Source organism: Verticiella sediminum, from assembly GCF_007558815.1.
GTDB lineage: Bacteria > Pseudomonadota > Gammaproteobacteria > Burkholderiales > Burkholderiaceae_B > Verticiella > Verticiella sediminum.
Window position 1 is genome coordinate 56,491 of the sequence record NZ_VLTJ01000011.1, and the last position, 115,099, is coordinate 171,589.

Below are 115,099 nucleotides of genomic sequence, written 5' to 3' on the forward strand. Positions count from 1 at the left end.
GTGGCGCAGCGCCAGTTCCAGCGCCACGCGCGCGCCGCGCGAATGGCCAACCACGTGCGCCGGGGCCGCGTCCAGGTGCTCGAGCAAGCGGGCGAGATCGTGCGCATGCTGTTCGACCGAGAATTCGCCGGGCCCGTGCGCGTCGTGCGGCCAGTAGTGGCGAAGGCTGGGCGCGATCACCCGGCCATGCCGCGCGAACGGCTGCATCTGCGGCTGCCAATAGCGGCAGTCGCACAGCGAGCCGTGCACCAGGAGCACGGGCTGGCCGCTGCCCAGCTCGGCATAGTTCAGGTCGTAGCCATCGACATCGACGGCCTGTAGCGGGGTCGGCAGGGTAAAGCGCATGGCGGCGGGCGGAAGGCAGTGGGCAGCATTGTGCCTGATCCCGCCCGCGCATCGGGTGCGTGCCTCACAGGGGAGCGGCAGGCGCCAGGGCCGGGTAGAGCGAAGCGACGAGCAGCGCCGCCATCGACACGTTGAACCAGCGCACGGCGCGGGGGTCGCGCAGCAGGTTGCGCAGCAGAGCGCCGGCCCCTGCCCACACGGCGATGGCGGGCAGGTTGACCATGCCCATCACCGTCGCGACCATCAACAGGTGGGCGTGGTACTGCTCGGGCGGGACGAAGGCGGCTACCGTACCCACCACCATGATCCAGGCCTTGGGATTCACCCATTGGAAGGCCGCGGCCTGCCAGAACGTGAACGGCGCGCCGCGCGCCTCGCCCTGGTCAGGGCCGCCGGCGCGCGCAATCTGCCAGGCGAGATACAGCAGGTAGGCGCCGCCCCCGTACTTCAGTGCATCGTGCATCCAGGGCCAGCGCGCGAAGAGGTCGCCCAGGATCAGGCCGACGGCCAGCATCATCGCCACCACCCCGGCCGAGATGCCCACCATGTGCGGCAGGGTGCGGCGAAAACCGAAGTTCAGGCCCGAGGCCGTGAGCATGATGTTGTTCGGGCCAGGGGTGATGGACATCGCGAGCGAGAAGGTGACGACGGGCAGGAGCAAGGCGGTCTGCATGATGGCGGCGACTGCAAGAGGGCGGTCGGTACACTGTACGTGCGATCTCCGGTACAGTACCGGTACAGTTGACCAGTTCAATTCAGACACTGGCCCGGTAAATCGACATGACAGTTTCTCCTCCTGCAAGCAGGTCCGGCGAGGACCTCGGCGAGCTTACGCTCGCCGGCCGGCTGGCCCAGCGCATCGGCCGGCAGATCGAATCGCAGGCGCTGCGCCCCGGCACGCGCCTGGCGTCCATCCGCGATCTCGCCCGCAGCGCGGGCGTGAGCCGGTTCACCGTCGTGCAGGCATACGACCGCCTGGTTGCTGCGGGCCTGGTCGGCTCGCGTCGCGGCTCGGGTTTCTTCGTGCTGCCGCGGCCCAGGCCGGCCTTGAGTCCGGAGCGTCCCCGGACGCCGGCCGTGCCTTCGCGCATCGACGTCTCCTGGCTGCTGCGCAGCATGTTCGTCGCCGACGCATCGACCGCCATGCCGGGCAGCGCCGGCCTGCTGCCGCCCGAGTGGCTGGATGCCGAAATGGTGGCCAGCGCCGTGCGCGCGGTCGGGCGCTCGGCGCGCAGCAGCCTGGTCGGCTACGGCCATCCGCAGGGCTTTGCTCCGCTGCGCCAGCAGATCGCGGCCCGCCTGCAGGCCGAAGGGATCACGGTCCATCCCGAACGCCAGATCGTCACCACGGCCGGCGTGACCCAGGCCATCGATCTCGTGGTGCGTCACTGCGTCGCGCCGGGCGACACGGTCCTGGTGGAGGACCCGGGCTGGTTCGTGGTGTTCGGCCGCCTGGCCGCGTTCGGCGTGCGCGTCGTGGGGGTGCCGCGCACCGCTGCCGGCCCCGACATCGAGGCGCTGGAGCGTTTGGCGCAGTTGCACCGGCCCAGGCTCTTCATCGTCAATTCCGTCGTGCACAACCCGACCGGGCACACGCTGACGGCCGGCGCCGCGTATGCCGTGCTGCGTGCGGCCGAACGCTACGATTTCCTGGTCATCGAGGACGATACCTACAGCGAGCTGCATCCGGGCGGCGCCATCCGTCTGGCTGCGCTCGACGGCCTGGCCCGCGTGATCCATGTCGGCGGCTTCTCGAAGATGCTGGCGGCCAGCCTGCGCGTGGGCTATATCGCCGCCGCGCCCGAGCTGGCGCTGGGCCTGGCCGACGTGAAGATGCTGACCGGGCTCACCAGCCCCGAGCTGGGTGAGCGGGTAGTGCACAGGGTGCTCGCGGACGGACAGTATCGCCGGCATGTCGAGCGCGTGCGCCAGCGCGTGGACGAGGCGCGCGAGCGCTGCCTGCAGCGCCTTGCGTCTCTGGGCGTACGCATGGAGACAGCGCCGCAGGCGGGCATGTTCGTCTGGGCCGACTGCGGTTGCGACAGCGAGGCCCTCGCGCGCGAGGCGGCCGCGCAGGGTATGCTCCTCGCCCCGGGCATCCTGTTCAATCCGGAGCAGAAGCCTTCCAGCATGATGCGTTTTTCGGTCGTTTCCGCCGACGACGAGAGCGCCTGGCGCACGCTGGCCCGGCTGTTGCCCGGTGCACCCCCATCTGTTAAGTTTGCCTGAGCCCATCGCCTGGGCTCGTCCTTTTTCGAGCGCCGTATGAGCCTGACGCCGGATTCCCTCCGCTCGTCCGGAGCCGCCGCCACGCCGGCGGACCGCATTCTCGAGCACCTGAAGCTGCACGGCCCGCAATCGGCCGCCCAGCTCGGCGAGGCGCTGTCCATCAGCGGGGAGGCGGCTCGCCAGCAGTTGGTGCGCCTGGGCGGCATGTCGCTGGTGCAGGCGCGCTCGCGCGCCAACGGCGTGGGGCGTCCCACCCGGGTGTGGCGCCTAACGCCGTCCGGGCATGCGCGCTTTCCCGACGCGCACGGCGTGCTGGCCGGCCAGTTGCTGGAATCCGCGCGCCAGCTCTTCGGCGAAGCGGGGGTGGAGCGGCTGATCTCCGCACGCGAATCCGAGGCGCGCACCGCGTACCAGCAGGCCCTGCAAGGCTGCCCCGACCTCGCCTCGCGCGTTGCCGCCCTGGCCGGCATTCGCAGCGCCGAAGGCTATATGTGCAGTTGGCGCGCGCTCGACGAGCACACCTTCCTGCTGATCGAGAACCACTGCCCCATCTGCACCGCCGCGCGCGCGTGCCAGGGTTTCTGCCGGTCCGAACTGGCCCTGTTCGAAGCCGTCCTCGGCCCCGGCGTACGCGTACGCCGCCTGGAACACCTGCAGTCGGGCGGCGAGCGCTGCACCTATCGCATCTCAGCCTCCGCGCGGCCGCCCGAAGGAGGCTGAAGCCCCCCGGGGCCCCCTCCTGCCTACCGCGCCTCGTCAGGGCTGATCAGGTGTGCTCGCCTTCACGCCAATGAAATATCGGTGTGCAATATTTTCAGTTGATATCGTTGCTGCCCGCATCGTCGCCATTCGGCGCATGTGATGGTTTCACATAACTCCCTGAAATTAATGAATAATATGATGAATCCTTCAAGTTTTTTCAGGCCAGGTACGATGCTTGCTTGAGCCGTCAATTCTCGAGGTTTTCCCTAATAAGGGTACGCATGGGTTGACCTAACTGCCTTCAATAAATATAATTTCAGTCGAAATGAATTTCGATGAAGACATCTCCAAGCCTTAGGCTCAACAAGAGGGAGGCAGAAAGCGGCGAAAATCGGCTATGAGCCGATCCTTTCGGTGAACCGCTACCGGGGTTATTCATGAACAATATTCCACTGGCGCAGCAATACGATCTGCGCATCCTCAGGGCGCTGCGCCGCATCACCCGCGCGATCGCCCTGCATTCCAAGCAGCTTGCGGCCTGCAGCCACATCACCGCGCCCCAACTGGTCTGCCTGCATACGGTGATCGCCAACGGCCCGATGACGGCCACCGCGATCAGCCGCGAGATCCACGTCAGCGCCAGTACCGTGGTGGGCATCCTGGACCGGCTCGAAGAGAAGGGCCTGGTGCGCCGCGAGCGCGGCCGCGAGGATCGCCGCACGGTGTTCGTTTCCGCCACCGAGGCGGGCGTGGCCCTGGCCGCCGAAGCCCCGTCTCCGCTGCAGAAGACGCTGGCCGAGGCGCTCAACGAATTGCCGGAACTCGAGCGCGCGACCATCACGCTGTCGCTCGAGCGCATCGTCGATCTCGTCGAGAAGCGTGACTCGGGCGCCGCGCCGGCTGCGGATGCGCACCCGGCCATCCTGGAAGTTCCGCACGGCGACATGCCGGCCGAGTCGGGGTTGGCCGTATGAGTAACGAAAACGCCAAGGCGCAGCCGAACGAAGACATCGTTCTGCGCGCACCCCGGGTCGAGGATGGCGCGGCGGTTGCCGAACTGATCCGGCAGTCGCCCCCGCTCGACGTGAACTCGACTTATGCCTACCTGCTGCTGTGCCATCACTTTGCCGGCACCTGTGTGGTCGCCGAGCTGGAGGGCAGGGTGGTCGGTTTCATTTCCGGCTACCTGCCGCCCGAACAGCCGGAAACGTTCTTCGTATGGCAAGTTGCCGTACATGCCGATGCCCGCGGTCGAGGGCTGGGGCAATCCATGCTGCGACACCTGCTGCAACGCCCGGTGTCGCGCCATGTTCACTTTCTCGAGACCACGGTTTCGCCGTCCAACGCCGCTTCCCGAGGCATGTTCTCGGGGCTGGCCAAGGATCTGGAAACCGACATGAGCGAACAGCCTTTGTTCGATCACACGATGTTCGGCGAGGGTGCCGCTCATGAAGACGAGATGCTTTTGAAAATCGGCCCATTTCACTGAGGCATTCGTGTCGCTCCCTGACCCCAGGGATCGTTACCAATGCTTCTGGTGCCCAGACCGGTCGTATCGACGGGTCTGACCCCGCGATGGGGTGGGCGGACGGCAACGTCCGACCCGGGGGCGCTAACAGAGGAGTACATAGAAGATGGATCTGAAGATCTTTGATCGTCTGGAATCCGAGGTTCGCGGTTACATCCGTTCCTTTCCCGTGGTCTTCAAGCAGGCCAAGGGCGCAACCCTGGTAGACGAAACCGGTCGGGAGTACATCGATTTCTTCGCTGGCGCCGGGACGCTGAACTACGGGCACAACAATCCTCTCTTCAAGCAGAAGCTGGTCGAATACCTGGAATCCGACGGCATCGTGCATGGCCTGGACATGGCCACGGGTGCCAAGCGCACGCTGCTCGAGACCTTCGAACGCGTGCTGCTCAAGCCGCGCAATTGGAAGTACACGTTGCAGTTCACCGGCCCGACCGGCACTAACGCGGTCGAGGCGGCGCTCAAGCTCGCGCGCCAGGTCAAGGGGCGCCCGAACGTCATTTCGTTCACCCACGGCTTTCATGGCCTGAGCGGCGGCTCGCTGGCCGTCACGGCCAACGCCAAGTACCGCGAAGCCGCGGGCGTGAGCCACGCCAACACCGTGTTCATGCCGTATGACGGCTACTTCGGTCCCGATGTCGACACCATCGTGTATCTCGAGCGCATGCTCGAAGACCGCTCCAGCGGCCTGGACAAGCCCGCCGCGGTCATCGTCGAGACGGTGCAGGGAGAAGGCGGCATCAACGTGGCGTCGCTGCGCTGGCTGAAGGAGCTGCAGCGCGTGTGCCGCGCGCACGACATGCTGCTGATCGTCGACGACATCCAGGCCGGCTGCGGCCGCACCGGCAGTTTCTTCAGCTTCGAGCCCGCCGGCATCCAGCCCGACATCATCACGCTGTCCAAGTCGCTCTCCGGCTTCGGCCTGCCGATGTCGCTGGTGCTGATGAAGCCCGAGCTGGACGTCTGGCAGCCCGGCGCGCACACCGGTACGTTCCGCGGCAACAACCTGGCCTTCGTCACGGCCACGGCCGCCCTGGACCACTACTGGACCAACGCCGCGTTCGCCAGCGACACCCAGCGCAAGGAGCGCATCGCCCGCGATCATCTGGAGAACATCGTCCAGAGCTATCCCGGCGCCGGCCTGTCGGTGCGTGGGCGCGGTCTGATGCAGGGGCTGGTCAGCCAGGACCCGACCTTCGCTTCCAAGGTGTCCAAGAAGGCCTTCGAGCAGGGCCTCGTGATCGAGACCTCGGGCGCGAACGACGAAGTCCTCAAGCTCCTGCCGTCGCTCACTATCGAAGACGAGCAGCTCAAGAAGGGGCTGGAGATCATCGATCGCGCAGTGGCCGACGTGCTGGCCGAGCATGACGCCGCCAGCAGCGCCCGCGTGCTGAAGTTCGGCAATCGCTGATTTTCGTCCGCCCGGAACGCCACACATCCGGGCACTTTCCCCTACCGCTCGCGCCGCGCGCCCTTCGGGGCGCGGGCCGCGGCTCGCCTTGTCGCGCCGCGCGAACGGGGAGTGCCCATCAACCATCCAGGAGAAAAAACATGATCGTGCGCAACGTCAAAGACACCATCGGCACCGAGGACGAAGTCGTCACCGACACCTGGCGCAGCCGCCGGGTGCTTCTGAAGAAGGACGGCATGGGTTTTTCGTTCCACGAAACCACCATCTTCCCCGGCACCGAGACCCACATCCATTACCAGAACCACCTCGAGGCCGTGTGGTGCGTCGAGGGTGACGGCGAGATCGAGACCATCGCCGACGGCAAGAAGTACGCGCTCGGCCCGGGCGTGATCTACGCCCTGAACGAGAACGACGAACACTACCTGCGCGGCGGCAAGGAGCCGCTGCGGGTGATCTGCGTGTTCAATCCGCCGCTCACCGGCCGCGAAGTGCATGACGAGAAGGGTGTCTACCCGCTGGTGACGGATGACGAAGAAACCACGTCGAACAAGGAGGCTGCCTGATGATTTCCCCTGCGAAGGATATCTACGCGTCGCGTTCGGATCGCGGCGCCGCCATCATCGCCCGCCAGGACCCTGTGGTCTATCACGGCGGCACCTATGCCAGCGGTGCTTCGGCCGGCCAGATGGCCGACTTCGAGCGCGACGGCTTTCTGATCCTGCCGGAATTCTTCAGTGAGCAGGAAGTGGCCGCGCTGCTGCGGGAAGTCGAGCGTCTGTCGACCGACCCCGCGACCCGCCAGCGCGACGAAGCGATCCGCGAACCGGGCAGCGACGCCGTGCGCTCGATCTTCAAGGTGCACGAGATCAGTCCGGTGCTGCAGCGCCTGGCGGCCGACGCGCGCCTGGCCGACATCGCCCGCCAGATCCTCGGCTCGGAGGTATACATCCACCAGTCGCGCGCCAACCTGAAGCCGGGCTTCAAGGGCAAGGAGTTCTACTGGCATTCGGATTTCGAAACCTGGCACGTCGAAGACGGCATGCCGGCCATGCGCGCGGTGAGCTGCTCGGTGCTGCTTACCGACAATCGCGCCGAGAACGGCCCGCTGATGCTGGTGCCGGGCTCGCATCGCCAGTTCATCTCGTGCATCGGCGAGACGCCCGACGATCACTACAAGGAATCGCTGCGCAAGCAGGAATACGGCGTGCCCGATCCCGTCAGCCTGCAGTTGCTGGTGGAGCAGGGCGGCATCCAGTCGGTCACCGGCAAGGCCGGCACCGTGGTGTTCTTCGATTGCAACACCATGCACGGCTCGAACGGCAACATCACGCCGTGGCCGCGCGCGAACGTCTTCATGGTCTACAACAGCATGGAGAACACGCTGGGCGCGCCCAAGTTCGGCCTCGCGCCGCGTCCCGAGTTCATCGCTACCCGCAAGAAGTTCGAGGCGATCAAGCCTCTGGCGCCGACCAGCCTGAAGCGTTGACGCCAGGATGGCCCCGGCCCCGATCGCGGCCGGGACCGAGCGAAGGCCCCGGGAGCTCAGGCGCCGCGGGGCCTTCGTTGCATGGCGAACCTTCGTTGCGTGGCCGGGGCCGCGGCGTCAGGGCGTGGCGAGTTTCAGGCCGATGAGGCCGGCGACGATCAGCCCGACGCTGAGCACCCGCATGGCCGAGAGCGATTCGTGAAAGAAGATCACGCCGGCGATGAAGGTGCCGACCGCGCCGATGCCGGTCCAGATCGCGTAGGCCGTGCCCAGCGGCAGGACTTTCATCGCCGTCGACAGCAGCCAGAAGCTGACGATCATGCCGGCGATCGTGATGACCGACGGAACGAGGCGCGTGAAGCCGTAGGTGTATTTGAGGCCGATGGCCCAGACGACCTCGAAGAGGCCGGCAAAGAAGAGAATGATCCAGTGCATGGCGATGACTCCGGATGAAGAGCGTCTCGGCGACGCTCGATACGGGGTCGTCCCCAGAAGGCCTGGCGCGGTCCTTGCACCGGCGGTGGGCAGTGTCTGCCAACGACAATGTGTTTCCTGACGCAAGGCCTGGCCGGGTCGTCCCGGCATGCCAGCCAAAAATTATAGAATATCCGCCGCGGGCCGGAAACCTTCGGCTCATCGTGCGGCACGGGCCGCCACCAAGGAGTGATATTCCATGCAACGTGTCATGCTGCGTGCCAAACTGCACCGGGTTACCGTGACGCAGGCCGACTTGAACTACGAAGGTTCATGCGGCATCGACGAAGATCTGCTCGACGCGGCAGACATGAAGGAGTTCGAGCGCATCGAGCTCTACAACGTCAACAATGGCGAGCGTTTCTCTACCTACATCATCAAGGCCCCGCGCGGCAGCGGCGAGATCTCGCTGAACGGCGCCGCGGCGCGCCGCGCGCACCTGGGCGACCTGCTCATCATCTGCACCTACGGCCCCATGTCCGACGCCGAGATCGAGACTCACAAGCCCAAGGTCATCCTGGTGGACGATGCCAACCGCATCAAGGAAATCCGCAAGTTCTGAAAGAATGAGACCCACCCCCTACGCGTTGACGCGCGCCCCCTCGAGGGGGCGGCGCTGGCGGACCGGCGGAGCCGGATCCGCGGCGTCCTGGATCGCATTGCCGCAGTTTTCATGCGTCGCGGATGGCGCGACGCGCGGTCGGGTACTGAGATGAGCCATCGCATCACCGTTCTGCCCTCCAACCACCAGTTCTATGCCGCGCCCGGGGAGTCCATCCTCGATGCGGCGCTCAACGCCGGCGTCACGCTGCCCTACAGTTGCAAGAACGGCGCATGTTCTTCCTGCAAGGGCCGAGTGGTGGACGGCGAGTTCGAGCAATTGCCGCACCAGCCCGGCACCCTGCACCCGGAGGACGCCGCGCAGGGCTACGCCTTGTTCTGCTGCGCCGTACCGCAATCCGATCTCACGGTCGAGGCGCGGGTCGTGCAGGGCATGGACGGGATCGAGATCCGCAAGATGCCGGTGCGCGTGCAGGCGCTCGAACGCCTGGGCGAAGACGTCATGCTGGTGCGCCTGCAGATGCCGGCCAATCAGCGCTTCGTCTTCAATGCCGGCCAGTACCTCGAGCTGATCCTCAAGGACGGCCGCCGGCGCAGCTATTCGATGGCGTCGGCGCCGCACGTGGAAGGCACGGTCGAGTTGCATATCCGCCACATGCCGGGCGGCGCATTCACGGACCGGCTCTTCGGCGCGGCCGAACCGTCGGTCAAGGCGCGCGAGATCCTGCGCTGCGAGGCGCCGCTGGGCTCGTTCTTCCTGCGCGAGGACACCGAGCGGCCGATCGTGCTGCTCGCGAGCGGTACCGGCTTCGCGCCGATCAAGGCGATGGTCGAGCACATGATCCACAAGGGCATGCGCCGCACCGTGCGTCTCTATTGGGGCGGGCGGCGCCCGCGCGATCTCTACCTGGGCGAACTGGCGCAGTCCTGGGCCGGGGACTTGCCCGATTACCACTATGTTCCCGTGGTGTCGGACGCACAGGCCGAAGATGCCTGGACTGGGCGTACGGGTTTCGTGCATCATGCAGTGATGCAGGACATCCCCGATCTGTCGGAACATGAGGTCTACGCCTGTGGCGCACCTGCCATGGTCGAAGCGGCGCGGCGCGATTTCACCGAGCGTTGCGGCCTGCCCACAGAGGCCTTCTTCGCAGACGCTTTCACGTCCGAAGCCGACCTCGCCGCCGCACGCTGATCCGTGCCTGCGCTATCGTTCTTCTTTCGCTAATATTTCCGATCGCACGCGCCCCTGGCCCTGTCCGCATGGCAGGCCGGGGCGCGCCGTTCAGGAGCAAGCATGAAGGTTGTGGTACTGGGTAGCGGCATCATCGGCACGGCAAGTGCCTGGTGGCTGCGGCAGGATGGGCATGAAGTGGAAGTGATCGACCGTGCCGTCGGCCCCGCCCGCGAAACCAGCTTCGCCAATGGTGGCCAGGTCTCGGTTGCCTACGCCGAGCCCTGGGCCACTCCGCAGGCGCCCTGGCGCCTGCTGCAATGGCTGATGCGCGACGACTCCCCGCTGTTGTTCCGGCCGCAGTTCGACTGGCGGCAATGGCAATGGGGGCTGGCCTTCCTGGGCGAATGCCGGCGCTCGCGCCTGGAGCCCAACATCCGCGCGATGCAGCAACTGGCCGAATACAGCCGCCGCACCCTGCAGGAGATGCGGCGCGAACTCGGCATCGACTACGATCATCTCGAGCGCGGCATTCTGACCTTCTACCGCTCGTCCAGCGATTTCGAGACCGCCCAGCAGGCCGCGAGCGTGCTGCGCGATCTCGGCGTCGACCGGCGCATCCTGTCCGCCGACGAGGTGATCCAGACCGAGCCCGCGCTCGCCGGTCAGCGGGCGCGCATCGTGGGTGGTGACTACACCGCGAGCGACGAGAGCGGGGACGTGTTCAAGTTCACCACCGCCCTGGCCGAACGCGGCGCCGCCCAGGGCGTCCGGTTCCGCTACTCGACGCAGGTCATGCGCCTGCTCGCCGAGGGCGGCAGGGTCTACGCCGCCGAGACGATCGGGCCGGACGGGCGCTACGAGCGCGTCCATGGCGATGTCTTCGTGGTGGCCGCGGGCGCCTTCTCAGCGCAGCTCGTGCGCCCGCTGGGCGTGCCGTGCCCGGTCTATCCGGCGAAGGGGTATTCGGCCACGTTCCGCATCCTCGACGCCGCGCGCGCGCCGCGCATGAGCCTGACGGACAGCTCGCGCAAGGTCGTCATCTCGCCGCTGGGCGATCGGCTGCGGGTGGCGGGCACCGCCGAGCTGTCGGGCTACGATCGTGGCCTGAACACCGTGCGCTGCGAAGCCCTGACGCGCATCGCCCAGGAGTGCTTCGGTCCGGACGTCCTCGATCTGTCCGTCCCCAACTACTGGGCGGGCCTGCGCCCGGCCACGCCATCGAGCGTGCCCCTGGTGGGCCGCACCCGCATCGGCAATCTGTATCTGAACACCGGCCACGGCACATTGGGCTGGACCATGGGCCCCGGCTCGGGGCGCATGCTGGCCGACCTGGTCGCCGGACGGCGTCCCGAACCCGCCTTTCCCCATCTTGGCCGCTGAACGCCTTTTCCCTCTTGGCCGCCTCACGGGCGGCCGTTCTTGCTAGACACGGTCCTCAGGAGACAACGTGAAAGCCCTCAAAACCTGCGTCGCCGCCATCGCGGCGGTTCTGTCTTTCGGCGCAGCACACGCCGAGTCCCAGAAGATTCTGGTGTGGCACTCGCTCGATGCCGCCCACAAGGCGATCTTCGAGTCGTTCGTCTCGCAGTTCAACCGGTCGCAGAGCGACGTGGTCGTCGAACTCAGCGCCGCGCCCGACGACAAGGCCATGGCCGCCGGCATGGCCCAGGCGATCAAGGACAAGCGCCTGCCGCACCTGGTCCAGTTGTCCGACGAGTTCGCGCCGGAAACCGTGGCCAAGGACAACCGCGTACTGCCGCTCTACGAGCTGCTGAACAAGTACCCGATCAAGGACGTGCGCTGGTTCCTGCCGCAGACCAGCGGCTACGTGCGCGATGGCCGCGGCCGCCTGCTCGCGCTGCCGCTGATGGCCGAGATCCCGGTGCTGTTCTACAACCGCGACCTCTACAAGAAGGCCGGGCTCAACCCGGACCAGCCGCCGGTCACCTGGCGCGACCTGCAGAACCAACTGATCGCCCTGCAGAATGCCGGCGTGCAATGCCCGTACGCGACCAGCCGCATGGTCTGGGTGCACCAGGAGAACCTCGCCGCCTCGAACAACCAGCCGTTCGCCTCGCGCAACAACGGCCTGGACGGCGGCCGCCCGGACCTGCTGGTCAACAGCCAGCTACACATCCGCCATCTCGCCATGATGACGAGCTGGGTGCGCAGCAGCCTGTTCACCACCGCCACCTTCGAGGACGAGGCCGACAGCACCTTCGCCAATGGCGATTGCGCGGTGCTCTCCTCGGGCACGGGTGCCTGGGCCAAGCTCGATCCGCGCAAGTTCGCGACCGGTGTGGCGCCGCTGCCCCGCTATGTCGAGGCGAGCAAGGAGGGCGGCATGCCGCTCGTGAGCGGTTCGGCGCTCTGGGCCACGTCGGGCCACAGCGCGGCCGAGGACAAGGCAACGGCACAGTTCATCGCCTGGCTGGTCTCGCCCACGGTGGCCGCGCAATGGCACCAGCAGACGGGTTTTCTGCCCTTGACCGAGGCCGCCGCGCGCGCCGCCGACGTGTCGTTCTACAACCGCATCCCCGGCGCGCAGCAGGTCGTGACGCAGATGGACCGCAACCCGAGCGCGAACAGCCGCGGCCTGCGCATTCCGCGCTATCAGGACGTGCTCGCGATCCTGAACGAGGAGACCGCGCTGACCCTGCGCGGCCAGAAGCCGGCGATGCAGGCGCAGTCCGACGCCGTCAAGCGCGCCGCCGCCGTCATGTCCGCGAAGTAAGCCCCATGGCCATCGTCCCGGGCTGGCACTATCCGCGCTATGTCGCCCATCGGGGCGGGGGCGTTCTTGCCCCCGAGAACACCCTGGCCGGCATGCGCGCGGCCCAGGCGCACGGCTATGCCGGCGTGGAGTTCGACGTCATGCTGGCCGCCGACGGGGTGCCCGTGCTGATGCACGATCCCGAATTCGGCCGCACCATCGCCGGCCGGGGCGCAGTGGCGCTCACGCCGTCCGAGGTGCTGGTGCGTCTGGACGCGGGGGCATGGAAGGGCGAGGCCTTCGTGGGCGAACCCGTCCCGCTGTTCGCCGACGCGGCGTACTGGCTGATCCAGGCCGGTATCTGGATGAACGTCGAGATCAAGCCCGCTCCCGGGTACGAAATCGTCACCGGACGGGTCACGGCCGAGTACACGGCCCGCGCTTGGGCCCGGCGCGAGCCCGGCACGCCGGCGTCGCCCGCGCCCTTGTTGTCGTCGTTTTCCGAGGACGCTTTGCGCGCGGCGGCCGCCGCGCGGCCGGAACTCGCCCGGGCCATGCTCTGGCAGCGCGTGCCGGCCGATTGGCTCGCACGCGTCCGGGATCTCGGCTGCGTCGCCGTGCATTGCGATCATCGCCGGCTGGACGCGCCCACCGCGCGCGCCATCAAGGCCGCCGGCTATGGCCTGATGTGCTACACGGTCAACGAACCCGCGCGCGCCCAGGAGATCTTCGCCTGGGGCGTCGACGCCATCTGCACCGATCGCCTGGATCTCTTCGCAGGCCGCTGACCGGCTGGCGTGGCTGGCGCGCTGCGCAGCGCAGGTGCGCAGCATCCGCATCCTTACGTAGTTCCCGATATTGGCGCGCACCGGTGCGCCCGGCACGATGTCTTCCATTGCCCCATCGCACGGGGCCAGGGAGGCGGCATGTCGGGCAGGGTGGCAGGATGGCGTGGCTTGGGTTGCTGGCTGTTGGGCGCCTGCGTAGGGTCCGGCGCGGCGCAGGCTTACGATTTCGCCTATCAGTTGTCCGGTGATCGCCGGGTCGCGCCGGTCCAGGTGTTCGACGACGGCGCCAGCACCTGGCTGCAGTTCACGCCCGGCCAGGCCCTGCCGGCGATCTTCGATCTGGGCCGCGAGGGCCAGGCCGGCAGCCTGCTGAGCTATGTGCAGCAGGGGCCCTACGTGGTGCTCAACGGCACCACCGGCGGCTTTCTGTTGCGCATCGGCGATGTCACGGCGCGCGCCGAGTACCGCGGCGGCCAGCCCCGCAAGGGCATCGTCGCGGACCAGCCCAGCCCGTCCACGCAGTGGGTGGATACGCCGCCGGCCCCGCTGCCGGCACGAGGGCGTGCCGGCAGCGCTGGCGAGGACATCCAGGCGGCGGGATTCCGTGTCTCCAGCGCCGAGCGGGCCGTGAGCGTGGCCACTGTGAATGTCGGCGCGCCGGGCGGGCCCGCGGCGCCCGCCGCCGAGACGCCGCCGGCCGGCCCGCAGGCCATGACGGACTCCTCGCCGGCACCGGTGCTGGAGTTCGACGCGGCGCTGTCGGAAGGCAACATGCGGCGGGTGCTCGAACGCTGGTCGCGACAGGCCGGCTGGATGTTCGGCCCGGAGCACTGGACCGTCGATGTTGACATTCCCCTGGTCGGTGCGGCGAGCTTCGGCGCGGACTTTCGCAACGCGGTACGTGGCCTGCTGTCGGCCACCGAACTCACCGAGCGGCCGCTGCAACCGTGCTTCTACGCCAATCGCGTGGTGCGCGTGGTCGCCTACACCCAACCCTGCGACGTCACCCTGGCGCCGGGCGGCGATGCGGTGCGGGCATCATGAGGCGCGTGCGTCTGGTGGCCGGCTGGGCCTTGGCCGCCTCGTTCGCGTCGGGTTGCGCTGTCTTCGAGCATAGCGAGCGCATCCGCGACGCTGCCCATCGGCGCGCCATCGAGAACCGGCAGGCGCAGCAGCAGTTCGGCGCGGCCATGACGGACGCGGAGGCGCGCCGCCGTGCGCAGGAGGTCGCGCGGCCATGGCTGGCCGGCCGGCCCCAGCCGCTGGCGCGCGAGTTGACGCTGCCAGCCGCCCTGCGGCGCGATGTCGACACCACCTTGCTGTTTCCGGACCGCCAGGTGGTGCTGCCCATGCTGGCCGAGCGCATCACCCTGGCCACGGGCATCCCAGTGCGCGTGCAGCCCGACGCTCTGCTGCCGCAGGAGCGCTTCGCGCCCAGGCTGGACGAGACGGGCGCGCCACCGCAGGACGCGGTGCCGGCGCCCTGGACCTACACGCTGCCACAGGGTGCCCAGCCGCTGCCGCGTCTGCTCGACATGGTCGCCGCGCGCCTGGGCGTGGCCTGGCGCTATGCCGACGGCGAGCTCGAGATCTTCCGTACCCGCAGCCAGGTCTTCAATGTCCGCGCCTTGCTCGCACGCGCATCGGCGCGGGCCAGCCTGGGCCGTACGGCGAACGCGACGCAAGGCGCCTTCGAGTCGGCCTCCGGCACCGAGCTCGCCCTGGCGGGCGAGGACCTGCTCGGCGCGATCGCCCATCGCATCGAGCCGCTGCTCACGCAGGCCGGCCGGCTGGCCGCGCAGGCCGATGGCTCCAGCCTGGTCGTGGTCACCGACACGCCGGCCGCGCTGCTGCGTGTCGGTGCGCTGCTCGAGCGCGAGAACCGTACGCTGATGCGGCGCGTGCGGCTGGTGTTCGAAGAGGTTTCGGTGGTTCTGCGCGACGACGCCGAGGCTGGCATCGATTGGAACCTGGTCTACGCCGCCGCGCGCGCGGGCGGCGCCGTGGGCGCACCTGCGCTGCTGGCCGATGCCGCCGCGGGCAGCTTGGCGGGCCAGCTCGAGGGTGGCCCGTGGGCAGGTTCCAGCGCCATCGTCCGCGCATTGAGCGAGCTCGGGGTCGTGACTCGCCACACCAGTGTGCCGCTGCTCACCCTCAATCGCCAGCCCGTCACCCATGCGGTACGCACGACCTTCAGTTGGATCGACGAAGTCAAGACCACGGCCCTGTCCACCGTCGGCGACGGCGGCGCCGTGGGCGCCTTGCCCAGCGTGTCCGTGAGCCAGAAAGCCGAGACCGTCGGGCAGTTCCTCACCCTCATCCCGGATGCGCAGGACGACGGTCAGGTGCTGCTGTCCATCGCCTACGACAGCACGGTCGCCCAGCCCCTGCGCAGCGTGAACTTCGGCTCCGGCGACAACGCCGTGCAGATCCAGCAGCTCACGGTCGACGGCAGCGGAACGGTCCAGCAGGTCGCGCTGCGGCCCGGCCAGCCCCTGATCGTCTCAGGCTTCGAGCGCCATGCCGAGCAGAGCAACGGCCGCCGGCTCGACCGCGACGCACCGTGGCTGCTCGGTGGCTCTCAACGATCCAGCACGACGCGCGAAACCACCGTCGTGATCCTGACCGCGTTCGCGGAGGAGGGGGCATGAGCGCCCCCGCCCCCGCTGCCGGCGGCACCGCGAGCGCCGGCGCCGCGACGGTTCCCCATCTGACCACGGCGAGCGCCGGTGCGCGGACGATCGGTCTCGCGCTGGGCGTGTCCTGGCAGGCCATTCTCGGCGCCGATCTGCGCGGCCAGGCGCTGCGCAGGGCACGGCAGGCCGGAGCGACGCACTGGGTGCACGCGGGCGGGCGCGCCGAATCGGTGGGCACGGCCCGCCTGTCGGGCAGCCTGTCGCGGCTGGAGTGCCATGCCGCCGCACAGATCTGGGCCGCCGATGCGGGCGCCGGCACGCACGCCGGCGCATGGCGCGTCGGCCCATGGGTCTGGCTGGTGCTCGCGCGCGACGGCCAGGTGGTCGCGGGCAGCGATCAACTGCTCGATGCCGAGGCGGCGGCCCGGGCGCTGGGCGCGGCGCACGCGCGCTTCGGCGCCGGCCTCGCATGGCATGCCGGCGCGCAGGGCTGGGCGCAGGGCGGCGATCTGTCCATCTGCCCGGCCGCGGATCTCGCCGCGCTTGCCGCACGCGCAGGCGCACACAGCGTGCTGCAGGCGCGCCGCAGTGCGCGCACCGGCTGGCGCCTCTGGGCGTTGGCGGCCGTCGTCGTGGCGGCGTTGGCGGTGGGCTTCGTCGCGCAGCGCGGCGCGGCGTCGCAGGCGGCGCTGCCGCCGCCCGCGCCCGCGCTCGAGGAAGATGCGAGATACGTGCGCGAAGCCTGGGATCTGGCCTATGCACGGTTGGCGCGCTCGTCCAGCATGCCGGGCAGCGCCGCGCTCAGGCTCGCCTGGGAGGCGGTCGGCGAACTGCCGCTGCTGCCGGTGGGCTGGATGCTGGCGGGGGCAAGCTGCGCCTGGCAGGCCGGCGGCTGGACCTGCGAAGCGAGCTACCGGCGTACCGCGGGGGGCGGGCTGGCGGTGGATCTCGCCGCCGCCCTGCCCAGCGCCTGGTATCCGGGCTGGCCCTCGCTGGATGTCGCCATGGCCTCGCGCAATGTGGGCGTCGAGGTGCCCACATTGCGGCTGGGCGCCTTGCCGCGCATGCAGCCCGGCGCGATCGAGGACGCCGACGCCTTGCAGCGCATGCGCGCCGCTTTCGTCGATGTCCAGCTCGGGCCGCCGCAGCCGGTGGCGGTACACGCGCCCATGACCCCGGAAGGCGTGGGCCTGCCGCGCCCCGAAGGCTTGCCGGGGTTGTACATGCGCAGCCTGCGCCTGCGTGGTCCCTGGCGTTCGGCCCCGTTGCTCGACGCCGTGCTGCACGAGCGTGTTGCCTGGCGGCGCCTCGCGTTGCAGATCGATCCGGCCGCGCGACCCGGACTGGCGGAAAGCGCGGCCATGGCCGATATCGAAGGAGTCGTCTATGAAACGCAACAGCATGATTGATCTGACCAAGGCGGCGCGGCTCGTCCTGGCGGGTGTGGGATTCCTCGCGGCGCCTGCGGCATGGGCCCATGGACAGGCGGCCTGGCATGCCGAAGCGCAGACGGTGCAGGCGCTGCTGCAGGCCGAGCGCGACCGCCTGCCGGGAGCGCCGCACGCGCACGCCGGTAGCGCGGCACAGCAGGCCCCGGCCCGCGTGCTGCCGGGGGAGACACTCACGCTGGTCGAGCTCTACGGCGTGGGCACCCAGCTCACCGCGGTGGTGCTGGTCGACGGCGTGCGCAAGGAGTATCGCCCGGGTGCGAGCCTGCCGTATGGCGGGCGCGGGGCGTCCGAGTACCGGCTGCTCGGCATCGTCCAGGGCTGCGCGCTGCTGCGCCGCGGCGCCGGCGCGGTGCGTACCGTCTGCCACCGGCCCGCGCCGGCCGCGCCTGTCGTGGATGTCCACGCGCGCGACGTGCTGGGCGCGGCCCTGCCGCGCGCGGAGTGAGCGGCCATGGCGCTGAACTTCGGCCGGCGCGCCGATGCCCCGCTGCCCAGCCTCGCGCACCCAGAGGTCGTGCGGCGACGCGTGCTGCGCGTGGACAGCCAGAGCGAGCTCGCGCGATTGCCGCAGCCCCTGCGGCGCGTGCTGCGCGACGACTTCGACGTTGGCGCGAGCAGCAATCGCTTCTGTCCCATGCAGTACGAGGATGGCAGCGTGGTCATCGCAACGCTCGAGGCATACCAGGACAGCGACCAGGTGGACGAGCTGGAGCGCATGGTCGTGCGCCGGCGCTACCGCCTGGCCGAACCCTCGCGTCTGGTGGTGCCCGCCACGCTGCTGCTCGCGCTGGTGCGCAGCCAGGTGGGCAGCGGCGGGCCGGGGCTGCCACGTACGCCAGGTTCGGCATCGGCGATGGCCGATGCCTTTCACGACATGGTCGCCTGGGGACTGCAGCACGATGCGAGCGACCTGCACGTCAACCTGCGCATGCACGCTGCCGAGTCCGAGGTCCGCTACACCGTGGCCGGGCGCTACGTGGCGCCGGCGCGCTTCGCGCGGATGCCGACGGTGACGCTGATGGAGATTCTGTCGGTGGCCTGGATGGACGTGCAGGGCGGCAACGGCGCGGTGTTCGATCCGCTGATCGAACAGCAGGGCCGCATCGCGCTGGAGATCGGAGGACGGCCCGTCATGCTGCGCTGGGCCTCGCTGGCCGCCGACAGCGGCGCCTCGGTCTGCCTGCGCATCCTGCGGCTGGACGCCCGGGTCGAGGCGTCGTTCGCGGCGCTGGGTTACCTGCCCGAGCAGATCGCCACGCTGGATCGGGCCCGGCTCACCGATGGCGGCGCGATCGTCGTCGCCGGTGTCGTCGGCTCCGGAAAATCCACCACCATCGCGGCGATGATGAGCATGATCCCGTCCACCCGCAAGGTCATCACGCTGGAAGACCCGGTCGAGTACCTGATTCCCGGCGCCCTGCAGAACAGCGTGGTGCGGACACTCGACGCCGAACGCCAGGACGCCTTCGACGCCAAGCTGCGCACGGTCAAGCGCTCGGCCATGCACGATCTTCTGGTCGGCGAGGTGCGCGACACGCAGACCGGCCGTGCCTTCATGGATCTCGCCGGCAGCGGCATCAGCCTCTACACCACCGTGCATGCTGGCGCGGCCATGCTCATCCCGGACCGGCTGGCGTCCGACTTCATCGGTGTCTCCAGGGACTTTCTCGCAACGCCGGGCATTCTCAAGCTGCTGGTGTACCAGGCGTTGCTGCCCAAATTGTGCAGCCATTGCGCCGAGCCGCTGTCGGCCTGGAGCGCGGCCGATCCGGACCGCTGGGGCGCCTACCGGGATCGCATCGAATCGGCTTGCGGATGCAGCAGCACGTCCGTGCGCATGCGCAGCGTAGCGGGCTGCGCGCATTGCCGGGCGCGCCGCATGCCGGAGCTCTACGGGCTGGACGGGCGCACCGTGGTGGCCGAGATGATCGAACCCGCCGCGGACGATGTCTTTCTCGCCAACCTGCGCCGCGCGGACAACGTGCGGCAGCGGCGCCACCTCGCCAGCCAGCGCAGCGCCCCGTACAACGCGCCGGGCATGCGCGGCAAGACGGCGATGGAGTGCGGGCTCTACAAGTGCCTGCAGGGAGAGCTCGATCCGCGCGACCTGCAAGCCCGCTTCGGTGCGTTTGCCGCCGACGGGTGTGCGCCATGAGGGCCGGCCAGCACGGGCAGTGGCCGCGCCGGCGCGGCCGCGTGCAGCGGCTGGCGCTCGGGCTGGCCTTTCGCGGCGGCCGGGCCGACTACTACGACTACCTGTCCGCGCTGCTGATCCAGGCAGACGGCCGCAAGTCGCTGCGCGACATCTTCGAGGACGACGCGCGCCGCCACGGCACGGCGTCGGTCCGCGGGCGCCTCTGCGCGATCTGGGCCGAGCGCTATCGGGAGCATGGTGGCGATCTTGCCGCTACTTTCGAGGGCAGCCTGCCGCGCGACGACCTGGCACTGGTGCGCGCCGCGCAGTTGGCCGGCGCCAACGCGCTGGGCAGCGCGCTTGCCGACGTGGCGGCCACGGTGCGGCTGCTCGAACAGGGCGCGCGTGGGTTCGCCTCGGCGATGGCGGCCGCCGTGCTGGCCATGGGCGTGCTGTGCGCCTTGCTACTCGCGGTGCCGCATTTCACCGTCCCCACCCTGCGCGCGACCTTCGAGACGGTGCCGCCCGCGTTCTGGGGGCCGCGCGCGGTCGCTCTGTTCGAACTCGCTGCGTGGCTGCGCTCCGGCCTGCCGGCCGTGCTCGCGGCCATCGTGCTCGCGGGCTGCGCCGTCGCGTGGTCCTTCGGCGGCCTGACCGGCCGCGTGCGCACCGTGCTCGATCGCTGCTCCGTGTGGCGGGTGTACCGCGATTTCCACTGCGTGAGATTCCTCGCACTGCTCAGCACGATGCTGCGCCAGCGTGGCAATGTAGGGACATCGCTGCGCAATGCGCTGCTGGCTCAGGTGCCCGGCGCGAACGCGTGGAAGAGCTGGCACCTGAACCGCATGCTCGAACGGGTGGACGACGGCCTCGTCGGCGCCGAGACCTTCGCTACCGGGCTGCTCGAGCGCAGCACCGGCTGGTTCCTCGCCGACATGATCGCGATCCACGGCGTGGACCAGGGCCTGGCGCGCACGCGCGAACGCATCGAGTCCACGGTGCTGCGGCACTTGCTGCGCCGCGCCGCCGTCCTGCGCTGGGCCATGCTGCTCGCCGCGGTCGGGGGCACGCTGGCCATGGTGGGCTGGCACTTCGCGGCGATCGACGAGCTGCGCCGCGGCATGCAGACGTACTACGCCACGGCCTGACGCAGGCGCGCCAGGGTGGCTGGGTTCAATCCAACGGAAGGAGCACAACGATGGCAAGGCGAGTGTGCAGTTCGGCCCGACGCAGGCAGGTCGGGTTCAGTCTGGTAGAGGTGTCGATCGTGACGGCCATCGTGCTGATCGTCTCCATCCTCGGCATACCGGCGATCAACAGCTACGTCATCGAGAACAAGGTGCCCAAGGTGGCCGGCGAACTCCAGCGCTACGTGGCGCGCACCAAGGCCAACGGGCAGGGCGTGACGTCGCCCTATACCGGGATCGACACCGGCAATCTCGCCCGGGCCATGCGCAATTCCAGCATCCTCGCGGTGGACGCGGACAGCCTGGCGCGCGTGGCGCACGGTCTGGGGGGCAACGGCACGTCCAGCGGGCTCATCGCCGTGGCGGCGGGCAACGGCGGCGCGTCCTTCACGGTCACGCTGGACGACGTCAACGATGCGGCCTGCCCGGGGCTCGCCTCGATGATGCAGCGCGTGGCGCAGCGCATCGAAGTGACCGGCGGGTCGGCCGCGGTCGTCAAGGACGCACTGTCCGCGCCGGCGGTCGCCTATTCGGCACTTGCCGCCGAGTCCGCCTGCAGCAATGGCGACACCAATCAGTTTGCCTTCACGATATGGTGAGCGCATGCGTGTCGCGCATCCGAAGTCGGTCCGGGGCTATCTGCTGGTCGAGGTGGCGATCGCGGCGATGCTGCTCGCCATGGGCGCCGTCTGGTATGCATCGGCTTCCGCGGACGCCACACGCGACGCGGGCGCGCAGAGCACGGGGCGGCTCCTGCTGGTCGCGCGTGGCGCGCTGCAGCGCCTAATGGTGGAACATTACGACTGGCTGCTCGGCTACGAGGGCGCCGCTGAGCCGCCCGACTGGCTGGCGCAGCCCTTGCCCCTGGATGTCGACGCCGCACCTCTGCTGCAGGCCGAGGATGCCGTGCTCGAGGCGGGAGAGCCCAGGCGCCCGGCCTATGGGGCCTCGCTGCGCATCCGCCTGTGGCGCGAGCACGAATGCCCGGGGCCGGCCTGCCGTTTGCGCGCGCTGGTCTATACGGCCGAGCCGGTGCGTGCCGAAGCCGCGCTCGACTACAGTCCGGAACTGGTGGGCGCGATCATGTTGTCCACCGATGGCTACGGCGGACATGCACCGCCGGGCGTGCCGGAGCGTTTGCGGGGCGCTCTGTTCGACGCCGCCAACCCGGTCGGTGCGGTTGCGGGAATCGTGGCGGTGAGCGCCGACCTGGACGCCACGCCCTTTCACCAGTTCGTGCGCCATGGCGACGATCGGCCGGTGCGCCTGCGCAACCGGCTGGAGGTCGACGGGCTGCTGGTCGCGGGCAGCGGCGTGCAACTGCCCACCGGGGTCGAGCCCGGCGCGGCCTGCCCGGGCGAGGGTGTCTATGCCCGTTCCGCCCGCGGGGCGCTGGCCGTTTGCACGGTGGGGGTCTGGTTCGAGATCGGCCGCTATGTCGTGCAGGGCGAGGCTGGCGGGCTGCGCAGCGGCGAGCCCGTGCCGGAGCCTTCCTGCCCACCGGGCACCACGCCCTTCACGCGGCTGGGGCTGCAGGCGCTGGATCACCGCATCGCAGGCGGCGACATCGACGTGCGGGGCGACCTGCGCGGCACGGTCTCGGGGACGGGTTCGGTCAATGCCGCGGGCGCCGTCAGCGTGACCGGCGCTTTCGCCGGCTCGGTGCAAAGCGGGGCCGGCAGCTACGTGCAGGTCCGCATCCGTCCGTCCCTGCTGGATGGGCGGGTGCACGTGGACGGCGGCCCGGACAACCTGGTTCATGCGTTGTGGGGGTGCCGCCATGATGGCTGAGGCGGGGCGCCGGCGATGGCGCGGTGCGATGGGCCGCAGCGCCGGTCTGTGGCTGGGCGCGTTGGCCTGCGCGGCGGCGGCCCAGGCGCCGCACCCGTCGCCGCTGCCGCCGGGCGGCGTGCCGACTCATGCCGATGTCGAGGCCTGCCTGCGCTCGGCGGCGCGTCACCATGGCGTGGACGCGGCCCTGTTGCGGGCGATCGCGCAGGTGGAGTCCGGGCTGAACGTGCGGGCGATCAACCGCAGCAACCGCAACGGCTCGCGCGATCTGGGGCTGATGCAGATCAATTCTGCCTGGCTGCCCGTGCTGGCGCGCCACGGGGTGCGCGAGGCCCAGCTCTACGAGCCCTGCGTCTCGGCGCATGTGGGAGCCTGGATCCTGGCGGCGAACATCGCCCGGCACGGGCCGGTCTGGCGTGCGGTGGGCGCCTACAACGCGATCAGTCCCGCGCGCCAGCTCGTCTATGTGCGCAAGGTGCGGGCGCAGCTCGCGCGGGCCGGGGCGAGCCCGGTCAGCGCTGCCCGCCCATCCCGGAGATCAGGCCTTGCAGATCGTTGAGCGAGGGAAGCTGCATGGGCGCGCCCGGCAGCGCGAAGCGCTCGGCCGGCGGCGCGCCGCGTTCCAGGCTGGCCAGGCGGTAGTGCTGACCGAAGCCGAGCAGGCCGCGATTCTGTTTGTCCAGCTCGGCGAGCAGGGCGCGCGCGCCCTGGGTGTCGACGCCGGTGCGCTGCTGGAAGTCGATGGCGGCCTGGCCCACGGCGCGCGTGAGCGTCACGACGTCGGGGTCGGTGGACAGCACCACGTTCTCGGTGCGGTTGCGTCCGCTGCGGTCGATATAGTTCACCGCGTATTGTTCGCCGCGGATGCCGGCCACGGTCTCGCTCCTGCCGGTCGGTTCGAGCGACAGCAGTTGCTGGATGTCTTCGCTGCCGGTGGCGAACTGGCGATTGCCGCCGCCGCTGAGCAGGCCGATGACGGCGTTGCCGCTCACCACGACGGGCTGGTTGCCGACGGAGGAGACGGCGTAGAGCACGCCGTCGCGCGACAGCAGATAGATGCCGCGGCGCTGACTGTCTTCCAGCCGCAGGTTGCGTTGATCGAAATCCACGCTGTAGGTGCGCTGGTTTTCTCCCTGGATGACGGCCTGGCCGGCCGCGCCGGCGACCAGTGGCAGGCAGAGCAGGGAAAAGAGGGTAAGACGGGCAACGAGTGGCATGAAGAACTCCGACGTTCTGAGGCTCGGGCAGCAATCTGTTGTTGCAGTTCGGCAGCCGGGCTGCCGGGCCGGCGACCGCTCGCCGCCGAATGCGGGCAGTCGTGGCGAACAGGTGCGATCGATGATGGGCCGGGCGGTGAGGCCGTACCGGGCCGGACCCCGCCTGCTGGCGGCAGCGGCGGCTCGCTGCGCGAGCGCATGAGGCCGGCGCGGGCACATCGAAGCTCGATGTTAACGGGCAGCCGGCACAGGGCAAGGCCCAGATGTTCCCGGATGCAAGCGGGGGGGCTTCGGCGGTCCGGGCCGGCCATGCCGCTGCGGTGTCCTTGGGACGCCGGCGTAGGCCGGCCGTGGGCGCCGGGGCGCCGTCCGAATCCCGTAAAATGCGGCTGCGCGCGGTATGGCATCCGCCCACGCCCCCGACGGGCGTCGTGGGCGCGAGCCGATGTCCGGCGCTGGAGGGGCGGGCCGGCATGCCGTCGCGTGCATCGAAACCCGCCCGCCGTGACCGTTGGCGGCGATGCCCGGCCGCTCTCGCCGGTTGCGCGCCAGCGCTGCTGCACGCACCTGCGCGCGTTGCCTCGCTTTCGGATTCGCCGCAAAGCGGCTCTCCCGTCCCGTACCAGAACAGGCCTTAGCCATGACCGAACCCATGTACGAATCGCGTATCGACTCGCTGCCCCTGCTGGGCCGCGGCAAGGTGCGCGATATGTATGCCGTGGGCGATGACAAGCTGCTCATCGTCACCACCGATCGTCTCTCCGCCTTCGACGTCATCCTGGACGATCCGATTCCCGGCAAGGGCGGCGTGCTCACCGCGCTGACCGAGTTCTGGCTGCGCAAGCTCGCGCATATCGTACCGACGCACACCACGGACGTGACGCCGGAGGAGGTGGTGCAGCCGCAGGAGCGCAGCCAGGTCGCCGGGCGTGCCGTGGTGGTCAAGCGGCTCAAGCCGATCCTGGTCGAGGCGGTGGTCCGTGGCTATCTGATCGGCTCGGGCTGGAAGGACTACCAGCGTGACGGCGCGGTTTGCGGCGTCGCGCTGCCGGCGGGCCTGCAGCAGGCCGCCAAGCTGCCCGAACCCATCTTCACGCCCGCGGCCAAGGCCGAGATGGGTGCGCACGACGAGAACGTGAGCTTCGCCTACGTCGAGCGCGAAATCGGTCCCGAGCTGGCCGCCCGCCTGCGCGACGTCTCGATCGCGCTCTACAAAGAAGCGGCCGAGTACGCGGCCACGCGCGGTTTGATCATCGCCGACACCAAGTTCGAGTTCGGGCTGGACGAGAACGGCACGCTGCACCTGATGGACGAGGTGCTGACGCCCGATTCGTCGCGCTTCTGGCCCGCCGAAAGCTATCGCGAAGGCATCAGCCCGCCGTCCTTCGACAAGCAGTTCGTGCGCGACTGGCTCGAGACCCAGCCCTGGGACAAGACCGCCCCCGCGCCGCGCCTGCCCAAGGATGTGCTCGAGCGCACGGCCGCCAAGTATCGCGAAGCCCTCGACAAGCTCACACAGGAGGCGCCCGCGGCCTGAGCGCGGGCCAACTGCCGCCGGCGTCAGAAGAGCAGGGTGGACAGGCGCCGGCGATACTGGGCGACGAGCTGCGGCTGCTCGGCCGCTTTCTCGAACACGTCGAGCATCGTGACCCGGCCGATGTCGTTCTCGAAGCTGCGATCGCGCGCGACGATCTCCAGCAGTTCGTCCATGGCGTCGGCCCAGGCGCCGCGCTCGATGCGCAGGCGCGCCAGCGCCAGGCGCGCGGCAAGATCGGCGGGCGCGCCGGCAACCTTTTGGGCCAGCGCCAGCTCCTCGGGCGAGGCCGGGTCCGGCTCGGGCGGCGCGAGGGCCTCCTCGTCTTCCGGCGCCGCATCCTCGGCCGGGGGCACGAAGCGGTCGAGCCAGGCGCGCAGTTCGCCTTCGGGCAGCAGGCCCATGAAGTGGTCGGCGGGGCGGCCGTCCACGAAGGCCACCACGAAGGGGATGCTGCGCACCTGGAAGTGCGCGGCGATCTCCGGGTTGTCGTCGGAGTTCACCTTGGCGAGCCGGAAGCGCCCGCCGTATTCCTGCTCCAGCTTCTCCAGCACGGGTTTGAGTGTCTTGCAGGGGCCGCACCACGGGGCCCAGAACTGCAGCACGACAGGCGTCTGCTGCGATGCGAGCAGTACGTCGGATTCAAAATTCTCGAGCGTGATGTCCATGACTGTCCTGAAGGCGATGCGGCATGGGCCGCACGCCGATGATATGCGTGACTAAGCATACCGTGGGCGCAGGTAAAATGGCGCTTTCGCCCGGACGGGCGCGCCTGGCCTGGCCGGCGCCGGTCCTTGCCGGGCGCTTTTCCGTTTGGACACATTCATGAACGACACGCACGCAGCGCCGAAGGTCGGCGTGGTGATGGGCTCATCGAGCGATTGGGAAGTCATGCGGCATGCCGTGGACATTCTGGCCGAGTTCGGCGTGCCCTGCGAAACCCACGTGGTTTCGGCGCACCGCATGCCCCTGGACATGGTCGACTACGGCGGCCAGGCGCGTTCGCGCGGCCTGGCCGCCATCATCGCCGGCGCGGGCGGCGCGGCCCACCTGCCCGGCATGCTCGCCGCGCTCACCCCGGTGCCGGTGTTCGGCGTCCCGGTGCCCTCGCGCTACCTGCGTGGCGAGGATTCGCTGCTCTCCATCGTGCAGATGCCCAAGGGCGTGCCGGTCGCCACGTTCGCGATCGGCGAGGCCGGCGCGGCCAACGCGGCGCTGCACGTAGTCGCGACGCTGGCCGTCAGCGATGCCGCCCTGGCGGACAAGCTGGACGCCTACCGTGCGCGCCAGACCGCAGCCGCCCGCGCCATGGTGGTGCCGCCGCAATGAGCCAGTCCGTCTTTCCCCTGGCCGGCGGCCAATGGCTGGGCATGCTGGGTGGCGGCCAACTGGGCCGCATGTTCGTGCATGCCGCACAGGCGATGGGCTATCGCGTCGCGGTGCTCGATCCGGCGGCAGACAGTCCGGCCGGCGCCGCTGCCGACCGGCAGATCGTCGCCGCCTATGACGATGCTGTGGGGCTGGACGCCCTGGCCGCGCAATGCGCGGCGGTGTCCACCGAGTTCGAGAACGTGCCCGCGGCCAGCCTGCAGCGTCTGGCCGCGGCGGGCGTGCGCGTGGGCCCGGCCGGCGAGGCCGTGGCGATCACCCAGGACCGCATCGCCGAGAAGGCCTTCGTCGCGTCGCAGGGCGTACCGGTGGCGCCGCACGTGGCCGTGCGCAGCGTAGCCGATCTGAGCGCGGCGCCCGATGCGCTGTTCCCGGGCATCCTCAAGCTCGCGAGCCTGGGCTACGACGGCAAGGGTCAGGCGGTGGTTGCCGATCGCGAGCAGGCAGTGGCGGCGTTCCGCGAGTTCGGCGGCGCGGCCTGTGTGCTCGAGGCGAGGCTCGAGCTGGCCTATGAGGTCTCGATCGTCGTGGCGCGCGATTTCGAAGGCCGCCATGTGGCCTATCCCGTCTCGCGCAACATCCATCGCAACGGCATCCTGGCCGTGTCGGCCGCGCCCGCGCCCGGCCTGCCGGCCGCCCTCGCCGAAGAGGTCGAGCGCATCGGCCTGACCCTCGTTGCCGGCCTCGATTATCGCGGCGTCCTGTGCATCGAGTTCTTCGTGCTGCGCGATGGCAGCCTGGTCGTCAACGAGATGGCGCCGCGCCCGCACAACAGCGGGCACTACACCATCGATGCCTGCCTGTGCAGCCAGTTCGAGCAGCAGGCCCGGGTGCTCGCCGGCCTGCCGCTGGGCGCAACGCGCGCGCTGGCGCCGTCGGTGATGCTCAACATCCTGGGCGACGCCTGGTTCGCCACGGGCGAGCAGCGCGAACCGGATTGGGCCGGCATGCTGGCCGTGCCGGGTTCGCGCCTGCATCTGTATGGCAAGCGCGAGCCGCGCGTCGGGCGCAAGATGGGACATATCACCTGCGTGGGCGTATCCATGACGCAGGCGCTGGCCGGTGCGCGCGCCGTGGGCGGCATCCTCGGCGTTCCGGTGCCAGCCGACGCGGATTGGCAATGATCGGCGCAGGGGCGCGGCGCGATCCCCGCGTCTGCGCGGCCGACGAAGCGGCGCTGCGCCGCGCCGCGCGCCTGCTGTGCGACGGCGAGCTGGTGGCCTTCGCCACCGAGACGGTCTACGGCCTGGGCGCGGATGCAGCCAACCCGCAGGCCGTCGCGCGCATCTTCGCCGCCAAGGGGCGGCCCAACGATCATCCGGTCATCGTGCACCTGCTGCCCGAGGCGGACCTTGCCGTCTGGGCGGCTGACGTGCCGCCGCCGGCGCAGCGCCTGATCCAGGCGTTCTGGCCCGGGCCGCTCACCCTCATCCTGCGCCGCGCGCCAGGCGTTCCGGATGCCGTGACGGGCGGGCAGGACACGGTCGGTCTGCGCAGTCCGGCGCACCCGGTCGCGCAGGCTTTGCTGCGCGCCTTTGCCGACGCCGGCGGCAGCGGCGCCCTGGCCGCGCCCTCGGCCAATCGATTCGGGCGGATCAGCCCGACGACGGCCGAGCATGTCGCGGCCGAGTTCGGCCCGCAAGTGCCGCTCATCCTCGATGGCGGCATGAGCGCCGTGGGCGTGGAATCGACCATCGTGGACCTGTCGCGCGGGCGCGCCGTGCTGTTGCGGCCCGGCGGTATCACCGTGGGTGAACTCGTACGGGTGCTGGGCGAGCCGGTGTGGCTGCCCGACGGCCGGCGCGCGGACGCCGCGCTGGACGCCGGGCCACTCTCGGCCAGCGTGCGCGAAGCCGATACGCCGCGCGTATCGGGCGCGCTGTCGGCGCACTACGCGCCGCGCACGCCGATGCGTCTGGTGCCGGCATCCGTCCTGCCCGCGCAGGTGCATGCGCTGGCGGCGCTGGGCCAGCGCATCGGGGTCTGGGCTGCGCAGCGGCCCGCTGGCGCAGCCGCGTGGCGCGCCGCCCCGCGCGAGCCCGCGGCCTACGCGCACGAGCTCTACGCGGCCCTGCGCGCACTCGACGCGGCCGGCGTCGATCTCATCCTGGTGCAGACGCCGCCCATGGGCGACGCCTGGCTGGCCGCGCATGATCGGCTGGGCCGCGCCGAGGTGGGTTCCGGCGCGAGCGAAGGCACCTGAAACCGGCGGCGATCGGCGCGGGGGCCACTGCCACGAGCATCAACTTTCGTGAACGTGTGCGCATCGGCGCCGATCGGCGCGCACAATGCCTCGTGGCCGGCGTGACGCATGCGGCGCGCCGCAAAGCCAATGTTGGCGCGGGTTTCACGGGTTTTCGGCTTGACAGCCGCCGAGCGGCGGTGCTTGAATACGCGGTTTCTGGCCCCCGCATCGACGCGATGAAGGCGGCGCAAAAAAGCGGGCTTCCAAAAGCGGGCTTCCTTTTCCAAACGGGTGAGGGTTTATGAACAAAACCGAACTGATCGAACACATCGCCGCGCAGGCCGATATCTCCAAGGCCGCTGCCGGCCGCTCGCTCGACGCCATGATCGGCGCCGTCAAGAGCACACTCAAGAAGGGCCGCACGGTGACTCTCGTCGGCTTTGGCACCTTCGCCGTGACCACCCGCGCAGCGCGCACCGGCCGCAATCCGCGCACCGGCGAAGCCATCAAGATCAAGAAGGCCAAGGTGCCGAAGTTCCGTCCGGGCAAAGCCCTGAAGGATGCGATCAACTGAAGCCTCCTTCTGGTGTCCGCGCACCGCGCTGGACACATCCCGGATCTCGGGTAAAATGCGCGACTTTCCTTGATGCCGCGCGCATCGGGGAAGTGGCGGCGGGTGCTTAGCTCAGCTGGTAGAGCGGCGCCCTTACAAGGCGTAGGTCGGGGGTTCGAACCCCTCAGCACCCACCAATTCCTGCCGCCTGTGTGCCGAGAACGTGGAATGAATCAAAAGCCTGGAGAAATCCGGGCTTTTTTCATTGGCGCATGCCAACAACGCGATAGGGCGCGGCAAGGGCGCCTTACCCGCCATGGGTCGGCGCCTTTACCGGGCTATTCCCGGTAAAGGCGCAGGTTCACTGCAACGACAGCGGAACGCTCGACACGCCAGAGCCCGACGCGGCACAAGGGTTGCTGTAGGTCGCCCGCGCTTGGCGCGCATCCTCGCCCTGGCTCGGGCTCTAACTAGATTGAAGGGGGACATACATGTCAGTCGTTCTTGAGCGGTTTGCAGTCCGAAGGGCTTCCTGGGGCAGCATTTTCGGAGGGGTGGTGACGGTGCTGGCGGTTTCGATCGCGCTGGCCTTGCTGGGCGCCGCTATCGGGTTCGGCATGATCGAACCCCTGGAGAGCGACCCGATGTCGGGCGTGGGTACAACGTTCACCGTGAGTTCGGCCATCACCTTGATCGTCAGTCTGGCCGCGGGCGGCTTCGTGGCTGGGCGGCTGGCCGGAACGACCGGCGCCAGCCACGGTTTCCTGGTGTGGGCAACAGCGCTGCTGGTGAGTACGGTCATCAGCGCGATGGCGCTGGGTGGCGCCTTGCGGATCGCCGGTAATGCCGTGGGCACGATCTTCTCGGCCGCGGGCACGGTGGCATCCGGTCTGGGCAATGCGGCGGCTGGAGCAGCCGGCGGCGCGGGCGATCTGATCTCGCGTGCCACCGACGAAATCGGCGAGCAGATGGGAGGCGACGAGGACCTGTCGCCGGGCGAGCGACTGGAGCAGGTCCTGCGCGATACCGGCGTGCGGGAGCTGCAGCCGAGCTATCTGCGCGGGGAGCTCGCGGCGGCGCGACGCGACGTGCGCCGCGCGGTGAGCGATCTGGCGGATCGTCCCGACCAGTATGCCGAGATTGCCAAGCGCCTGGGCGACCAACTGGGCGAACGGGCTGACGGGATCGTGGACAACGTGGACCGCGAGGCGGCGGTCAATGCCCTGCAAGCGAATACCGAGATGCCGCGGGACGAAGCCGAGCGCGCGGTGGATCAGGCCATCGCCAGCTACCGCGAGGCGGTCGAGACGGTGCAGCAGCGCCTGTCGAACGTGCAGGAGGATCTGGACCGCCTGGGTCAGCGTATCGAAGCGGCCCAGCAACGCGCGCGCGAAGAGGCGGACAGGGCCGCAGCAGCGGCTTCGCGCTCGGCGCTGTGGGGATTCATCGCCCTGCTCATCGGCGCCCTCGTGAGCGCGGGGGCCGGCCTGGCGGGCGCGCGTTCGCGGGTGGCTGAAGTCGAGACGATCGCGTACCGATGAGGTAACCACGGCGCGGCGCCGGTCGTTGCGAGCAAGCAGCGGCCGGCGCTTGGCTTTCAACGCCCTCGACGATGCGAAGACCGGGGGCTCAACGTTATTCTTGAACGGAGCAAGCGCATGTTATCGAAGCGCCTCGATGGCAAGGTGGCCATCATTACGGGAGCCGCACGCGGTATCGGGCGGGCAACTGCGGTTGCTTTCGCGCGCGAGGGTGCCACCGTCGTGGGGATCGATATCGCGGGAGCCGTCAGCGCGACCTTGGAGGTGGAGCCGGCCACCATGGCGGAACTGGATGAAACCGGCAGGCTGGTCGCCGCGGCGGGCGGAACCTGGGGTTCTCGCCAGCTCGACCAGCGCGACATGACGGCCTTGCGTGACGCCGCGGCATGGGTGGTCGAGACCTTCGGCAAGATCGATATCCTCTTCGCGAACGCCGGCATCCAGGCCTTCAAACCGATCCTCGACATGGAGGATGCGGATTGGCACGATCAGATCGACGTCAATCTGACCGGCACCTGCAACGCGATCCGGGCCGTTGCTCCCCATCTCGTCAAGAATGGCGGCGGCCGAATCATCGTCACCTCCTCGACGCAGGGAAAGCACGGTACGAAGTATGGCGCGGCGTATTCGGCCTCGAAATGGGGCATCATCGGGCTGATGAAATCGGCGGCCCTGGAGCTCGGGCAATACGGAATCACGGTCAACGCGGTCATCCCCGGTCTGATCGACACCCCGCTCACGCGACATAGGCAGCGATACGCGCAGGCGATCGATGATCTGAGCAATGCCGAGCCACTGGACAAGCTGGAAGCCGAAGCAAAACAGAAGCTCAGCGCCAAGTCCCCGTTGGGCGTGCCTTGGCTGCCTCCCGAAACGATTGCCCCGGCCGTGGTGTTTCTCGCCAGCGACGACTCCCGCATGGTCTCAGGCGCCACCTACGACGTAACCGGGGGCGACAGCGCGAACAATGCCGCTTGAGCTGTCGGCAGCCGGCTATACGAAGATGCGCATCGATGGCCATCGCCGGCCGACTCCCCGCCGATGAGCATCCGGGGCGCCGCCGGTGACGCTCACGGCCGCTGAGGATCGAAGCGGAACAGGTGCAGAAGCCGTCCCCCGAGCACCACCATGACCGCCGCCAGAGGCATGAGGGGCGCGGCCCGAAACCAATGCGTCGCGACGACGCCGCCGACGACAGCGCTGGCGAGATAGACGACAAGCGTCGTCAATTGCTGCGCGGCGAGCGTCGTCAGCAACGGACGGCGGCCGGTCAAGGTTCGTTCGATGAGATCGCTGACGATCGCTGTATACGTGCTGGTGAAGATCACCGTCATGATGCCAGGCACACCGATCTTGCGGCCGATGCCTCCTTGAAGCCCCATGGCGACGGCCGAGATGACGATGAAGCCGTACACGCCGGGCGAGCGGACCGGATCATCGACCCAAAGCCACAGCGCGGCAAAGACGGCGAGGAAGGACGCTTCGAGCCCGAGCGCCCAGCCGCTGCCGCGTCCGGATTTCGCGAAGGCCAGCGACGCCAGCGATACGCCTGTCATGAAGCCGAAGAGGGCGGCAAACGAGTGCAGGGCCGCATCGAAATCTCCCCGACCTATGGCAACGCCCAGGAGAACAGTGTTGCCGCTCATCGCCGACGTAAATACGTTCTCCAGGGCGAGGAAAGCGATCGCGTCCGTGCTCCCCGCAGCGAAGGACAGCAAGGCGAGGCCGAGCGTGACTCGGCCTCCTGCAGCTTCGTGGGTGAGAGACATGATGTCGTCAGCGCTCCTTATTGGAATGGCAATACCGTCTTATAAGACGAAGTCACCCAGGGTGGTGTCGCATCGATGGCGGCCGGATTGCCGTTGCTGTCGGCGGCTTCGACGCTTTGCGCGTGTATGGTGTCGGCCTGTAGAGGCCCGCGCAGGATGCGCCGGCAGCGGCCTGAGGCGCCCGGGTTTTGGGTTACACTCGCTGGCTGTCCGGCGGCCCGGTGTGGCCTCGTTCCAGGGGCCGGCGGACGCAGCCGCGTGAGCATCGGCGATAGGCCAGGGCGAACTCGATTCGCCTTCTTTTTTGCCGTACGGCTGGCAAGAAGCCGGCCGCGCGCGCCGGGCCGGCGGGATGTGCGGGGAACCTGTCTGCCACCTCGCGTTGTCAGAGCAGGCAGCCTGCGTCGCCGATCCTGGCGCCCAGGCTTCCTGTCGAGTGCTTTTTCGTTGCGGGCCGCCTGCCCGCCTGTGGGAGAACGGGCAAATGTTCGAGCTGGTGCGCAATCACAAGCGCTGGATGCTGCTTCTGGTGTTGATCCTGATTCTGCCGTCCTTCGTGTTTTTCGGCATCGAGGGCTACACGCGATTCATGGAAGGCGACCGGGCCGTGGCGCGCGTCGCGGGCGAGCCGATCTCGATCCAGGAATACGAGTCCGCACGGCGCGACCAGCTCGACCGCGCAAGACAGGCGCTGGGTGCGCAGTTCGACCCGATGGTCTTCGACACGCCGGAACAGCGCCAGCGCACGCTGGACGCGCTCATCGACACGCGCGTCATCGCCGCCGCCATGGTCGAAGGCCGCTATACCGTGTCGGACAATGCGCTGCGCCAGGCCATCGCCACGCTGCCGCAGGCCCAGGAGAATGGCCGTTTCGATCCGGCCCGCTACCAGCAGTTCCTGGCCATGCAGGGGCTGTCACCCGGGCAGTTCGAGTCGTACATGCGTTACGACCTGGCGCGCAGCCAGGTGCTGGACCCGGTGCTCGAATCGGCGAGTGCGCCGCAGCGCATCGTCACCGACCTGCTCGCCAGCATGCAGCAGGAGCGCACCGTGCGCGTGCGCCGCTTCGAGGCGGAGGACTATCGCGCCTCGGCCCAAGTCTCCGACGAAGACGTCCAGAAATACTACGAGGCCAACGCAGCGCGCTTTCAGCGCCCGGAAACCGTCGATGCCCAGTACGTGCTGCTCGATGGCGCCGCCGTCCTGAAGGATGTCTCGGTTTCCGACGACGCGCTCGCTTCGTACTATGAGCAGAACAAGAATCGCTACACCTCGCCCGAGCGCCGGCGTGTCAGCCACATCCTGATCCAACCGGAAGGCCAGGGCGAGGCGGCCGTGGCCGCCGCCCGGGCCGAGGCCGAGGCGTTGCTCGGCAAGCTGCGCGCGCAGCCGGACAGCTTCGCCGAGGTGGCGCGCGAGGCTTCGCAGGACAGCGGCACGGCTGCCCAGGGCGGCGATCTGGGCTGGCTCGACCGCGGCATGATGGTGCCGGCTTTCGAAAACGCGGCGTTTGCGCTCAAGCAGGGCGAGATCTCCGAGCCCGTGCAGACCGATTTCGGCATCCACCTGATCAAGGCCGACGAGGTGCAGCCGTCGCAGGTGCAGCCGCTGGCCGAGGTGCGTGACCGTTTGCTCGAGGAAATCCGCAACCAGCAGGCCGGCGAGCGTTTTGGCGAAGCCGCCAGGCAGCTCAGCGAACTGGTCTACGACCAGGCCGACAGCCTGCAGCCGGTGGCCGATGCGCTGGGCCTGGAACTGCGCACGGCCGAAGGTATCGCACGCGAGCAGGCGCCGCAGGGCGCGCCCGATGTGTTCAATGACCCGCGCGTGCGGCAGGCGCTGTTCTCCAACGAGGTCGCACGCCAGGGACGCAACTCCGGCGTCATCGAGCTTGCGCCCGATCGCCTGCTGGCGGTGCGCGCGCTCAAGGTCGAGCCGGCGCACGTGGCGCCCCTGGCCGAGGTCTCCGAGGAGATCCGCGAGGCGCTCGTCCAGCAGCAGGCGTTCGCCGCCGCCGAAGCGGCCGGCCAGAAGTTCGTGGCCGAGCTCCAGGAGGGCGCCGAGCCGGTGGGCTTCGGCGACGCGCTTAACGTATCGCGTGCGGAGCGCCAAGGCCTGTCCATGCCCGTACTGCAGGCGATCATGTCGGTGCCCGAGGACGCATCCCTGCCGAGCTACGTATCGGCCACCGCGGCCGGCGAATTCGTCGTGGCCCAGGTCCAGGAAGTCAAGCCCGCGCCCAAGCCCGAAGACACCATGGTGCGCGCCGAGCAGTCCGCCCTGGGCAACGCCTACGCCGAAGCGCAGGCGCAAGCCGTGCTGCAGGCCCTGCGCCAGCAATTCAAGGTCGAGATCGAGCCGCTTGCGGCGCAGGCCATCGCGGAAGCGTCCGAGCAGGGCTGACAGCGCGGGCGGCGAAAGAGCAGAAGAACCGCGGCCCTGGCCGCGGTTTTTTTTCGTGTGCTGAGCCGACCGGCCCTGGACGACGGGGTCCGGTGTCTGCCGCGTCGCGTATTCCTCAATGATCCTGACGTGTACGGGGGCGGCGAGCTGATTGTCAACGGCAGCAGCATGGAACGGCTCAAGCATGCCTGATCGGGCATGCCGTCGTATCTCTCGGCCCCCGCTTCGGGCGTTCGCGTCTGAACGGCCATGCTGGTTCCAGTATTTCGATGCAAAAAAGCGTCACGAATAGATAATAACGAGAATCGTTATCAAAAATCCATAAGCTATGTCGGTTTCCTTCACATTGCCTGCACATTTGCCACCGCCACCTGCCGGTGCGGGCACTCACTGCGACGACCGACGCCATGAATTATGGATATCACCGAGGCCACCGAATCCGGATGGCCGTTCTTTCCGCCTGCGCCGTCTGGCCCATGGCCGGGGCCGCGCAAACCAGCGCCACCGCGCCGGTCACCACGTTGGAGGAAGTGCGCGTGCTAGGCACGGCGGAGGAAGAACTCAAGCAGGCTCCCGGCGTGTCGGTGATCACCGAGGACGACCTGCAGAAGCGGCCGCCCGCGAACGATCTGGCCGAACTGATCCGCACCATGCCCGGCGTCAACCTGACCGGCAACAGCGCGTCGGGCGCCTACGGTAACAACCGCCAGATCGACTTGCGCGGCATGGGGCCGGAGAACACCCTGATCCTGATCGACGGCAAGCCCGTAGCCTCGCGCGACTCCGTGCGCATGGGCCGCAACGGTGAACGCAACACCCGCGGCGACAGCAACTGGGTCCCGGTCGAGGCGATCGAGCGCATCGAGGTGGTGCGCGGCCCGGCGGCGGCGCGCTATGGTTCGGGCGCCGCGGGCGGGGTGGTGAACATCATCACCAAGCGTCCATCCGACAAGCTGTCGGGCTCGGTCACGCTGTATGGCCTGGAGCCCGAGCACAGCGAGGAAGGGGGCACTCGTCGCGCGAGCTTCAACCTGGCGGGGCCGATTTCCGAGCAGCTCTCCTTCCGCCTGTACGGCAATGTGGCCAAGACGGAGGCGGATTCGCCGGAGCTGAACGCGCTGGCCTCGGGCATTCCCGCGACCGACGAAGCCATCCCCCCGGCCGGGCGCGAAGGGGTGAAGAATCGGGACATCAACGGCCTGCTGCGCTGGGACCTGGCGCCCGGCCACGTCGTCGAATTCGAAGGCGGCTACAGCCGCCAGGGCAACATCTACGCCGGCGACCGCCTTTTCACGAGCAGCAGCGACGTGCTTTCCGAACTCGCCAACGAAGGGGCCGAAACCAACACCATGTATCGCCGTACCGGCTCGATCACGCACCGTGGCGACTACGGCGACGGTCGTACCTCGCGCGTCACCGCCTACTACGAAGGCACCACCAATTCCCGCATGAACGAAGGCTTGGCAGGCGGTGGGGAGGGTACGATCTCCAACCCCGACAATCGTTCGACCTCCAAGCTCGACAACTACCTCATCAACGGCGAATACAACACGCCATGGAGGATCGGCAGCTTGAGCCAGATCGTGACGGTGGGCGGCGAGTTCCGCCGGCAGCGTCTGGACGATGAATACAGCACGCGCGGCGGCGCGGGCATCAGCGGCGACCCGAGCGCGATCAGTGCGGTCAATTCGTCGGCACTCTTCATCGAAGACAACATCGAGGCAACGCAGGATCTCATCATCACGCCGGGGCTGCGCATGGATCACCACCAGAAGTTCGGGGTGAACTGGAGCCCGAGCCTGAATGCCTCGTACTACGTCACGCCCACCATCACGTTGAAGGGCGGCATCGCGCGCGCATTCAAGGCGCCGAACCTCTACCAGATCAACCCGAACTACATGTACACCACGCGCGGCAACGGCTGCCCGTTCGGCCCGGACGGCAACCGGGTCGAAGGTCCGTGCAACATCTTCGGCAATGCCGATCTCGACCCCGAGATCAGCGTCAACAAGGAAATCGGCATCGCCTATGACGAAGCCGGCTGGGGCGCGGGCGTCACCTATTTCCGCAACGACTACAAGAACAAGATCGTCGCCGACATGGGCGATCAGGCGATTCCCGATTACGTCGATGGCCGCCGTTCCTTCCAGTGGGTGAATTCGGGCGCCGCCGTGATCCAGGGCTTCGAGGGCAACCTGAACGTCCCCTTGCTGGGCGAGTCCGGGCGCACGCTGATGCTCACCAACAATTTCACCTACATGGTGGAGAACAAGAGCAAGTCGACCGGCCAGCCGCTCTCCGTCATCCCGCGCTACACGATCAACAGTGCGCTGGCGTGGCAGGTGAACGAACGCTTCGACGTGCTCGCCACCGCGACCTTCTACGGCAAGCAGCGCCCGCGTACCTACAACCTCGCCAACAACGCCGAGATCACCGGCGACGGCCTGAACGTGCGCGGCTCGTACGCGGTATTCGGCCTGAGCGCGGGCTATCGCATCAACGAGCGCCTGCACCTGCGCGCCGGTGTGAATAACATCGGCGACAAGCGCCTGTTCCGCGAGGATTCGGGTTCGGCCCAGGGCGCGGCGACCTACAACGAGCCGGGACGGGCCTACTACGCCACGCTGACGGCTTCGTTCTGATCGGCGCATCGAGGGGCAGGGTGTGGCAGAAATGCCACCCCCATCCGGATACATTCAGGAATCAGCGTTACGCATAGATATAAATGAGAACGATTGTTTTTTGATCGCTAGTATCCGTTGCTTCCGCAACTTGGGTAAGCGAGACGCTCGGCATGGGGCCGTGTGGCGACGCTCGCCTGTCGAAGCAACGATCATGCAATCCTTGTCCTTCCGTCTGGCCGGCACCAGTGTCGCCGTTCTTGCCGCACTTGCCGTCTGGCCGCATGCCGCGCATGCCCAGTCTTCCAACGCACCGGTGTCCACGCTGGCGACCGTCGAAGTGCTCGGCACGGCCGAGGAGGAGCTCAAGCAGGCGCCCGGCGTGTCCATCATCACCGAGCAGGATCTCAGGGAACGCCCCCCCGCCAACGACATCGCCGAGCTGATCCGCACTATGCCGGGCGTGAACCTGACCGGCAACTCGGCCTCGGGCCAGTACGGCAACAACCGCCAGATCGACCTGCGCGGCATGGGGCCGGAGAACACACTGGTGCTGATCGACGGGGTGCCGGTGACTTCGCGCAATTCCATCCGCATGGGCCGCAGCGGCGAGCGCAACACCCGCGGCGACACCAACTGGGTGCCGGTCGAGGCCATCGAGCGCGTCGAAGTGCTGCGCGGGCCGGCGGCTGCGCGCTACGGCTCTGGCGCCGCCGGCGGGGTGGTGAACATCATCACCAAGCGGCCGACCGACAAGCTGTCGGGCTCGGTGACGGTCTACGGCCTGGTGCCGCAGCACAGCGAGGAAGGCAGCACGCGCCGCGCGAGCTTCAACCTGGCGGGCCCGGTCTCGGACAAGTTCTCGTTCCGCCTGTACGGCAACGTGGCGAAGACCGATGCCGACGATCTGTCGCTCAACGAGGAATATGCCACGGGCGTGACCCCGCCCGCCGGCCGCGAAGGCGTGAAGAACCGCGACATCAACGCGCTGTTCCGCTGGGATTTGACCGACCAGCAGGTGCTCGAGCTAGACACCGGCTTCAGCCGCCAGGGCAATATCTACGCCGGCGACCGCGCGGTGAGCACGACCGGAACCGAGACCGCGACGGAACTCGCCAACGAAGGCGCCGAGACCAACACGATGTATCGCCGCACCGCCACGCTGACGCATCGCGGCAACTGGGGCGCCGGGCGCACCTCGCGCGTCTCGCTGTCGTACGAAGGTACCGACAACAGCCGCTACAACGAAGGGCTGGCCGGCGGCCCCGAGGGCAGCATCTCGGACAACCTGCAGAAGTCGACCTCCAAGCTGCAGAACTACATCGCCAGCGGCGAGTACAACACGCCGATCCGCCTGGGCGGCCTGAACCAGGTGCTGACGGTCGGCGCCGAGTACCGGCAGGAAAAGCTGGACGACCCGTACTCGATGTCGCAATCGGCCGGGGTGGACCTCCCCGGTGTGGATGGCGGCACGCGCAGCGGGAAGTCGTCGGCCAAGTCGGCCGCCGTGTTCATCGAGGACAACATCGAGGTGGTACCCGGGCTCATCATGACCCCCGGGTTGCGCTTCGACCATCACGACCAGTTCGGCAGCAACTGGAGCCCCAGTCTGAACGCCTCGTACGAGTTGACGCCCACCATCACGCTGAAGGGCGGCCTTGCGCGTGCATTCAAGGCGCCCAACCTGTACCAGTCGAACCCGAACTATCTGTACTACACGCGGGGTAACGGCTGCCCGGTGAACTATCCGAACCAAGGCGAGGGCTGCTACATCCTGGGCAACGCCGATCTGCAGCCCGAGACCAGCTTCAACAAGGAAATCGGCATCGCCTACAACGACCGCGGCTGGGGTGCCGGGCTGACCTATTTCCACAACAACTACAAGAACAAGATCACGGCCGACATGAGCGACCAGGGCGGGCCCGTGGTCATCCCCACGGGCCCCGACACCGCGGCCCAGGCCTTCCGGTGGGTCAACGCCGATCGCGCCGTGGTCCAGGGTCTCGAGGGCAACCTGGACATCCCGCTGCTGGGCGACGAAGGCAGCCGGCTGCGCTGGACCAACAGTTTCACCTACATGATCGAGAACAAGGACAAGTCGACCAACCAGCCCTTGTCGATCATCCCGCGCTACACGGTGAATTCCATGCTCGACTGGCGCATCAACGAACAGTTCTCGGCGCAGGCCACGGCCACCTTCTACGGCAAGCAGAAGCCGCGCGACCGCACCCAGTCGGGCGGCGACGCCACCGGCGATGCGCTGAACGAGCGTGGTTCCTACGCCGTCTTCGGCATCAGCGCGGGCTACCAGGTCAATCGCAGCCTGTACCTGCGTGCCGGTATCGACAACCTGTTCGACAAGCGCCTGTTCCGCGAGAACAACAGCAGCGGCGCGGGCGCAGCGACCTACAACGAACCGGGCCGGGCGTACTACCTGACTGCGACCGCCTCGTTCTGAGACAGCATAGGGCGGGTACGGCGCGCGCCGCCGTTACCGAGACCGCCTGTCCGGACAAAGCGGAGCGCCCCAAGCCTGGTGGCTTGGGGCGCTCTTCGCTTCGGGGCAGGCCGGGCCATCCCGAGAACCTGCGCAGGGCGGTCCGCGCTGGCGGACCGCCCTGCGGGCTTACTCCGTGATGTCCACGTCCTTGGTCTCCCGGAGGAAGAAGGTGCCGATGACGAAGGTGATGAGGGCGATGACGATGGGGTACCAGAGGCCCGAATACATGTTGCCCGTGAGCAGTACCAGCGCAAAGGCGGTGGTGGGCAGGAAGCCGCCGAACCAGCCGTTGCCGATGTGGTAGGGCAGCGACATCGAGGTGTAGCGGATGCGGGTGGGGAAGAGCTCGACCAGCCATGCCGCGATGGGCCCGTACACCATGGTCACGTAGAGCACCAGGATGGTGAGCAGCAGCAGCACCATGGGTTTGTTCATCTGTGCCGGGTCGGCGGCCCTGGGATAGCCGGCCGCGTCGATGGCCGCCGTGAGGTCTGCCGTCAGCTTGGCCTGCGCGGCATGGGCCTGCTCGGACGACATGCCGGTCACGTCCACGCTCTGCACCACCGTATCGCCGATGCGCACGCTGGCGAGCGTGCCGGCCGGCGCGGATTCGTTGGCGTACGAGACGCTGCGCGTGTTCAGCAGGTTCTTGACCAGGTCGCAGGAGTTGTTGAACGTGACGTGGCCCTTGAGTTCGCCGGGCACGAACTGGAACGAGCAGTCGCGCGGGTCGGCGACGACGGTGGCCGGGCTGGTTGCGGCGGCGGCCTCCAGCGCCGGGTTGGCGTAGTGCGTGAGCGCCTTGAAGATCGGGAAGTAGGTGAGCGCCGCGAGCAGGCAGCCGGCCATGATGATGGGCTTGCGGCCGATCTTGTCGGACAGCCAGCCGAAGAAGACGAAGCCGACGGTGGCGATCGCCAGCGCGCCGGCGATGAAGAGGTTGGCCGTGACCGCGTCCACCTTCAGCGTCTGGGTGAGGAAAAAGAGCGCGTAGAACTGGCCCGCGTACCACACCACGGCCTGGCCGGCGGTGGCGCCGAGCAGGGCGAGCAGCACGATGCGCCCGTTCTTCCAGTTGCCGAAGCTGTCCTTGAGCGGGGCCTTGGAGCCGGTGCCTTCGGCCTTCATCTTCTGGAACAGCGGCGATTCCTGCAGCTTCAGCCGGATCCAGACCGAGACCAGCAGCAGCACGAAGGAGATCAGGAAGGGCACGCGCCAGCCCCAGTCGGCGAAGACTTCCGGGCCCATCAGGAGCCGGCAGCCAAGGATCACCAGCAGCGAGAGGAACAGGCCGATGGTGGCCGTCGTCTGGATGAAGCTGGTGTACAGGCCGCGCTTGCCTTGCGGCGCGTGCTCGGCCACGTAGGTGGCGGCGCCGCCGTATTCCCCGCCCAGCGCCAGGCCCTGCAGGCAGCGCAGCACGACGAGCAGGATCGGCGCGGCGATGCCGATGGTGGCGTAGGTGGGCAGCAGGCCGACCGCGAAGGTCGACACCCCCATGATGAGGATGGTGATGAGAAAGGTGTGCTTGCGGCCGATGAGATCGCCCAGGCGGCCGAACACGATGGCGCCGAAGGGACGCACGGCAAAGCCCGCGGCGAAGGTGAGCAGCGCCATGACGAACGCCGAGCCCGGCGGCAGCGCCGAGAAGAAGTGCACCGCGATCACCGCGGCGAGCGAACCGTAGAGATAGAAGTCGTACCACTCGAAGACCGTGCCCAGGCTGGACGCGAAGATGACCTTCTTGTGTTCCTTGGTGATGCCCGTTTCCGCGGCCGGCTTGGGCGTGTTCATCGATATGGCTGACATGGTGCGTGTCTCCCGGCGTTATGTGTGCGAAGTGTTGCCGTGCTGCCGCACCGGCCCGTGAACGCGGGCGGAGCAGCTTGGCATACAGCGTGCGCCGAGCAGGCGTGTGAATCCATACGCCTTTGGTCGAAGGCGGCTGCGCCTGCGACTATCGTCTAAGCCCGGCATGGCGCACGGCGCGATGCGTAAAATCAGCAGCAGTACCCGTTGGTCCGGATCATCATGCCCACCCTGCTCATCGTCGACGACCATCCCTTGTTTCGCGAGGCGCTGCGCAGCGCAGTGCAGCGGGTGTTGCCCGGCGCGCTGCTGCACGAGGCCGACGACGTGGACGGCCTCTACGCGCTGGCCGACGAGCATCCCGACGCCGATCTGCTGCTCATGGATCTCTCCATGCCCGGTGCGCACGGGTTCAGCGCGCTGGTGCACCTGCGCGCCCGCCATCCGCAGATGCCGGTCGTCATGGTGTCAGGGCGCGAGGAGCCGGCTGTGGTGCACCGGGCGCTGCACCATGGCGCCCTGGGCTTCATTCCCAAGTCCGCCGATTCGCGCACCATCGGCACGGCGATCAGCGCCGTGCTCGACGGCGAACGCTGGGTGCCGCCGCAGATCGCCGCGGCACCGCCCGTCGACGACGCCGAAAGCGAAGTGGCGCAGCGCATCCGCGAGCTCACGCCGCAGCAGTTCCGGGTGTTGCAGATGCTGGGCAGCGGACGGCTGAACAAGCAGATCGCCTACGACATGGGCGTGTCCGAGGCCACCATCAAGGCCCACGTGACGGCCATCCTGCGCAAGCTGGGCGCGACCAACCGCACGCAGGCGGTGCTGCTCGCCGGCCGCCTTGCGGTCGACCCGGACGGGGTCGTGCTGCCGCCCGACGAGAACGACTAGCTTGACCGGCCAGGGCCTGCGGACGCCGGGTTTGCCCGCCTGGGGAACACCACGTTAAGAGGCCCTAGTGCGCGCCCAGGAAGGCCCGCAGCGATGCCGGCCGGATGGGCTTGGTGAGCAGCCAGTAGCCGCGCTTGCGGGCGGCCTGCTGCAGTTCGGGCCGGCCGTCGGCGGTGAGCAGGGCGCCGGCCGCCTGCGCCTGGCCGGCCGCGCGCAAGGCATCCAGGCAATCCAGGCCGTCGAGCCGGTCGTGCAGGTGGAAGTCGACCAGCATCACGTCGTACGGATTCTGCGCGGCCAGCGCCAGTGCGCCGTCGACCGTGTCGGCCGTGCTCACCATCACGCCCCAGCGCTCCAGCAGTGCGCGCATGCCGTGCAGGATCTCCGGGTCGTTGTCCACGCACAATACACGCATGCCGTCCAGGCTGCCTGCCGTCGCCGGGGTCCGGGCGATGGGCGCGGGCGGGGCCACGGCCACGAGCTGGCCGGCGGCCAGCGGCACCTGGATCGAGAACAGGCTGCCGTGGCCGACCCGGCTGCGCGCCTGCAGCGGATGCTCGAGCAGCCGTGAGATCCGCTGGCAGATCGACAGCCCCAGCCCCAGGCCGCGCTCGCCCCAGTCGAAGGGCTGCGCATACCGATGGAATTCGTCGTAGATCCGGCGCATGTGCTCTTCGGGGATGCCCGGCCCGGTGTCGCCGACCAGCAGGGTGGCGCTCTCGCCCCGGCGCCGCAGGCCGAGCACGATGCGGCCCGTGCGCGTGTAGCGCAGCGCGTTCGCGAGGAAGTTCTGCAGCACGCGGCGCAGCAGGCGCCGGTCGCTGCGTACCATGCAGCGCCGGGCATGCACGTGCAATGCGAGCCCGCGCGCGGCGGCCAGCGGCTCGTACTGCCTGGCGAGTTCGCGCAGCAGTTCGCCGGCGTCGAAGGCCGTCAGCGTCGGCTGGGAGCCGCGCGCATCGAGGCGCGACACATCGAGCAGGCCGTCGAGCAGCTCCTCGGCGGCGCGCAGCGACGCGTCCACGCGTTCGGCGAGATGGCGCTGTTCCTGGGCGTCGTCGCTGGCGTGCAGCGCCGAGGCGAACAGGCGCGCCGCGTTGAGCGGCTGCAGCACGTCGTGGCTGATGGCCGCGAGAAAGCGCGTGCGCGACTGCTGGGCGGCCTCGGCTTCGCGGCCGCGTTCGGCCACGCGCTGCTCCAGCGTTTCGTTGGCCTCGCGCAAGGCGCGCTCCGCGTGCTTGAAGTCGGTGATGTCGTTGAAGCTGGTCACGTAGCCGCCCCCGGGCAGGGGCTGCCCGCGCATTTCGATCACCCGGCCATCGGCCCGCTCGCGCTCGAACACGTGCGGCGAGCCCGCGCGCATGTAGTCGATGCGCTTGCCGATCTGCTGCTCGGTGTCGCCTTCGCCCAGTTCGCCGCGCTCGGCGTTGTAGCGGATCAGGTCGGCGACCGGCCGGCCCACGTACAGCATGCCGTCGGGGTAGCCGAAGAGCTGCTGGTAGCGCCGGTTCCAGGCGACCAGCCGCATGTCGGCATCGACCATGCTCACCCCCGCGCTGATGTTCTCCAGCGTCGTGGCGAGGATTTCCCGGTTGAAGCGCAGCTCGTGCCCGGCCTCGTCGAGCACGGCGAGCACCTCGGCCAGCTCCATGCCGGAGCCGCGCAGCATGCTCACCAGGACCAGGCGCGCCGAGGCCGCGCCGATGGAGGCGGCGAGCAGGCGTTCGGTGTACTGGAACCAGGTGCGGTCGGCCGGCCGCGACAACTGCTTTTGTCCGAGCAGCGCCGCGCGCTCGGCGAACGCGCGCTGCGCGTGCTGTTCGCCGACGATGCGCGCCGCGAGGGCGCGCAGATCGGCGATGCTGACCTGGCTGCCCGGCCATTCGCCCTCGACCAGCGCCTGGCGCTGGGCGTAGGGGTCGAGAAAAGGCGCGATGCGCAGGCGCTCCTCGACGCTGGGGCGCCAGCGCGCGGAGACCAGCATCATCACGCTGGCGTTGAGCAACAGCGACCAGAAGGTGCCGTGGGTGAGCGGGTCCCAGCCGGTCATGCCGAACAGGCCCTCGGGCTGCAGCCAGTTGATGCCGAACGGCCCGGATACCAGCCACACCGCGTCGAACCAGCCGGAACGCGTCAGCGTGGGCAGCAGCAGGGTATAGGTCCAGACCGCGAAGCCGGTGAGTATGCCCAGCTCGACGGCGCGGCGGCTGGCGCCGCGCCAGTAGAGCCCGCCGATCAGGCCGGGCGCGAACTGGGCGACGGCGACGAAGGCCATCAGGCCGTACGAGGCGAGGGTGTTGTCGTCGCCGCTGTGCCGGTAGTAGCCGTAGGCGCACAGCGCGAGCAACACGATGGTGATGCGCCGCACCCAGAGCACCATGGTGGCGACGTCCTGCTGGGCGTGGGGCTTGCCGCCGCGCAGCAGCACGGGCATGACCAGGTCGTTGCTCACCATGGTGGCCAGGGCGATGCTGGAGACGATGACCATGCCGGTCGCGGCCGAGAACCCGCCCACGTACGCGGCGAGGGCGATGGCCTCGCTGCCCAGCGCCAGGGGCATGCCCAGCATCACCGTATCGCCGCTGCGCGGCGCCAGGTCGCCGAACACCGCCTGGGCCGCCACGGCGATCGGCACCACCATCAGCGAGACGATCACCAGATAGCCGCCGAACAGCCAGCGCGCGCGCCGCACGTCGCCCACGTCGCCGCACTCGACCACCGCGACCTGGAACTGGCGCGGCAGGCACACGATGGCGAGAAAGCTCAGCACGGTCTGCGCCACGAAGCCTTGCGGCATGGCGTTGGCGAACAGGGTGCGGGTGCCTTCGGCCAAGGGCAGTTCGGCCTCGCGCAGCCACAGCCAGGCGAACATCCCCACGGCGATCAGCGCGATCAGCTTGACCAGCGACTCCAGGGCGATGGCAAGCATCATGCCGTGGTGGTGTTCGGTGGCGTCGACCTGCCGGGTGCCGAACAGCGCGGCGAACAGCGCCATCAGCAGCGCCACGTAGAGGGCCGGATCGGCCAGCACGCCGACCTGCGCCGACTGCGTGCCGGCCAGTACGTCCAGGCTCATCGCGACGGCTTTGTACTGCAGGGCGAGATAGGGCAGGATGCCGATCAGCGCGATCAGCGTGACCAGCGCCGCCAGCCGCGGCGAGCGGCCGTAGCGCGCGGAGATGAAGTCCGAGATGGAGACCGTGTTCTGGCTGCGCGCGATCAGCGCGAGGCGTTCGATGATGCGCCAACCGAACAGAAAGAGCAGCAGGGGGCCGAGGTAGATCGGCAGGTAGGCGATGCCGTTGCGCAGCGCCGAGCCGACCGCGCCGTAGAACGTCCAGGACGAGCAGTACACCGCCAGCGCGAGGCTGTAGATGATGGGCCGCAGCCAGGGCCTGCTCGGATAGAGCGTGCGGCGATCCCCCCACCAGGCGACCGCGAAGAGCAGGGCGGCATAGCCGACCGATACCAGCAGCAGTATCCCGTTTCCCACGCGCAGGGACCCTCAGGCGAAAGATGCAGTCTAGCTTGGGGGCCGGGCTCTCTCAATGCGTTGCAACCCCAACCAGGCCGTGGGCTGAGCCGTGGGTGCACAGCAGCAAGCTATGCGCCTGCGGCCGCGACGATGCAACGCCGCAACACCCGCTGCCTCGCCCTTCATGCGTGCGGTCCGGCGGCCGCTTCGGGGCGGCCGGCATGGCGCCGCGTGGAACCTATGACAAACCCTCATGGAGTTTTGCGAGGGCGGTGCGCATACTCGCCGCAAACCGGATGAAGACCACAACGCAGGCGGCAAGATGGATGACGCGATCCTGGAAACCCGAGGGTTGACCAAGGCGTTTCGTGGGTTTGTGGCGGTCAACAACGTCGACCTCACGGTGCGGCGCGGGCAGATCCATGCCTTGATCGGCCCCAACGGCGCAGGCAAGACGACGTGCTTCAACCTGCTCACCAAGTTCCTGCAGCCGAGCGCCGGCAAGATCCTGTTCAACGCGCGCGACATCACGCGGGAGCGTCCGGCGCAGGTGGCGCGGCGCGGCATCATCCGTTCGTTCCAGATCTCGGCCGTGTTCCCGCACCTCACGGTGCTGGAGAACGTGCGCATCGGGCTGCAGCGCAAGACCGGCCTCTCCTTTCATTTCTGGCGCAGCGACCAGCGGCTGCAGGTGCTGGACGAGCCCGCGCGCGCCCTGCTGGAGCGGGTGGGCCTGGGCGGCTTCGCCGATGAGCTCACCGTGAACCTGCCCTACGGGCGCAAGCGTGCGCTCGAGATCGCGACCACGCTGGCGATGGAGCCCGAACTGATGCTGCTCGACGAGCCCACGCAGGGCATGGGCCACGAGGACGTGGCGCGCGTCACGCAGCTCATCAAGCAGGTCAGCGCCGGGCGCACCGTGCTCATGGTCGAGCACAACATGAACGTCGTGTCCTCGATCGCCGACACCATCACCGTGCTGGCGCGCGGCGCGGTGCTGGCCGAAGGCTCGTATGCCGAGGTGGCGCGGCATCCGGCGGTCATGCAGGCCTACATGGGCAGCACCGAAGGCGAGCTGCAGGGGGCGCACGCATGAGCGCGCCCGCTCGGCCGCCCGAAGGGCGCGCGTTTCCTCCCGCGGGGAGGATGTCGCGCAGCGACAGGAGGGTACACACATGAGCGCGCCCGCCCGGCCGCCCGAAGGGCGCGCGCTTCCTCCCGCGGGGAGGATGTCGCGCAGCGACAGGAGGGTACACACATGAGCGCGCCCGCTCGGCCGCCCGAAGGGCGCGCGTTTCCTCCCGCGGGGAGGATGTCGCGCAGCGACAGGAGGGTACACACATGAGCGCGCCCGCGTTGGAAATCGCCGGCCTGCAGGCGTGGTACGGCGAATCGCACATCCTGCATGGCGTGGACATGTGCGTGGAGCAGGGCGAGGTCGTGACGCTGCTCGGGCGCAATGGCGCCGGCCGCACGACCGCGCTGCGCGCCATTCTCGGGCTCACGGGCACGCGCAAAGGCTCGGTGCGCATCCACGGCACGCAGGTGATCGCGCTGCCCACGCATCGCATCGCGCACCTGGGCGTCGGCTACTGCCCGGAGGAGCGCGGGATCTTCGCCAGTCTGTCGTGCGAGGAGAATCTGCTGCTGCCCCCGCCCGTGGGTGCGGCGCCGGGCGCCGGCATGTCGCTCGACGAGATCTACGCCATGTTCCCCAACCTGCGCGAGCGCAGACACTCGCCCGGCATGCGCCTGTCCGGCGGCGAGCAGCAGATGCTGGCGGTTGCCCGCATCCTGCGCACCGGCGCCAGCCTGCTGCTGCTCGACGAGATCTCCGAGGGCCTGGCGCCCGTGATCGTGCAGGCGCTGGCGCGCATGATCGATGCCCTGAAGGCGCGCGGCTACACCATCGTGATGGTCGAACAGAACTTCCGTTTCGCCGCGCCGCTGGCCGACCGCTTCTACGTCATGGAGCACGGCCGCATCGTGGAGCACTTCGCCGCGGAGCAATTGTTTCAGAAGCAGGACACGCTCACCGAGCTGTTGGGTGTCTAGACAAGGCTGTCACCCGGTCGGGCGCCGGCCATTCCACGCAGGGAAAGAGGAGTCTTCCATGAAGCTGCATCGCATCACTGCCGCGCTGGTCCTGTCCGGGCTGGGTACCGTCGCACTGTCCGCGCACGCGCAAGGGGTATCGGACGATGTCATCCGCATAGGCTTCATTACCGACATGTCGGGCGTTTATTCCGACATCGACGGCAAGGCCGGCGTCGAGGCCATCCGCATGGCGATCGAGGACGCGGGCGGCAGCATCGACGGCAAGAAGATCGAACTGCTCTCCGCGGACCACCAGAACAAGGCCGACATCGCCTCGGCCCGCGCCCGCGAGTGGTTCGACCAGCAGAAGCTCGATGTACTGATCGGCGGGACGAACTCGGCGACCAGCCTGGCCATGGCCGCCGTGGCCGCCGAGAAGAAGAAGCCCTTCATCGCGATCGGGGCGGGCGCGTCCGACCTCACCAACGCATAGTGCACGCCCTACACCGTGCACTATGCCTACGACACGGTCGCGCTGGCCCGCGGCACCGGCTCCGCGGTGGTCAAGGACGGCGGCAAGAGCTGGTTCTTCCTGACCGCGGACTACGCCTTCGGCCATGCGCTGGAGCGCGACACGGCCAACGTGGTCAAGGCGGCCGGCGGCGAGGTCAAGGGCCAGGTGCGCGCACCGCTGGGCGCATCGGATTTCTCCTCCTTCCTGCTGCAGGCGCAGACCTCCAAGGCGCAGATCCTCGGGCTGGCCAACGCGGGCGGCGACACCATCAATTCCATCAAGGCCGCCAACGAATTCGGCGTAACGCCGGCCATGAAGATGGCCGGGCTGCTGGTTTTCATCAACGATGTGCATTCGCTGGGCCTGGAGGCCACGCAGGGCATGTACCTGACCGACGGCTGGTACTGGGACCAATCCGATGCCGCGCGCGACTGGTCCGCGAAGTTCGAGGCCAAGATCGGACGCAAGCCGTCGATGCTGCAGGCGGCCGACTACTCGGCCGTGAGCTTCTACCTGAATGGCGTGAAGGCCAGCGGCACGGACGATGCCGACACGCTCATGAAGTGGATGAAGTCCAACAAGGTCGACGACTTCTTCGCCCAGGGGGGCTACGTGCGCGAAGACGGCCGGATGATCCACGACATGTACCTGATGCAGGTGAAGACGCCGGCCGAATCCAAGGGGGCATGGGACTACTACAAGGTCGTCGCCACGCTGCCGGGCGACGAGGTCTACACCAAGCCGGCCGAGTCGACCTGCAAACTGGTCAAGCAGTAGCGCGCGGCGCACGCGTGGCGGCTCCTTGCGCGGGCCGCTACGCCGCGCCGTACGCCTTTCATCGCACGCGCAGGAATTCGCCAAGATGACTGAGTTATTCGGCATCCCGCTGCAGGCCCTGCTGGGGCAGTTGCTGCTCGGGCTCGTCAACGGTTCGTTCTACGCCATGCTGTCGCTCGGGCTCGCCGTGATCTTCGGGCTGCTCAACGTCATCAACTTCGCCCATGGCGCGCTGTACATGCTCGGCGCCTTCCTGGCCTGGATGGGCCTGCACTACCTCGGGCTGAACTACTGGGTGATGCTGATCCTGGCGCCGATCGGCGTGGGCCTGTTCGGCATCCTGATCGAGCGCCTGCTGCTGCGTCATCTCTACAAGCTCGACCATCTGTACGGCCTGCTGCTCACGTTCGGCCTGACGCTGCTCATCGAGGGCGTGTTCCGCAGCATCTATGGCGTCTCCGGGCAGCCTTACCCCACGCCGGAACTGCTGCGCGGTGCGGTCAACCTGGGCTTCATGGTCCTGCCGATCTACCGGGGCTGGGTGGTTGTGGCCTCGCTGCTGGTGTGCCTGGTCACCTGGTTCGTGATCGAGCGCACCCGGCTGGGTGCCTTGCTGCGCGCGGCCACCGAGAATCCCCGGCTGGTCGAGGCCTTCGGCGTCAACGTGCCGCGCATGGTCATGCTCACCTACGGCTTCGGCGTGGCGCTGGCCGGCTTTGCCGGCGTGCTCGCCGCGCCCGTGCTGCAGGTCACGCCGCTGATGGGCTCGAACCTGATCATCGTGGTGTTCGCGGTGGTGGTCATCGGCGGCATGGGCTCGATCCTGGGCGCCATCGTCACCGGGCTGGGGCTGGGCGTGATCGAGGGACTGACCAAGGTGTTCTGGCCGGAGGCCTCGAGCACCGTCGTCTTCATCATCATGGCCATCGTGCTCCTGCTGCGCCCGGCGGGCCTGTTCGGAAGAGAGAAATGAACCCTCGACTGCTCGCATGCCTGGTCGCAGCCATCGTGGTCGCGGCGCTGCCCTATCTGGGCGTCTATCCCATCTTCGCGATGAAGGTGATGTGCTATGCGCTCTTTGCCTGTGCCTTCAATCTGCTGCTGGGCTATACCGGCCTGCTGTCGTTCGGCCACGCCGCCTTTCTCGGCAGCGCGGCGTACGCCACCGGGTACGCGCTGAAGGCCTGGGGCTGGCCCACCGAGTTCGGCATCGTCTTCGGCGTGCTGGTGGCCGCGCTGCTGGGGGTGGTCATGGGAGCGCTCGCGATCCGGCGCAGCGGCATCTATTTCGCGATGATCACCCTGGCCCTGGCGCAGATGGTGTTCTTCTTCTTTCTGCAGGCTCCGTTCACCGGCGGCGAGGACGGGCTGCAGGGCGTGCCGCGCGGCAGCCTGCTCGGCCTGGTCGATCTGGCCAGCGACCTCAACCTCTACTACGTCGTGATGGGCGTGTGCGCATTCGGGCTCTTCGTGGTCTGGCGCGCGGTGCATTCGCCCTTCGGACAGGTGCTGCAGGCGCTGCGTGAGAACGAGCCGCGCGCGATCTCGCTGGGCTACGACGTCGAGCGCTTCAAGCTGCTGGCCTTCGTGCTGTCGGCGGCCATCGCCGGGCTGGCGGGCTCGGTCAAGACGCTGGTGTTCGTGTCCGCCACGCTGTCCGACGCGACCTGGCAGATGTCGGGCCTGGTGATCCTCATGACCCTGATCGGCGGGCTGGGCACGCTCACCGGCCCCCTCATCGGGGCTTTCGTCGTCGTGCTGCTCGAGAACAAGGTCGGCGACTTCGGCCAGTTCCTGGCCAATCTGACCGGCTTGGACTGGTTCCTGCGGCTGGGCGAATCCGTGACCATCGTGATCGGGTTGATCTTCGTGATCTGCGTGATGGCATTTCGCCGCGGCATTGTCGGCGAAGCGAGCGCCTGGCTGGCGCGCCGGCGCGCGGCCCGGGCCTGAAGCGCCACGGCCCAAGACCTCCCTCGCTTCCGGGCAGCTCGCGCAAGGGCAACGACGCCGGCTGCTGCGGGTTGCCGTTCGCCGCTCCGGCCGCGGGCCGGACCGCGCCATTCATCATTGTCCCGACCCGGCCAGCATCGTCCTGCTGCGGCCGGTGGATTGTCGCGCGCACCGCAATGTTCTGTTGCGGCGCAGCACATTTATCCCGCTCGCGGGCTTGCCTACAGTCGATGACAGCCGAGCCGCCTCTCGATGGCGGCCGGACAAACCGTCATTCGAGGAGCCCGTGTGACCTATTTCGCTGAACCCGACCGCTACGAAGCGATGGTGTACCGACCGGCCGGTCGAAGCGGCCTCAAGCTGCCTGCGCTTTCACTGGGACTGTGGCACAACTTCGGCGACGCCACGCCGCTCGAACGGCAGCGCGCCGTGCTGCGCGCGGCCTTCGACCGCGGCATCACGCATTTCGACCTCGCCAACAACTATGGACCCCCACCCGGTTCCGCCGAGATCAACTTCGGCCGCATCCTGCACGAGGACTTCCGGGCGCATCGGGACGAACTGCTCATTTCGACCAAGGCCGGCTGGGCCATGTGGCCCGGGCCTTACGGCAAGGGCGGCGGCTCGCGCAAGGCGATCCTGGCCAGCCTGGACCAGAGCCTGCAGCGCATGGGCCTGGACTACGTGGACATCTTCTACTCGCACCGCTACGACGCCGACACCCCCATGGACGAGACGGCCGACGCGCTCGCCAGCGCGGTACGGCAGGGCAAGGCCCTGTACGTAGGCATCTCGTCCTACTCGGCGGGCAAGACCCGCGAGATGGCCGCTCTGCTGGCGGCCCGCGGCGTACCTCTGCGCCTGCACCAGCCTGCCTACAACATGCTGAACCGCTGGGTCGAGCGAGAGCTTCTCGACGCGCTCGCCGAGACGGGCGCCGGCTGCATCGCGTTCACGCCGCTGGCACAGGGCATCCTCACGGACAAATATCTGGGCGGCGTTCCCCCGGACGCGCGGGTAAACCGCCCCGGCGGCGGCTCCTTGCCGCTCGAGCACCTGAACGAGCGCAACCTGTCGCGCGCCCGCCGTCTGGCCGAACTCGCCGCCGAGCGCGGCCAGTCGCTGGCACAGATGGCTCTCGCCTGGGTGCTGCGCCATCCCGGCATGACCTCGGCATTGATCGGCGCCAGTACGCCGGCCCAGGTCGACGAGAACGTACGCGCTCTCGAGCGGCTGACCTTCAGCGACGACGAGCTGCGTCTCATCGACGAGAGCGCCTTGGACGGCGACATCGACCTCTGGAAGCGGCCCGCGTCGGACCAGCCGGTCTGACGCGGGCCGCGGCCGTGCCGCGGCAGACAACTCCCCGCGCATCTCCTGACAAGAAAGCGCGCGGCGTCCCCCTTACGATTTCCGTCGACTCCTCCGGAACCGGGCTTGCGCGCGCCGCAGGAGGGCGGATCACCACCGGGCATGCGCCCCGACCCACGAAGGACTTGGACATGATCTGCAAGAAACTGCTGCCCGCCTCGGCGATCTGTGCTCTCTGCGCTCCCGCCCTGGCGCAGACCGGAGACAGCGTGACGCTCTACGGCATTCTGGACGTGGGCTTCACCTACGTCGACAACCAGGCCGGCGAGAGCGACTTCTTCCTTGGCGAGGGCATCAACTTCGGCAACCGCTTTGGGCTGCGCGGCACCGAGGATCTGGGCAACGGCTACGCGGCGATCTTCACGCTGGAGAACGGCTTCTCCCTGGGCAACGGCGCGGCTCGCCAGAGCGGGCGCCTGTTCGGACGCCAGGCGTTCGCCGGCCTGCGCACACCCTACGGCACCTTGACCATGGGGCGGCAGTACGACTTCGTGCGCGAGTACATCCAGCAGTTCAACATCGGGGGCATCGCCAGCGTCTATGCCGGGCACCAGGGCGACTTCGACCGCATCTCCGGCAAGCAGATGGACAGCTCCGTCAAGTACATGAGCCCGTCTTTCGGCGGCTTCTCCTTCGGCGGCATGTATGCCTTCGGTCCCGACGCCAGCTCGTCGCGCGGCAATGCCTGGAGCGTCGGCGCAGGCTATCGCGGCAGCGCCCTGCGGGTCGGCGCAACCTACACCCGGCTGAACGACCTCGCGATCTACCCGTATGCCACCAGCGGGATCTTCTCCTTCCTGGGCAACGAAGTCGCGCGTATCGACCCCGCCACCGGCGAGGTCGACGACCTGTACGACGTGACCACCCCGGGCTATGCCCTGGACAAGCAGAGCATCGCCGGCATCGGCGCGAGCTACCAGTTCGCGAACAAGCTGACGCTGGCCGGCAATGTCACCGTCGTGCGCTTTGACGATGGGGAGCGCAGCGCCTCCCAGCGCGTCGCGGAGGTCGGCGTGAACGTGCCGCTGGGCGGCGCCCTGAGCGGCATCGTGGCCTGGCAGTACGCCAAGCTCGAGGACACGCATTGGAACCAGCCGACGCTGGGGCTGCGCTACGACCTGTCCAAGCGGACCTGGCTGTACGCCTCGGCGTCCTACCTCAAAGCCTCCAACGGCACCCATGCTTCGCAGGGTGCGGGCTTCTATCTCACGCCTGCCGACCGCGACCGGCAGAGCACCCTCCGTGTGGCGATGGTCCACACATTCTGATCAAGGAGTCATCATGCACACTGCGGCACCCCTGGCCATCCGCCCACTGCGCAGCGGATTCGGCGCGCAGATCCTCGACGTCGACCTCGCCAGCGCAGACAGCGAAACACTGCAGGGCGTCGTGCAGACGTTCAATCTGCACGGCGCGATCCTGCTGCGCGGCCAGAACATGGACCCCGCGGCGCTGGTGAGCTTCGCGAGCCAGTTCGGCGAGCCGGAGGAACACACCGTGAAGAAGCACACCATGGCCGGGTTCCCCGAGATCTACATGCTCACCAATCGCAAGGTGGACGGCAAGCCGGTGGGCAGCCACAACGACGGCGTCGGCTGGCATACCGATTTCTCGTACAAGGAAGAGCCCGTGATGTGCACGATGCTGTATGCCGTTTCGGTCCCGGAGGAGGGGGGCGACACACTGCTCGCGGATATGTGCGCAGCCTATGCGGCCCTGCCGCCGGACGAGCAGGAGCGGCTGGCAGCGATGACCGTGCATCACAGCTACCAGTATTTCGCGACGACCCGAAAGTACAACCGGCGCGAACTGACCGAGGCCGAGCGCGCCGCGCATCCCGACGTATTCCATCCGCTCATCCGCACGCATCCCGCGAACGGGCGCAAGGCGCTCTGGCCGAGCACCGGCACGGTACGCGGGATCGTCGGGATGGACCCGGCCGAGGCCTTGCCGCTGATAGAGCGCCTGGTCGAATTCGGGACCCAGGAACAGTTCGTCTACCGCCATCGCTGGCAGGTGGGCGACATCCTCGTCTGGGACAACCGTTGCACGCTGCACACGGGAACGCTGTTCGACGACACGCGCTACGTGCGCGAGATGCATCGCCTGTGGGTGAAGGGCGATCGGCCTTTCTGAGGCCGCCAAGGAGCTTGCCATGTTCGAACGACGCGATTTCCTGAAGGGTGCGGTGGGCGCGGCGGCGCTGGGTGTGGGAGGCCTGCCGGCATGGGCTCGCGCCGCACAGGGGCCGCTGCGCATCGCCTACCCGATCGATGTCCGGGGTTGGGACCCCGGCGCCGTTGTCTCGCCCAACGCGGTGCCGCTGTACAAGTGCATCTTCGACCAGCCCCTGGAGTACACCGCGCAATCCCGGCTCGTTCCCGGCCTGCTCAGCGGCTATCGCTGGCGGGATACGGCGGGCCTGGCGCTGGAGCTGACGCTGCGCGATGGCGTCACGTTCCACGACGGTTCGCCGCTCACCTCGGCCGACATCGCCTATACCTTCCACGAACGGCTCAAGGCCAAGCCCGATCTACAGGCCGCCTTCATCTGGAACACGCTGGCGTCGGTGGAGACGCCCAGCCCGACGGTAGCCGTCATGCACTTCAGCCGGCCGATGGTGACCGCGCCGCAGTTCCTGGCCTATGCCGGCGCCTTCGTCCTGCCCAAGTCGTACATCGAGAAAGTCGGGCTCGAGGGGTTCCTGGCCCGGCCGATCGGCTCCGGTCCCTACCGCCTGGTGGAGTACGAGCGCGACAACCGGATCGTACTCGAGGCCTATCCGGGCTACTGGCGCGAGCCGGCCTCGGTGCCGAACGTGGTGATCCAACTGGTCCCCGATGCGACCGCCCGGGTGGCCGGTCTGCAGGCGGGCCATCTGAACCTGGCCAGCGGCATTCCCGTGCGCGAGGCCATCCGCCTGGACAAGATGCCCACGCTGCAGGCCTCGCTCACGCCGACGGTGGACAGCTACCTGATCCACATGGTGAACGTGCCTGCCCTGCAGGACCGCCGTGTGCGCCTGGCGCTGCATCACGCGATCGACAAGGAGGCCCTGTCCAAGGCCTTCTTCAATGGCGTCGCGGCGCCGATGGCCACGCCGGCCGCGCCCGGGACGCCCGCCTTCGATCCCGATTTCACGTTCGCGCATGCGCCCGAGCGCGCGAGCGCGTTGCTGGCCGAAGCCGGGCATGGACCGGACAACCCGTTGCGCATCCCGTTCTATGCCACCAGCGGCGCCTACCCCAGCGACTACGACATGGCGCGCGCCATTGCGCAGATGTGGCGCCGCGTCGGCGTCGAGGCCGACCTGCGGGTGATCGAGATTCCCCAGTATCACCAGCGCGTGCAGGCCGGCAAGCTCGACGGCCCGGCCCTGTGGCTCTGGACCAACGCCACCGGCGACCCCGAGCTGTCCGCCGGCTACTACCTGGATCCACGCAAGATCTTTTCCGTCTGGCGCAGCGAAGACGTCTCGGCGCGGCTCGATCCGCTGCTGGTGGAGCTCGACGAGGAGCGGCGGATCGCCGGCTATCGCGCGTTCCACGCCTGGGTGGTCGGCGAGGGCTATGCGCTGCCGCTGCTGCAAGGACTGTCTTCCGTGGTCTCCGCGCCCTCGGCGGTGCGCTATGCGGCCTATCGCAACGGCTGGATCCTGCCGTACGCATGGACGCCTGCCTGACGCCGGTGCGCGCCTGGCGGGTTTTGCGTGCGTCCGGCGTCAAGACGGCCGGTGACGGCCTTCCTACCATTGGTATCGAGCAGCGCGCCGGGGTTTCCGACGCGCCGAGCTTTCGACTCACAGGGTAATGCAATGAAGCGAGCTTTTCCTTCCGACGCGTTCTTCGACGGGCTGTCCTCCTCGGCACTGCGTACCGAGCAGGCCGAAACGCTGCCCCCGCTGTGCTACACCGACGAGGCGTTCTTCGAGTTCGAGAAGGAGGCATTGTTCAACCACGAGTGGCTGTGCGTCGGGCGCGAGTCCTGGGTGGCCGAGCCCGGCGACTACTTCACGACCTCCATCATCGGCGAGCCTCTGATCATCGCCCGCAATCGCCAAGGCGCGATTCGCGCGATGTCCGCCGTGTGCCAGCACCGGGCCATGCTGGTGGCCGAAGGCCGCGGCAAGGCGCGCGCCTTCCTCTGTCCGTACCACCACTGGTCCTATTCGCTCGACGGCGAATTGATCGGCGCGCCCGCGATGGACCGCACCGCCGACTTCGACAAGAAGGCCTTCTGCCTGCCCACGCTGCAAGTCGAGATCTGGCAGGGTTTCATTTTCGTCAACTTCGACCCGCTCGCCGAGCCGCTGGCGTCGCGGCTCGCCTCAATCAGCGAAGCCGTCGCGCGCTACCAACTGGCCGACGCCGAAGGCCCCCGTCCGGAGCAGCCGTCGCGCTACGCGTGGAACTGGAAGGTCATGCTGGAGAACAACAACGACGGCTATCACGCCAACAAGCTGCACCATGGGCCGCTGCACGATTTCGTGCCCAGTGCGCTGGCGAGCTTTCCCGTCCAGCCCGAAGGCAGCGCCGGCTACATGCGCTACAACGGCACCACGCATCCGGACGCCAGCTTCAACGCGATGCAGAAGGCGGTGCTGCCGATCTTTCCCGGTCTCACGACCGAAGACCGCAGCCGGATGACCTTCGTCAACGTACCGCCCACGCTCTCGCTGGTGATGACCAGCGACATGGTGATCTACATGATCCTGCGCCCCGATTCGGCCGGCACGCACGAGATGGACCAGGGTCTGCTGCTCGCGCCCGGTGCGATGCGGGACCCGCTCTTCAGGCAACGCATGGCCATGAACATGGACGCGGCCTCCGAGATCATCGCGCAGGATCTGCACGTGGATGCCAACGTTCAGGTCGGCCTGCGTTCGCGCTACGCGGTGCGCGGACGCTACTCCTGGCAGGAGCAGGCCCAGCGCGATTTCAACCACTGGCTGGTTCCCAGGTATCAGGCGGCCTGGAAGCGGATGCGCGAGACGGAGCAGGGCGCCATGCCGGCGCGCGTGATCCCGGTGCGCAGCGTCGGCGCCGGTTGAGGTCGGCCATGGCGCACAACCCCGAGATCGAGGTCGGCGGCCGGATAGTGATGGCGGCCACGCCGCGGCTGCCGGCGCGCATCCTGGCCGGCGTGCAGCGGCCGCTGCTGCGCATCGCGGCGCGCATCCCCATGCTGCTCGCGATGTCCATCGTGGTGTTCGTCACGCTGCGCGTGCTGCCCGCCGACCCGCTGGGCATGCTGCTGCCGCCGAATGCCACGCCGGCCGACGTGGCGGCGGTGTCGGCCGCTCTCGGGCTGGATCGTCCTTTGTACGTACAGTACGGCGTATGGCTGCAGGACGTGCTGCGTGGCGATTGGGGCCGCTCCATCCAGTCCGGCATCCCGGTCCGGGACCTCGTCCTGCACGCCCTGCCCACCACACTGCAACTGGTGTTCGCCGGCCTGACCGGCGGCATCGTCCTGGGCGTCGCGCTCGCGCTCGTTGCGTTCCGCCGGCGCGGGACGTTCATGGAGCGCCTGATCGATGGCTACAACAGCCTGAGCCTGGCCGTGCCCGAGTTTCTCTGGGGCATCCTGCTCATCCTCGTGATCGGCATCGGGACTGGCTGGCTGCCGTTCCTGGGCACGCTGGACCCGGGCATGAGCGTGCCCCGACTGACGGGCTTTCTCCTGCTCGACGCCTTGCTGGCGGGCGATCTGCCGGCGTTCGCCAGCGCCGCGCGGCACCTGGCGTTGCCCGCGCTGGCGATGACGCTGGGGATCGCTCCGCCCATCATGCGTGTGCTGCGCGCCAGTCTGCACGAGGTGTATGCCGAAGACTACATCGGCGCGGCGCGTCTGCGCGGCGTGCCCGAACGCCAGTTGCTGTGGCGCTGGGCATTGCGCAACGCCGCGCTGCCGACAGTGAGCCTGATCGGCTTGCAGGCCGGCGTGATCGTCGGCGGGACCTTGCTGATCGAGACGATCTTCGGCCTACCCGGGATCGGGGCGCTGATGGTCGGCGCGATCACCAACCTGGATCTGCCGGTGATTCAGGCCCTCGCCATCACGTACGCGATCGCGGTGCAGGTCATGAGCGTCGTCACCGACCTCGTGCTCGCATGGCTCAATCCGAGGTTGCGCGCATGAACCGCACGGGGCCGGACGATCTGAATGAAAGACGCAGGAGGGCAAGTCCGTGAGTTCGCTACCCGCCGTGGTACCCGTCTGGCGGCGCGCCGCCGGCCGGCTCAATGGCCAGGTGCTGGTGGGCGCCGGCGCATTGCTCGCGCTGGCCCTGGTGGCATGGCTGGCACCCTATCTGGCGCCGCACGGCCCCAATGACCAGGATCTTCTCGCCACGCTGCTGCCGCCGGCCTGGGCGCCCGGCGGCGACCCGGCCTATCCGCTCGGAACGGACGCGCTGGGCCAGTGCATCCTGTCGCGGCTGATCTACAGCGCGCGGGTGACGGTGATCATCGCAACCAGCGCTCCCCTCGGCGCCGCGCTGGTGGGTACGGCCGCGGCGCTGCTGGCGGGCTACTGCGGTGGCCGCATCGACTGGCTGGTCATGCGGCTGGTCGATGTGTGGCTGTCCTTTCCCGCCATCGTCATGGCGCTGGTGCTCATGGTGGCGCTGGGCCCCAGCATCGGCAGCGTGATCGTCGCCATCGTCCTGGTCGACTGGACGCGCTTTTGCCGCGTGGTGCGCAGCGAGGTGCTGGTGGCCAGGCAGCGTTCCTACATTCCGGCCGCGCGGATCGCCGGGGCACGCCATCACAGCGTGCTCTGGCGCGACATCGTGCCCGGGCTGGTCCCGACCCTGATCGCCCTGGTCGGTATCGAGATCGGTGTGGCGGTCATCGCCGAGAGCGTGCTGTCCTTCGTCGGCGTTTCGGTCCAGGCCGATGTCCCGACCTGGGGCCGCATGCTCGCCGATGGCCTGGCGGACGTGTTCTCGGCACCCATCGGCCTGATCGCGCCCATGCTGTGCATGGTCGGCACGGTGTTCGCGGCCAGCCTGCTCGGCGAAGGGCTGCGCCATTTGAACGATGCCTACAAGCAACGCCAAGGAGGTGCGGCATGAAGCCGGACGACATACCCCTGGATACGATGCCGCAGACCGGCACGCCGGACGGGCTCCTGCTGCATGCCGAGGGCCTGACCGTCACGGCGCGCGGGGGCGCCCGGGTGCTCGACGATCTCGAGCTGAACCTGGCGCGCGGCGCTACCCTGGGACTGGTGGGCGAGTCGGGTGCGGGCAAGAGCATGCTGGGCCGGGTGATCGCGCGGCAGTTGCCGCCGGGCTTCGCGGTGACCGCCGGCACCTTGCGCTTCGGGGAGCTCGACTGGCTGCGCATGTCGGCGGCCCGGCACCAGGCCATGCTCGGGCGCCGGGTGGCCTTCATCCCGCAGGAGCCGATGACCGCACTGGACCCGGTGCGTACCGTGGGCCAGCAACTGCGCGAGCACCTGGGCCGGCTCGGGGTGCCGGCGGCCGAGCGCAACGAGCGCGCGGAGGACTTGCTCGCCGAGGTGCGTCTGGCCAACCCTCGCGAGGTGATGAAGAGCTATGCGTTCCAGCTCTCGGGAGGCATGTGCCAGCGCGTCATGATCGCGCTGGCCTTCGCCGGCGACCCGGAACTGGTCGTCTCGGACGAGGCGACCACGGCCCTGGACGTCAGCACGCAGGCTCACATCGTCACCTTGATCCGTCGCCTGCAGGCCCGGCGCGGGACCGGGGTGTTGTTCGTGACGCACGACCTCGGCCTGGCCACGCGCGTGTGCGACACCGTCGCGGTGATGTACGCGGGAACGATCTGCGAAGCCGGCCCGGCGCCTGCCGTGTTCGGCGTTCCTCGCCATCCGTACACGCGCGCGCTGCTGCGGGCGAACCCGCGGCAGGCCGTGCCCGGGGCCCGGCTGTACAGCTTGCCCGGAACGATGCCGGGCGTCGAGCAGTACCCGGCGCTGGCCGGTTGCCGCTTTGCGCCGCGCTGCGCCCAGGCCCAGCCGTCCTGTACCGACGCCGCGCCGCCGCGGCAGGCCGCCGGCGCCCAGGCCTGGCGTTGCGTGACTTCCGCGCTCGCCGCGCCTGCTGCCGCGGCCCCGCAGGTCACGCCGGGCGCACCGGGGCCATTGGGGCGCGAGCCTTTCCTGGTGGTCTCGGGGCTGGGCAAGGATTACGCCCGGCGTGGCGGCTGGCTGCGCGCCGGCGGGCGCAAGCGCGTGTTGCAGGGGGTGGATCTGAGCATCGCTCCTGGCGAGTTCATCGGTGTGGTGGGCGAGAGCGGCAGCGGAAAGTCGACGCTCGCGCGGCTGCTGATGGGCCTGGAGGCCCCGAGCGAAGGCAGCGTGTCGCTCAACGGGCAGCCGCTGGGTGCGACGGAGTCCGAATGGCATCGGCGGATCCACAGCGTGCAGATGATCTTCCAGGATCCGCGCTCGGCCCTCAATCCGCGGCGCGCGACGCGCAGCCTGCTGACGCAGGCGATGGAGGCGCGTCCGCACCTGCGCGCCGAGCGCGAGCAGCGGGCCCGTCAGCTCGTGGGCGACGTGGGGCTGCCCGAGGGCATGCTCGCGCGGCATCCGGCCCAGATGTCGGGCGGGCAGCGCCAACGGGTGAACATCGGCCGCGCGCTGTGCGATGTGCCGCAATTGCTGATCGCCGACGAGATCGTGTCCGGCCTGGACGTCTCGGTGCAGGCGCAGGTGCTCAATCTGCTTCTGGACCTGCGCCAGCGCCACAAGGTCGCCGTGCTCATGATCTCGCACGATCTTTCCGTGGTTGCGCATCTGTGCAGCCGGGTGCTGGTGCTGTACCGGGGCGAGGTGGTCGAGCAGGGCGCGACCGCCGACGTGTTCGCGCGGCCGGCGCATCCCTACACGCGCCACCTGCTGTCGGCGGTGCCGCCGACGGACCCCAGCATTCCGTGGCCCCGCTGAGGGTCCGTCCATATCGAGGAAACGCATGAGCGCGTTGCAAGCAGGCCGGCGGATGCCGGCCATCTTTCTTGGCCATGGCAGCCCCATGAACGCCATCGAAGACAATCGGTTCAGCCGGGCCTGGCGTGCCCTGGGCGAGGCCTTGCCCAGGCCCGGCGGCATCGTGGTGGTCTCCGCGCACTGGCTGACGCGGGGCAGTGCCGTCACCGCCGCGCTTCGGCCATCCACCATCCACGACTTCGGCGGCTTTCCGAAGGCCTTGTTCGATGTGGACTATCCCGCGCCCGGCAGCGCCGCGCTGGCCCAGGCCGTGGTGCGTGTCCTGCAGCCGCGCGCGGTCGAACTCGATCAGGGGTGGGGCCTGGATCACGGCGCGTGGTCGGTGCTGCGTCATCTCTATCCCGCCGCCGACGTGCCGGTGGTACAGCTCAGCCTGGACCGCATGGCAGCCCCGGCGGCGCATTATGCGATCGGCTGCGCGCTGTCGCGCCTGCGCGAAGAGGGCGTGTTGCTGCTGGGTAGCGGCAACATCGTGCACAACCTGGCCGCCATGGACTGGCGCCGGCGCGACAGCGAGTATCCCTGGGCGCGCCGGTTCGAGGATCACGTGATCCAGGCGATCCGCACGGGCGAGCATGAGGGATTGTGGGAATACCCGCGTCTCGGTCAGGATGCCGCGCTCGCGGTACCGACCCCGGATCACTATCTGCCGCTGCTCTATGTGATGGGTGCGGCCCGCGGCGACGACGCGGTGCGCCTGCTGACGCCGCACATCGAGTACGGCTCTCTGAGCATGACCAGTGTGCTCGTCGGTGGGCCGCTCGAAGCGGGCACCTGAGGGCGGCATGTTTTCGTGCGTGTCTGTACAAGATGCGCGAGCGCCCGAACCCTAGGATGTCGCCATGCCCCGCACCCTGCGATGGCGGGATATCTACAGGAGCTGTTCATGTCTTTGATCCGCGACGCCGTCGACCGGCAACCGGTCGCCCCGGGGGCGCTGCATCGCCTGCCGGCGGTCCCCGGCAATGTGCATTGGGGCTATTTCGACGCCGGGCTGCGTCCGGCGCTGCGCGTGCGCAGCGGCGACCTGATCCAGGCGGAGGCCGTCACGCACCACGCGGGGGACGATCCCGATCTCATGATGGACGCGGCCGTGCGCGAGCTGTTCGCGAGCATCCCGGAGCACGACCGCAATCCGGGCGTGCACCTGATGACAGGCCCGATCCACGTCGAGGACGCCCGGCCCGGCGACATGCTGGAAGTGCGCTATCTCAGCATGGTGCCGCGCTGCCGCTACGGTTCCAATCTTGCCGCCCACTGGGGCCATCTGTACCGGGAGTTCGATGAAAGGGAGCGGGTGACCATCTACGAGGTCGACGCCGGGGCCACCACGGCGCGTGCGCTGTACGCCTACGATGTCGAGGACAAGTACCTGACGCCGGGCCGCATCACCCGATGCCCCGAGTGCGACCGCCAGCGGGCGCTGAGCGGCGTGCGCATCCCCGTGCGTCCGCACCTGGGCACGGCCGGCGTCGCACCCGACGTACGCGGCCGCGTGAGCACGATCCCGCCGGGCCGGCACGGCGGCAACATCGACAACTGGCGCATCGGCGCCGGCGCCACCATGTACTACCCCGTGGCCGTCGATGGCGCCCTCTTCTCGATCGGCGATCCCCACATTTCGCAAGGCGATGGAGAAATCAGCGGGACGGCCATCGAGTCTTCCCTGAATGTGATGTTCCAGATCGTGCTGCGCAAGGATTTCAGTTTTCCGTCGCCTCTGCTGGAGACGCCCCGCAACTGGATCGTGCACGGCTTTCACGAAGACCTCGACCAGGCCATGCGCAATGCGGCGCTCGACATGCTGACGCTGCTCACCGAGCATCGCGGCCTATCGCGCGATGACGCGTATTCCTTGATGAGTGTGGCGGCCGATTTCGGCGTGACCCAGGTGGTCGACACAACGCAGGGCGTGCATGTCCGGATGTCCCGCGACATCTTCGCCGCGCCCGATCGGGACTGAGCCGAGGCCGGCATGGACAAGCTGCGCGAGCTGCAATGTTTCGTGTCGGTGGTCGAGTCAGGCAGTTTCGTACGCGCGGCCGATCTGGTCGGCGTATCGACTACTGCGGTGTCGCGCGCCGTGCTCGGGCTGGAAGCGCGCCTGCATGCCCGGCTGCTCCATCGCAGCACCCGGCGGGTGTGTCTCACGGAGGCGGGCCGCCATTATTTCGAGCGCTGCAAACCCATACTGCACGCCCTGCAGGAGGCCGACGACATGCTGACCGGCGGCGGCGACGCGATGCACGGCCGGCTGCGCGTGGGCGCGCCGCAATCGTTCGGCGTCCTGGAACTGGCCGAGGCCTGGCCGCAGTTCCTGCAACGGCATCCCGGGGTGGAGCTGGACATCCTGCTGTCGGACCAGGTGAGCGACCTGCTTGCCGAACGGCTCGACATGGCGATACGCATCGCCCATCTGCAGCAGCCCGCGCTGGTGCACCGCCGGCTGGCGCAGACCCGGCTCGTGGCCTGCGCATCGCCGGCCTACCTGGCCCGCCACGGCGTGCCGCGGCATCCGGAGGATCTGGCCGGCCACGCGGTAATCGCCTACAGATACTACGCCGGCCGCGACGAATGGTCGTTCCAGGACGCGAGCGGGCGCCACCTCGTGCGTATCCGGCCCCGTATGCGCGCCAACAACGGCGACACCTGCATCGCGGCAGCGCGCGCCGGCCTGGGCGTGATCCTGCAGCCCAGTTTCCTGGTGGCGGCAGCGCTTGCGCGCGGCGAACTGGTACCGGTGCTGGAGGGCTATGCGACCGCCCGGATAGGCATCTACGCGGTTTACCCGAGCCATCGCCACATGCCGGCGCGCGTCAACGCACTCGTCGAATTCCTCATCGACCGCTTTTCCCATGCGCCGTGGGCGGCCGAATGCCGCCGCGACGAACCCATCTCCCTGGAGACCTGCTCATGAATGCTCCTTCGTCCGTCCTGGATGCCGACCCCGACGTCCGCGCTGGCGTGCCCGCCCAGGCGCAGGTGCGCCCGTGCACGATGAACATCGGCGCAGATATCGAAGGCATCGACCTGTCTCGCGAGCTGACGCCCGAGACCGTGCGCTTCATCCACGATGCGCTCATGGCGCACCAGGTCGTGTTCTTCCGCGACCAGCACCTGTCGCACGAAGATCATCTGAGGCTGGGCCGCGGGTTCGGCGCCCTGGCGATCCATTCCGGCGTCGCCGGCCTGCCCGACTATCCCGAGGTCGTGGCGATCCACGCCGACGCGTCCTCGCGCTACGTGGCGGGCGAGAACTGGCACTCGGACCTGAGCTGCAACGCCGAGCCGCCGATGGGCAGCATCCTGTATCTGCAGACCGTGCCGCCGGTCGGCGGCGACACCTTGTTCGCGAGCATGTACGCGGCCTACGATGCCTTGTCCGAACGCATGAAGACCTACCTGGACGGGCTGGAGGCCGTCCATGACGGCGAGCTGGTCTACCGGCGCATCATCGACGATCCGACCAAGCGCTTCCCGGTCAATGCCCATCCCGTGGTGCGCGTGCACCCGGTGACCGGGCGCAAGGCCTTGTTCGTGAACAAGCAGTACACCACCCATATCGTCGGCATGGACCGCGACGAGAGCCGGGCGATCCTTGCCTATCTCTACGAGCATTGCACCGATCCGGCGTTCCAGGTCCGGTTTCGCTGGGAGCCCCGTTCGGTGGCCTTCTGGGACAACCGCTGTACCTTGCATCACGCGGTGTGGGACTACTATCCCCAGGTGCGGTCGGGCTTTCGCGTGACGATCCAGGGCGACAAGCCGATCGCCGCGACGAGCGGAGGGCGGCCATGACCTCGCGCCGCAGGTTTCTCGGCGCCGCGGCGGCTGCCGCGGCCACCTATGGCGCGGGGCTGCCCGCTCGCGCGGCGACGCCGGCCCGCACGATCACCATCGCCTTTCCCATGGACGTTCCGAGCTGGGACCCGGTGGTGGCGGCCCAGCCGACGGTGTCGGCGGTCTACAAATGCGTCTTCGACCAGCCGCTCAATCTCGCGGACGATCTCAGCTTCGCGCCCAGTGTCGTGCGCGCGCATCAATGGCTGGACGAACGCTGTACCCAGCTCGAACTGGAGTTGCGCGACGACGTCGGCTTTCACAATGGCGATCGCCTTACGTCGGCGGACATCCAGTTCACGTTCGACGAGCGCGTGAAAGCCGATCGCGCCACCTTGCTCTCGGGCGTATGGCGCGGCGTCGACCGCGTCGAGACGCCCGCCCCGACGCGGGCCATCATGCATTTCGCCGCGCCGATGGCGACCGCACCGGTGATGCTGGCCGACATTCCTGCCTACATTCTGCCCAAGGCCTACTACCAGAGCGTGGGCGCGGACGGCTTCGTCAAGGCGCCGGTGGGCTCGGGCCCTTATCGCCTGGCCGAGTACCAGCGAGACGCGCAGATCGTGCTGGAGCGCACGTCCGACTACTGGGGCGGCGCGCCCGCCATCGAGCGCGTGGTCTTTCGCATCACCAAGGACGCCACCGCGCGCGCGGCGGCGATCCAGTCGGGCCAGGCCGACGTCACGATGAACCTGTCGGTGCGGGAGGTGGAGAGGCTGGGCGCCTTGCCTGGCCTCGCGCCGCACCTGGACCCGACGACCGGCGTGGTGCTCATCCAACTGGTGAACGCCGGCGTGCTGCAGGACCGCAACGTGCGGCTGGCCGCCCATCACGCGCTGGACAAGCGCGCGATCTCGCGCGCGCTGTTCAACGGGCATGCCACCTCGATCTGGGTGCCGGCCGGGCCGACGATGCCGGGCTACGTGGACGGATTCGAGATTCCGTACTCCCCGGATCAGGCCCGGGCGCTGCTGGCGGCCTCCGGCCACGGCCCGGACAACCCCGTGCGCTTCAATTTCTACACCACCCGGGGCACCTTTCCCAGCGACTTCGACATCGCCCGGGTGATCACGCAGATGTGGCGCCAGGTCGGGATCGAGGCCGATCTGCAGGTGCTCGACGGGCCCACCATGTACGACTACCAGCGCAACGGCAAGTTCGATGGCCCGGTGCTCAAGCCGTTCAATCCGGCGGGGGGCGATCCCGGCACCTACTCGGGCTACATGCTGGACCCGGCCATGAGCTTCTCGATCTGGAAGGGCGAGGACATTCCGCCGCGGCTCTATCCGCTGATGGCCGAGCCGGACAACGACAAGCGCATTTCCGGGTTCCGCGACTTCGATCGCTGGCAGGTGGAGCAGGGCTACAGCATTCCGCTGTTTCTCGGCCTCACCACCATCGTCGCGCGCGAGCAGGTGGGCTTTCGCCCGCATCCGAGCGGCGTGCTGCTGCCGTACCGCTGGGGGTGACGCCGGCGCGGATGGCGCGCACGTCGATGGTGCGGCGTGCGCGCCGCCGGCCTGGGGTCTGCACCGTGCGCTCGCACGGCGCAGTGCGAGCAGGCGTTTCCCCCGTCATCGCGTGAACTGGCATGCATCGTGCATCGGGGTTTCGGTTGGCCGAGAGGCTACGCTCGCGAGAGGTGGACGTCATGCAGCAATGGAGGCTCTCCACGGAAGACCACTACATCAGCGACAGGGAAGGCTTGTGGCGCAGAACGCTGCTCCAGATCTGCCTGCCGCCGCCCACTTCGATGCAGGGCGCGGCCTTCTTCGGTGATGTCGTGAACGTGGTCTCGCCGATGGGCATCGAGTTTTCGCGCGTGCATTCGACCGCTCAGATGCTGTCCGGCGCCTGTCGCCAGCACCCCGATGCGCTATGGCTCGCGCTCCTGCTCGATGGCGATACGCGCGGCGACGAAGGGGCGGCGGATGAACTGGCCGGCGACGACATCCTGTACGGCCCCACCGGCGTCGACTCCACCCTCTGCCTGTACAGCGACTTCAGCCTGCTCTACGTCAAGATCCCGCGCCGGCTGCTGCAGTCCCGGCTCGTCAACGTGGCGCTGCTGGGCGGCGTCGGCCGCCTGCCGGGGGCGAATCCGGCCGTGCGCATGCTGGCCGCGCTGCTGCGGGCGCTGGCCGAAGGCATCGAGAGCATGGACGAGCGTTCGATCCATCCCGCCGAGGCGGCGCTCATCGAGTTCGTCGTTGCCTGTCTGGGCGATACGGCGGCTGGCTTTCCCGGGACCAGTCCGTCGCGTGCGGTGCACTTTCACCAGGTGTGCCAGTACATCGAAATCCACCTCGGCGACGGCGACCTCAGCCTGACCTCGGTGGCGGCGCAGCAGCGTGCCTCCTCACGCTACATCCAGAAGCTGTTCGAGGAGGCCGGCCTGAGCTTCGGCCACTACGTGCGCGAGCGGCGCCTGGAGCGGTGCTACCGTGAGCTGGCCAATCCGCTCAACCGGCGCCTGTCGATCTCCGAAATCTGCTTTCGCTGGGGTTTCAACGACGCCGCGCATTTCAGCCGCAGCTTCAACCAGCGCTTCGGCCTGAGCCCGCGGGCGTTTCGCCAGCGTGCCGAAACCGGCACTCACGATTCCCGGCTCGACGGGCCCGTGAGCGCTCTCGCCCCTGCCATCGCCTGAGCGGCCGCGGCCGGCCTGTCGGGTCGGCCGCCTGTTTCACAATCCTGCAATCACCCGGGTGCTACGGTGCGCAGCTTCCCCGACCACGCAGGATTCCTCCCATGGCAACGTACGCCGACGCACTGGCTGCGCTATACAACCGCGTTCTCGCACGCGACGCAGACTCTTCCGGACTCGCCTACTGGCTCGATCAGATCGAGACACAGCAGAAAACCTACGCCGAAGTCGTCTGGCACATGCTGGCCACGGCCGAAGCGCAAGGCCCGGCACTGTCGGTCACGCACGCCTATCTGACGCTGCTCGGCCGCGCGCCTGACGCGCAAGGGTATGCCTACTGGATGGGTGCGCTGCGCGACGGCATGTCCGTCCAGGCCATGGTGAGCGCCATGGCGGCGTCGGATGAGGCCGTGGCGAACGGCCACGGCGAGGGCGTCGACGCCGTCACCGCCGCCTACCGCGCCGTGCTGGGCCGCGAGCCCGATGCCGAAGGCCTGGCCTACTACACGCTGCAGCTTGCCGCCGGCGTGTCGGCCGCCACGATCCGCGCCGAGATCGCCTTGTCGGACGAGGCGCTCGCCGAATCGGGCGGGGCCGGTCTGGTCGCGCTCACGTATCTGGCCGTCACCGGCGAGACGCCGTCGGACGAGCAGATCGCGCAGGCCCTGGCGCAATACGGTGCGACCGATCCGCAGGCGCTGGTCTCGGGACTGGCCGACGAGCTGGCCGGTGGACAAACCGAGCCCGAACCGGAACCGGAGCCCGAGCCCGAGCCCGAACCGGAACTGCAGTATCCCGAACTGGCGGTCTATACGCCGGGCGGCAGCACGGAGGGTTCATCGGATGCATCGACGGCCATCGCGCTGGATGCCGAGTACATGCTGGTCGGCGACGACGAGGCCAGCGTGCTGCGCGTCTATGCGCGCGACGGCGGCGACGCGGTGGCCGAGTGGGACTATGGCGCGGCCATGGGACACAGCGGCGAAGTCGACCTGGAGGCGAGCGCCGTGATGTCCGGCACGCTGTATCTGGCCGGCTCGCACAGCAACAAGAAGGACGGCTCGGAGGCCGACAGCCGCGAGGTGCTGCTCGGCGTCACCGTGAGCGGCACGGGCGCGGACACGGCCTTCGTCTACGAGGGCAAGTACACCGGCCTGGAAGGCGACCTGGTGGGCTGGGACGCCGCCAACGGCCACGGCCTGGGCGCGGACTACTTCGGTTTCGCGCAAGCGTCGGGCGACGGCATGAGCCCCGAACAGCAGGGCGGGTTCTCCATCGAAGGCATGGCGGCCGCGCCGCAGGAAGGCGTCCTGTGGCTGGGCTTTCGTGCTCCGCAAAGTGATACCGCGCTGCGCGACAAGGCGCTGATCGTGCCGTTGCTCAACGCCGCGGACCTGATCTCGGGCGCCGCCACACAGGCGGCATTCGGCGAACCGATCCTGCTGGACCTGGGCGGGCGCGCGATCCGCTCCATCGAGTGCGCCGAGGACGGCAGCGGCTACCTGATCGTGGCCGGCCCCTCGGGCCTGGCCGTCGATGAGATGGCGCACAATTTCCGGCTCTACACCTGGTCGGGCGAGCCGGACGAGGCGGCCATCGAACTCGACAACGACCTCGACGCGCTGCTGGCCGCGACCGGCGGCAGCTTCGAGTCGCTGGTGTCGCCCTCCAGCATCGTCAGCGGCACCGAAGTGCAGTTGCTGCAGGACAACGGCGATACGATCTGGCCCGGCCAGAGCGAGGTCTCCAAGGATCTCGATCCCGCCGAGCAGCAGTTCCTGGGCAACAGCATCGTCCTCGGCTCGCCGGTGATTGATACCGCAGGGCCGGTGCTGGTCAAGGCCGCCCCGGCCGACGGCACCCAGGGCGTGGCCGTCGACGGCGCGTTCGTCTTCTCGTTCGACGAGGCGGTGCTGCGCGGCAACGGCAGCATCGTGCTGCGCGATGCCCAGGGCGAGGTCGTCGAGACCTTCGATGTGGCGTCCAGCAGCCAGCTCACGGTGGCCTTCAACACCGTGACCCTGCGTCCGAGCGAAGCGCTGGCCTATGAGACGGGCTACACGCTGACGATGGACGAGGGCGCGTTCACGGACCACCGCGGCAACGCGTTCGCCGGCATCGACGCCGATGATCCGTTCGCCGTGGTCACCTCGGCCGAGCCCACGGTGCTCGGTGCGGGCGACATCCTCTTCGTGGGCGCCAACGCCGAGGCCGTGGATGCGATTGCCTTCGTCCTGATGACGGATGTGACGGGCGGCACCCGCATCACCTTCACCGACCGCGACTACAGCGCGAGCACGGGCTTTGCCGGCATCACCAACGAGGCGGCCTTCGTCTGGACGGCCGGGCAGGACCTGGCCGCCGGCACGGTCGTCACCATCCAGACCGATGTGAACGGCAACCCGGTGGCGGACATCGGCAGCACCGTCGGCGGCGCGGGCGGAATCGGCAAGTCCGAGACCTACTACGCGCTGCAGGGCAGCGTGATCGACGGCCTGACCGATGGCAGCGCAGGGGTCATCACCGATCCCGGCACCTTCCTGGCCAGCATCACGCTCGGCGGCAGCGCCGGCGCCATTCCCGATGCGCTGGTCGAGGCCGGCGCGGCGATCAGCTTCATCGTCGATCCGGCCAACCAGACCAATGCGCGCTATGTGGGCTCGCTCGACGCCACCGACCTGGACGCGCTGGCCGAACGGATCGCCGACAGGGACAACTGGGAGTTCAATACCACTCGCGAGCCCGGCTTCCCCTTGGTGAACGGCAGCCTGCTCGGCGCGCCGCTGCTCTGGCAGGCGGGGGTGAACGGCACCGAGCTGAGCCTGGTCTGGAACCAGGCGCTGGACGCTGCGGCGGGGCCTTCCGCGAGCGCGTTCGCCGTGCTTGTCAACGGCCAGGCCGTGGACGTGGCCCAGGTGGCGCTCGAGGGCGCCCAGGTCACGCTGACCTTGGGCACCGCTGTCCAGGCCGGTGACGTGGTCTCGTTCAGCTACACCGATCCGAGCGTCGGCGACGACGCCGCGGCGATCCAGAGCCCGTCCGGTCAGGATGCCGCCAGCGTGGACGCACGGGCGGTGGCCAACTACTCGCCCGACAGCGAGGCGCCGGCACTGCTGTGCGCGGCGCCCAGCGCGGGTACGCTGGAGCTTGCCGCGCATTTCGCCGACTTTGTGCTGACTTTCGACGAGGTCGTGCGCAAGGGCGAAGGAAACCTCGTGTTCCTGGGCCAGGATGGCGCCGAGGACATCGTGGTGAGCGTGGGTTCCAACGAAGTCACGATCGATGGCGCCACTGTGGTCGTGAACCCGGCCGCCTTCCTGGAGGCCGGTGCGAGCTATCTGCTGCAGATCGATGCGGGCGCGGTGCTCGACATGGCCGGCAATGGCTATGCCGGCCTCGGCGCCGACGACGCGATCGCGTTCCAGACGGCGAGCGTGCCGAGCCACGAACTGCTCATCTCCGAGGTCAACTCCAATGCCGATGGCGGCGACTTCTTCGAACTGCACAACTATGGCGAGGCGGCGATCGACCTGGGCGGCTGGCGCATGACGGATGAAGCCGGCAGCTTCGCGTCGGCGGTGGCGTTCGCACAAGGCACCGTGATCGAGGCGGGCGGCACGCTGGTCGTGGCGCTGGTCGAGCCCGGCAGCGAACTGGACGCCTTCGTCGCCGCATGGGGGCTGGACGCCAGCGTCGATGTGATCGCGCTGGCCGACGCACCCGGCCTGGGCAAGCAGGACGCGGTCGTGGTGTTCGATGACGCGGGCTACGTGGCCGCGGCCTTCAACTACGACGCCGATGGCATCCTGGCCAGTGACGGGACGTTCATCGCCACCGCGCCAGCCGGCGCCGGCTCGGCATTCGTGGACGGCGAGCATGCCGGCAAGGCCTACGGCGGCAATGCCGAAGCCTCGGCCGTGTGGGATGGCGTGTCGGTGCAGGACCCGGCGTACACGGTGGCGGTGATCGGCATGCCGGGCGTCCATGCCCAGCCGGGCGCGGCCGGCGCGCTGGGTTCGCCGGGTTCGGTCGAGGACGTGTTCGTCGCTTGATCGCCGCGGCCACCCGTCTGGGCAGGCGCCGGGAGGCGCCGGCACGCCGCCGACGCCTCCCGGACAGTCCGGCAACGGTGCCGCCGCAAGCCGCGGTTCAGCTCGCCAGCGCGCGCAGCACGGACCTGACCGCGCTCACCCGCGCGGCCAGGTCCTTGCCCGAAATCTCCATGCGCAGGCGATCCTGGCCCGATAGCCGGATGTGCTTGTTCTTCTGCACCAGCTCGATGATGCGCATCGGGTCGATCGGCGGGTTGGGCACGAACTGCAGCGTGGCCGCCGTCTCGTGCGCATCGATCTTGACCACGCCCACCTTGCGGCCCGCCAGGCGCAGGCGGTGCGTCTCCAGCAGCGCCTTGGCGGCGTCGGGCAGCCGGCCGAAGCGGTCGATCATCTCCTCGTGCATGCGGTCCAGATCCTCGTCGTCCTCGCAGTTGGACAGACGCTTGTAGATCGACAGGCGCGCGTGGATGTCGCCGCAATAGTCGTTCGGCAGCAGGGCGGGAAGGTGCAGGTTGACCTCCTCGCTCGCGGCGAGCGGCGCCGACAGGTCGGGTTCCTGGCCGTTTTTCAGCGCGCGCACGGCGTCGGCCAGCATGTCGGTGTAGAGCTGAAAGCCCACCTCCTGGATGTTGCCCGACTGCGAGTCGCCCAGCACCTCGCCGGCGCCGCGGATCTCCAGGTCGTGCATGGCGAGATAAAAGCCCGAGCCCAGTTCCTCCATCGACTGGATCGCCTCCAGCCGCTTCTTGGCGTTGCTGGTGATGGCGTCCTCGCCCGGCGTGAGCAGGTAGGCATAGGCCTGGTGATGCGAGCGCCCGACCCGTCCGCGTAGCTGGTGCAGTTGCGCCAGGCCGAAGCGGTCGGCGCGATGGATCACGATGGTGTTGGCGGTGGGCACGTCGATGCCCGTCTCGATGATGGTCGTGCACAGCAGCACGTTGAAGCGCTGCTGGTAGAAGTCCTTCATGACCTGCTCGAGCTCGCGCTCGGGCATCTGGCCGTGCGCCACGCCGATGCGCGCCTCGGGCACGAGTTCCTCCAGCCGCGCGCGGCGGTTGTGGATGGTCTCGACCTCGTTGTGCAGGAAGTACACCTGGCCGCCGCGGCGCAGTTCGCGCAGCAGAGCCTCGCGGATCGTGCTGCCGTCCTCGCGGCGCAGGAAGGTCTTGATCGCCAGCCGCTTCTGCGGCGCGGTGGCGATCACCGAGAAGTCGCGCAGGCCTTCGAGCGACATGCCCAGCGTGCGCGGAATCGGCGTGGCCGTCAGCGTGAGCACGTCGACCTCGGCGCGCAGCGCCTTCAGGCCTTCCTTCTGGCGCACGCCGAAGCGGTGCTCCTCGTCGATGATGACCAGGCCCAGCCGCTTGAACTGGATCTTGTCCGAGAGCAGCTTGTGCGTGCCGATGACGATGTCGGCACGCCCGTCGTTGATCTGTTCGATCGCGACCGTGGTTTCCTTGGCCGAGCGAAAGCGCGACAGTTCCACCACCTTCACGGGCCAGTCGGCGAAGCGGTTGGCGAAGTTCTGTGCGTGCTGCTCGGCGAGCAGGGTGGTCGGGCAGAGAATGGCCACCTGCTGGTTGTTGGCCACCGCGACAAAGGCCGCGCGCAGAGCGACCTCGGTCTTGCCGAAGCCGACGTCGCCGCAGACCAGGCGATCCATCGGCTTGCCCGAGGTCATGTCCTGGATCACCGCATGGATCGCGGCGGCCTGGTCGGGCGTTTCCTCGAAGCCGAAGGTCTCGGCGAAGGCTTCGTAGTCCGAGAGCGGCAGCTTGAAGGCATAGCCTTCGCGCGCGGCGCGGCGCGCATAGAGGTTGAGCAGCTCGGCGGCGACGTCGCGCGCCTGCTTGGCCGCCTTGCGGCGCGCCTTCTCCCACTGGCCGGAGCCGAGCTGGTGCAGCGGCGCGGCTTCGGGGTCGGCGCCGCTGTAGCGCGCGATCACGTGCAGTTGCGACACCGGCACGTAGAGCGTGGCGCCGTTGGCGTACTCCAGGTGCAGGAACTCGGTGTCGCCTTCGCCCAGGTCCATGTTGATCAGGCCGTGGTAGCGCCCGATGCCGTGCTGTGCGTGAACGACCGGGTCGCCCTCGCGCAGCTCGGACAGGTCGCGCACCATGGCTTCGACGTTGCTGGTGCGCTCGCGGTTGCGCTTGCCGCGCGAGGCGGCGTGGGCCGGGTAGAGGTCGCTCTCGGTCAGGAAGACCAGCCCGGCCTCGCGCAGCGCAAAGCCGGCAGTCAGCGGTGCGACGCCGATGGCGAACGCCACCTCGCCGTCGAGAAAATCCTGGATGGTCGCCACCGGCACCGGCGCCAGGCCGTGCTCGGCGAGCATCTGCACGATGGTCTCGCGCCGCCCCGGCGAATCCGCACAGAGCAGCAGGCGGCGCCCGTCGCCCGCCTCGACCAGGGCGCGCAGTCGCGCCAACGGATCGTTGGCCTGCCGGTGCACCGCGACGTCGGGCGGTGCGACGATCTCGGCGTCGGCTTCGTCGGTGAAGGCGAGCCGGGCAAAGTCCTTGAGCGAGGTGAAAAAACCCTCGGCGTCCAGCATCAGGGCCGCGGGCGGCAGGATCGGGCGCTCGCGATCGCTCTTCAGGAAGTCGTAGCGGCTTTGCGTGTCGTGCGCGTAGCGCTGGATGGCGGCATCCGCGTCGCCCAGCGTGATCGTGATCGCGTTGCCCGGCAGGTATTCGAACAGCGTCGACGTCTGCTCGAAGAAGAGCGGCAGGTAGTACTCCACGCCCGGGAAGGGAATGCCGTTGCCCACGTCGCGGTAGGGCAGGGCGCGCGAGGGGTCGCCCTCGAACACTTCGCGAAAGCGCGCCCGGAACGCCGTGCGCGCCGTCTCGTCCATCGGGAATTCGCGCCCGGGCAGCAGCTCGACTTCCCTGACCGGATACAGGCTGCGCTGAGTGTCCACGTCGAAGGCGCGGATCGACTCGATCTCATCGTCGAAGAGGTCGAGCCGGTAGGGCACGGCCGAACCCATCGGAAACAGGTCGAACAGGCCGCCGCGGATGCTGAACTCGCCGGGCGCCGCCACCTGCTGAACGTGGGTGTAGTTGGCCAGCACGAGCTGATCGCGCAGCGCCGCCTCGTCCAGCCGATCGCGCTGGCGAAACGAGAAGGTGTGCGCGGCGAGGAAGGCGGGCGGCGGCAGCCGGTAAAGCGAGGTCGTGACCGGCACCGTGAGCACGTCCACCGATTTCTGCATCAGGGCGTGCAGCGTGCGCAGCCGCTCGGAGATCAGGTCCTGGTGCGGCGAGAACGCGTCGTAGGGCAGCGTCTCCCAGTCCGGCATCTGGTGCACGCGCAGCTCGGGGTCGAACTGCACGATTTCGTCGGTCAGGCGCTGGGCGTCTTGTGGCGCGGCGGTGAAGACCACCAACGGGCGTGTGGTATGCCGGGCGAGCCTGGCGAGCAGCCAGGCGTCGCCGGCGCCGGCGGGCCGGGCGCGGCCGAAGCGCGTACCGCGCTTGAGGGATTGCGCCAGGCCGACGACCAGGGACGAGGGGGCTTTGGATGCGGGCATGAGGTGGACGATTATAGGAAATCGCCGTCGCCGCGAGTCGGCAACCCATCGCGGATCGAGATGAGTGCATGAAAATCATTCGATTGTGCTGCACCGGGCGCCTTGGGGAGAATCTGCGTCAACGACAACGACGGAGACATTCATGGCGAAGCTCGCGGCACTTGCCTGCGCCGCTGCGGTCGCGGCGACCACGGCGCTTCCGGCTTTCGGGGCGGAGGACTATCCCAGCCGGGCGGTGCAGCTCGTCATCCCGTACGACGTGGGCGGCGGTGTGGACGCGGTGGCGCGCATCCTGGCCGCGCACATGAACACCGCGTTCGGGCAGCCGTTCGTGGTGGATGCGCGGCCCGGCGGCGCGACCCACATCGGCACCAACCATGTCGCGCGCGCCAAGCCCGACGGCTACACCTTGCTGCTGACCGGTGTCTCGACGATGTCGCTGCAGCCGTTGATCTTCGCAGGCATCACCTACGACGCGATCGAGAGTTTCGAGCCGATCGGCATGGTCTCGCGCATCCCCATGTTCGTCTCGGTCGCCGATACGGCGCCGTACCGGGATCTGCCCGGGCTGATCGATGGGGCCAAGGGCAAGCCCGGGGGCCTGAGCTATGCGAGCAACGGGAACGGATCGCTGTCGCACCTCAGCACGGAAGTGCTGGCTGCGCGCGCCGGGATCGACCTGACCCACGTTCCGTACAAAGGCTTCGCGCCGGCGATACCGGATCTGGTCAGCGGGCGCGTGGACATGCTGGTGTCCGACCTGGCGGCCGTGAGCGCGCCCCTGCAGGGCGGCAGCGTGCGACTGCTCGCGGTGACTTCCGTGGAGCGCTCGCCGTTCCAGCCGGACGTACCGACCGTGGCCGAGAGCGGCTACCCGGAGTACCAGGCGGAGAACTGGCTGGCGCTGTACGCTCCGGCGGGCACGCCCGCGCCCGTCGTGGAACGGCTCGGCGATGAATTGCGGCAGTTCCTGAAGTCCGACCCGGCACGCGAGGCCTTCGCCCGGCTCGGACACGTGCCGGACCCGACCGACGGCGCGGCGGTGACGCGCCGTGTCGTGCAAGAGCAGAAGACCTACGCGCCGGCGCTCGAGGCGGCCGGGCTGGGGGCGCGATGACGGATGATCGCGTGGCGAGCGGCGCCGATCTTCTCATCCAGGCCCTGGTGGACGCGGGAATCGAGTATCTGTTCTGCAACCTGGGAACGGACCACGCTCCGCTCATCGAGGCGCTCGCACGCCGGCGCGCGCTGGGCCGGCGTGCGCCCGACGTCATACTTTGTCCGCATGAGAACACCGCCGTGCACATGGCAGCGGGCTATGCCGCGGCGACCGGCCGGGGCCAGGCCGTGCTGGTGCACGTCGACGCCGGCACGGCGAACGCGGCCATGGGGCTGCACAATCTCTGCCGGGGCCGCTTGCCCGTGCTGGTCATGGCGGGCAAGGCGCCGTTCAGCAGCCACGGCGAGTTGCCCGGCGGCCGCGACACGTATGTCCACTTCATCCAGGAGCCGTTCGACCAGGGCAGCATCGTGCGGCCGTACGTGAAATGGGAATACACCCTGCAGGCGCCCGACGTCGCCGGGGCCGTGGTCGGCCGGGCCTGGAGCGTCATGCAGAGCGACCCTCCCGGACCGGCGTACTTGATGTTGCCGCGCGAGGTCCTGGCCGCCACCTGCGTCGAGCCCCGGCGCGCGCCCCGGGCGCATCCGGTGCTTGCCGAGCATGCCGTTCCCGCCACCTTGCTGGACGACATCGCCGGCCGCCTGCTGCGCGCCGAGCACCCGGTCCTGGTGACCGCGTACGCCGGCCGGGAGCCGGCGGCGGTCCGGGCGATCGAACGACTGGCCGAGACGGTGGGCATCGAGGTCCACGAGTTCAACCCGGTGTACCTCAACATCCGGCGCGACGCCGACGCGTTTGCGGGCTATCAGCCGGGTCCCGCCATCGCGCAGGCCGACTTCGGTCTGCTCGTGGACGTCGATGTGCCCTGGATCCCCCGGCATTTCCAGGCCAGGCCCGATGCCTATTGGGTCCAGTTCGACATCGATGCCGTCAAGCGCGATCTGCCCATGTGGGATTTCCCCGCCGATGTCAGGCTGGAGGGCCGATCGGCCCTGCTGCTCGCGCAGTTGCTCGAATGCGTCCAGGCGCTCGCCACGGTCCAGGACCGCGAGCGTGCCGTCGAACGCCTGCGCGGCCATGCCGGGGCGCGCCGGGACCGCGAAGCGCGCGCGGCGCAACTGGCCGCGTCCGCCGGAAAGCCGGGGGCGCTCAATGCGCACCACGTCTGCCGCCGGCTCGGCCAGCGGCTGCACGCCGAGGACGTCGTGCTGAACGAGGCCATCCGCAACATGCCCGCGGTGTTCGAGCAGATTCCGCGGACCCTGCCGGGCACGCTGATCGGGCTGCCGGGCGGTGGGCTGGGCTTTTCCGCCGGAATGGCACTGGGTGTCAGGCTGGCGCGGCCCGAACGCACGGTGGTGAACCTGGTCGGTGACGGCACCTTCTATTTCTCGAACCCGGCCTCGGTATATGCGGTGGCCGCCGCGGCCGGCGTGCCCATCCTCACCGTCGTGTTCGACAACGGCGGCTGGGCGGCCGTGAAGGACGCCACCCTGCGCGTCTATCCCGCGGGGTATGCCGAGGAGCAGCAGGCGTTCGCCTCGCGGCTGCCCGCGGGGATGGATTTCGCCGGGATGGCGGCGGCATGCGGCGCGCTGGGGGTCCGGCTGTCCGACCCGGAGCAGGTCGATGCGGCGATCGAGCAATGCCTGCACGCAGTCCGTGTCGAGGGACGGGCGGCCGTGCTGCACGTCGACGTTGCACCATTCTGATGGGAGGTGTCATGCAAGTCGGTTTGCGGATCGGCGCGCAGGAGCGCCCCGCGGAGAACGGCGATACGTTCGTGCACGTCTGTCCCCGGACCGGGCGTCCGGTGACCGAGGCCGCGAGCGCGTCGACAGGGGATGCGCTGGCCGCCGCGGATGCCGCCCAGGCGGCCAGCGCCGCATGGCGGGCCACGCCGGTGGGGGCGCGGCGCGACATTCTGGCGCGTGCCGCCGAGCTGCTGGCGGCGGAGTCGCAGGATTTCATCGACCTGATGGTCGCGGAAACCGGCACCTCGACGGCCTGGGCGCGTTTCAACGTCGACGGGGGTGTCGCCGGGTTGAAGGAAGCCGCCGCGCTGGCCAGCCAGGTGGCAGGGGAAGTCATGCCGTCGAATCGCGCCGGCTGCCTGGCGCTCACCGAGCGCACGCCGGTCGGCGTGGTGCTGTCCATCGCGCCCTGGAATGCGCCGGTACACCTGGCGGTCCGGGCGATCGCCGTCCCGCTGGTGTGCGGCAACACCCTGGTGTTCAAGTCGTCCGAGCTGTGCCCCGGCACCCACGCGCGTCTCGCCGGGCTCTTCGTGCGCGCCGGCTTGCCGGCCGGCGTGCTGAACGTGATCAGCCATGCGCCGGCGGCCGGTCCGCGGATCGTGGAAGCGCTCATCGCTCACACCGCCGTCAGGCGCGTCAACTTCACCGGCTCGACGCGCACCGGCCGCGCGATCGGCGAATTGGCCGGGCGCCATCTCAAGCCGGCGTTGCTGGAGCTGGGCGGCAAGGCGCCGCTGATCGTCCTGGCCGACGCGGACATCGAGGCCGCCGGTGATGCCGCGGCCTTCGGCGCTTTCATGAACCAGGGGCAGATCTGCATGTCCACCGAACGCATCGTCGTCGACCATGCGATCGCGGACGAATTCGCCGCCTGCTTCGCCGCGCTGGCGGACGGCCTCAACGTGCGCATCGCGAACGGCAGCGTGGATGCCGGCGCGCTCGCGCGTCCCGCGTCGGCCGCGCATGTGCAGGCGTTGGTGAGCGAGGCGACGGCATGCGGCGCGCGCCTGCTCACGGCCGCCGGCGACGAGTGCATCGTGCTCGATCACGTCGATGCGTCCATGCGGGTGTATCGCGAGGAATCGTTCGGCCCGGTGGCGCCGATCATCCGCGTGGACGGCGAAGCGGCAGCGGTCGCAGTCGCCAACGACAGCGAGTACGGGCTGGCGGCCGCTGTCTTCGGCCGCGATCTGTCCCGCACGCTGCGCGTGGCCCGCAGCATCGACTGCGGGGTCTGCCACGTGAACGGAGCGACGGTGAGCAGCGAGCCGCATTTTCCGTTCGGCGGCGTCAAGGCCAGCGGCTACGGACGCTTCGGCGGCAGGGCGGCCATCGAAGCGTTCACCGAGCTGCGTCTGCTGACGATCCACACGGAGCGACAGCGCTACGGTTTGGCCTGAGCATGGGCGTCGGCGGTCTATCATTACGCCGATGCAAGCGACTTCAGACTCCCCATCCGGCCGGCTGACGGCGATCGTGCCCGCGGCGGGCGTCGGCGCGCGTGCCGCCGACGGCACCGGGCCCAAGCAGTACCGCCCGATCGCGGGCACGGCGATGCTGGTGCACACGGTGCGCGCGCTGCTCGCCGAGCCGCGCATCGACCGCGTGCTGGTGGCGGTCGCGCCCGGCGACGCGCAGGCGGCGAACCTGCTGGCCGGCGTGGCGCGCGTGCAGGTGCTCGCCTGCGGCGGGGCGACCCGCTACGACAGCGTGGCCAATGCCTTGGCCGCGGCCGGCTTGGCTGGGGACGACTGGGTGCTGGTGCACGACGCCGCGCGGCCGGGCCTGCCCGCCGACGCGCTGGCGGCGCTGATCGACGCCTGTCTGCCGGACCCGGTCGGCGGCCTGCTCGCCTTGCCGGTCGCCGACACGGTCAAGCGCGCGGGCGAGGGCGAGGCCGCGCCGCGAGTCGAGGCCACGCTCTCGCGTGAGCATCTGTGGCAGGCGCAGACACCGCAGATGTTTCGAGCCGGCTTGCTTTCCGAGGCCTTCGCACGCGTGCGCGCCCGGGGTGAGGCGCCGACCGACGAGGCGGGCGCCGTCGAGGCCTTGGGCGCGCGGCCCCTGCTGGTGCGCGGCTCGTTCGCCAACCTCAAGGTGACGTGGCCGCAGGATTTCATCTGGATGGAAAAATGGTTGGGATAGATTCGATGCGTGTCGGGCAGGGTTTCGACGTCCACGCTCTGGTGGAGGGGCGCCCGCTCATCATCGGCGGCGTGACGATTCCCTACGAGAAGGGACTGAAAGGGCACTCGGATGCCGACGTGCTGCTGCACGCGATCACCGATGCCGTGCTCGGCGCGGCCGGGCTGGGCGACATCGGTCGGCATTTCCCCGATACCGACCCGCAGTGGAAGGGCGCGGACAGCCGCATGCTGCTGCGCGCCGCCTACGCCAAGGTGCGGGCGGCCGGCTGGCGGGTCGTCAACGTCGACGCCACCGTGCACGCGCAGGCGCCCAAGATCGGCCCGCACGCCGCGGCCATGCAGGCGAACATCGCCGCCGACCTCGAGCTCGCCGATCTCTCGCGGGTCAACGTCAAGGCCAAGACCAACGAATCGCTGGGCTATCTCGGGCGCAAGGAAGGGATAGCCGCGACGGTGGTGGCGCTGCTGGCGGCCGGCACCGACTGAGCGCGCCAGGCGGCCACGCAGCGGCTGCGGGGAGGCTCAGCGGCCCGCGCGATCGATGCGCTCGAGTTCGTGGATCGCCCGGATCGGGCATTCGATCGGCCGCCCGGGCGCACGGGCGACGACGCGGTCCATCCGCGCCAGCGAGCCCACCGTGCTGGTATGGGCGATCGCGTTGGCGTATTCCAGGTCGCGGCAGTCCAGCGAAAAGGTCAGCAGGTAGTCGTCGCTTGGCCCGTTCTCGACCAGGATGTGATAGGCGTCCAGGTAGTTCCAGCTCGACAGGCCGAAACCGGGGATGCGGTCCACGGCTTCGCCCTGTCGATAGCCTTCGCGCTCCAGGCGCTGTTCCAGCGTGAGGGTAGGGCCTGGCGGGGCGTCCTGCATGGCGGCGCACCCGGCCAGGGTCGCGGCCAGCGCAAGGCCGGCCAGCTTGGATATGGCGTTCATTGCGCATTCTCCGGCTGTTGATGCTGCGTGGTGTCGTTGCGCGCAGCAATCCTTGCGCCGGAATGCGCGCTTGCCTGGTGCAGCCTGACCTTCATTGCCGACGCGCGCCGGTTGCCGCAGCCAGATCGAAGGTGCCGGACGCACCGAGCCGTTCAGCTCTGGGGCAGGATTTCCCGGTCGGGCAGCCGGAAGCGCGCCACCTCGCCCGCCAGCCGCCGCGCCTGGTCACGCATGGCGGTGGTCGCGCTGGCGGTCTGCTCGACCATGGCGGCATTCTCCTGGGTCATGCGGTCCAGCGCCTGGACCGCCCGGCCGACCTGGTCCACGCCCGCGCTTTGCTCGCGCGCGCCCACGGCGATCTCGCCCAGCAGCCGGTCGACCCGCTGCGACGACAGACGGATGTCCTCGATGGTCTGGCTCGCGGTGTGCACGATGGCCGTGCCGGCGCGCACCTGTTCGACGCTGGTCTCGATCAGGCGCTTGATCTCGTCGGCGGCGCTGGCCGTGCGCTGCGCCAGCATGCGTACCTCGGTGGCGACCACCGCGAAGCCGCGCCCCTGCTCGCCGGTGCGCGCGGCCTCGACGGCCGCGTTCAAGGCGAGGATGTTGGTCTGGAACGCGATGCTGTCTATGGTGTTGATGATCTCGCTGATGCGGCTGGACGAGGTGCGGATGCCGTCCATGGTGGTGACCACGTCGCGCATGATGCGCTCGCCGTCCTCGGCCGCGCTGGCGTTGCGCCGCGCGACGTCGGCGCTCTCGGCGGTGTTGTCCGAGGTGCTGCGCACGGTCGAGTTGATCTGTTCCATCGAGGCCGCCGTCTCCTGCAGGTTGGCCGCGGTCTGTTCGGTGCGGTTGGACAGCGCCATGGTGCCGGCAGCCACTTCGCTGCTCGAGTGCACGATGTCGTCGCTGGAGCGGCGCACCTGCCGCACCATGTCGCGCAGCGCTTCTTGCATGCTGCGCAAATCGAACATCAGTTGGGCGGTCTCGTCGGTGCCCAGGGGCCGAGGCGAGGTGGTGAGGTCGCCTTCGCGCATGGCGAGCAGGTGGCGGCGCATCTCGGCCAGCCCGCCTTCCATCACGCGGTAGAAGGACCACAGCAGGTAGCCGGCGACCAGCAGGGCGACGAGCACGACCCCGGCGCTCAGGCCGATGCGGCGCAGTGCGAGTGTGCGCAGGTCGTCGACGTAGACCCCGGAGCCGATCACCCACCCCCAGGGCTCGAAACCCTTGACAAAGGAGATCTTGTCCACCGGGTCGGTGAGCCCGGGTTTGGGCCACTGGTAGGCAACGAAGCCCGCGCCGTCGCGGCGCGCGGTTTCGACGAACTCCCGGAACGGGTACAGGCCGTTGGGATCGCGCACACCGGCGACGCTGGTGCCGTCCAGGTCCGGCTGGATCGGGTGCATCACCATGCGAACCTGCATGTCGTTGATCCAGAAGTATTCGACGTCGTCATAGCGCAGGCCGGCGATCGCCCGGCGGGCGAGCTGCTGGGCGTCCTCGCGCGAGAGGCCGGCCGCGGCCTGTTGCCCATGCGCCCACGCGAGGACACCGTGGGCGACCTCGACGTTGTAGCGCAGGGCGTCCATCCGGCCCTGGACGGCGTCCTGATGGCGCGCGCCGAGCTGCCAGACCAGCAACCCGAGCAGCGGCACCATGATCGCCACGGAGATCAGGCCGGTCTTGGCGCGAAAGCGCAGGTTGCGGAACAGCTTGACGCCGGGCGCGAGCAGGCCGTGACGGACGAAGCGCTGCGGATGGTCCATCCGGCCGGACTTGGCAGGTGGCGCAGGCAGGGCCTGCGGTTGAGGGACGAGGTTGGCGTTCATGGAGGTTCAACGTGGTTCGTGGTCGTTCGTGGGGACGAGGCGGCGCCCGACAGGGCGCTGCTTCGATCCCGTGCGCGGAGCTTTTCCGGGGAGCCGCAGGATGTGGCAAGGCGCGGTGCTGGCCCGGGGGCGGCAGGCCGCCGCCGCCGGACTGCTGTTACGAAGCCCCGGACGGCAGGCCTGCCGGCGTGGCGGGGGAGGACGCCGGCAGGCACGCCCGGAACGGGCTCGTGGCTTTCGACGGAATCTTCATGAACAGCTCGATCGCAGGCTCGGTTGATTGTTGTTGTCTTGCCGTCGGCAGGTGCCCCGGAGACGCCGGCATGCCGGTTCGGTACGGGAAGCGAGGCTTTTCTGGCTCGCCTCCGGGCCCGTCCGCAGGCGTAAGCAGTATTTTCCAAATGTGTCACGAAATATGCAAGAGCCGCGTCTTGCATGGGACATCGGCCCCGAGCCTTCGCGGAGGCGGGCCAGAGCGCAGAAATTTTGCGTTTTGACAGCAATCGTCGCCGATGTTTTCTTGCCGTTCGCGCGCCTATGATCCGCTTCGAGCAGATCGGGGCGCCGGTCTGCGCCGGCGAATCCGCGATGCGACAAGGAGACTACGCATGCCTTTCACAACCACACGCCGGACAGCGCTTAAGGTGCTGGCCGGGGCGGCCCTGACGACGCTGCACGTTCGTCCTTTTGCACAGACCAAGTACCCGGCGCGCCCGGTGCAGTTCGTCGTCCCGTTTCCGGCAGGGGGCGCGACCGATATCATTGGGCGAGTCGTTGCCCAGGCCCTGAGTACCGAGCTCGGGCAGCCGTTCGTGGTCGAGAACAAGGCGGGCGCGGCGGGCATGCTCGGCGTGGGCTCCGTTGCCCGGGCGCCCGCGGACGGCTACACCCTGGTCCTCGGCAATATCTCGACCCATGCCATCAGCCCCGCGCTGCAGCCCAGTATTCCTTACGACGCTGCGACCCAGTTCGAGCCGCTGGGCATGACGGGGCGGATCGCCAATGTGCTCGTCGTGCGGCCGTCCCTCGGCGTACGCAGCGTCGCCGAATTGATCGACCATGCCCGGACGAATCCGGACAAGCTCAGCTACGGCTCGTCCGGCGCAGGCGGCACCCCGCACATGAGCGCCGAGCTCTTCAAGCTGCGCACGGAAACGCGCATGGCGCACATCCCATACAAGGGGGGTGGCCCGATGCTGACCGACCTGCTGGGCGGGCATGTGGACCTGGCGTTTGGCAACATGCCCGAGTTCCTGCCGCACATACGCGAGGGCAGTCTCGTACCGCTGGGCGTGACCTCGGCGCAGCGCTCGTCCGACCTGCCCGAAGTCCCCACCATTGCCGAGGCCGGCGTGCAGGACTACGAGGTGACCTCCTGGTTCGGTCTTTTTGCTCCCGCCGGCTTGCCGGGCGCAATCCGGGATCAGCTCGCCGGCGCCATCGCGCAATCTCAGCGCTCGGAGGCCGTGACGCGCACCTTCGCCGAGCGTGGCGTGCTGGTCGACCCCTTGGTGGGGGCCGATTTCGCGGACTATGTGGCGGCCCAGCGCCGTTTCTGGGCCGATTTCATCAAGCAGTCGGGCATCCAGGCCGACGCATGAGCCAGCGCGACTTCACAGCGCTGCCGCTCTGCGCATCAAGCAGCGGGCAACGGGTCGACACCTGGCTCGGCGACGTGCGTATCGTGGGCGTGCGCCAGGCGCGTGCGCAAGCCCCCGCCGTGCTCATGGTGCACGGCGGGGGCCAGGCAGGCTGGGCGTTCGAGACCTGGGTGGAGCACTACGCAAAGCGTGGCTGGCACGCGTTCGCCGTATCTCTGCGCGGCCACGAAGCCGGCCGCGCGTTGCCGGACGAGGTGTATTGCCGACTGCATCTGGACGACTACCGGGACGACGTCGTCGCAGCGGCCGGTCTGCTTCCCGCCGGGCGCCTCGTCCTGATCGGGCATAGCCTGGGCGGCATCGTCTGCCAGAGGGCGGCCGAGCAGTTGCCCTTGGCCGGGCTGGTCCTGCTTGCCAGCGCCGGGCCGCCCGAGCTGGGCGTCAGGCGCACGCTGCTGGACCCCGACACGCCCGTGGTCCGTACTGCCGAAGAGGCGCGCAGACGGTACTTTCACAGCGCCGACGAGGCGGTGATCGAACGGGCGTTGGCCCGGCTCGTGCCGGAATCACCCGGGGCGCTCAACGCTTCGGGTGGGCGCACGCCGGTGGACAGGGCCAGAATTCGCTGTCCCGTGCTGGTGCTGGGCGGCGCCTGCGATCGCACCGACGTACCGCGCGCGATGGACTTGGCGGCGCTCTACGGCGCGAGCGCGATCGAACTGGCCGATACCGGACACAACATCATGCAGGAACGCATGAGCGGCTTCGCCGCCGACTGCATCCACGCGTGGTGCGAAGCGCAAGGTATCGTGCGTGCGTGAACACGACTGAGCACCGCCTGCCGCGGTGCATGCTACTCACGGCGCGATGCCGGCCTGCCTTGGGCGTGCCGGTACCCGCCGCTCAAGCGCTCAGTCCGTGCCGTTTCGCAGGCGGTCCGCCAGCGATTTGACCTCTGCGCCATGCTGGTCGAGGTCGGGTGCGGCGAAAGGTTCGGGCCCGGGCGTGCGGCCGAATCCGATCGCTCTGCTGAATCCGCGGTACCTGCCCACCGTGGGATGTTCGAATGCGGCGATCATCTCTTCGGCGGCGACCTGGGCGAAATCGAACATGTCCTCTACGCTGCGGGCGGCAGCGCAGGGGACGGCTTCGCCGAAGACGTCTTCCCACTCGATGGCGGTGCGCGTGACGAGCGCGGCGCGCAGCTTGGGGACGATTTCGTCGCGATGCTGCGCCCGCTTGCGTACGGTGTCGTATCGATCGGTCTGCAGCAGTTCGGCAAGACCGGTGCGCTCGCACAGGGCGCGCCAGAAGTGCGGTGTGTTGGCCGACACGTACAAATAGCCCTCGCGCGTAGGGTGCAGGCCGGTGATGCCGCCGGATCGCATGTCGCGGCTGACTTCGCGAGGTTCGGCATCGGCCCAGATCAGCCTGGCCGACTGCATGGCCAGCGCCGAGCGCAGCAGAGAGACTGCGACGTATTGGCCCATGCCGCTGCGTTCGCGCTCGTAGAGCGCGGATGCGACGCCCGCCGCGACCAGCGAGGCTGCGTAGTAGTCGACCACCGAGCCGTACAGGATCTGTGGCGGCCCGCCGGCCGGCCCTTGCAGCGTGCACATGCCCGTCAGTGTCTGCAGGACCTGGTCGTAGCCGGCTTTGTCCTTGAGCGGCCCCGCTTCGCCGTAGCCGGTGACGGCGCAGTACACGAGACGCGGGTGCCGTTCGGCCAGCGCCGCATAGCCGATGCCCAGGCGCTCGGCGACGCCTGGGCGGAAGTTGTGGACCAGCACGTCGGCGGTCCGCGCCAATGCCAGCAGCCGCTGCAGGTCGTCCGCCTGCTTGAGGTCCAGGACCACCCCCAGCTTGCTGCGATTGACGCCCAGGAAGGCCCGGCTCTCGGCCTCAAGTGTCGACGGGTACTTGCGCAGGTTATCGCCCGCGGGCGGCTCGATCTTGATGACTTCGGCACCTTGGTCCGCCAGCAGCGAGCAGCCGTAAGGCCCGGCGATGTAGGCGCTCAGGTCGAGTACTCGCAGGCCCGTGAGCGGGCCTGGCGGGCCCGGACGGGCGGAAACAGAGGCATTTGCGGTTGGGGAATCGATCTTCATTGCGGGTCCATCGAAAAGAATCGGCGCCCGTTGCGCGATGGCCGGGCGCGGCAGGCTCACTCGGCAGCCAGCAGGCCCAGGTTGCGCGCCGTTTCCAGCAAGGCCTTGGCCTGTGCGAGGAAAGGGGCATCGACCATGCGGCCATCCACGACGTACGCGCCGACGCCTTGCGTGGCGGCCCGCTCGCTGGCCTGCACGATGCGCTGCGCGGCCGCGATCTGCTCGGACGAGGGCAGGAAAACAGCATTGGCCAATGCGATCTGGCTGGGATGGATGCACGTCTTGCCGCGGAATCCCAGGCTGCGCGCCAGTTCGGCCTCGGCCCGAAAGCCCTCGGGGTTGCCGATATCCGCGTAGGCTCCGTCGTAGGCATCGACGCCGGCCACGCTCGCGGCCATGCGCACCTGGAACAGGACTTGTTCGAGCGCGCAGCGCGCAGCGCGGTCGATGCCCGTCGCGCCGAACAAGTCACCCAGTCCGACTTGCAGCCCTGCGACGCGAGAACCGCCGGCATCGGCGAGCCGGGCCGCGTTGCGCAATGCGTCGGGCGTCTCGATGTTCAGCAGTACGCCGACGGGCTTTTGCAGGCCTTGGGCCTGCTCGGCCTGGGCGATGACGGCACATGCCCGGACGACGGCGTCGGTCGAGGCGGGCTTGGGCAGGTTGATCAGGTCCACGCCCTCGCGCACGACGGCCTTGATGTCGGCGGCGAAATAGGGCGTGTCCTGGGCATTGACGCGCACGATGGTGAGCTTGCCCGAGCGGCGTTCGACGTTCTGTGCGAGCCCATCCAGCCACTGGCGTACGTGTTCGCGCGCCTCTGCCTTGCGCGCCGGATCGACCGCATCCTCGAGATCGATCGAAATCGCATCCGCCGGGCTTGCATAGGCCTTGGGAAAAAGCGCCGGACGGCTGCCCGGGACGAATAGCTTGCTGCGCATATGGACTCTCCTTGCAGCGCAAGTATCCCGAGTTCGCAAGAGCCGAAAAAGCGGGCGGCATTGGCTTCAAAACATAGTAAATTCGCGTTCTTGCGCAGTGTCCCGGCGATTGTCACGAGGGCGCCGATGGGTAGGAGCAAAGCCTGCCCAGGGATGAGTCAGTGGAAACCGATTTCCTCAAAACCTTGCTGCGAGTGGCGGAAACCGGGTCGATGGCCCAGGCTGCACGCAGCCTGGACATGACGCCGGGCGCCGTCGCGCACCATGTCCATGCGCTGGAGGACATGCTCGGCGTCGCCCTGGTCGCCCGTTCGGGGCGTACCGTGATGCCCACGCCGGCGGGTTACCGCCTGCTGGAGCGCGCGCGTCCGCTTCTGGCCGATGTCGTGCAGCTACGCGCCTGCGTGCACGAATCGTCCTTCGAGGGCGAACTGCGCATCGGGGCCATCAATACGGTATTGCACACCGTGTTTCCGCAGATCATGGACACGTTCGTGGCCGCTTATCCACGCGTGCGCCTGCACGTGCATTCGGGTGTCTCGCATCAACTGTTCGACTTGATCCAGCAGGATGCGCTGGACGTGGCCGTCTGCCTGCATCCGCAGTTCGCTCTGGCCAAGACGTTCACCTGGACGGCACTGCGCGAAGAGCCGCTGGTCGTCCTCGCGCCCGGACGCTGGGCTCGGCGCGACCCGATGGCGCTGTTGCGCGAAGAGGCTTTCGTGCGCTATGACCGCTCGCTGGGTGGCGGCAAGCAGGCCGACGCCTACCTGCGCCGGCACGACATCCTTCCGCATGAGCGAGTCGAACTTACGTCGCTGCTGGCGATCGCCATGATGGTCGACCGCGGCCTGGGCGTGTCCCTGGTGCCGGACGTGCAGTCTCCGTTGACGGCGCATCTGCGTCTGGCGCGGCTGGCGCTGCCGGATGCGCCTGAGCCGAGGTCCTTCGGGGTGCTTTGCAAGCGCGGCAGCTTTCGCGCTTCGCTGGCGCAAGCCTTCCGTGATGTGGCGTCAGAGGTCGCGGCAGTCCCCGCGACGTGATCCTGGCTGCGCCGGCAAGGGCTGGCCGGTTGCGCTTCGCGCCCGGCCGCCGGAGAACCGCCGGCATGGGGCGATATACTCCGCCATGTCTCGCCGGCTGCGTTGGCGGCCGGCTCACCGAACTCGGAGGTTCTGCCATGCTCAAAGGTAAATCCGCTCTCGTGACCGGCTCCACCAGCGGTATCGGTCTGGCCATCGCGCGGGCCTTCGCGCGCGATGGCGCCGACGTGATGCTCAACGGCTTCGGTGATGCGGCCGAGATCGAGCGTGTGCGCGCCGGCATCGCCGGGGAGTTCGGCGTGCGGGCCGAGTATTCGCCCGCCGACATGAGCAAGCCCGAGGAGATCGAGGCCATGGTGCGCGCCGCCGAGGCCGCGTTCGGCAAGGTGGACATCCTCGTCAACAACGCCGGCATCCAGTTCGTCTCGCCCATCGAGGAGTTCCCGATCGACAAGTGGAACGCGATCATCGCGATCAACCTGTCCTCGGCCTTTCACACCATGCGGGCAGCGCTGCCCGGCATGAAGCAGCGCGGCTGGGGCCGCATCATCAATACCGCCTCGGCGCATGCGCTGGTCGCCTCCCCATTCAAGGCCGCCTATGTGGCCGCCAAGCACGGCATCGCCGGCCTGACCAAGACGGCGGCGCTCGAGACCGCCCAGCAGGGCATCACGGTCAACGCGATCTGCCCGGGCTACGTCTGGACGCCGCTGGTCGAGCGCCAGATCCCGGATACCGCCAAGGCGCGCGGCATCACGGAAGAAGAGGTCAAGCGCGACGTGCTGCTCGCTGCCCAGCCGACCAAGGAGTTCGTCACCGTGGACGAGGTCGCCGCGCTCGCGGTGTTCCTGGCGAGCGACGCCGCGCGTTCCATGACCGGCTCGATCCTGACCATGGACGGCGGCTGGACGGCGGCCTGACGCCCCCGGGGCAGCGGCTTTTCTCCTCGCCCGCCGGGGAGCGAGGCTCGACATACCCCCAAACGCTCTTTCTTCTTTCCGGCGCTGCGGCGCCGTCAACGACCGTGCGCAGCGGGCAGCTCGCCGGCTCTTCGGTCCTTTGGAAGCACCATGCTGTTCACCCTTTCCCCTGCCAAGAAGCTCGATTACGAGACACCGCTGCCCGATGGCGTGGCCGCGACCCAGCCCCTGTTCGTGGACGATGCGGCTACGCTCATCGACACCCTGCGCGAGAAGTCTCCCGACGAGATCGCCGCGCTGATGAAGCTGAGCGACAACCTCGCCGAACTGAACGCCCGGCGCTATGCCGAGTGGCGTCCGAGCTTCGGCCCCAAGTCCGCGCGCCCCGCGGTATTCGCCTTCAACGGCGACGTATACGAAGGGCTGGAGGCGCGCACGCTGCCGGCCAAGGCGCTCGGCTGGGCGCAGGATCATCTGGTCATCCTGAGCGGGCTCTACGGCGCGCTGCGCCCGTTGGACTACCTGCGTCCATATCGCCTGGAAATGGGCACGCGCCTGACAGTGGGCAAGGCGCGCACGCTGTATGCCTATTGGGGCGGCAAGATCGCCGAGTACCTGAACGAGCGCCTGGCCGGGCAGTCCGGCAGCCCGGTGCTGGTGAACCTCGCCTCCGAGGAGTATTTCAAGTCGGTCAAGCTCGACGTGCTCAAGGCGCGCGTGGTGCAGTGCGTGTTCGAGGACTGGAAACGCGACGAGTACAAGGTGATCAGTTTCCACGCCAAGCGCGCACGCGGCCTGATGGCGCGCTACGCCGCGCTGCATGGGCTCGGCCAGCCCGAGGATCTCAAGGGCTTCGACCTGGAGGGCTACGCCTACGCCGCCAGCGTGTCGAGCGCGGACCGCCTGGTGTTCCGCCGCAAGACCGCGGCATGACGCCGCGCGAGGACGGCGCCGCGGCCACGGACCGCGGCGCGCAGGCGCGGGGCCAGCGTACCGGCAAGGCGCGGGCGGGTGTGGATCGCCGGACCACGTTCGGCGTGTTCCTCTTCTTCTCGCTCGGCTACTTCATCTCCTACGTGTTCCGCGGCGTGAACATCGGCTTCGCGCCTTTCCTCGCGCAGGAGATCGGCCTGTCGGCCAGCAGCCTGGGCCTGCTCACCGGCACGTATTTCCTTGCCTTCGCCGCGGTACAGATACCGGCGGGCATCCTCATCGACACCTATGGGCCGCGGCGCGTCAACGCGCTGATGATGCTCATCGCCGTCGTCGGCACGGTCGTGTTCGGCATGGCGCACAGCCTGGCCGGCCTGCTGCTGGGCCGCATGCTCATCGGGATCGGTGTCTCGGTGTGCCTGGGCGCGGCCTTCAAGGCCCTGGTCCAGGTGTTTCCGCTGTCGCGGCTGCCCCTGGTCAATGGTTTCGTCATGGCCGTGGGCGGCATGGGCGGCGTGGTCGTGGGTACGCCTCTGAACTGGCTGCTCGGCATCGTGGATTGGCGCGTGGTCAGCATCGCGCTCGCCGTGCCCACGCTGCTCGTCGCCGCCTCGGTCTGGTGGGGCGTGCGCATCGACGATGGCACGCCGGCGCAGCGCCCAAGCCTGCACGAGCAATGGCAGGGCACCCTGAGCGTGCTGCGCGACCTGGGTTTCTGGAAAATCGCCTCGCTGCCGGTGCTCACGGGCGGTGCGTTCTACGCCGTGCAGTCGCTGTGGGTGGGCGCCTACCTGCGCGACGTGGAGGGGTATGCACCCGCGTATGCGGCCACCCTGGTGTCCCTGCTCGGGGCCGCCATGGTGCTTGGCAACATCGTGCTGGGCGCTGTGGCCAACCATGTCAAGCGCATGGGCATCAGCCTCTACGTTTTCGGCGGCGCGTGCATGTGCCTGTACCTGCTGGTGCAACTGCTCATCATCCTGCCCGTCACGTTGCCGGCCGCACCGCTGTGGGTGGCGTACGGGGTGTTCGGCTCGAGCAACATCCTGGCCTACGCGGTCGTGGCGGAACGCTTCCCCTATGCCATGCTGGGCCGCGTGAGCACCACGCTCACGTTCTCGATGTTCCTCCTGATCTTCGTCTGCCAGGCAGGGCTGGGCGGCATTGTTTCGCTGTGGGAGCGACTGCCCAGCGGGCAGTACCCGGTCCAGGCCCATGTCACTGCCTGGGCCGTCCTGCTGGCTGCGCAGGTGGCCGGCGCCGTCTGGTACTGCTGGCCCTCGCGCCGGCCGCGCGCGGCGCCGTAACGCCGCGCACGCTTTCTTCGGGGCGTGCCGGGAGGCATGTGGTGGAGAGGGTCCGGGCAGGCCTCAGGCCTCCACCGCCTTGACCATGTCCTCGACGACCTTCTTCGCGTCGCCGAACACCATCATGGTCTTGTCCATGTAGAAGAGTTCGTTGTCCAGCCCCGCGTAGCCGGCGGCCATCGAACGCTTGTTCACGATCACCGTGCGCGCCTTGTGGGCTTCCAGGATGGGCATACCGGCGATCGGCGACTTGGGGTCGAGCGCGGCCGGGTTCACCACATCGTTGGCGCCCAGCACCAGCACCACGTCCGTCTGGCCGAAGTCGGCGTTGATGTCCTCCATCTCGAACACCTGGTCGTAGGGGACTTCGGCCTCGGCGAGCAGCACGTTCATGTGTCCCGGCATGCGGCCGGCCACCGGGTGGATGGCGTAGCGCACGGTGATACCCTTGGCCGTGAGCTTCTCCGCCAGCTCCTGCAAGGGATGCTGGGCGCGCGCCACCGCCAGGCCGTAGCCCGGCACGATGACCACGCTGTCGGCGTTGGCGAGCAGGAAGGCGGCGTCGTCGGCGCTGCCCGACTTGACGCTGCGCTGCTCGGTCGCCGCCCCCGCTTCGGCGGCTGTGCCGCCGAAGCCGCCCAGGATCACGTTGAAGAACGAGCGGTTCATCGCCTTGCACATGATGTAGGAGAGGATCGCACCCGAGGAGCCGACCAGCGAGCCGGCGATGATGAGCATGGGGTTGTTCAGCGAAAAGCCGATGCCCGCGGCGGCCCAGCCCGAGTAGCTGTTCAGCATGGACACCACGACCGGCATGTCGGCGCCGCCGATCGGGATGATGATGAGCACGCCCAGGGCGAAGGCGATCAGCATCATGAGCCCGAAGGGCAGCCACTGCTGGCTGGCGGCGAACCAGATGCCGCACAGGAGCATGGCGACGGCCAGGCCGAGGTTGAGCAGGTGTTGCCCCGGAAAGACCACCGGCGCGCCCTGGAACACGCGCAGCTTGTAGCGCCCGGCGAGCTTGCCGAAGGCGATCACCGACCCCGAGAACGTGATTGCGCCGACGAAGGTGCCGATGAAGAGTTCGATGCGGTTGCCCACGGGAATCGGCTGGCCCTCGTTCGCCACGATGCCGAACGCGTGGGGCTCGGCGACCACGGCGACCGCGATGCACACCGCGGCCAGGCCGATCATGCTGTGCATGAAGGCGACCAGTTCGGGCATCTTGGTCATTTCCACGCGCTTGGCCATCAGCGTGCCGATGCTGCCGCCCACAAGCAGGGCCACCACGACCAGGGTCAGCCCGGTGCCCATGTCCACGCCGACCAGTTCATGGCCCAGCGTGGTCATGAGCCCCGCGGTGGTGAAGATGGCGATGGCCATGCCGACCATGCCGAAAGTGTTGCCGATGCGCGAAGTGGTAGGGTGCGACAACCCCTTCAGCGCCTGGATGAAGCAGACCGACGCCACCAGGTAGAGCAGCGTCACGACGTTCAGCGAAAGCATGTTGTGGTCTCCGGCCGGGCTCAGGCGTGCGGGGTCTTCTTGTCTTTTTTCTTGAACATCTCGAGCATGCGGCGGGTGACGAGAAAGCCGCCGAATACGTTGACCGCGGCAAGCGCCACGGCCACGAAGCCCATCGTCTTGGCCAGCCCCCCGGTGGTGAGGGCCGCGGCCAGCATGGCGCCGACGATGACGATGGCCGAGATGGCGTTGGTGACCGCCATGAGCGGGGTGTGCAGGGCCGGTGTTACGTTCCAGACCACGTGATAGCCCACGTACACCGCGAGCACGAAGATGATGAGGTTCAGGATGGTGGGGTTGATCGCGTCCATGTTCAGGCTCCACGCAGCAGGTTGCCGTTCTCGCACATCAGGCAGGCGGTGACGATGTCGTCTTCGCGGGGGATGGTGAAGGCCGCTTCGGGGCCGGTGACCAGGCGAACGAACTCGAACAGGTTGCGCGCGTAGAGCGAGGAGGCGTCCGCGGCCAGGGTGGAGGGCAGGTTGCTCGGGGCGACGATGGTGACGCCGCCCGCCGCGACGACCTCGTCCGCACGCGAGAGGGGGCAGTTGCCGCCGCGCTCGATGGCCAAGTCGACGATGACCGCGCCCGGGCGCATGGCGGCGACGGTGTCGGCCGACACCAGGGTGGGCGCCGGACGGCCGGGGATGAGCGCGGTGGTGATGACGATGTCGGCCTGCCGGCAGCGCTCGGCAACGCGCTCGGCCTGGCGCTGCATCCAGGCCGCCGGCATGGGGCGGGCGTAGCCGCCCGCGCCTTCGGCGATCTGGCGCTCTTCGTCGGTCTCGTACGGTACGTCGATGAACTTGGCGCCGAGCGATTCGACCTGCTCGCGCGCCGCGGGCCTGACGTCCGAGGCCTCGACGACCGCGCCGAGGCGGCGCGCGGTGGCGATCGCCTGCAGGCCCGCCACGCCCGCGCCGAGCACGACGACGCGCGCGGCCTTGACCGTGCCGGCGGCCGTCATCAGCATGGGCATGAAGCGGCCGTAGTGTTCGGTGGCCAGCAGGACCGCCTTGTAGCCGGCCACGTTGGCCTGCGAGGACAGCACGTCCAGCACCTGGGCGCGGCTGGTGCGCGGCGCGGCCTCCAGGGCGAAGGCGGTCAGCCGCGCCGCATTGAGGCGGGCCAGCCCGTCGGCGTCGAACGGGTCGAGCATGCCGACGAGCACGGTGCCCGGCGACATCGCGCCGAGTTCGTCGGCGCCGGGCGCGCGCACCTTGAGCACCACCGGTGCGCCCAGGGCGGCGGCGGTGTCGCCCAGCGTGGCGCCTGCGCCGGTGTACGCCTCGTCGGTATAATGAGCGTTTGCCCCGGCGCCGCGCTCCACGACCACTGTGTGGCCTGCGGCAATGAATCTCTTGACGGTGTCGGGCGTGGCCGCGACGCGCTGTTCGCCCGCCTTGCGTTCCAGCGGGATGCCGATCTGCATGAACATCTCCTCTTGCAGCGTTGCGCGGTGGTTCTGATTGATTCGTGATCGCGCTGGGCAAGCATACCTGAGTAGGCAAGCAAATTGAGCACTTCACGCTGGAAGCCCGCAGTCACCGTCGCCTCCGTCATCGAGCGCGATGGCCGTTTCCTGCTCGTCGAGGAAGAGACGAGGGAGGGCGTGCGCTGGAACCAGCCTGCCGGCCATCTGGAGCCGGGCGAATCCCTCGTCGACGCGGCGATCCGCGAGACGCTGGAAGAAACCGCCCATGACTTCACGCCCTGTGGGCTGCTCGGCGCGTACCTCTCGCCGGCGGGCGAGAGAGCCTATCTGCGCTTCGCCTTCGTCGGCGAAGTCGGCGCGCCGCGCGAGAACTTCGCGCTGGACACCGGCATCCTCAAGGCGTTCTGGGCCAGCATGGACGAGATCCGGGCCAACCTGCATCTGTTGCGCCATCCGGTCACGCTGCGCTGCCTGGAAGACTACCTCGAGCGCCGCGCCGCCGCGCTGCCCTGGCTGCCGCTGGCGGCCGTGAACTACCTGCCGGACGAAGTCACGCTGCTGTCCGACGTCGGCGCCGCGGGAGGCTGACGTGGGCAAGGGGCGTGTCGTCATCGGCATGTCGGGCGGTGTCGATTCGTCGGTCTCGGCCTGGCTGCTCAAGCAGCAGGGCTACGACGTGGTCGGCCTCTTCATGAAGAACTGGGAGGACGACGACGATTCCGAATACTGCTCGACGCGCCAGGATCTGCTCGACGCGGTCAGCGTGGCGGATCTGCTCGGCATCGAGATCGAGGCGGTCAACTTCGCCGGCGAGTACAAGGATCGCGTCTTCTCCGAGTTCCTGCGCGAGTATTCGGCCGGGCGCACGCCCAATCCCGACGTGCTGTGCAACGCCGAGATCAAGTTCAAGGCCTTCCTGGACCACGCCATGCGCATGGGCGCGGAGCGTATCGCCACCGGCCATTACGCGCGCGTGCGCACGCTCGAAGCCGGGCCGCGGGCGGGGCAGGTCCAGTTGCTCAAGGCGCTGGACGGCACCAAGGACCAGAGCTATTTCCTGCACCGGCTGAACCAGGCGCAGCTCGCGCGCACGCTGTTTCCCCTGGGCGAGATCGCCAAGACCGAGGTGCGCCGCATCGCCCGCGAGATCGGCCTGCCCAATGCCGCCAAGAAGGATTCGACGGGCATCTGCTTCATCGGCGAGCGTCCGTTCCGCGAGTTCCTGAACCGCTACCTGCCGAGCGCCCCGGGCCCGATCAAGACCGACGACGGGCGCGTCATCGGCGAGCACGTGGGCCTGTCGTTCTATACCTTCGGCCAGCGCAAGGGGCTGGGCATCGGCGGGGTCAAGGGCCGGCAGGCGGCCGACGGCACCGCCGACGCGTGGTACGTGGCGCGCAAGGACATCCCCGCCAATACTTTGTACGTGGTCCAGGGGCACGACCATCCCTGGCTGCTCGCGCCGCGCCTGCGCGCCCTGGATGCGAGCTGGGTCGCCGGCGAAGCGCCCGCGCCCGGCGCCTATGGCGCCAAGACGCGCTATCGGCAGCCCGATGCCGCCTGCACGCTGCGCCAGGCGCAGGGCGACGGCTTTCAGCTCGATTTCACCGAGCCGCAATGGGCGGTGACGCCCGGGCAGTCGGCCGTGCTGTACGACGGCGATGTCTGCCTGGGCGGGGGCATCATCGAGGCGGCCGAGCAGGCGGGCTGACCGCCTCGCGGCCGCGCCGCCGGCGCAGTGGGCGGTGTCAGCCCTGCGCCAAGCCCAGCTTCTCGATCAGCACCTTGTCCTCGCGGTAGGTCTGCTCGGCCCAGGCGCGGTAGTCCTCGCTGTTGCGATACCAGACCTCCTGGTTGAGCTGGGCCAGCACTTCCTCGTGGCGCGGGTCGGCCATGGCCTGGTGGATCGCGTCGTGCAGCTTGGCGACGATGGCCGGGTCCATCCCCCTGGGGCCCGCGATCCCGTAGGGCGACGCCGAGATCACGCCATAGCCGAGTTCGTTGGCGGTCGGTACCTCCGGCCAGCGCTGGGTGCGCTTCTCGCCGAAGGTGGTGAGCAGGCGCATCTGGCCCGCGTCGACGAACTTGTCCCAGCCGCTGGCGTCGCTCTGCGCCATCACGTGCCCGCCCAGCAGCGCCTGCTGCAGATCGGCGTTGCCCTTGAAGGGCACGTGGTTGAGTTCGACCTTGGCGTTGATCGCCACCTGTTCCATGATGAGGTGCGGCGATGTGCCGACGCCGGTCGAACCGTAGTCGATCCGGCCGGGCCTGGCCCGCGCGGCTTCGATGTATTCGTCGAAGGTCTTGAAGGGCGAGTCGGCGCGCACGGTGAAGCCGAAGGTGTAGCCCGTCACGCCGATGATGAAGGTGAAGTCGCGCAGCGGGTCCCAGGCCAGCTTCTGCATGTGCGGCATGCGCAGCATGCCCATCGGGAACTGGCTCACCGTGTAGCCGTCGGGGGCCGCGTTGACCATGGTCGCGGGGCCGAGCGTGCCGCCCGCGCCGGGACGGTTCTCGACGATCACGGTCTGGCCGAGCTGCTCGCCCAGGATCTGCCCGAGCAGGCGCAGATGGCGATCGGTCGAGCCGCCCGCCGGCCAGGGCACGATGAGGGTGATCGGCTTGTTCGGATAGTTGGCGGCCGCTGCGGATTGCGCCCGGGCAGCGCCCAGGCCCAGGGTGCCGAGCGCGGTGGCGCCGGCGATTCCGGCGCCCGCGTGCAGCATGCGCCGGCGCGTGCGCGATGCCGGCCGGTGGGATTCGGTCATGGTTGTCTCCTTCCTCGAGAGGCGCGATGCGCCGGGTCCCGTCCGCCGCCGGCGATGGGTCTTGTCGGACGTCGGCTGATTCTTCGGTCGGCCGCCGGGGCCGTCAATCGGGATAGCCCGGTGGTTTCGCCATGCGAACCAGCTTCGGGGTGGGCGTGGCGGCCCTGCGCGCCCTGGGACGCAAGCCCGCGGCAGGCGTTGTACCGAGGCGAAAATCCGTTGCGCCAATCGGGCCGAACGCCCGGCCAAGGCCAGTTATAATCCCGATTTCCACCTGCGCCGCCATGTCCGCGGCTACGGCAATGACCAAATACGTATTCGTCACCGGTGGTGTGGTGTCCTCTCTCGGCAAGGGCATCGCGGCCGCGTCCCTGGGCGCGATTCTCGAATCGCGGGGCTTGAAAGTCACCATGCTCAAGCTCGATCCCTACATCAACGTCGATCCGGGCACCATGAGCCCGTTCCAGCACGGCGAAGTCTTCGTGACCGAAGACGGTGCGGAAACCGACCTCGACCTCGGCCACTACGAACGCTTCATCTCGGCGCGCATGCGCAAGGTGAACAACTTCACCACCGGCCAGATCTACGAATCGGTGCTGAAGAAGGAGCGCCGCGGCGACTACCTCGGCAAGACGGTCCAGGTGATCCCGCACATCACCAACGAGATCCAGGATTTCATCGTGCGCGGCGCGAACGCCGCCTGGGGCGCCGAGACCGACATCGCGATCTGCGAGATCGGCGGCACCGTGGGCGATATCGAGTCTCTCCCGTTCCTGGAAGCGGCCCGCCAGATGAGCCTGCGTCTGGGGCGCGGGCAGTGCGCCTTCGTGCATCTCACGCTGGTGCCCTACATTCCCTCGGCGGGCGAACTCAAGACCAAGCCCACCCAGCACTCGGTGCAGAAGCTGCGCGAGATCGGCCTGTATCCGGACGCGCTGCTGTGCCGCGCCGACCGCCCCATCCCGGACGACGAGCGCGCCAAGATCTCGATGTTCTCCAACGTGCCGCTGGACGCCGTGATCTCCGTGTGGGACGTGGATTCGATCTACAAGATCCCGGCCATGCTGCACCAGCAGGGTCTGGACGAGATCATCTGCGAAACCCTGGGCCTGCATCCCCCGGCGGCCGATCTCACCGTCTGGGAGCGCCTCACCGCCGCGCGCGAGAACCCGGGCGCGGAAGTGCACATCGGCATGGTCGGCAAGTACGTCGACCTGACGGAATCGTACAAGTCGCTCACCGAGGCGCTGATCCACGCCGGCATCCACACGAACAGCAAGGTCGTGGTGGACTACATCGACTCCGAGGACATCGAGGCCAACGGCTGCGCCGGGCTCGAGAAGTTCGACGCCATCCTGGTGCCGGGCGGCTTCGGCAAGCGCGGCACCGAAGGCAAGATCCAGGCCATCCGCTACGCCCGCGAGAACGGCGTGCCGTTCCTCGGCATCTGTCTGGGCATGCAGCTCGCGGTGGTCGAGTACGCGCGCGACGTTGCCGGCCTCACCGGCGCGAACAGCACCGAGTTCGAGCCCGAAGCGCTGCATCCGGTGGTGGCCCTCATCACCGAGTGGCAGGATCGGGAAGGCCGCGTCGAGCGCCGCGACAGCTCTTCGGATCTGGGCGGCACCATGCGCAAGGGCGCGCAGCGCGTGCCGGTCAAGGCCGGCACCCGGGCCCACGCCATCTATGGCAACGAGGTCAACGAGCGCCACCGCCATCGCTACGAGGTCAACAACCTGTATGCGCCCAAGCTGGAAGCGGCTGGCATGGTGATCAGCGCGCGCACGCCCACCGAGAACCTGCCCGAGATCATGGAGCTCGACAGCCATCCCTGGTTCATGGGCGTGCAGTTCCACCCCGAATTCACCTCGACGCCGCGCGACGGCCATCCGCTCTTCTCGAGCTATGTGCGCGCCGCCAAGGAATTCAGCAAGAAGCGCAACGGAGAGAAAGGATGAAAGCCCCCACGCTCACTGCGTTCGCTGCCCCCCGAGTGGGTTTCAACCTCCTTCGGGCGGCCGTGCGGAGGTTGAAATGAATCTCTGCGGATTCCCGGTCGGCCTGAACCATCCGTTCTTCCTGATCGCCGGTCCCTGCGTGATCGAATCGCGCGAGCTGGCGATGGACACGGCCGGGCGCCTGAAGGAGATCACCGGCCGCCTGGGCATTCCGTTCATCTACAAGAGCTCGTTCGACAAGGCCAACCGCAGTTCCGGCAAGTCGTTCCGGGGGCCCGGCATGGACGAAGGCCTGAAGATCCTGGCCGACGTGCGCGACCAGATCGGCGTGCCGGTGCTCACCGATGTGCACGACATTCCCCAGGTCGAACCCGTGGCCGCTGTGGTCGACGTGTTGCAGACGCCCGCCTTTCTGTGCCGGCAGACCGACTTCATCAACGCCTGCGCGGCCAGCGGCAAGCCGGTCAACATCAAGAAGGGCCAGTTCCTCGCTCCGCACGACATGCTGCAGGTCGTGGCCAAGGCGCGCGCCGCCTCGATCGAGGCGGGCGGCGACGGCAGCAACGTCCTGGTCTGCGAGCGCGGCGCCTCGTTCGGCTACAACAACCTGGTGTCCGACATGCGCTCGCTCGCCATCATGCGCGAGACGGGCTGTCCGGTGGTGTTCGACGCCACGCATTCGGTGCAACTGCCGGGCGGGCAGGGCAGCAGTTCCGGCGGCCAGCGCGAGTTCGTGCCGGTGCTGGCTCGGGCCGCGGTGGCGGTGGGCGTGGCCGGTCTCTTCATGGAGACCCACCCGGACCCGGCGCATGCCTTGTCCGACGGGCCGAACGCCGTTCCCCTCGACCTGATCGAACCCTTGCTGGCCACGCTGCGCGAGCTGGACGCGCTCACCAAGAAGGCCGGCTTCATCGAAGAGCGCTTCGGGCCGGCGACGCAGGGCTGATGCGTCGCGCCGCCTCTGACGAGTCGTCACATTCGCCCGGGCGGGGCGCGGGTACAATCGCCGCCAACGCGATATTCGCCGGGCGGTACCGCTGCCGCCCCGGCCTCCTCTTTTCATGTTCACGGAATCTACTAGACCATGACTGCCATCGTTGACATCATTGGCCGCGAAATCATGGATTCGCGCGGCAATCCCACCGTGGAATGCGACGTCCTGCTCGAATCCGGTGCGATGGGTCGCGCCGCCGTGCCCTCGGGCGCCTCCACCGGCACCCGCGAGGCCGTCGAGCTGCGCGACGGCGACGCCGGCCGCTATCTCGGCAAGGGCGTGCTCAAGGCCGTCGCCAACGTCAACACCGAGATCTCCGAGGCGCTGGTCGGCCTGGACGCCCAGGAGCAGACCCTGGTCGACAACCTGCTGATCGACCTGGACGGCACCGAGAACAAGGATCGCCTGGGCGCCAATGCCATGCTGGCCGTCAGCATGGCCGTGGCCCGCGCCGCCGCCGAAGAGTCCGGCCTGCCGCTGTACCGCTACTTCGGCGGCAGCGCGCCGATGAGCATGCCGGTGCCGATGATGAACGTCATCAACGGCGGCGCGCACGCCAACAACAACCTGGATTTCCAGGAGTTCATGATCCTGCCGGTGGGCGCAGCCAGCTTCTCCGAAGCCCTGCGCATGGGCGCGGAGACCTTCCACGCGCTGAAGAAGCTCATCAACGGCAAGGGCATGTCCACCGCGGTCGGCGACGAAGGCGGCTTCGCGCCCAGCCTGGCCAACCACGAGGAAGCCATCCACCTGATCCTGCAGGCCATCGAGCAGGCGGGCTACGAGCCGGGCACCCAGGTCGCTCTCGGCCTGGACTGCGCAAGCTCCGAATTCTTCCGCGACGGCCAGTACCACCTGGCCGGCGAAGGCAATATCTCGCTGGACGCCGAGGGTTTCGCCAACCTGCTCGCCACCTGGTGCGACAAGTACCCGATCATCTCGATCGAGGATGGCATGGCCGAGAACGACTGGGCGGGCTGGAAGGTGCTCACCGACCGTCTGGGCAAGAAGGTCCAGCTCGTGGGCGACGATCTTTTCGTCACCAACACCCGCATCCTGCGCGAAGGCATCCAGCAGGGCGTGGCGAACTCCATCCTCATCAAGATCAACCAGATCGGCACGCTCACCGAGACCTTCGCCGCCATCGAGATGGCCAAGCGCGCCGGCTACACCGCCGTCGTCTCGCATCGCTCGGGCGAGACCGAGGACACCACGATCGCCGACATCGCCGTGGGCACCAACGCGCTGCAGATCAAGACGGGTTCGCTGTCGCGTTCGGACCGCATCGCCAAGTACAACCAACTGCTGCGCATCGAGGAAGACCTCGGCGACGTCGCGCACTATCCCGGCATCGGCGCCTTCTACAACCTGCGCTGAGCTGGCCGGCCGATAGGGGGTAGTCCACCATGCGTGCCTTCGTCGTGGCGCTGCTGATCGGCCTGGCGCTGATCCAGTACCCCCTGTGGTGGGGCAAGGGCGGCTGGCAGCGGGTCTGGGAGATGCAGCGCCAGATCGGCGCCCAGAACGACCTGAACGCCGGCCTGCGCCTGCGCAATGCGGCGCTGGAAGCCGAACTGAAGGATCTGCAGGCGGGCACCGACGCCATCGAGGAGCGGGCCCGCCAGGAGCTCGGTCTGGTGAGCGGCGAGGAGGTGTTCGTCCAGTTCATGGAGGGCGCCTCGCTGCGCAACGTGATGCCCGCGCCACCGGCGCCCGCCCCACGCTGACCGTCCTGCCGCGCAAAAAAAAAGCCTTCCTCCGGGAAGGCTTTTTTGCGTGGCGGCGTCGACCCTGTGCTGTCCGCATAACGAGCGAACGCGTTTGCTCAGCCTGAACGTTTGAAACCAAACTAATTTCTTCTATACTGATTGCACAAGAAGCCGCGGGCGGTTGCGGCTCGACATCGGCAGGGTAGGAACGTGTTACGCCGAGCCGGCAAAGATGCCAGAATAGGCGTCACAACGTCGAACAACCAACAGGAGACACTGCATGAAGCGCTTTCCCCTCAAGGCTCTGGCCGGGGCCGTGCTGGCCACGGCCGCCATGGGCGCGGCCCAGGCGGCCGATGTCACCCTCCGGTATACCCACTTCTGGCCGTCCGCATCGCGCGTGCATACCGAGGTCTTCGAGGCCTGGGCCAAGTCGATCGAGCAGGCTTCCGACGGGCGCATCCGGGTGCAGGTGTTCCCGGCGCAGACGCTGGCCAAGGCCGACGGCTCCTACCAGGCGACAGTGAACGGCGTGGCCGACATCGTCAGCACCGCCCAGGGCTATACCGCGGGGCGCTTCCCGCTCAGCCAGATCGTCGAGTTCCCCGGCATGGGCGAGACGTCCCTGCAGAGCGGCTGCATTCTGCAGAGCCTGTACGACAAGGGCATGCTCGACAAGGAATACGCCGACAGCAAGGTGCTCTACATGTTCACCACCGGCCCCGGCGTGCTGCACACGCGCGACAAGAGCATTCCCAACCCGGACGCGCTCAAGGGCCTGCGCATGCGCAACCCGGCGGCGATCGCCGGGCAGGTGCTGCAGAAGGCCGGCGCGCGCAACGTATCCATGCCGGCCCCCGAAGCCTACGAGTCGATGCAGCGCGGCGTGATCGACGGCACCGCCTTCCCCTGGGAGGCGATGCAGGTGTTCCGCCTCAACGAACTCGCTTCGCACCACACGCACGTCCCGGTGTATTCGACGGTGTTCGTCACCGCGATGAACAAGCGCACCTACGATCGCCTGCCGGACGATCTCAAGAAAGTCATCGACGATCACTCCGGCGCGAAGTGGCAGCAGCGCGCCGCGGCGGTGTTCGACGCGCTCGACGTGGAAGGCCGCCAGGCCGCGGAGAAGGCCGGCAACGAGATCATCGTGGTCGACGACCCGATGAAGGACGCCGCCTGGGGGCCGCTGCTGCAGTCCGTGGTCGACGACTATCTCGGCGGCCTCAAGAAGCAGAACCTGCCGGGCGAGGACGTCTACAAGGCTGCGCTCGAGGCCAAGTCGAGCTGTCCCGCCACGGCGGGTTGATGGTGTGCGCGCGGCGGGCGCGTCCCGCCGCTGCGATGAGCCGGCCCGGGGTGTGGATCGACAGCCGCCCGAGCGCCCGGGACGCCGTCCCGGCGAGGGCATGTCGATCCGCCCGCCCTGGCGCCGGCTCGTTTTGTCTGATTCGAGGGATTGACGATGTCCTATGCCGTCTGGGCCCGGGCTCACAGGGCGCCTTGGGGGCGGGCCGGCCGCCTGTCGCGGCGGGAGCAGCCATGAAAGCGATCGACCTCGTGCTGGAACGCATCGCGCGGGTGCTGCTCGCGCTCGCCGGCGTGGCCCTGATCGCCATGATGTTCGTCGTGATGTTCGACGTGCTCGTGCGCAACCTGAGCGGGATCATTCCGGCGCTGCAGGACCTGAAGTACTACGGCACGATCGAGATCGTGCGCTACCTGTTCCTGTTCGCCATGGCGGGCACCATGCCGTGGGGCGTGGAGAAATCCCAGGTGGTGGTCGAACTCTTCACGCAGCGGTTCTCGGCCAGCGCGCAGGCGCGCATCGACGCCTTCTTTCTGCTCGGCTATTTTCTTCTCGGCAGTTTCATGGCCTACAGCCTCTTCATCGCGGGCACGCATGCCTACGTCACGGGCGAGACCACGCCCGATCTGCTGATTCCCTTGGGGCCGATCCGCTACGCCACGGCGTTCTGCATGGGCTTGATGGCCTTGCGCGCGCTGCTGGCCGCGATACGCGGCATGAGCCGGGGAGCAGCCCATGTCGCCTGAAGTCACCGGCGTCGTCGGCATTCTCGTGCTGCTCGTGCTGCTGGCGGTGCGCATGCCCATCGCCCTGTCGATGGCCACCGTCGGGCTGGGCGGCTTCACCTACCTCGTGGGCTGGGAGCCGGCGCTCGCGATCCTGGAATCGGCCCCGACCGATGTCCTGACGAATTTCGGTTTCAGCGCGATTCCGCTGTTCATCTTCATGGGCGTGCTCGCGTCCAAGGCACGCATGGCGGGCGAGCTGTTCGACATGGCGCGCACCGTCTTCGGCGCCTGGCGCGGCGGCATGGCCATGGCCGCCGTGATGGCCAGCGGCACGTTCTCGGCGATCTCCGGCTCGTCGCTCGCCACCGCCGCCACGATCAGCAAGGTCGCCTTGCCCGAGATGGAGAAAAAGGGGTATGCGCAGTCGCTGGCCTCCGGGGTGCTGGCCGCGGGCGGGACGCTGGGGGTCATCATCCCGCCCAGCATCGCCTTGCTGCTGTACGGGCTGATCACCGAGCAATCGGTGGGCGCGCTGTTCATCGCCGCGCTGGTGCCGGGCCTGCTCGGCGTGGTCTGCTATGCGCTTGCGGTCTGGCTGGTGGTCACGCTCAAGCCCCAACTGGCCGGCGAGCCGATGCCGGCGACCACCTTCGGCGAGAAAGTGCGCTCGTTGCGCTCGGTGGGCCCCTTCCTGATCATCTTCCTGATCGTGCTGGGCGGGCTCTATACCGGGTTCTTCACGCCCACCGAAGCCGCGGCCGTCGGCACCTTCGCCACGCTGGTGGTGGCGGTGATGCGCGGTGTCGGCCTGCACGACATCGTGTCCGCGGTCGGGGAATCGCTGGCCATGGCGGTGGTCATCTTCTTCATGCTGCTCGGCGCGGAGATCTTCGGCTACTTCCTTTCGGTGTCGCGCCTGTCGTTCTATATCTCGGACCTGATCAGCGGCGCCGGCATGGCGCCGATCGGCGTGCTGCTGTGCATCCTGCTGCTGTATCTGGTGCTGGGCTGCTTCATGGATTCGATGGCCATGATGCTGCTCACCGTGCCGGTGGTGTTCCCGGCCGTGATGGCGGCGGGCTTCGATCCGATCTGGTTCGGCGTCATCACCGTCATCACGGTGGAGATCGGCCTCATCACGCCGCCTGTGGGCATGAACGTCTTCGTCATCAAGGCGGCGGCGCGGCACGTGCCCCTGAGCGCGATCTTCCGGGGCGTGACGCCATTCATCGTGGCCGACCTGTTCCGCCTCGCGCTGCTCGTGGCCTTCCCCTGGCTGATGATCGGCGTGCTGGTCGGCTAGGGATGCCCGTCCTCGGGGGCGAGGGCGGGTACCGCATGCCGGCACCCGGCATTCGCGGTCAGATCTCGACCGGGGCCTGCGGGTAGGCCTTGCCCCAGTGATAGAGCTCGACCTTCTCGCGCAGGCCATTCTGCATGAAAGGATCGCCCTGGATCATCGCCTGGGCCGCTTCGAAGCTGTCGGCGCGGATGAGCCACAGCGCACCGACCGGCGTGCTGTCGGCCGCGCCCGTGCGCAGGGGGCCGGCGGCCACGATGGCGGCGGCATTCTGCTCCAGCCATTGCATGTGCGCATCCATGTGCGCATTGCGTATGGCCAGGCCGTTGGGGATGTCATAGAAGCGGACGGCGAACAGCATGTCGGGTTCCAAAGGTTGTCGGTGCGATCGATGATAGCAGGCGGCCCGGGCCGCGCCGCCGCTTGCGCACCGTGCGCGTTCAGGTGTCCTTCCTGGCAGCGCTGGGCCGTTCGGCCTCGGCCGTGGGGGCTTCGGCCGCGGGTGCCTTGGCGCCGCCGCCGGCCGGCGGGTTGCGTCTGGCTTCCTTCTCCAGCGCGCGATAGCGGCGCAGGTCTGCCGGCGCGATGGGCAGGGGCTCATGCCGGATGAACTTGACGATGGCGGCCAGCATGGCGAGCAGCAGCACCGTGAAGGGCAGGGCAGCCACCAGTGCGGCCGTCTGCAGCGATTCCAGCCCGCCGGCGACGAGCAGTACGGCGGCGATGGCGGCCATCAGCACGCCCCAGACCAGCTTGTTGCCCAGGGTGGGATGCAGCGTGCCCCGGGTGGCCATGCTGGCGAGGATGTAGGTGGCCGAATCGGCCGAGGTCACCATGAAAAGAAAGATCAGGGCGATCGAGAACACCGAGAGCATCGTGCTGAGCGGCAGGGCCTCGTAAGCGGCGAATAGGGCGAGCGCTACGTCCTGATCGACGATGGCGGCGATGTTCGTGCCCGATTGCAGATCGCTGTGCAGCGCCATGCCGCCGAAGACCGCGATCCAGACGCAGCCCAGGGCCGGCGGCACCACCAGCACACCCATGACGAATTCGCGGATGGTGCGTCCGCGCGAGACCCGCGCCACGAACGCGCCCACGAACGGCGACCACGAAATCGCCCAGGCCCAATAGAAGATGGTCCAGTCGTTGATCCAGGTGCCGCCCTGGTACGGCGTCATGCGCAGGCTGTATTCGACGAAATGGGTGAGGTAGTCGCCCAGGGCGAGGGTGAACACGTCGAGCATGAAGACGGTCGGCCCGAGCGTGAACACGTAGACCAGCAGGACCAGGCACATCGCCAGGTTGATGTTGCTCAGCACCCGCATGCCGCGATCCAGGCCGGTGGCCGAGGACACCATGTAGACCGCGAACATCGCCACCACGATGAGCAACTGCACCGGCACGCTGCTCGGGATGCCGAACACCGACTCCATGCCGCCGCCGATCTGCAGCACGCCCAGGCCGACGGTGGTGGCCACGCCCAGGGTGGTGGCCACCACCGAGAGGCTGTCGATGCCGATCTTGACCAGCGGCCGGTTGCCCGTCACGGGCCCCAGCACGGTGGAGACCAGGCCGTCGCGCTGCTTGCGGAACTGCATCAGCCCGATGCCCAGGCCGGCGAGGGCGAACACCGCCCATTGGCTCAGGCCCCAGTGAAAGAACGCGTACCCCATGGCGACCCGGGCCGCCTGCGGTGTTTCGGCCCCCAGGCTGGCGAAGGGCGGCCGGAAGAAATGGCTCATGGGCTCGGCCACCCCCCAGAACACCAGCCCGGCGCCGAACCCGGTCGAGAACAGCATGGCGATCCAGGTGAAGAACGGGAACTCCGGTTTGCAATCGTCCGGCCCCAGGCGCAGCTTGCCGTATCGGCTCAGGGCGACCCAGAGCAGGAACAGCACCATGACGAACACCGACAGAAGCAGCAGCCAGCCGAAGTTGCCGGTGAGCCAGTCCAGCAGGGTGCCGGCCACATCGCCGAACGTTGCGGGCGCGACCGCGCCAAATACCACCAGGGCGAATACGGTCAGTGCGGACACCCGCATGACGGGGGACAGATCGAGGAACAAACGTTTCATCGCGACATCGTAGCTGACTCGGAATTTCACCGGCCTTCAACTTTCGTGCCAACGGCCCTGTGGTTCCGGCCACGCCGCGGATGTGCGGGTGCCGTACAACGAGGGCCGATTGGCATGTTTCCTTCTTCGCCAGGCCCGACGGCGACCGGTTTTGTCAACAAATGACAACTTTCCCGGGTTCCGTCCAGGTGCGTGGTGCGGACGTATCCGTATTTGATACAATTAACAACAATTTAAAACATTGCGTCATGGCTGCGCCGGAGTGCGGCCGGGCAAAGTCCCGGCCGCCGTAGACCGGCGAGGCCCCACCCCAACCAACCGAAGAAAGCATGCAACAGTTTCTCAGAGACATCACGGTCCGCCGCATGGTCCTATGCGTGCTCCTGCTGGTCAGCGTCCTGGTCGCCGCACTGGCGGCCATCGGCATGCGAGGCATCGTGCACTCCGAAGAGGCGATGGACGACAGCCTCGCGCTGCTGCGTGCAGTCTCGGCGCTCAACCAGGCCAACGCGCAGGTGCTGAACGCGCGCCTGCTGCTGCGGCTGCAGATGGAGCACATCGACGCCGGCGACCGGGCGCGCTCGAGCAGCGATGCGCGGGACATCGACGCCGCTCTCGCAGCCGCGCGCCAGCACTTCGACGCCTTCGTCCATGAGGCCCGGCCGCATGCGCCGCAGGCCCTGCTGCAACGCCTGGAAGCGGACTTTCGCACCCTGCTGGATCAGGGCGTTGCGGCGCAGCACCGCCTGCTCGCGGCGGGCGGGACCGCACAGGCGATGGAACTCGGCAATCGGGTGGTCGGGCCGGCCGGCCAGGCATGGAACGAGTCCCTGGAGCGCTACCGGACCTATGCGGACGAACACGTGACAGGACTGGCCCGGATCGCCCAGGCCGATCGCCGCCTGGCCTTCATCGGCGTGCCCGTCGCGCTGGGCATCTGCCTGCTGCTGGTGGTGCTGGGCGACCGCTACGTCGTGACCTGCGTCAAGCGCCCGCTGGACGACATCAAAGGGCACTTCCAGCGTATCGCGCACGGCGATCTGACTCGTCCCATCGCGCTCTTCGGCAACAACTGCGTGGGCCAGATCCTGCCGTTCCTGCGGGACATGCAGGCGAGCCTGTCGCGCACCGTCGGTACCGTGCGTGAGGGCGTGGCGCAGATCAACGCAGGTGCGGCCGAGATCTCGGCCGGCAATGCCGACCTGTCGTCCCGCACCGAGGAACAGGCCGCGTCGCTGGAAGAGACCGCCGCCAGCATGGAGGAACTGGCCTCCACCGTGCGCAACAACGCCCAGAATGCCGGCCACGCCCGCGACGTGGCCGGGCGGGCCAGCGAGACCGCGCAGCGCGGCAGCGCCGCCGTGCTGCAGGCCGTGGACACCATGCGCAGGATCGCCGACAGCTCGCGACGCATCGACGACATCACCTCGGTGATCGATTCCATCGCCTTTCAGACCAACATCCTGGCGCTCAACGCCGCGGTGGAGGCCGCCCGCGCCGGCGAGCAGGGCAAGGGCTTCGCCGTGGTGGCCAGCGAGGTGCGCACGCTCGCGCAGCGCAGTGCGGCCGCGGCCAGGGAGATCAAGGACCTGATCGCCTCCTCCAGCGCCACGGTGGCCGAAGGCTCCCAGCAGGTGGAGGCGGCGGGCACGACCATGGAGGACATCCTGGAATCCGTGCGCCGGCTGGCGGGCCTGGTCGGCGAGATCGCTTCGGCCTCGCACGAGCAGGCGGCCGGCATCGAGCAGGTCAACACCGCCATGACGCAGATGGACCAGTTCACGCAGCAGAACGCCGCCCTGGTCGAACAGGCCGCCGCTGCCGCCGCCGCGCTCGAAGACCAGGCCCTGCACTTGCAACGTGCCGTTGCCGTGTTCCGTCTCGCCGACACTGGCCTCGTTCTGGAAAACGATGCCTTCTCCGGGGCGGACGCGGAGCGACCCGTCCAGGGCGGGCCCATGCCGGCGGTGCCGCACTGAGGCCCGGCTCCTCATCTTCGATCGGGAGCGACTCACCTCGAATTCCAGCCCTCGGGCGGCAGGGCGATGCCCGTGCCCGCCCGAGCCCGCGGCCCCCGGGCCGTGGACTAATCCTCCGTCGCGACACCAGGTTCTGTACGGCGTTTGCCGATTGGTTTAGTCTTTGCGCTGTTCCCGGACGTCGGCGCGCGTCCCGGACGTTGCCACGCCTGACGACGGAGATGTGCTTATGCGCCGTGGGCGCTCCTGGTTTTTCGTGCTGCTGGTCCTGCTGGTGTGCCTTGCCCTCTGGGCCGGCTGGCGCTCGGGGCTGTTCAGCCGGCCCGTGAACAGCCCCTATCCCGCGGGGGCCATGGCCACCAGCACGCTGTTCACCGCTTTCACCCAGCGCTCGCCGCGCACGCTCGATCCCGCCGTCTCGTATTCCTCGGACGAGTCCACCTACACCTACGCGATCTACCAGCCGCTCTATCAATACCACTACCTGAAGCGGCCCTACACGCTGGTGCCCAACGCCGCGGCCGCGGTGATCGAGCCCACCTTGCTCGATGCGCAGGGCAACGTCCTGCCCGAGGATGCGCCCGGCGAGAACGTGGCCGAGAGCGTGTACGACATTCCGATCAAGCCGGGCATCCGCTACGCGCCGCATCCGGCCTTCGCCCAGGACGGCGCCGGCAACTACCGCTATCACGCGCTCACGCCCGAGACGCTGGGCGACATCCGCACCATCGGCGCCTTCGAGCACACCGGCACGCGCGAACTCACCGCCGAGGACTACGTCTACCAGATCCGCCGGATCGCCAACCCGCGCGTGGTCTCGCCCATCTATGCCCAGATGAGCGAGCACATCGTCGGCATGCGCGAATACGGCGATCGCCTGCGCGCGCTCGATGCCGAACTGCGCGCGGCGGGCCGGGCGAACGCGTGGCTGGACCTGCGCGAGCACGGCTTTGACGGCGTGCAGGCCCTGGATGCGCACACCCTGCGCATTCGCGTGGTCGGCAAATATCCGCAGTTCTCCTACTGGCTGGCGATGTCCTTCTTCGCGCCCATGCCCTGGGAGGCCGAGCGCTTCTACCAGCAGCCCGGCATGGCCGAGCGCAACCTGACGCTCAAGGACTGGCCCGTGGGCACCGGCCCCTACTACATGGCCAACAACGAGCTGAACTGGCGCATCGAGCTCAAGCGCAACCCGTACTTCGCCTCGCTCACCTATCCCTGCGAGGGCGAGCCGCAGGACGCTGCCGAAGGACGCCTGGCCGATTGCGGCAAGCCGCTGCCCTTCATCGACCGGGCGGTCTTCAGCATCGAGAAGGAGGCCGTGCCGCTGCAGGGCAAGTTCATGCAGGGCTACTACGACGTGCCCCAGATCGAACGCGGCGAGTACGGCGTGGCCTTCCGGGTGGCCGCCGAGGATTCGCCGGACAAGGCCGCGCTCTACGCCGAGCGCGGCCTGCAGTTGCCGACCACGGTGGAGACCAGCATCTGGTACATGGGTTTCAACTGGCTCGACCCGGTGGTCGGCAAGGGCGATACGCCGGAGCAGGAGGAGCGCAACCGCAAGCTGCGCCAGGCGATCAGCATCGCCGTGGACTGGGAGCAGTACGTCGCCATCTTCGAGGCCAACCAGGCGCAGGTCGGCTACGGGCCGGTGCCGCCCGGCGTGCTCGGCCACCAGTCCGGGCCCGAGGGCGCCAATCCCTACGTCTACGACGTGGCCGATGGACAGGTCCAGCGCAAGTCGCTCGACGAGGCCAGGCGCCTGCTCGCCGAGGCCGGCTATCCGGACGGGCGCGACGCCAAGACCGGCGCGCCCCTGGTCCTGCACTACGACGCCATGGGCGGGGCCTCGGGCGCGCGCCCGCAGTACGACTGGATGCAGCGCCAGTTCGCCAAGCTCGGCATCCAGCTCGAAGTCCGTTCGACCGACTACAACCGCTTCCAGGAGAAGATGATCAACGGCGTGGCCCAGATCTTCATGTGGGGCTGGTTGGCGGATTATCCCGATGCGGAGAATTTCCTGTTCCTGCTGTACGGCCCGCACGCCAAGGCCGGCCAGGACGGCGAGAACGCCGCCAACTACCGCAACCCCGAGTTCGACGCCTTGTTCGACCGCATGAAGTATCTCGACGACGGCCCGCAGAAGGAGGAGATCATCCACCGCATGACGGCCATCGTGCAGCGCGACGCGCCCTGGATGTTCGGCTACTACCCGGCCTCGGGCGGCGCCTACCATCAGTGGGTGGGCAACGCCAAGCCGAGCCAGATGGTGCGCAATGCGCTGTCGTACCTGAGCATCGACGCCGAACTGCGCGCCGCCAAGGTCCAGGAGTGGAACCGGCCGGTCTGGTGGCCGCTGGCGCTGCTCGTCCTGCTGCTCGCCCTGCTGGTCGTGCCGGCGGCGCGGCTGCTGCGCCGGCGCGAGCGCGCCACCGCGCTGGAGGCGCTGCCATGACCGGCTACATCCTGCGCCGCATCGTGTATGGCGTGCTGATCGTGATCGGGGTGAACCTCTTCACCTTCCTGTTGTTCTTCGCGGTGAACACCCCCGACGACATGGCGCGCCTGGCGATCGGCGGGCGGCGCGTCAGCGCCGACGCCATCGAGCAGTGGAAAGTCCAGCACGGCTACGACAAGCCGCTCTTCGTGAACGCCGCCGCCGCGGGCGCCGACAAGCTCACCGACACCATCTTCTACGAGCGCTCGGTGCCGCTGCTGCGCTTTGACTTCGGGTTCTCGGATGCGGGGCGCGACATCGGCTACGAGATCAAGCAGCGCATCGGCCCCAGCCTCGCGCTGGCGATACCGACCTTCCTGCTGGGCATGTTGGCGAGCATCGCGTTCTCGCTGCTGCTGGTGTACTTCAGGGCCACCTGGCTGGATTTCTGGGGCGTGGTGCTGTGCGTCGCGCTGTTGTCGATCTCGGCCCTGTTCTACATCATTTCCGGGCAGTACCTCTTCGCCAAGCTGCTGCGCGCGGCGCCGTACTCGGGCTTTGCGGGCGGCTGGGACATGGTGCATTTCCTGGCGCTGCCGGTGGTGGTGGCGCTCATCGCCAAGCTCGGCCCGGAGGCGCGCTTCTACCGCGCGCTGTTCCTGGAAGAGGCGGGCAAGGACTACGTACGCACCGCGCGCGCCAAGGGCCTGCCCGAGCGCCTGGTGCTGTTCCGCCATGTGCTGCGCAATGCCCTGCTGCCCATCCTGACCAGCAGCGTGGCCGTGATTCCGCTGCTCTTCATGGGCAGCCTGATCGCCGAGTCGTTCTTCGGCATCCCCGGCCTGGGCAGCTACACCATCGACGCCATCAATGCGCAGGATTTCTCCGTCGTGCGGGCCATGGTGTTCCTGGGCTCGGTGCTGTACGTGATCGGCCTGCTGCTCGCCGACATCTCCTACACGATCGCCGATCCGCGCGTGAGGATGGAGTAAGCCGATGCCCAAGTTCGTACTGCTCTGGACCGACGCGGCGCTGTTCCTCCTGATGCTGGCCGTGCTTGGCTATGCATGGCGCGTGCACCGCTCGCCCAACCTGCGCGCCACCTGGAGCCGGGTGCTGCACGACACCCCGGCCATGTGCGCCGCCGTGGTGCTGCTGATGTTCAGCCTGATCGCCATTCTCGACTCCGTGCACTATCGGCCGGCGCTGCCGCCGGTGCAAGGCGCCGCGGCCGACGCGCCGCGGGCGTATGCGCCGGTGACCCGGTCGCTGCTGGACGCCGTGCTCGAACGCGGCATGCCGGCGGCCGAGCGCAGTTGGTCGGCCCCGCTGGCGATCCGCCAGTTCACCAAGGAGACCGAACTCATCGACGGTGAACCCGTGCGCGATTTCCCGCGTCTGGTGAGCGGCGGCGCGCACCTGGGCGAGCACACCGAGCGCTGGGTGGGCGACGTGCTGACCCGCGCCGGCGCGGGCCTGGCGGCCGGCGCGGCCGCCGCCGTGGTGCTCGCGCTGCTCACCAGCACGCTGCTTGCCATGCAGTGGCGCCTGGGCTGGCGCGAGGCCTGCCGCGACATCGCGGCCGGCGTCACGCGCGTGCCCTGGCGGGCGATGCTGATCACCGCGGCGTGCGTATGCCTGCTCGTCGGCCTGGTCGCCGGGCTGGGTTCGGGCTATCACGTGCTGGGCACCGACCGCACCGGCAACGACGTGCTCGTGCAGGCCTTGAAGAGCGTACGCACGGCGCTCGTGATCGGCAGCCTCACCACCATCGCCATGCTGCCCTTCGCCATCGTCTTCGGCCTGGCCGCGGGCTATTTCAAGGGCTGGGTCGACGACATCATCCAATACATCTACACCACGCTCACCTCGATTCCGGGCGTGCTGCTGATCGCCGCCTGCGTGCTGATGCTGCAGGTCTTCATCGACACCCACCCCGAGATGTTCACCACGGCGGCCGAGCGCGCCGACGTGCGTCTCTTCATGCTGTGCGTCATCC

The 115,099-nt window shown here is 68.6% G+C and carries 95 protein-coding genes, 1 tRNA gene and 1 pseudogene (2 of these 97 running past the window's edge); 78 read left to right on the forward strand and 19 right to left on the reverse strand.

The window, feature by feature from the left end; translation table 11 throughout:
- Together FOZ76_RS06940 and FOZ76_RS06945 are read right to left on the reverse strand one after the other, a co-directional pair.
- Positions 1-345: the 5' end (the start) of an alpha/beta fold hydrolase gene (locus FOZ76_RS06940; RefSeq protein WP_143947419.1), read on the reverse strand. The gene continues 486 nt to the left of window position 1, outside the view; 345 of the gene's 831 nt are visible here — the first part of the coding sequence; it begins with the start codon at positions 343-345; the stop codon falls past the left edge of the window.
- A 64-nt stretch (positions 346-409) separates the two neighbouring features.
- On the reverse strand, positions 410-1,018 hold the full coding sequence (locus FOZ76_RS06945) for a LysE family translocator (RefSeq protein WP_143947420.1): 609 nt from the start codon (positions 1,016-1,018) through the stop codon (positions 410-412).
- 107 nt (positions 1,019-1,125) lie between these two features.
- Here FOZ76_RS06945 and FOZ76_RS06950 point away from each other — a divergent pair, with 107 nt between their 5' ends.
- The 7 genes from FOZ76_RS06950 (at position 1,126) to thpD (ending at position 7,701) form a co-directional block, all read left to right on the forward strand.
- Positions 1,126-2,574 carry an aminotransferase-like domain-containing protein gene (locus FOZ76_RS06950; protein WP_143947421.1) on the forward strand — a complete coding sequence of 483 codons (1,449 nt, stop codon included), beginning with the start codon at positions 1,126-1,128 and terminating at the stop codon, positions 2,572-2,574.
- 36 nt (positions 2,575-2,610) lie between these two features.
- Positions 2,611-3,294: a helix-turn-helix transcriptional regulator gene (locus tag FOZ76_RS06955; RefSeq protein ID WP_143947422.1), complete on the forward strand. Its 684-nt coding sequence runs from the start codon at positions 2,611-2,613 to the stop codon at positions 3,292-3,294.
- Between the two features lie 419 nt (positions 3,295-3,713).
- Positions 3,714-4,250, forward strand: coding sequence for a MarR family winged helix-turn-helix transcriptional regulator (locus FOZ76_RS06960; protein ID WP_143947423.1), 537 nt, complete (start codon positions 3,714-3,716; stop codon positions 4,248-4,250).
- Positions 4,247-4,765: a diaminobutyrate acetyltransferase gene (gene ectA, locus FOZ76_RS06965; RefSeq protein WP_143947424.1), complete on the forward strand. Its 519-nt coding sequence runs from the start codon at positions 4,247-4,249 to the stop codon at positions 4,763-4,765. The genes FOZ76_RS06960 and ectA overlap by 4 nt, the downstream gene beginning before the upstream one ends.
- A gap of 145 nt (positions 4,766-4,910) precedes the next feature.
- Positions 4,911-6,215 carry a diaminobutyrate--2-oxoglutarate transaminase gene (gene ectB / locus FOZ76_RS06970; RefSeq protein ID WP_143947425.1) on the forward strand — a complete coding sequence of 435 codons (1,305 nt, stop codon included), beginning with the start codon at positions 4,911-4,913 and terminating at the stop codon, positions 6,213-6,215.
- Between the two features lie 140 nt (positions 6,216-6,355).
- Positions 6,356-6,778, forward strand: a complete 423-nt coding sequence (locus FOZ76_RS06975; RefSeq protein WP_143947426.1) for an ectoine synthase — start codon at positions 6,356-6,358, stop codon at positions 6,776-6,778.
- Positions 6,778-7,701 carry an ectoine hydroxylase gene (gene thpD, locus FOZ76_RS06980; RefSeq protein WP_143947427.1) on the forward strand — a complete coding sequence of 308 codons (924 nt, stop codon included), beginning with the start codon at positions 6,778-6,780 and terminating at the stop codon, positions 7,699-7,701. Before FOZ76_RS06975 ends, thpD begins: the two co-directional genes overlap by 1 nt.
- A 117-nt stretch (positions 7,702-7,818) precedes the next feature.
- On the opposite strand, the gene sugE is transcribed toward thpD, so the two are convergent.
- Positions 7,819-8,136, reverse strand: a complete 318-nt coding sequence (sugE, locus tag FOZ76_RS06985) for a quaternary ammonium compound efflux SMR transporter SugE (RefSeq protein ID WP_143947428.1) — start codon at positions 8,134-8,136, stop codon at positions 7,819-7,821.
- Positions 8,137-8,374: 238 nt separating this feature from the next.
- On the opposite strand from sugE, the gene panD reads away from it, so the two are divergent.
- The 14 genes from panD (at position 8,375) to FOZ76_RS07055 (ending at position 23,172) form a co-directional block, all read left to right on the forward strand.
- The gene (gene panD, locus FOZ76_RS06990; RefSeq protein ID WP_143947429.1) at positions 8,375-8,737 is read left to right on the forward strand and encodes an aspartate 1-decarboxylase; all 363 of its coding nucleotides are present in this window, start codon (positions 8,375-8,377) and stop codon (positions 8,735-8,737) included.
- A gap of 150 nt (positions 8,738-8,887) precedes the next feature.
- On the forward strand, positions 8,888-9,931 hold the full coding sequence (locus FOZ76_RS06995; protein WP_143947430.1) for a CDP-6-deoxy-delta-3,4-glucoseen reductase: 1,044 nt from the start codon (positions 8,888-8,890) through the stop codon (positions 9,929-9,931).
- A gap of 102 nt (positions 9,932-10,033) precedes the next feature.
- Positions 10,034-11,293 carry a D-amino acid dehydrogenase gene (locus tag FOZ76_RS07000; RefSeq protein ID WP_143947431.1) on the forward strand — a complete coding sequence of 420 codons (1,260 nt, stop codon included), beginning with the start codon at positions 10,034-10,036 and terminating at the stop codon, positions 11,291-11,293.
- Positions 11,294-11,360: 67 nt separating this feature from the next.
- Positions 11,361-12,647: an extracellular solute-binding protein gene (locus FOZ76_RS07005; protein WP_143947432.1), complete on the forward strand. Its 1,287-nt coding sequence runs from the start codon at positions 11,361-11,363 to the stop codon at positions 12,645-12,647.
- Positions 12,648-12,652: 5 nt separating this feature from the next.
- Positions 12,653-13,414 carry a glycerophosphodiester phosphodiesterase gene (gene ugpQ / locus FOZ76_RS07010; RefSeq protein ID WP_143947433.1) on the forward strand — a complete coding sequence of 254 codons (762 nt, stop codon included), beginning with the start codon at positions 12,653-12,655 and terminating at the stop codon, positions 13,412-13,414.
- A 168-nt stretch (positions 13,415-13,582) separates the two neighbouring features.
- Positions 13,583-14,458: a TrbG/VirB9 family P-type conjugative transfer protein gene (locus FOZ76_RS07015; protein ID WP_246129328.1), complete on the forward strand. Its 876-nt coding sequence runs from the start codon at positions 13,583-13,585 to the stop codon at positions 14,456-14,458.
- A complete protein-coding gene (locus tag FOZ76_RS07020) occupies positions 14,455-16,065 on the forward strand; it encodes a hypothetical protein (protein ID WP_143947435.1) in 1,611 nt (536 codons plus the stop codon). Before FOZ76_RS07015 ends, FOZ76_RS07020 begins: the two co-directional genes overlap by 4 nt.
- Positions 16,062-17,459: a hypothetical protein gene (locus FOZ76_RS07025; protein WP_143947436.1), complete on the forward strand. Its 1,398-nt coding sequence runs from the start codon at positions 16,062-16,064 to the stop codon at positions 17,457-17,459. Before FOZ76_RS07020 ends, FOZ76_RS07025 begins: the two co-directional genes overlap by 4 nt.
- A complete protein-coding gene (locus FOZ76_RS07030) occupies positions 17,437-17,946 on the forward strand; it encodes a hypothetical protein (protein ID WP_143947437.1) in 510 nt (169 codons plus the stop codon). Before FOZ76_RS07025 ends, FOZ76_RS07030 begins: the two co-directional genes overlap by 23 nt.
- Before the next feature lie 6 nt (positions 17,947-17,952).
- On the forward strand, positions 17,953-19,656 hold the full coding sequence (locus tag FOZ76_RS07035) for a GspE/PulE family protein (protein ID WP_143947438.1): 1,704 nt from the start codon (positions 17,953-17,955) through the stop codon (positions 19,654-19,656).
- A complete protein-coding gene (locus FOZ76_RS07040) occupies positions 19,653-20,783 on the forward strand; it encodes a general secretion pathway protein (protein WP_143947439.1) in 1,131 nt (376 codons plus the stop codon). Before FOZ76_RS07035 ends, FOZ76_RS07040 begins: the two co-directional genes overlap by 4 nt.
- A 50-nt stretch (positions 20,784-20,833) precedes the next feature.
- Complete coding sequence (locus FOZ76_RS07045) at positions 20,834-21,421, forward strand: type 4 pilus major pilin (protein ID WP_143947440.1); 588 nt, start codon at positions 20,834-20,836, stop codon at positions 21,419-21,421.
- Between the two features lie 4 nt (positions 21,422-21,425).
- Complete coding sequence (locus FOZ76_RS07050) at positions 21,426-22,613, forward strand: hypothetical protein (RefSeq protein ID WP_143947441.1); 1,188 nt, start codon at positions 21,426-21,428, stop codon at positions 22,611-22,613.
- Positions 22,603-23,172: a lytic transglycosylase domain-containing protein gene (locus tag FOZ76_RS07055; RefSeq protein WP_246129329.1), complete on the forward strand. Its 570-nt coding sequence runs from the start codon at positions 22,603-22,605 to the stop codon at positions 23,170-23,172. The genes FOZ76_RS07050 and FOZ76_RS07055 overlap by 11 nt, the downstream gene beginning before the upstream one ends.
- Here the strand turns inward: FOZ76_RS07055 and FOZ76_RS07060 are convergent.
- Positions 23,126-23,830: a hypothetical protein gene (locus FOZ76_RS07060; RefSeq protein WP_143947442.1), complete on the reverse strand. Its 705-nt coding sequence runs from the start codon at positions 23,828-23,830 to the stop codon at positions 23,126-23,128. The two genes, FOZ76_RS07055 and FOZ76_RS07060, sit on opposite strands and share 47 nt — an antisense overlap.
- Before the next feature lie 640 nt (positions 23,831-24,470).
- On the opposite strand from FOZ76_RS07060, the gene FOZ76_RS07065 reads away from it, so the two are divergent.
- Positions 24,471-25,367: a phosphoribosylaminoimidazolesuccinocarboxamide synthase gene (locus tag FOZ76_RS07065; protein ID WP_143947443.1), complete on the forward strand. Its 897-nt coding sequence runs from the start codon at positions 24,471-24,473 to the stop codon at positions 25,365-25,367.
- Between the two features lie 23 nt (positions 25,368-25,390).
- Here FOZ76_RS07065 and FOZ76_RS07070 read toward each other — a convergent pair whose 3' ends face one another.
- Entirely contained in the window at positions 25,391-26,032 is a 642-nt protein-coding gene (locus FOZ76_RS07070; RefSeq protein WP_143947444.1) for a tetratricopeptide repeat protein, read from the reverse strand.
- Positions 26,033-26,189: 157 nt separating this feature from the next.
- Between FOZ76_RS07070 and purE the strand changes: the two genes are divergently transcribed.
- From purE to FOZ76_RS07110, 8 genes are all read left to right on the forward strand, one after another.
- On the forward strand, positions 26,190-26,693 hold the full coding sequence (gene purE, locus FOZ76_RS07075; protein WP_143947445.1) for a 5-(carboxyamino)imidazole ribonucleotide mutase: 504 nt from the start codon (positions 26,190-26,192) through the stop codon (positions 26,691-26,693).
- On the forward strand, positions 26,690-27,877 hold the full coding sequence (locus FOZ76_RS07080; RefSeq protein WP_143947446.1) for a 5-(carboxyamino)imidazole ribonucleotide synthase: 1,188 nt from the start codon (positions 26,690-26,692) through the stop codon (positions 27,875-27,877). Before purE ends, FOZ76_RS07080 begins: the two co-directional genes overlap by 4 nt.
- On the forward strand, positions 27,874-28,956 hold the full coding sequence (locus FOZ76_RS07085) for an L-threonylcarbamoyladenylate synthase (protein ID WP_143947447.1): 1,083 nt from the start codon (positions 27,874-27,876) through the stop codon (positions 28,954-28,956). The genes FOZ76_RS07080 and FOZ76_RS07085 overlap by 4 nt, the downstream gene beginning before the upstream one ends.
- A 56-nt stretch (positions 28,957-29,012) precedes the next feature.
- Entirely contained in the window at positions 29,013-29,243 is a 231-nt protein-coding gene (locus FOZ76_RS07090) for a hypothetical protein (protein ID WP_143947448.1), read from the forward strand.
- Complete coding sequence (locus FOZ76_RS07095; RefSeq protein ID WP_143947449.1) at positions 29,240-29,512, forward strand: HU family DNA-binding protein; 273 nt, start codon at positions 29,240-29,242, stop codon at positions 29,510-29,512. The genes FOZ76_RS07090 and FOZ76_RS07095 overlap by 4 nt, the downstream gene beginning before the upstream one ends.
- 100 nt (positions 29,513-29,612) lie before the next feature.
- Positions 29,613-29,688: transfer RNA gene (locus FOZ76_RS07100), tRNA-Val, on the forward strand.
- Between the two features lie 294 nt (positions 29,689-29,982).
- A complete protein-coding gene (locus FOZ76_RS07105) occupies positions 29,983-31,032 on the forward strand; it encodes a TIGR04086 family membrane protein (protein WP_143947450.1) in 1,050 nt (349 codons plus the stop codon).
- 117 nt (positions 31,033-31,149) lie between these two features.
- Positions 31,150-32,010 (forward strand): SDR family NAD(P)-dependent oxidoreductase, encoded by an 861-nt coding sequence (locus FOZ76_RS07110; protein WP_143947451.1) that lies wholly within the window; start codon positions 31,150-31,152, stop codon positions 32,008-32,010.
- A 92-nt stretch (positions 32,011-32,102) separates the two neighbouring features.
- Here the strand turns inward: FOZ76_RS07110 and FOZ76_RS07115 are convergent, their stop codons facing one another.
- Positions 32,103-32,801, reverse strand: a complete 699-nt coding sequence (locus tag FOZ76_RS07115; protein WP_143947452.1) for a YoaK family protein — start codon at positions 32,799-32,801, stop codon at positions 32,103-32,105.
- Positions 32,802-33,285: 484 nt separating this feature from the next.
- Between FOZ76_RS07115 and FOZ76_RS07120 the strand changes: the two genes are divergently transcribed.
- The 3 genes from FOZ76_RS07120 to FOZ76_RS07130 all read left to right on the forward strand — a co-directional run bounded on the left by FOZ76_RS07120 (position 33,286) and on the right by FOZ76_RS07130 (position 40,284).
- Entirely contained in the window at positions 33,286-35,205 is a 1,920-nt protein-coding gene (locus tag FOZ76_RS07120) for a SurA N-terminal domain-containing protein (protein ID WP_170235325.1), read from the forward strand.
- A 443-nt stretch (positions 35,206-35,648) separates the two neighbouring features.
- Positions 35,649-37,847, forward strand: coding sequence for a FepA family TonB-dependent siderophore receptor (locus FOZ76_RS07125; protein WP_143947454.1), 2,199 nt, complete (start codon positions 35,649-35,651; stop codon positions 37,845-37,847).
- 193 nt (positions 37,848-38,040) lie between these two features.
- Positions 38,041-40,284: a TonB-dependent siderophore receptor gene (locus FOZ76_RS07130; RefSeq protein ID WP_143947455.1), complete on the forward strand. Its 2,244-nt coding sequence runs from the start codon at positions 38,041-38,043 to the stop codon at positions 40,282-40,284.
- A gap of 168 nt (positions 40,285-40,452) precedes the next feature.
- Here FOZ76_RS07130 and FOZ76_RS07135 read toward each other — a convergent pair whose 3' ends face one another.
- Positions 40,453-42,135: an MFS transporter gene (locus FOZ76_RS07135; RefSeq protein ID WP_143947456.1), complete on the reverse strand. Its 1,683-nt coding sequence runs from the start codon at positions 42,133-42,135 to the stop codon at positions 40,453-40,455.
- Between the two features lie 222 nt (positions 42,136-42,357).
- On the opposite strand from FOZ76_RS07135, the gene FOZ76_RS07140 reads away from it, so the two are divergent.
- On the forward strand, positions 42,358-43,026 hold the full coding sequence (locus tag FOZ76_RS07140; RefSeq protein WP_143947457.1) for a response regulator transcription factor: 669 nt from the start codon (positions 42,358-42,360) through the stop codon (positions 43,024-43,026).
- Positions 43,027-43,090: 64 nt separating this feature from the next.
- Here the strand turns inward: FOZ76_RS07140 and FOZ76_RS07145 are convergent, their stop codons facing one another.
- Entirely contained in the window at positions 43,091-46,519 is a 3,429-nt protein-coding gene (locus FOZ76_RS07145) for a hybrid sensor histidine kinase/response regulator (protein WP_211366083.1), read from the reverse strand.
- Between the two features lie 304 nt (positions 46,520-46,823).
- Between FOZ76_RS07145 and FOZ76_RS07150 the strand changes: the two genes are divergently transcribed.
- The 20 genes and pseudogenes from FOZ76_RS07150 to FOZ76_RS07245 all read left to right on the forward strand — a co-directional run bounded on the left by FOZ76_RS07150 (position 46,824) and on the right by FOZ76_RS07245 (position 72,692).
- On the forward strand, positions 46,824-47,597 hold the full coding sequence (locus FOZ76_RS07150; protein ID WP_143947459.1) for an ABC transporter ATP-binding protein: 774 nt from the start codon (positions 46,824-46,826) through the stop codon (positions 47,595-47,597).
- Between the two features lie 245 nt (positions 47,598-47,842).
- Positions 47,843-48,556 carry an ABC transporter ATP-binding protein gene (locus tag FOZ76_RS07155; RefSeq protein WP_143947460.1) on the forward strand — a complete coding sequence of 238 codons (714 nt, stop codon included), beginning with the start codon at positions 47,843-47,845 and terminating at the stop codon, positions 48,554-48,556.
- A gap of 58 nt (positions 48,557-48,614) precedes the next feature.
- A pseudogene (locus FOZ76_RS07160) lies at positions 48,615-49,829 on the forward strand (ABC transporter substrate-binding protein).
- Between the two features lie 85 nt (positions 49,830-49,914).
- Complete coding sequence (locus tag FOZ76_RS07165) at positions 49,915-50,802, forward strand: branched-chain amino acid ABC transporter permease (protein ID WP_143947461.1); 888 nt, start codon at positions 49,915-49,917, stop codon at positions 50,800-50,802.
- Entirely contained in the window at positions 50,799-51,782 is a 984-nt protein-coding gene (locus FOZ76_RS07170; protein WP_143947462.1) for a branched-chain amino acid ABC transporter permease, read from the forward strand. Before FOZ76_RS07165 ends, FOZ76_RS07170 begins: the two co-directional genes overlap by 4 nt.
- Before the next feature lie 288 nt (positions 51,783-52,070).
- The gene (mgrA, locus tag FOZ76_RS07175; RefSeq protein WP_143947463.1) at positions 52,071-53,114 is read left to right on the forward strand and encodes an L-glyceraldehyde 3-phosphate reductase; all 1,044 of its coding nucleotides are present in this window, start codon (positions 52,071-52,073) and stop codon (positions 53,112-53,114) included.
- Between the two features lie 170 nt (positions 53,115-53,284).
- Positions 53,285-54,421: a porin gene (locus FOZ76_RS07180; RefSeq protein WP_143947464.1), complete on the forward strand. Its 1,137-nt coding sequence runs from the start codon at positions 53,285-53,287 to the stop codon at positions 54,419-54,421.
- 13 nt (positions 54,422-54,434) lie between these two features.
- Entirely contained in the window at positions 54,435-55,289 is an 855-nt protein-coding gene (locus tag FOZ76_RS07185) for a TauD/TfdA dioxygenase family protein (protein ID WP_143947465.1), read from the forward strand.
- A gap of 19 nt (positions 55,290-55,308) precedes the next feature.
- Positions 55,309-56,835 (forward strand): ABC transporter substrate-binding protein, encoded by a 1,527-nt coding sequence (locus FOZ76_RS07190; RefSeq protein ID WP_143947540.1) that lies wholly within the window; start codon positions 55,309-55,311, stop codon positions 56,833-56,835.
- Positions 56,836-56,967: 132 nt separating this feature from the next.
- A complete protein-coding gene (locus FOZ76_RS07195) occupies positions 56,968-58,203 on the forward strand; it encodes an aromatic ring-hydroxylating oxygenase subunit alpha (RefSeq protein WP_143947466.1) in 1,236 nt (411 codons plus the stop codon).
- Positions 58,204-58,211: 8 nt separating this feature from the next.
- A complete protein-coding gene (locus FOZ76_RS07200; RefSeq protein WP_246129330.1) occupies positions 58,212-59,294 on the forward strand; it encodes an ABC transporter permease in 1,083 nt (360 codons plus the stop codon).
- Between the two features lie 49 nt (positions 59,295-59,343).
- Positions 59,344-60,231 (forward strand): ABC transporter permease, encoded by an 888-nt coding sequence (locus FOZ76_RS07205; protein ID WP_246129331.1) that lies wholly within the window; start codon positions 59,344-59,346, stop codon positions 60,229-60,231.
- A complete protein-coding gene (locus tag FOZ76_RS07210; protein ID WP_246129332.1) occupies positions 60,228-62,090 on the forward strand; it encodes a dipeptide ABC transporter ATP-binding protein in 1,863 nt (620 codons plus the stop codon). The genes FOZ76_RS07205 and FOZ76_RS07210 overlap by 4 nt, the downstream gene beginning before the upstream one ends.
- Before the next feature lie 25 nt (positions 62,091-62,115).
- Complete coding sequence (gene ygiD, locus FOZ76_RS07215) at positions 62,116-62,928, forward strand: 4,5-DOPA-extradiol-dioxygenase (RefSeq protein ID WP_143947467.1); 813 nt, start codon at positions 62,116-62,118, stop codon at positions 62,926-62,928.
- Positions 62,929-63,036: 108 nt separating this feature from the next.
- The gene (locus tag FOZ76_RS07220) at positions 63,037-64,113 is read left to right on the forward strand and encodes an acetamidase/formamidase family protein (RefSeq protein WP_143947468.1); all 1,077 of its coding nucleotides are present in this window, start codon (positions 63,037-63,039) and stop codon (positions 64,111-64,113) included.
- A gap of 12 nt (positions 64,114-64,125) precedes the next feature.
- On the forward strand, positions 64,126-65,067 hold the full coding sequence (locus FOZ76_RS07225; RefSeq protein ID WP_143947469.1) for a LysR family transcriptional regulator: 942 nt from the start codon (positions 64,126-64,128) through the stop codon (positions 65,065-65,067).
- Positions 65,064-65,948 (forward strand): TauD/TfdA dioxygenase family protein, encoded by an 885-nt coding sequence (locus FOZ76_RS07230; protein WP_143947470.1) that lies wholly within the window; start codon positions 65,064-65,066, stop codon positions 65,946-65,948. Before FOZ76_RS07225 ends, FOZ76_RS07230 begins: the two co-directional genes overlap by 4 nt.
- Positions 65,945-67,462: an ABC transporter substrate-binding protein gene (locus FOZ76_RS07235; protein WP_143947471.1), complete on the forward strand. Its 1,518-nt coding sequence runs from the start codon at positions 65,945-65,947 to the stop codon at positions 67,460-67,462. The genes FOZ76_RS07230 and FOZ76_RS07235 overlap by 4 nt, the downstream gene beginning before the upstream one ends.
- A 182-nt stretch (positions 67,463-67,644) precedes the next feature.
- The gene (locus FOZ76_RS07240) at positions 67,645-68,643 is read left to right on the forward strand and encodes a helix-turn-helix domain-containing protein (RefSeq protein ID WP_170235327.1); all 999 of its coding nucleotides are present in this window, start codon (positions 67,645-67,647) and stop codon (positions 68,641-68,643) included.
- A 101-nt stretch (positions 68,644-68,744) separates the two neighbouring features.
- Positions 68,745-72,692 carry a DUF4214 domain-containing protein gene (locus FOZ76_RS07245; RefSeq protein ID WP_143947473.1) on the forward strand — a complete coding sequence of 1,316 codons (3,948 nt, stop codon included), beginning with the start codon at positions 68,745-68,747 and terminating at the stop codon, positions 72,690-72,692.
- 97 nt (positions 72,693-72,789) lie between these two features.
- Here the strand turns inward: FOZ76_RS07245 and mfd are convergent, their stop codons facing one another.
- On the reverse strand, positions 72,790-76,230 hold the full coding sequence (mfd, locus tag FOZ76_RS07250) for a transcription-repair coupling factor (protein ID WP_143947474.1): 3,441 nt from the start codon (positions 76,228-76,230) through the stop codon (positions 72,790-72,792).
- A 142-nt stretch (positions 76,231-76,372) separates the two neighbouring features.
- Between mfd and FOZ76_RS07255 the strand changes: the two genes are divergently transcribed.
- Genes FOZ76_RS07255 through ispF form a run of 5 tightly spaced genes read left to right on the forward strand, consistent with a single transcriptional unit; the run spans position 76,373 to position 81,743 of the window.
- A complete protein-coding gene (locus FOZ76_RS07255) occupies positions 76,373-77,347 on the forward strand; it encodes a Bug family tripartite tricarboxylate transporter substrate binding protein (RefSeq protein WP_143947475.1) in 975 nt (324 codons plus the stop codon).
- Complete coding sequence (locus FOZ76_RS07260) at positions 77,344-79,065, forward strand: thiamine pyrophosphate-requiring protein (RefSeq protein WP_143947476.1); 1,722 nt, start codon at positions 77,344-77,346, stop codon at positions 79,063-79,065. Before FOZ76_RS07255 ends, FOZ76_RS07260 begins: the two co-directional genes overlap by 4 nt.
- An 11-nt stretch (positions 79,066-79,076) precedes the next feature.
- A complete protein-coding gene (locus FOZ76_RS07265; RefSeq protein ID WP_143947477.1) occupies positions 79,077-80,510 on the forward strand; it encodes an aldehyde dehydrogenase family protein in 1,434 nt (477 codons plus the stop codon).
- Between the two features lie 31 nt (positions 80,511-80,541).
- Complete coding sequence (gene ispD / locus FOZ76_RS07270) at positions 80,542-81,255, forward strand: 2-C-methyl-D-erythritol 4-phosphate cytidylyltransferase (RefSeq protein WP_143947478.1); 714 nt, start codon at positions 80,542-80,544, stop codon at positions 81,253-81,255.
- Between the two features lie 5 nt (positions 81,256-81,260).
- Positions 81,261-81,743, forward strand: a complete 483-nt coding sequence (ispF, locus tag FOZ76_RS07275; RefSeq protein ID WP_143947479.1) for a 2-C-methyl-D-erythritol 2,4-cyclodiphosphate synthase — start codon at positions 81,261-81,263, stop codon at positions 81,741-81,743.
- Positions 81,744-81,779: 36 nt separating this feature from the next.
- Here ispF and FOZ76_RS07280 read toward each other — a convergent pair whose 3' ends face one another.
- Positions 81,780-82,190, reverse strand: coding sequence for a DUF6491 family protein (locus tag FOZ76_RS07280; protein ID WP_143947480.1), 411 nt, complete (start codon positions 82,188-82,190; stop codon positions 81,780-81,782).
- Positions 82,191-82,342: 152 nt separating this feature from the next.
- Positions 82,343-84,025, reverse strand: coding sequence for a methyl-accepting chemotaxis protein (locus tag FOZ76_RS07285; protein WP_246129333.1), 1,683 nt, complete (start codon positions 84,023-84,025; stop codon positions 82,343-82,345).
- A 608-nt stretch (positions 84,026-84,633) separates the two neighbouring features.
- On the opposite strand from FOZ76_RS07285, the gene FOZ76_RS07290 reads away from it, so the two are divergent.
- Both FOZ76_RS07290 and FOZ76_RS07295 read left to right on the forward strand, forming a co-directional pair.
- Positions 84,634-85,626, forward strand: coding sequence for a Bug family tripartite tricarboxylate transporter substrate binding protein (locus FOZ76_RS07290; protein WP_170235328.1), 993 nt, complete (start codon positions 84,634-84,636; stop codon positions 85,624-85,626).
- Positions 85,623-86,447, forward strand: coding sequence for an alpha/beta hydrolase (locus FOZ76_RS07295; RefSeq protein ID WP_143947482.1), 825 nt, complete (start codon positions 85,623-85,625; stop codon positions 86,445-86,447). Before FOZ76_RS07290 ends, FOZ76_RS07295 begins: the two co-directional genes overlap by 4 nt.
- Positions 86,448-86,537: 90 nt before the next feature.
- Here FOZ76_RS07295 and FOZ76_RS07300 read toward each other — a convergent pair whose 3' ends face one another.
- The gene (locus FOZ76_RS07300) at positions 86,538-87,734 is read right to left on the reverse strand and encodes a CaiB/BaiF CoA transferase family protein (RefSeq protein ID WP_143947483.1); all 1,197 of its coding nucleotides are present in this window, start codon (positions 87,732-87,734) and stop codon (positions 86,538-86,540) included.
- A gap of 56 nt (positions 87,735-87,790) precedes the next feature.
- Positions 87,791-88,675 (reverse strand): HpcH/HpaI aldolase/citrate lyase family protein, encoded by an 885-nt coding sequence (locus FOZ76_RS07305; RefSeq protein ID WP_143947484.1) that lies wholly within the window; start codon positions 88,673-88,675, stop codon positions 87,791-87,793.
- 161 nt (positions 88,676-88,836) lie between these two features.
- Between FOZ76_RS07305 and FOZ76_RS07310 the strand changes: the two genes are divergently transcribed.
- The 4 genes from FOZ76_RS07310 to FOZ76_RS07325 all read left to right on the forward strand — a co-directional run bounded on the left by FOZ76_RS07310 (position 88,837) and on the right by FOZ76_RS07325 (position 92,878).
- Entirely contained in the window at positions 88,837-89,718 is an 882-nt protein-coding gene (locus tag FOZ76_RS07310; RefSeq protein WP_143947485.1) for a LysR family transcriptional regulator, read from the forward strand.
- A 137-nt stretch (positions 89,719-89,855) separates the two neighbouring features.
- Positions 89,856-90,638, forward strand: a complete 783-nt coding sequence (locus FOZ76_RS07315) for a 3-hydroxybutyrate dehydrogenase (RefSeq protein ID WP_143947486.1) — start codon at positions 89,856-89,858, stop codon at positions 90,636-90,638.
- Positions 90,639-90,788: 150 nt separating this feature from the next.
- On the forward strand, positions 90,789-91,571 hold the full coding sequence (yaaA, locus tag FOZ76_RS07320) for a peroxide stress protein YaaA (protein ID WP_143947487.1): 783 nt from the start codon (positions 90,789-90,791) through the stop codon (positions 91,569-91,571).
- Complete coding sequence (locus FOZ76_RS07325; protein ID WP_143947488.1) at positions 91,568-92,878, forward strand: MFS transporter; 1,311 nt, start codon at positions 91,568-91,570, stop codon at positions 92,876-92,878. The genes yaaA and FOZ76_RS07325 overlap by 4 nt, the downstream gene beginning before the upstream one ends.
- A 63-nt stretch (positions 92,879-92,941) precedes the next feature.
- Here the strand turns inward: FOZ76_RS07325 and FOZ76_RS07330 are convergent, their stop codons facing one another.
- Genes FOZ76_RS07330 through FOZ76_RS07340 form a run of 3 tightly spaced genes read right to left on the reverse strand, consistent with a single transcriptional unit; the run spans position 92,942 to position 95,837 of the window.
- A complete protein-coding gene (locus FOZ76_RS07330) occupies positions 92,942-94,387 on the reverse strand; it encodes an NAD(P)(+) transhydrogenase (Re/Si-specific) subunit beta (RefSeq protein ID WP_143947489.1) in 1,446 nt (481 codons plus the stop codon).
- Between the two features lie 20 nt (positions 94,388-94,407).
- Positions 94,408-94,716, reverse strand: coding sequence for an NAD(P) transhydrogenase subunit alpha part 2 (locus tag FOZ76_RS07335; protein ID WP_143947490.1), 309 nt, complete (start codon positions 94,714-94,716; stop codon positions 94,408-94,410).
- 2 nt (positions 94,717-94,718) lie between these two features.
- A complete protein-coding gene (locus FOZ76_RS07340) occupies positions 94,719-95,837 on the reverse strand; it encodes a Re/Si-specific NAD(P)(+) transhydrogenase subunit alpha (RefSeq protein WP_143947491.1) in 1,119 nt (372 codons plus the stop codon).
- Between the two features lie 84 nt (positions 95,838-95,921).
- Between FOZ76_RS07340 and FOZ76_RS07345 the strand changes: the two genes are divergently transcribed.
- Positions 95,922-96,428, forward strand: a complete 507-nt coding sequence (locus FOZ76_RS07345; RefSeq protein WP_143947492.1) for an NUDIX hydrolase — start codon at positions 95,922-95,924, stop codon at positions 96,426-96,428.
- Between the two features lies 1 nt (position 96,429).
- Positions 96,430-97,551, forward strand: a complete 1,122-nt coding sequence (gene mnmA / locus FOZ76_RS07350; RefSeq protein WP_281282962.1) for a tRNA 2-thiouridine(34) synthase MnmA — start codon at positions 96,430-96,432, stop codon at positions 97,549-97,551.
- 37 nt (positions 97,552-97,588) lie between these two features.
- Here mnmA and FOZ76_RS07355 read toward each other — a convergent pair whose 3' ends face one another.
- On the reverse strand, positions 97,589-98,566 hold the full coding sequence (locus tag FOZ76_RS07355; RefSeq protein ID WP_425473249.1) for a tripartite tricarboxylate transporter substrate binding protein: 978 nt from the start codon (positions 98,564-98,566) through the stop codon (positions 97,589-97,591).
- A 344-nt stretch (positions 98,567-98,910) separates the two neighbouring features.
- Between FOZ76_RS07355 and FOZ76_RS07360 the strand changes: the two genes are divergently transcribed.
- From FOZ76_RS07360 to FOZ76_RS07390, 7 genes are all read left to right on the forward strand, one after another.
- A complete protein-coding gene (locus tag FOZ76_RS07360) occupies positions 98,911-100,566 on the forward strand; it encodes a CTP synthase (protein WP_143947494.1) in 1,656 nt (551 codons plus the stop codon).
- A gap of 76 nt (positions 100,567-100,642) precedes the next feature.
- On the forward strand, positions 100,643-101,512 hold the full coding sequence (gene kdsA, locus FOZ76_RS07365; protein WP_143947495.1) for a 3-deoxy-8-phosphooctulonate synthase: 870 nt from the start codon (positions 100,643-100,645) through the stop codon (positions 101,510-101,512).
- 138 nt (positions 101,513-101,650) lie between these two features.
- The gene (gene eno / locus FOZ76_RS07370) at positions 101,651-102,937 is read left to right on the forward strand and encodes a phosphopyruvate hydratase (RefSeq protein WP_143947496.1); all 1,287 of its coding nucleotides are present in this window, start codon (positions 101,651-101,653) and stop codon (positions 102,935-102,937) included.
- A 29-nt stretch (positions 102,938-102,966) separates the two neighbouring features.
- Entirely contained in the window at positions 102,967-103,287 is a 321-nt protein-coding gene (gene ftsB, locus FOZ76_RS07375) for a cell division protein FtsB (protein WP_143947497.1), read from the forward strand.
- Positions 103,288-103,549: 262 nt separating this feature from the next.
- Entirely contained in the window at positions 103,550-104,581 is a 1,032-nt protein-coding gene (locus tag FOZ76_RS07380; protein ID WP_143947498.1) for a TRAP transporter substrate-binding protein, read from the forward strand.
- 233 nt (positions 104,582-104,814) lie between these two features.
- Entirely contained in the window at positions 104,815-105,327 is a 513-nt protein-coding gene (locus FOZ76_RS07385; protein WP_170235329.1) for a TRAP transporter small permease, read from the forward strand.
- A complete protein-coding gene (locus tag FOZ76_RS07390) occupies positions 105,317-106,612 on the forward strand; it encodes a TRAP transporter large permease (protein ID WP_143947500.1) in 1,296 nt (431 codons plus the stop codon). Before FOZ76_RS07385 ends, FOZ76_RS07390 begins: the two co-directional genes overlap by 11 nt.
- Before the next feature lie 58 nt (positions 106,613-106,670).
- Here FOZ76_RS07390 and FOZ76_RS27425 read toward each other — a convergent pair whose 3' ends face one another.
- Positions 106,671-106,970, reverse strand: a complete 300-nt coding sequence (locus tag FOZ76_RS27425) for a YciI family protein (RefSeq protein WP_170235330.1) — start codon at positions 106,968-106,970, stop codon at positions 106,671-106,673.
- Between the two features lie 79 nt (positions 106,971-107,049).
- On the reverse strand, positions 107,050-108,684 hold the full coding sequence (locus FOZ76_RS07400; protein WP_143947502.1) for a BCCT family transporter: 1,635 nt from the start codon (positions 108,682-108,684) through the stop codon (positions 107,050-107,052).
- A gap of 329 nt (positions 108,685-109,013) precedes the next feature.
- Here FOZ76_RS07400 and FOZ76_RS07405 point away from each other — a divergent pair, with 329 nt between their 5' ends.
- From FOZ76_RS07405 to FOZ76_RS07420, 4 genes are all read left to right on the forward strand, one after another.
- Positions 109,014-110,663 (forward strand): methyl-accepting chemotaxis protein, encoded by a 1,650-nt coding sequence (locus FOZ76_RS07405; RefSeq protein ID WP_143947503.1) that lies wholly within the window; start codon positions 109,014-109,016, stop codon positions 110,661-110,663.
- A 229-nt stretch (positions 110,664-110,892) separates the two neighbouring features.
- A complete protein-coding gene (locus tag FOZ76_RS07410) occupies positions 110,893-113,118 on the forward strand; it encodes an ABC transporter substrate-binding protein (RefSeq protein ID WP_143947504.1) in 2,226 nt (741 codons plus the stop codon).
- Positions 113,115-114,092 carry an ABC transporter permease gene (locus FOZ76_RS07415; protein ID WP_143947505.1) on the forward strand — a complete coding sequence of 326 codons (978 nt, stop codon included), beginning with the start codon at positions 113,115-113,117 and terminating at the stop codon, positions 114,090-114,092. The genes FOZ76_RS07410 and FOZ76_RS07415 overlap by 4 nt, the downstream gene beginning before the upstream one ends.
- 4 nt (positions 114,093-114,096) lie before the next feature.
- On the forward strand, positions 114,097-115,099 hold the 5' portion of the coding sequence (locus FOZ76_RS07420) for an ABC transporter permease (protein WP_143947506.1). The gene runs 452 nt beyond the window's last position; the window shows 1,003 of its 1,455 coding nt (coding positions 1-1,003); its start codon is at positions 114,097-114,099; its stop codon lies beyond the right edge, outside the window.

Bases quoted from the DNA above. Each gene is read 5' to 3' on its own strand.
- FOZ76_RS07245 (WP_143947473.1), top strand. From the start codon at position 68,745: ATGGCAACGTACGCCGACGCACTGGCTGCGCTATACAACCGCGTTCTC.
- eno (WP_143947496.1), top strand. From the start codon at position 101,651: ATGACTGCCATCGTTGACATCATTGGCCGCGAAATCATGGATTCGCGC.
- FOZ76_RS06995 (WP_143947430.1), top strand. From the start codon at position 8,888: ATGAGCCATCGCATCACCGTTCTGCCCTCCAACCACCAGTTCTATGCC.
- FOZ76_RS07325 (WP_143947488.1), top strand. From the start codon at position 91,568: ATGACGCCGCGCGAGGACGGCGCCGCGGCCACGGACCGCGGCGCGCAG.
- FOZ76_RS07135 (WP_143947456.1), bottom strand. From the start codon at position 42,135: ATGTCAGCCATATCGATGAACACGCCCAAGCCGGCCGCGGAAACGGGC.
- kdsA (WP_143947495.1), top strand. From the start codon at position 100,643: ATGAATCTCTGCGGATTCCCGGTCGGCCTGAACCATCCGTTCTTCCTG.
- FOZ76_RS07385 (WP_170235329.1), top strand. From the start codon at position 104,815: ATGAAAGCGATCGACCTCGTGCTGGAACGCATCGCGCGGGTGCTGCTC.
- FOZ76_RS07300 (WP_143947483.1), bottom strand. From the start codon at position 87,734: ATGAAGATCGATTCCCCAACCGCAAATGCCTCTGTTTCCGCCCGTCCG.
- FOZ76_RS07390 (WP_143947500.1), top strand. From the start codon at position 105,317: ATGTCGCCTGAAGTCACCGGCGTCGTCGGCATTCTCGTGCTGCTCGTG.
- FOZ76_RS07180 (WP_143947464.1), top strand. From the start codon at position 53,285: ATGATCTGCAAGAAACTGCTGCCCGCCTCGGCGATCTGTGCTCTCTGC.
- FOZ76_RS07220 (WP_143947468.1), top strand. From the start codon at position 63,037: ATGTCTTTGATCCGCGACGCCGTCGACCGGCAACCGGTCGCCCCGGGG.
- FOZ76_RS07120 (WP_170235325.1), top strand. From the start codon at position 33,286: ATGTTCGAGCTGGTGCGCAATCACAAGCGCTGGATGCTGCTTCTGGTG.
- FOZ76_RS07045 (WP_143947440.1), top strand. From the start codon at position 20,834: ATGGCAAGGCGAGTGTGCAGTTCGGCCCGACGCAGGCAGGTCGGGTTC.
- FOZ76_RS07410 (WP_143947504.1), top strand. From the start codon at position 110,893: ATGCGCCGTGGGCGCTCCTGGTTTTTCGTGCTGCTGGTCCTGCTGGTG.
- FOZ76_RS07125 (WP_143947454.1), top strand. From the start codon at position 35,649: ATGGCCGTTCTTTCCGCCTGCGCCGTCTGGCCCATGGCCGGGGCCGCG.
- FOZ76_RS06945 (WP_143947420.1), bottom strand. From the start codon at position 1,018: ATGCAGACCGCCTTGCTCCTGCCCGTCGTCACCTTCTCGCTCGCGATG.
- FOZ76_RS07140 (WP_143947457.1), top strand. From the start codon at position 42,358: ATGCCCACCCTGCTCATCGTCGACGACCATCCCTTGTTTCGCGAGGCG.
- yaaA (WP_143947487.1), top strand. From the start codon at position 90,789: ATGCTGTTCACCCTTTCCCCTGCCAAGAAGCTCGATTACGAGACACCG.
- ectA (WP_143947424.1), top strand. From the start codon at position 4,247: ATGAGTAACGAAAACGCCAAGGCGCAGCCGAACGAAGACATCGTTCTG.
- FOZ76_RS07265 (WP_143947477.1), top strand. From the start codon at position 79,077: ATGCAAGTCGGTTTGCGGATCGGCGCGCAGGAGCGCCCCGCGGAGAAC.
- FOZ76_RS07185 (WP_143947465.1), top strand. From the start codon at position 54,435: ATGCACACTGCGGCACCCCTGGCCATCCGCCCACTGCGCAGCGGATTC.
- FOZ76_RS07170 (WP_143947462.1), top strand. From the start codon at position 50,799: ATGAACCCTCGACTGCTCGCATGCCTGGTCGCAGCCATCGTGGTCGCG.
- panD (WP_143947429.1), top strand. From the start codon at position 8,375: ATGCAACGTGTCATGCTGCGTGCCAAACTGCACCGGGTTACCGTGACG.
- FOZ76_RS07105 (WP_143947450.1), top strand. From the start codon at position 29,983: ATGTCAGTCGTTCTTGAGCGGTTTGCAGTCCGAAGGGCTTCCTGGGGC.
- mfd (WP_143947474.1), bottom strand. From the start codon at position 76,230: ATGCCCGCATCCAAAGCCCCCTCGTCCCTGGTCGTCGGCCTGGCGCAA.
- FOZ76_RS07225 (WP_143947469.1), top strand. From the start codon at position 64,126: ATGGACAAGCTGCGCGAGCTGCAATGTTTCGTGTCGGTGGTCGAGTCA.
- FOZ76_RS07095 (WP_143947449.1), top strand. From the start codon at position 29,240: ATGAACAAAACCGAACTGATCGAACACATCGCCGCGCAGGCCGATATC.
- FOZ76_RS07065 (WP_143947443.1), top strand. From the start codon at position 24,471: ATGACCGAACCCATGTACGAATCGCGTATCGACTCGCTGCCCCTGCTG.
- FOZ76_RS07035 (WP_143947438.1), top strand. From the start codon at position 17,953: ATGGCGCTGAACTTCGGCCGGCGCGCCGATGCCCCGCTGCCCAGCCTC.
- FOZ76_RS07360 (WP_143947494.1), top strand. From the start codon at position 98,911: ATGACCAAATACGTATTCGTCACCGGTGGTGTGGTGTCCTCTCTCGGC.
- ugpQ (WP_143947433.1), top strand. From the start codon at position 12,653: ATGGCCATCGTCCCGGGCTGGCACTATCCGCGCTATGTCGCCCATCGG.
- FOZ76_RS07210 (WP_246129332.1), top strand. From the start codon at position 60,228: ATGAAGCCGGACGACATACCCCTGGATACGATGCCGCAGACCGGCACG.
- FOZ76_RS07155 (WP_143947460.1), top strand. From the start codon at position 47,843: ATGAGCGCGCCCGCGTTGGAAATCGCCGGCCTGCAGGCGTGGTACGGC.
- FOZ76_RS07080 (WP_143947446.1), top strand. From the start codon at position 26,690: ATGAGCCAGTCCGTCTTTCCCCTGGCCGGCGGCCAATGGCTGGGCATG.
- FOZ76_RS07405 (WP_143947503.1), top strand. From the start codon at position 109,014: ATGCAACAGTTTCTCAGAGACATCACGGTCCGCCGCATGGTCCTATGC.
- FOZ76_RS07200 (WP_246129330.1), top strand. From the start codon at position 58,212: ATGGCGCACAACCCCGAGATCGAGGTCGGCGGCCGGATAGTGATGGCG.
- FOZ76_RS07115 (WP_143947452.1), bottom strand. From the start codon at position 32,801: ATGTCTCTCACCCACGAAGCTGCAGGAGGCCGAGTCACGCTCGGCCTC.
- FOZ76_RS07150 (WP_143947459.1), top strand. From the start codon at position 46,824: ATGGATGACGCGATCCTGGAAACCCGAGGGTTGACCAAGGCGTTTCGT.
- FOZ76_RS06950 (WP_143947421.1), top strand. From the start codon at position 1,126: ATGACAGTTTCTCCTCCTGCAAGCAGGTCCGGCGAGGACCTCGGCGAG.
- FOZ76_RS06975 (WP_143947426.1), top strand. From the start codon at position 6,356: ATGATCGTGCGCAACGTCAAAGACACCATCGGCACCGAGGACGAAGTC.
- FOZ76_RS07040 (WP_143947439.1), top strand. From the start codon at position 19,653: ATGAGGGCCGGCCAGCACGGGCAGTGGCCGCGCCGGCGCGGCCGCGTG.
- FOZ76_RS07240 (WP_170235327.1), top strand. From the start codon at position 67,645: ATGCAGCAATGGAGGCTCTCCACGGAAGACCACTACATCAGCGACAGG.
- ispD (WP_143947478.1), top strand. From the start codon at position 80,542: ATGCAAGCGACTTCAGACTCCCCATCCGGCCGGCTGACGGCGATCGTG.
- FOZ76_RS07285 (WP_246129333.1), bottom strand. From the start codon at position 84,025: ATGAACGCCAACCTCGTCCCTCAACCGCAGGCCCTGCCTGCGCCACCT.
- FOZ76_RS07315 (WP_143947486.1), top strand. From the start codon at position 89,856: ATGCTCAAAGGTAAATCCGCTCTCGTGACCGGCTCCACCAGCGGTATC.
- ectB (WP_143947425.1), top strand. From the start codon at position 4,911: ATGGATCTGAAGATCTTTGATCGTCTGGAATCCGAGGTTCGCGGTTAC.
- FOZ76_RS07025 (WP_143947436.1), top strand. From the start codon at position 16,062: ATGAGCGCCCCCGCCCCCGCTGCCGGCGGCACCGCGAGCGCCGGCGCC.
- FOZ76_RS07190 (WP_143947540.1), top strand. From the start codon at position 55,309: ATGTTCGAACGACGCGATTTCCTGAAGGGTGCGGTGGGCGCGGCGGCG.
- FOZ76_RS07380 (WP_143947498.1), top strand. From the start codon at position 103,550: ATGAAGCGCTTTCCCCTCAAGGCTCTGGCCGGGGCCGTGCTGGCCACG.
- ispF (WP_143947479.1), top strand. From the start codon at position 81,261: ATGCGTGTCGGGCAGGGTTTCGACGTCCACGCTCTGGTGGAGGGGCGC.
- ftsB (WP_143947497.1), top strand. From the start codon at position 102,967: ATGCGTGCCTTCGTCGTGGCGCTGCTGATCGGCCTGGCGCTGATCCAG.
- FOZ76_RS07280 (WP_143947480.1), bottom strand. From the start codon at position 82,190: ATGAACGCCATATCCAAGCTGGCCGGCCTTGCGCTGGCCGCGACCCTG.
- FOZ76_RS07415 (WP_143947505.1), top strand. From the start codon at position 113,115: ATGACCGGCTACATCCTGCGCCGCATCGTGTATGGCGTGCTGATCGTG.
- FOZ76_RS07230 (WP_143947470.1), top strand. From the start codon at position 65,064: ATGAATGCTCCTTCGTCCGTCCTGGATGCCGACCCCGACGTCCGCGCT.
- FOZ76_RS07085 (WP_143947447.1), top strand. From the start codon at position 27,874: ATGATCGGCGCAGGGGCGCGGCGCGATCCCCGCGTCTGCGCGGCCGAC.
- FOZ76_RS07020 (WP_143947435.1), top strand. From the start codon at position 14,455: ATGAGGCGCGTGCGTCTGGTGGCCGGCTGGGCCTTGGCCGCCTCGTTC.
- FOZ76_RS07165 (WP_143947461.1), top strand. From the start codon at position 49,915: ATGACTGAGTTATTCGGCATCCCGCTGCAGGCCCTGCTGGGGCAGTTG.
- FOZ76_RS07235 (WP_143947471.1), top strand. From the start codon at position 65,945: ATGACCTCGCGCCGCAGGTTTCTCGGCGCCGCGGCGGCTGCCGCGGCC.
- sugE (WP_143947428.1), bottom strand. From the start codon at position 8,136: ATGCACTGGATCATTCTCTTCTTTGCCGGCCTCTTCGAGGTCGTCTGG.
- FOZ76_RS07030 (WP_143947437.1), top strand. From the start codon at position 17,437: ATGAAACGCAACAGCATGATTGATCTGACCAAGGCGGCGCGGCTCGTC.
- FOZ76_RS07290 (WP_170235328.1), top strand. From the start codon at position 84,634: ATGCCTTTCACAACCACACGCCGGACAGCGCTTAAGGTGCTGGCCGGG.
- FOZ76_RS07335 (WP_143947490.1), bottom strand. From the start codon at position 94,716: ATGGACGCGATCAACCCCACCATCCTGAACCTCATCATCTTCGTGCTC.
- FOZ76_RS27425 (WP_170235330.1), bottom strand. From the start codon at position 106,970: ATGCTGTTCGCCGTCCGCTTCTATGACATCCCCAACGGCCTGGCCATA.
- purE (WP_143947445.1), top strand. From the start codon at position 26,190: ATGAACGACACGCACGCAGCGCCGAAGGTCGGCGTGGTGATGGGCTCA.
- FOZ76_RS07400 (WP_143947502.1), bottom strand. From the start codon at position 108,684: ATGAAACGTTTGTTCCTCGATCTGTCCCCCGTCATGCGGGTGTCCGCA.
- FOZ76_RS07055 (WP_246129329.1), top strand. From the start codon at position 22,603: ATGATGGCTGAGGCGGGGCGCCGGCGATGGCGCGGTGCGATGGGCCGC.
- FOZ76_RS07130 (WP_143947455.1), top strand. From the start codon at position 38,041: ATGCAATCCTTGTCCTTCCGTCTGGCCGGCACCAGTGTCGCCGTTCTT.
- FOZ76_RS07295 (WP_143947482.1), top strand. From the start codon at position 85,623: ATGAGCCAGCGCGACTTCACAGCGCTGCCGCTCTGCGCATCAAGCAGC.
- FOZ76_RS07060 (WP_143947442.1), bottom strand. From the start codon at position 23,830: ATGCCACTCGTTGCCCGTCTTACCCTCTTTTCCCTGCTCTGCCTGCCA.
- FOZ76_RS07050 (WP_143947441.1), top strand. From the start codon at position 21,426: ATGCGTGTCGCGCATCCGAAGTCGGTCCGGGGCTATCTGCTGGTCGAG.
- FOZ76_RS07255 (WP_143947475.1), top strand. From the start codon at position 76,373: ATGGCGAAGCTCGCGGCACTTGCCTGCGCCGCTGCGGTCGCGGCGACC.
- FOZ76_RS07340 (WP_143947491.1), bottom strand. From the start codon at position 95,837: ATGCAGATCGGCATCCCGCTGGAACGCAAGGCGGGCGAACAGCGCGTC.
- ygiD (WP_143947467.1), top strand. From the start codon at position 62,116: ATGAGCGCGTTGCAAGCAGGCCGGCGGATGCCGGCCATCTTTCTTGGC.
- FOZ76_RS07305 (WP_143947484.1), bottom strand. From the start codon at position 88,675: ATGCGCAGCAAGCTATTCGTCCCGGGCAGCCGTCCGGCGCTTTTTCCC.
- thpD (WP_143947427.1), top strand. From the start codon at position 6,778: ATGATTTCCCCTGCGAAGGATATCTACGCGTCGCGTTCGGATCGCGGC.
- FOZ76_RS07195 (WP_143947466.1), top strand. From the start codon at position 56,968: ATGAAGCGAGCTTTTCCTTCCGACGCGTTCTTCGACGGGCTGTCCTCC.
- FOZ76_RS07070 (WP_143947444.1), bottom strand. From the start codon at position 26,032: ATGGACATCACGCTCGAGAATTTTGAATCCGACGTACTGCTCGCATCG.
- FOZ76_RS07355 (WP_425473249.1), bottom strand. From the start codon at position 98,566: ATGCTGCACGCGGGCGCCGGAATCGCCGGCGCCACCGCGCTCGGCACC.
- FOZ76_RS07000 (WP_143947431.1), top strand. From the start codon at position 10,034: ATGAAGGTTGTGGTACTGGGTAGCGGCATCATCGGCACGGCAAGTGCC.
- FOZ76_RS06955 (WP_143947422.1), top strand. From the start codon at position 2,611: ATGAGCCTGACGCCGGATTCCCTCCGCTCGTCCGGAGCCGCCGCCACG.
- FOZ76_RS06960 (WP_143947423.1), top strand. From the start codon at position 3,714: ATGAACAATATTCCACTGGCGCAGCAATACGATCTGCGCATCCTCAGG.
- FOZ76_RS07330 (WP_143947489.1), bottom strand. From the start codon at position 94,387: ATGCTTTCGCTGAACGTCGTGACGCTGCTCTACCTGGTGGCGTCGGTC.
- FOZ76_RS07260 (WP_143947476.1), top strand. From the start codon at position 77,344: ATGACGGATGATCGCGTGGCGAGCGGCGCCGATCTTCTCATCCAGGCC.
- FOZ76_RS07110 (WP_143947451.1), top strand. From the start codon at position 31,150: ATGTTATCGAAGCGCCTCGATGGCAAGGTGGCCATCATTACGGGAGCC.